104 protein-coding genes, 1 tRNA gene and 3 pseudogenes (2 of these 108 cut by a window edge) are annotated in these 113,643 nt (G+C 60.3%); 62 read left to right on the top strand and 46 right to left on the bottom strand.

Going from position 1 to position 113,643, the window contains the following annotated elements:
- The 7 genes from OU997_RS08070 to arsS form a co-directional block, all read right to left on the bottom strand.
- On the bottom strand, nt 1-1,153 hold the 5' portion of the coding sequence (locus tag OU997_RS08070) for a methyl-accepting chemotaxis protein (protein ID WP_420713273.1). The gene continues 332 nt to the left of window position 1, outside the view; only the first 1,153 of its 1,485 coding nucleotides appear in the window; the start codon lies at nt 1,151-1,153; its stop codon lies off the left edge, out of view.
- A gap of 361 nt (nt 1,154-1,514) precedes the next feature.
- Nucleotides 1,515-2,588, bottom strand: coding sequence for an FAD-dependent oxidoreductase (locus tag OU997_RS08065; RefSeq protein ID WP_267809598.1), 1,074 nt, complete (start codon nt 2,586-2,588; stop codon nt 1,515-1,517).
- A gap of 57 nt (nt 2,589-2,645) precedes the next feature.
- Nucleotides 2,646-3,353 carry a DUF3047 domain-containing protein gene (locus OU997_RS08060; RefSeq protein WP_267809597.1) on the bottom strand — a complete coding sequence of 236 codons (708 nt, stop codon included), beginning with the start codon at nt 3,351-3,353 and terminating at the stop codon, nt 2,646-2,648.
- Nucleotides 3,350-5,491 (bottom strand): FAD-dependent oxidoreductase, encoded by a 2,142-nt coding sequence (locus OU997_RS08055; protein WP_267809596.1) that lies wholly within the window; start codon nt 5,489-5,491, stop codon nt 3,350-3,352. The genes OU997_RS08060 and OU997_RS08055 overlap by 4 nt, the downstream gene beginning before the upstream one ends.
- Nucleotides 5,484-6,452, bottom strand: coding sequence for a hypothetical protein (locus OU997_RS08050; RefSeq protein WP_267809595.1), 969 nt, complete (start codon nt 6,450-6,452; stop codon nt 5,484-5,486). Before OU997_RS08050 ends, OU997_RS08055 begins: the two co-directional genes overlap by 8 nt.
- Nucleotides 6,452-7,843 (bottom strand): sodium:solute symporter family transporter, encoded by a 1,392-nt coding sequence (locus OU997_RS08045; RefSeq protein ID WP_267809594.1) that lies wholly within the window; start codon nt 7,841-7,843, stop codon nt 6,452-6,454. Before OU997_RS08045 ends, OU997_RS08050 begins: the two co-directional genes overlap by 1 nt.
- Nucleotides 7,844-7,853: 10 nt before the next feature.
- Nucleotides 7,854-8,822 (bottom strand): arsenosugar biosynthesis radical SAM (seleno)protein ArsS, encoded by a 969-nt coding sequence (arsS, locus tag OU997_RS08040; protein ID WP_267809874.1) that lies wholly within the window; start codon nt 8,820-8,822, stop codon nt 7,854-7,856.
- 229 nt (nt 8,823-9,051) lie between these two features.
- On the opposite strand from arsS, the pseudogene OU997_RS08035 reads away from it, so the two are divergent.
- The 4 genes and pseudogenes from OU997_RS08035 to OU997_RS20980 form a co-directional block, all read left to right on the top strand.
- Nucleotides 9,052-9,321 (top strand): annotated as a pseudogene (locus tag OU997_RS08035) (BLUF domain-containing protein); the annotation flags it as partial.
- Nucleotides 9,322-9,402: 81 nt separating this feature from the next.
- On the top strand, nt 9,403-12,294 hold the full coding sequence (locus OU997_RS08030; RefSeq protein WP_267809593.1) for an EAL domain-containing protein: 2,892 nt from the start codon (nt 9,403-9,405) through the stop codon (nt 12,292-12,294).
- Nucleotides 12,295-12,805: 511 nt separating this feature from the next.
- A pseudogene (locus tag OU997_RS20985) lies at nt 12,806-13,078 on the top strand (methyl-accepting chemotaxis protein); the annotation flags it as partial.
- 6 nt (nt 13,079-13,084) lie between these two features.
- A complete protein-coding gene (locus OU997_RS20980) occupies nt 13,085-13,477 on the top strand; it encodes a CZB domain-containing protein (protein WP_371920685.1) in 393 nt (130 codons plus the stop codon).
- A gap of 14 nt (nt 13,478-13,491) precedes the next feature.
- Here the strand turns inward: OU997_RS20980 and OU997_RS08015 are convergent, their stop codons facing one another.
- From OU997_RS08015 to gabD, 3 genes are all read right to left on the bottom strand, one after another.
- Nucleotides 13,492-14,718: an HDOD domain-containing protein gene (locus OU997_RS08015; protein ID WP_267809592.1), complete on the bottom strand. Its 1,227-nt coding sequence runs from the start codon at nt 14,716-14,718 to the stop codon at nt 13,492-13,494.
- 407 nt (nt 14,719-15,125) lie between these two features.
- Nucleotides 15,126-16,406: a 4-aminobutyrate--2-oxoglutarate transaminase gene (gabT, locus tag OU997_RS08010; RefSeq protein ID WP_267809591.1), complete on the bottom strand. Its 1,281-nt coding sequence runs from the start codon at nt 16,404-16,406 to the stop codon at nt 15,126-15,128.
- A 167-nt stretch (nt 16,407-16,573) separates the two neighbouring features.
- Nucleotides 16,574-18,022, bottom strand: a complete 1,449-nt coding sequence (gene gabD / locus OU997_RS08005; RefSeq protein ID WP_267809590.1) for an NADP-dependent succinate-semialdehyde dehydrogenase — start codon at nt 18,020-18,022, stop codon at nt 16,574-16,576.
- Between the two features lie 312 nt (nt 18,023-18,334).
- Here gabD and OU997_RS08000 point away from each other — a divergent pair.
- Nucleotides 18,335-18,411, top strand: a tRNA-Arg gene (locus tag OU997_RS08000).
- Nucleotides 18,412-18,612: 201 nt separating this feature from the next.
- Here the strand turns inward: OU997_RS08000 and OU997_RS07995 are convergent.
- On the bottom strand, nt 18,613-20,292 hold the full coding sequence (locus OU997_RS07995) for an ABC transporter ATP-binding protein (RefSeq protein WP_267809589.1): 1,680 nt from the start codon (nt 20,290-20,292) through the stop codon (nt 18,613-18,615).
- A gap of 570 nt (nt 20,293-20,862) precedes the next feature.
- Here OU997_RS07995 and OU997_RS07990 point away from each other — a divergent pair.
- Nucleotides 20,863-22,020 (top strand): nucleotidyltransferase family protein, encoded by a 1,158-nt coding sequence (locus OU997_RS07990; RefSeq protein ID WP_267809588.1) that lies wholly within the window; start codon nt 20,863-20,865, stop codon nt 22,018-22,020.
- 295 nt (nt 22,021-22,315) lie between these two features.
- On the opposite strand, the gene OU997_RS07985 is transcribed toward OU997_RS07990, so the two are convergent.
- The 7 genes from OU997_RS07985 to OU997_RS07955 form a co-directional block, all read right to left on the bottom strand.
- Nucleotides 22,316-23,950: a phospholipase effector Tle1 domain-containing protein gene (locus OU997_RS07985; RefSeq protein ID WP_267809587.1), complete on the bottom strand. Its 1,635-nt coding sequence runs from the start codon at nt 23,948-23,950 to the stop codon at nt 22,316-22,318.
- A gap of 173 nt (nt 23,951-24,123) precedes the next feature.
- Nucleotides 24,124-24,612, bottom strand: coding sequence for a DUF3304 domain-containing protein (locus OU997_RS07980; protein WP_267809586.1), 489 nt, complete (start codon nt 24,610-24,612; stop codon nt 24,124-24,126).
- Nucleotides 24,609-25,064 carry a DUF3304 domain-containing protein gene (locus OU997_RS07975; RefSeq protein ID WP_267809585.1) on the bottom strand — a complete coding sequence of 152 codons (456 nt, stop codon included), beginning with the start codon at nt 25,062-25,064 and terminating at the stop codon, nt 24,609-24,611. Before OU997_RS07975 ends, OU997_RS07980 begins: the two co-directional genes overlap by 4 nt.
- A gap of 52 nt (nt 25,065-25,116) precedes the next feature.
- Nucleotides 25,117-25,965 (bottom strand): DUF4123 domain-containing protein, encoded by an 849-nt coding sequence (locus OU997_RS07970; RefSeq protein ID WP_267809584.1) that lies wholly within the window; start codon nt 25,963-25,965, stop codon nt 25,117-25,119.
- The gene (gene tssI, locus OU997_RS07965; RefSeq protein WP_267809583.1) at nt 25,962-28,025 is read right to left on the bottom strand and encodes a type VI secretion system tip protein TssI/VgrG; all 2,064 of its coding nucleotides are present in this window, start codon (nt 28,023-28,025) and stop codon (nt 25,962-25,964) included. The genes OU997_RS07970 and tssI overlap by 4 nt, the downstream gene beginning before the upstream one ends.
- A gap of 319 nt (nt 28,026-28,344) precedes the next feature.
- Nucleotides 28,345-28,863, bottom strand: a complete 519-nt coding sequence (locus OU997_RS07960; RefSeq protein WP_108490538.1) for an Hcp family type VI secretion system effector — start codon at nt 28,861-28,863, stop codon at nt 28,345-28,347.
- A gap of 86 nt (nt 28,864-28,949) precedes the next feature.
- Complete coding sequence (locus OU997_RS07955; protein ID WP_267809582.1) at nt 28,950-29,165, bottom strand: hypothetical protein; 216 nt, start codon at nt 29,163-29,165, stop codon at nt 28,950-28,952.
- A 330-nt stretch (nt 29,166-29,495) separates the two neighbouring features.
- On the opposite strand from OU997_RS07955, the gene OU997_RS07950 reads away from it, so the two are divergent.
- Nucleotides 29,496-30,521 carry an AraC family transcriptional regulator gene (locus OU997_RS07950; RefSeq protein ID WP_267809581.1) on the top strand — a complete coding sequence of 342 codons (1,026 nt, stop codon included), beginning with the start codon at nt 29,496-29,498 and terminating at the stop codon, nt 30,519-30,521.
- A gap of 87 nt (nt 30,522-30,608) precedes the next feature.
- Here OU997_RS07950 and OU997_RS07945 read toward each other — a convergent pair whose 3' ends face one another.
- Nucleotides 30,609-31,928, bottom strand: coding sequence for a sugar transferase (locus OU997_RS07945; protein ID WP_267809580.1), 1,320 nt, complete (start codon nt 31,926-31,928; stop codon nt 30,609-30,611).
- A 238-nt stretch (nt 31,929-32,166) separates the two neighbouring features.
- On the opposite strand from OU997_RS07945, the gene OU997_RS07940 reads away from it, so the two are divergent.
- From OU997_RS07940 to wecB, 3 genes are read left to right on the top strand one after another with little or no spacing between them, the layout of a single operon-like run.
- Nucleotides 32,167-33,465, top strand: a complete 1,299-nt coding sequence (locus tag OU997_RS07940) for a hypothetical protein (protein WP_267809579.1) — start codon at nt 32,167-32,169, stop codon at nt 33,463-33,465.
- Entirely contained in the window at nt 33,462-34,535 is a 1,074-nt protein-coding gene (locus tag OU997_RS07935) for a glycosyltransferase family 4 protein (RefSeq protein ID WP_267809578.1), read from the top strand. Before OU997_RS07940 ends, OU997_RS07935 begins: the two co-directional genes overlap by 4 nt.
- 59 nt (nt 34,536-34,594) lie before the next feature.
- Complete coding sequence (wecB, locus tag OU997_RS07930; protein ID WP_267809577.1) at nt 34,595-35,716, top strand: non-hydrolyzing UDP-N-acetylglucosamine 2-epimerase; 1,122 nt, start codon at nt 34,595-34,597, stop codon at nt 35,714-35,716.
- Nucleotides 35,717-35,760: 44 nt separating this feature from the next.
- Here wecB and OU997_RS07925 read toward each other — a convergent pair whose 3' ends face one another.
- From OU997_RS07925 to norR, 3 genes are all read right to left on the bottom strand, one after another.
- Nucleotides 35,761-36,294, bottom strand: a complete 534-nt coding sequence (locus OU997_RS07925) for a DUF4410 domain-containing protein (RefSeq protein WP_267809576.1) — start codon at nt 36,292-36,294, stop codon at nt 35,761-35,763.
- A 132-nt stretch (nt 36,295-36,426) separates the two neighbouring features.
- Nucleotides 36,427-37,662, bottom strand: coding sequence for an HD-GYP domain-containing protein (locus OU997_RS07920; protein WP_108490530.1), 1,236 nt, complete (start codon nt 37,660-37,662; stop codon nt 36,427-36,429).
- A gap of 154 nt (nt 37,663-37,816) precedes the next feature.
- Nucleotides 37,817-39,373 carry a nitric oxide reductase transcriptional regulator NorR gene (gene norR / locus OU997_RS07915; protein WP_267809575.1) on the bottom strand — a complete coding sequence of 519 codons (1,557 nt, stop codon included), beginning with the start codon at nt 39,371-39,373 and terminating at the stop codon, nt 37,817-37,819.
- 174 nt (nt 39,374-39,547) lie between these two features.
- Here norR and hmpA point away from each other — a divergent pair, with 174 nt between their 5' ends.
- From hmpA to OU997_RS07900, 3 genes are read left to right on the top strand one after another with little or no spacing between them, the layout of a single operon-like run.
- Nucleotides 39,548-40,729, top strand: coding sequence for an NO-inducible flavohemoprotein (hmpA, locus tag OU997_RS07910; RefSeq protein ID WP_108486667.1), 1,182 nt, complete (start codon nt 39,548-39,550; stop codon nt 40,727-40,729).
- A 22-nt stretch (nt 40,730-40,751) separates the two neighbouring features.
- On the top strand, nt 40,752-41,006 hold the full coding sequence (locus tag OU997_RS07905) for a hypothetical protein (RefSeq protein WP_069521419.1): 255 nt from the start codon (nt 40,752-40,754) through the stop codon (nt 41,004-41,006).
- The gene (locus tag OU997_RS07900; RefSeq protein ID WP_267809574.1) at nt 40,993-42,183 is read left to right on the top strand and encodes an NnrS family protein; all 1,191 of its coding nucleotides are present in this window, start codon (nt 40,993-40,995) and stop codon (nt 42,181-42,183) included. The genes OU997_RS07905 and OU997_RS07900 overlap by 14 nt, the downstream gene beginning before the upstream one ends.
- A 6-nt stretch (nt 42,184-42,189) precedes the next feature.
- Here OU997_RS07900 and OU997_RS07895 read toward each other — a convergent pair whose 3' ends face one another.
- Nucleotides 42,190-43,413, bottom strand: a complete 1,224-nt coding sequence (locus OU997_RS07895; protein WP_267809573.1) for a CaiB/BaiF CoA transferase family protein — start codon at nt 43,411-43,413, stop codon at nt 42,190-42,192.
- 141 nt (nt 43,414-43,554) lie between these two features.
- Entirely contained in the window at nt 43,555-44,733 is a 1,179-nt protein-coding gene (locus tag OU997_RS07890) for an acyl-CoA dehydrogenase (protein WP_108486668.1), read from the bottom strand.
- A gap of 196 nt (nt 44,734-44,929) precedes the next feature.
- On the opposite strand from OU997_RS07890, the gene OU997_RS07885 reads away from it, so the two are divergent.
- The 9 genes from OU997_RS07885 to OU997_RS07845 all read left to right on the top strand — a co-directional run bounded on the left by OU997_RS07885 (nt 44,930) and on the right by OU997_RS07845 (nt 53,178).
- Nucleotides 44,930-45,838, top strand: a complete 909-nt coding sequence (locus tag OU997_RS07885) for a LysR family transcriptional regulator (protein WP_108486664.1) — start codon at nt 44,930-44,932, stop codon at nt 45,836-45,838.
- A 556-nt stretch (nt 45,839-46,394) separates the two neighbouring features.
- A complete protein-coding gene (locus tag OU997_RS07880; RefSeq protein WP_108486663.1) occupies nt 46,395-47,516 on the top strand; it encodes a Re/Si-specific NAD(P)(+) transhydrogenase subunit alpha in 1,122 nt (373 codons plus the stop codon).
- A gap of 14 nt (nt 47,517-47,530) precedes the next feature.
- The gene (locus OU997_RS07875) at nt 47,531-47,845 is read left to right on the top strand and encodes an NAD(P) transhydrogenase subunit alpha (protein ID WP_108486662.1); all 315 of its coding nucleotides are present in this window, start codon (nt 47,531-47,533) and stop codon (nt 47,843-47,845) included.
- Complete coding sequence (locus OU997_RS07870) at nt 47,845-49,281, top strand: NAD(P)(+) transhydrogenase (Re/Si-specific) subunit beta (RefSeq protein WP_108486661.1); 1,437 nt, start codon at nt 47,845-47,847, stop codon at nt 49,279-49,281. The genes OU997_RS07875 and OU997_RS07870 overlap by 1 nt, the downstream gene beginning before the upstream one ends.
- A 439-nt stretch (nt 49,282-49,720) precedes the next feature.
- Nucleotides 49,721-49,936 carry a DUF1127 domain-containing protein gene (locus tag OU997_RS07865; RefSeq protein ID WP_108486660.1) on the top strand — a complete coding sequence of 72 codons (216 nt, stop codon included), beginning with the start codon at nt 49,721-49,723 and terminating at the stop codon, nt 49,934-49,936.
- A gap of 265 nt (nt 49,937-50,201) precedes the next feature.
- A complete protein-coding gene (locus OU997_RS20860; RefSeq protein WP_324288941.1) occupies nt 50,202-50,408 on the top strand; it encodes a DUF1127 domain-containing protein in 207 nt (68 codons plus the stop codon).
- Nucleotides 50,409-50,488: 80 nt separating this feature from the next.
- Nucleotides 50,489-50,806, top strand: a complete 318-nt coding sequence (locus OU997_RS07855; protein ID WP_108486658.1) for a DUF2388 domain-containing protein — start codon at nt 50,489-50,491, stop codon at nt 50,804-50,806.
- Nucleotides 50,807-50,908: 102 nt separating this feature from the next.
- Nucleotides 50,909-51,229: a DUF2388 domain-containing protein gene (locus tag OU997_RS07850; RefSeq protein WP_108486657.1), complete on the top strand. Its 321-nt coding sequence runs from the start codon at nt 50,909-50,911 to the stop codon at nt 51,227-51,229.
- The gene (locus OU997_RS07845; RefSeq protein WP_267809572.1) at nt 51,226-53,178 is read left to right on the top strand and encodes a DUF4105 domain-containing protein; all 1,953 of its coding nucleotides are present in this window, start codon (nt 51,226-51,228) and stop codon (nt 53,176-53,178) included. Before OU997_RS07850 ends, OU997_RS07845 begins: the two co-directional genes overlap by 4 nt.
- On the opposite strand, the gene OU997_RS07840 is transcribed toward OU997_RS07845, so the two are convergent.
- A complete protein-coding gene (locus tag OU997_RS07840; protein ID WP_267809571.1) occupies nt 53,175-53,579 on the bottom strand; it encodes a GFA family protein in 405 nt (134 codons plus the stop codon). The genes OU997_RS07845 and OU997_RS07840 overlap by 4 nt on opposite strands.
- 109 nt (nt 53,580-53,688) lie before the next feature.
- On the opposite strand from OU997_RS07840, the gene OU997_RS07835 reads away from it, so the two are divergent.
- The 3 genes from OU997_RS07835 to OU997_RS07825 all read left to right on the top strand — a co-directional run bounded on the left by OU997_RS07835 (nt 53,689) and on the right by OU997_RS07825 (nt 56,588).
- Nucleotides 53,689-54,597, top strand: a complete 909-nt coding sequence (locus OU997_RS07835; RefSeq protein ID WP_108486654.1) for an AEC family transporter — start codon at nt 53,689-53,691, stop codon at nt 54,595-54,597.
- A gap of 92 nt (nt 54,598-54,689) precedes the next feature.
- Complete coding sequence (locus tag OU997_RS07830; protein ID WP_267809570.1) at nt 54,690-55,748, top strand: PA0069 family radical SAM protein; 1,059 nt, start codon at nt 54,690-54,692, stop codon at nt 55,746-55,748.
- Nucleotides 55,749-55,859: 111 nt separating this feature from the next.
- Nucleotides 55,860-56,588 carry a carbonic anhydrase gene (locus OU997_RS07825; protein ID WP_108486652.1) on the top strand — a complete coding sequence of 243 codons (729 nt, stop codon included), beginning with the start codon at nt 55,860-55,862 and terminating at the stop codon, nt 56,586-56,588.
- A gap of 29 nt (nt 56,589-56,617) precedes the next feature.
- On the opposite strand, the gene OU997_RS07820 is transcribed toward OU997_RS07825, so the two are convergent.
- Nucleotides 56,618-57,274 carry a hypothetical protein gene (locus OU997_RS07820; RefSeq protein WP_108486651.1) on the bottom strand — a complete coding sequence of 219 codons (657 nt, stop codon included), beginning with the start codon at nt 57,272-57,274 and terminating at the stop codon, nt 56,618-56,620.
- Between the two features lie 360 nt (nt 57,275-57,634).
- Here OU997_RS07820 and coxB point away from each other — a divergent pair, with 360 nt between their 5' ends.
- From coxB to OU997_RS07800, 4 genes are read left to right on the top strand one after another with little or no spacing between them, the layout of a single operon-like run.
- Nucleotides 57,635-58,759, top strand: coding sequence for a cytochrome c oxidase subunit II (coxB, locus tag OU997_RS07815; protein WP_177480033.1), 1,125 nt, complete (start codon nt 57,635-57,637; stop codon nt 58,757-58,759).
- A 4-nt stretch (nt 58,760-58,763) separates the two neighbouring features.
- The gene (gene ctaD / locus OU997_RS07810; protein WP_108486649.1) at nt 58,764-60,368 is read left to right on the top strand and encodes a cytochrome c oxidase subunit I; all 1,605 of its coding nucleotides are present in this window, start codon (nt 58,764-58,766) and stop codon (nt 60,366-60,368) included.
- A gap of 12 nt (nt 60,369-60,380) precedes the next feature.
- Nucleotides 60,381-60,947: a cytochrome c oxidase assembly protein gene (locus OU997_RS07805; protein ID WP_108486648.1), complete on the top strand. Its 567-nt coding sequence runs from the start codon at nt 60,381-60,383 to the stop codon at nt 60,945-60,947.
- A 12-nt stretch (nt 60,948-60,959) separates the two neighbouring features.
- Entirely contained in the window at nt 60,960-61,856 is an 897-nt protein-coding gene (locus OU997_RS07800; protein ID WP_108486647.1) for a cytochrome c oxidase subunit 3, read from the top strand.
- Between the two features lie 5 nt (nt 61,857-61,861).
- Here the strand turns inward: OU997_RS07800 and OU997_RS07795 are convergent, their stop codons facing one another.
- On the bottom strand, nt 61,862-62,065 hold the full coding sequence (locus tag OU997_RS07795; protein ID WP_108486646.1) for a twin transmembrane helix small protein: 204 nt from the start codon (nt 62,063-62,065) through the stop codon (nt 61,862-61,864).
- An 88-nt stretch (nt 62,066-62,153) separates the two neighbouring features.
- Between OU997_RS07795 and OU997_RS07790 the strand changes: the two genes are divergently transcribed.
- From OU997_RS07790 to OU997_RS07770, 5 genes are read left to right on the top strand one after another with little or no spacing between them, the layout of a single operon-like run.
- The gene (locus OU997_RS07790) at nt 62,154-62,885 is read left to right on the top strand and encodes an SURF1 family protein (protein ID WP_108486645.1); all 732 of its coding nucleotides are present in this window, start codon (nt 62,154-62,156) and stop codon (nt 62,883-62,885) included.
- On the top strand, nt 62,860-63,444 hold the full coding sequence (locus OU997_RS07785; RefSeq protein ID WP_267809569.1) for a hypothetical protein: 585 nt from the start codon (nt 62,860-62,862) through the stop codon (nt 63,442-63,444). The genes OU997_RS07790 and OU997_RS07785 overlap by 26 nt, the downstream gene beginning before the upstream one ends.
- A gap of 25 nt (nt 63,445-63,469) precedes the next feature.
- Nucleotides 63,470-64,510: a COX15/CtaA family protein gene (locus tag OU997_RS07780; RefSeq protein ID WP_267809568.1), complete on the top strand. Its 1,041-nt coding sequence runs from the start codon at nt 63,470-63,472 to the stop codon at nt 64,508-64,510.
- Nucleotides 64,511-64,534: 24 nt separating this feature from the next.
- Nucleotides 64,535-65,434: a heme o synthase gene (gene cyoE / locus OU997_RS07775; RefSeq protein WP_108486642.1), complete on the top strand. Its 900-nt coding sequence runs from the start codon at nt 64,535-64,537 to the stop codon at nt 65,432-65,434.
- Nucleotides 65,435-65,445: 11 nt separating this feature from the next.
- Nucleotides 65,446-66,078, top strand: coding sequence for an SCO family protein (locus tag OU997_RS07770; protein WP_267809567.1), 633 nt, complete (start codon nt 65,446-65,448; stop codon nt 66,076-66,078).
- Nucleotides 66,079-66,082: 4 nt separating this feature from the next.
- Here the strand turns inward: OU997_RS07770 and OU997_RS07765 are convergent, their stop codons facing one another.
- Nucleotides 66,083-66,508, bottom strand: coding sequence for a VOC family protein (locus OU997_RS07765; RefSeq protein WP_108486640.1), 426 nt, complete (start codon nt 66,506-66,508; stop codon nt 66,083-66,085).
- A 110-nt stretch (nt 66,509-66,618) separates the two neighbouring features.
- Here OU997_RS07765 and OU997_RS07760 point away from each other — a divergent pair, with 110 nt between their 5' ends.
- Entirely contained in the window at nt 66,619-67,539 is a 921-nt protein-coding gene (locus tag OU997_RS07760; RefSeq protein ID WP_267809566.1) for a LysR substrate-binding domain-containing protein, read from the top strand.
- Here OU997_RS07760 and OU997_RS07755 read toward each other — a convergent pair.
- The 7 genes from OU997_RS07755 to OU997_RS07725 all read right to left on the bottom strand — a co-directional run bounded on the left by OU997_RS07755 (nt 67,536) and on the right by OU997_RS07725 (nt 73,261).
- Nucleotides 67,536-68,306 (bottom strand): MetQ/NlpA family ABC transporter substrate-binding protein, encoded by a 771-nt coding sequence (locus OU997_RS07755; protein ID WP_267809565.1) that lies wholly within the window; start codon nt 68,304-68,306, stop codon nt 67,536-67,538. The two genes, OU997_RS07760 and OU997_RS07755, sit on opposite strands and share 4 nt — an antisense overlap.
- A 79-nt stretch (nt 68,307-68,385) precedes the next feature.
- Complete coding sequence (locus OU997_RS07750; RefSeq protein ID WP_267809564.1) at nt 68,386-69,063, bottom strand: methionine ABC transporter permease; 678 nt, start codon at nt 69,061-69,063, stop codon at nt 68,386-68,388.
- The gene (locus tag OU997_RS07745) at nt 69,063-70,070 is read right to left on the bottom strand and encodes a methionine ABC transporter ATP-binding protein (RefSeq protein ID WP_267809563.1); all 1,008 of its coding nucleotides are present in this window, start codon (nt 70,068-70,070) and stop codon (nt 69,063-69,065) included. The genes OU997_RS07750 and OU997_RS07745 overlap by 1 nt, the downstream gene beginning before the upstream one ends.
- 201 nt (nt 70,071-70,271) lie before the next feature.
- Nucleotides 70,272-71,123, bottom strand: a complete 852-nt coding sequence (locus OU997_RS07740; RefSeq protein WP_267809562.1) for a PA5502 family lipoprotein — start codon at nt 71,121-71,123, stop codon at nt 70,272-70,274.
- 68 nt (nt 71,124-71,191) lie between these two features.
- Complete coding sequence (znuB, locus tag OU997_RS07735; RefSeq protein ID WP_108538104.1) at nt 71,192-71,980, bottom strand: zinc ABC transporter permease subunit ZnuB; 789 nt, start codon at nt 71,978-71,980, stop codon at nt 71,192-71,194.
- Nucleotides 71,973-72,779 (bottom strand): zinc ABC transporter ATP-binding protein ZnuC, encoded by an 807-nt coding sequence (znuC, locus tag OU997_RS07730; RefSeq protein ID WP_108486363.1) that lies wholly within the window; start codon nt 72,777-72,779, stop codon nt 71,973-71,975. The genes znuB and znuC overlap by 8 nt, the downstream gene beginning before the upstream one ends.
- On the bottom strand, nt 72,776-73,261 hold the full coding sequence (locus OU997_RS07725) for a Fur family transcriptional regulator (RefSeq protein WP_108486364.1): 486 nt from the start codon (nt 73,259-73,261) through the stop codon (nt 72,776-72,778). Before OU997_RS07725 ends, znuC begins: the two co-directional genes overlap by 4 nt.
- 66 nt (nt 73,262-73,327) lie before the next feature.
- Between OU997_RS07725 and znuA the strand changes: the two genes are divergently transcribed.
- Nucleotides 73,328-74,278, top strand: a complete 951-nt coding sequence (gene znuA, locus OU997_RS07720; protein ID WP_267809561.1) for a zinc ABC transporter substrate-binding protein ZnuA — start codon at nt 73,328-73,330, stop codon at nt 74,276-74,278.
- Nucleotides 74,279-74,292: 14 nt separating this feature from the next.
- On the opposite strand, the gene OU997_RS07715 is transcribed toward znuA, so the two are convergent.
- The gene (locus OU997_RS07715; protein WP_108486366.1) at nt 74,293-75,243 is read right to left on the bottom strand and encodes a homoserine kinase; all 951 of its coding nucleotides are present in this window, start codon (nt 75,241-75,243) and stop codon (nt 74,293-74,295) included.
- A 15-nt stretch (nt 75,244-75,258) separates the two neighbouring features.
- On the bottom strand, nt 75,259-75,543 hold the full coding sequence (locus tag OU997_RS07710) for a DUF2782 domain-containing protein (protein WP_090254419.1): 285 nt from the start codon (nt 75,541-75,543) through the stop codon (nt 75,259-75,261).
- 74 nt (nt 75,544-75,617) lie between these two features.
- Between OU997_RS07710 and polA the strand changes: the two genes are divergently transcribed.
- Nucleotides 75,618-78,473 carry a DNA polymerase I gene (gene polA / locus OU997_RS07705; RefSeq protein ID WP_267809560.1) on the top strand — a complete coding sequence of 952 codons (2,856 nt, stop codon included), beginning with the start codon at nt 75,618-75,620 and terminating at the stop codon, nt 78,471-78,473.
- 386 nt (nt 78,474-78,859) lie between these two features.
- On the opposite strand, the gene yihA is transcribed toward polA, so the two are convergent.
- Nucleotides 78,860-79,513, bottom strand: a complete 654-nt coding sequence (yihA, locus tag OU997_RS07700) for a ribosome biogenesis GTP-binding protein YihA/YsxC (protein WP_108486368.1) — start codon at nt 79,511-79,513, stop codon at nt 78,860-78,862.
- Nucleotides 79,514-79,760: 247 nt separating this feature from the next.
- On the opposite strand from yihA, the gene OU997_RS07695 reads away from it, so the two are divergent.
- The 5 genes from OU997_RS07695 to OU997_RS07675 all read left to right on the top strand — a co-directional run bounded on the left by OU997_RS07695 (nt 79,761) and on the right by OU997_RS07675 (nt 84,296).
- Entirely contained in the window at nt 79,761-80,051 is a 291-nt protein-coding gene (locus OU997_RS07695; protein WP_108486369.1) for a c-type cytochrome, read from the top strand.
- A gap of 46 nt (nt 80,052-80,097) precedes the next feature.
- Complete coding sequence (locus OU997_RS07690) at nt 80,098-80,703, top strand: c-type cytochrome (RefSeq protein WP_108486370.1); 606 nt, start codon at nt 80,098-80,100, stop codon at nt 80,701-80,703.
- A gap of 154 nt (nt 80,704-80,857) precedes the next feature.
- A complete protein-coding gene (locus OU997_RS07685; protein ID WP_267809559.1) occupies nt 80,858-81,487 on the top strand; it encodes a thiol:disulfide interchange protein DsbA/DsbL in 630 nt (209 codons plus the stop codon).
- A 21-nt stretch (nt 81,488-81,508) separates the two neighbouring features.
- On the top strand, nt 81,509-82,372 hold the full coding sequence (locus tag OU997_RS07680) for an endonuclease/exonuclease/phosphatase family protein (protein WP_267809558.1): 864 nt from the start codon (nt 81,509-81,511) through the stop codon (nt 82,370-82,372).
- 70 nt (nt 82,373-82,442) lie between these two features.
- Nucleotides 82,443-84,296: a GGDEF domain-containing protein gene (locus tag OU997_RS07675; RefSeq protein ID WP_108486373.1), complete on the top strand. Its 1,854-nt coding sequence runs from the start codon at nt 82,443-82,445 to the stop codon at nt 84,294-84,296.
- An 8-nt stretch (nt 84,297-84,304) separates the two neighbouring features.
- On the opposite strand, the gene OU997_RS07670 is transcribed toward OU997_RS07675, so the two are convergent.
- Nucleotides 84,305-85,723, bottom strand: coding sequence for a DASH family cryptochrome (locus OU997_RS07670; RefSeq protein ID WP_267809557.1), 1,419 nt, complete (start codon nt 85,721-85,723; stop codon nt 84,305-84,307).
- A gap of 210 nt (nt 85,724-85,933) precedes the next feature.
- Between OU997_RS07670 and OU997_RS07665 the strand changes: the two genes are divergently transcribed.
- The 3 genes from OU997_RS07665 to OU997_RS07655 all read left to right on the top strand — a co-directional run bounded on the left by OU997_RS07665 (nt 85,934) and on the right by OU997_RS07655 (nt 88,996).
- Nucleotides 85,934-86,527 (top strand): MarC family protein, encoded by a 594-nt coding sequence (locus OU997_RS07665; RefSeq protein WP_108486375.1) that lies wholly within the window; start codon nt 85,934-85,936, stop codon nt 86,525-86,527.
- Nucleotides 86,524-87,300 (top strand): N-acetylmuramoyl-L-alanine amidase, encoded by a 777-nt coding sequence (locus OU997_RS07660; RefSeq protein ID WP_108486376.1) that lies wholly within the window; start codon nt 86,524-86,526, stop codon nt 87,298-87,300. The genes OU997_RS07665 and OU997_RS07660 overlap by 4 nt, the downstream gene beginning before the upstream one ends.
- A 211-nt stretch (nt 87,301-87,511) precedes the next feature.
- Nucleotides 87,512-88,996 (top strand): nucleobase:cation symporter-2 family protein, encoded by a 1,485-nt coding sequence (locus OU997_RS07655; RefSeq protein ID WP_267809556.1) that lies wholly within the window; start codon nt 87,512-87,514, stop codon nt 88,994-88,996.
- A 20-nt stretch (nt 88,997-89,016) separates the two neighbouring features.
- On the opposite strand, the gene OU997_RS07650 is transcribed toward OU997_RS07655, so the two are convergent.
- From OU997_RS07650 to algB, 4 genes and pseudogenes are all read right to left on the bottom strand, one after another.
- A complete protein-coding gene (locus OU997_RS07650) occupies nt 89,017-89,421 on the bottom strand; it encodes a DUF1330 domain-containing protein (RefSeq protein WP_108487795.1) in 405 nt (134 codons plus the stop codon).
- 107 nt (nt 89,422-89,528) lie between these two features.
- The gene (locus OU997_RS07645; protein ID WP_267809555.1) at nt 89,529-91,136 is read right to left on the bottom strand and encodes a sulfatase-like hydrolase/transferase; all 1,608 of its coding nucleotides are present in this window, start codon (nt 91,134-91,136) and stop codon (nt 89,529-89,531) included.
- Between the two features lie 213 nt (nt 91,137-91,349).
- Complete coding sequence (locus OU997_RS07640; RefSeq protein WP_267809554.1) at nt 91,350-93,125, bottom strand: KinB sensor domain-containing domain; 1,776 nt, start codon at nt 93,123-93,125, stop codon at nt 91,350-91,352.
- Nucleotides 93,122-94,475, bottom strand: a pseudogene (gene algB, locus OU997_RS07635) (sigma-54-dependent response regulator transcription factor AlgB). The gene OU997_RS07640 and the pseudogene algB overlap by 4 nt, the downstream one beginning before the upstream one ends.
- A gap of 252 nt (nt 94,476-94,727) precedes the next feature.
- Between algB and OU997_RS07630 the strand changes: the two are divergent.
- The 5 genes from OU997_RS07630 to OU997_RS07610 all read left to right on the top strand — a co-directional run bounded on the left by OU997_RS07630 (nt 94,728) and on the right by OU997_RS07610 (nt 98,216).
- Complete coding sequence (locus OU997_RS07630) at nt 94,728-95,564, top strand: BON domain-containing protein (RefSeq protein WP_108487189.1); 837 nt, start codon at nt 94,728-94,730, stop codon at nt 95,562-95,564.
- Between the two features lie 76 nt (nt 95,565-95,640).
- Complete coding sequence (locus tag OU997_RS07625) at nt 95,641-96,075, top strand: ferritin-like domain-containing protein (protein ID WP_267809553.1); 435 nt, start codon at nt 95,641-95,643, stop codon at nt 96,073-96,075.
- A 78-nt stretch (nt 96,076-96,153) separates the two neighbouring features.
- Nucleotides 96,154-96,318, top strand: a complete 165-nt coding sequence (locus tag OU997_RS07620) for a DUF1328 domain-containing protein (RefSeq protein ID WP_108487191.1) — start codon at nt 96,154-96,156, stop codon at nt 96,316-96,318.
- A gap of 10 nt (nt 96,319-96,328) precedes the next feature.
- Nucleotides 96,329-96,787, top strand: a complete 459-nt coding sequence (locus OU997_RS07615; protein ID WP_267809552.1) for an inhibitor of vertebrate lysozyme family protein — start codon at nt 96,329-96,331, stop codon at nt 96,785-96,787.
- Between the two features lie 199 nt (nt 96,788-96,986).
- Nucleotides 96,987-98,216, top strand: coding sequence for a nucleoside recognition domain-containing protein (locus OU997_RS07610; protein WP_108487193.1), 1,230 nt, complete (start codon nt 96,987-96,989; stop codon nt 98,214-98,216).
- A 120-nt stretch (nt 98,217-98,336) separates the two neighbouring features.
- Here OU997_RS07610 and OU997_RS07605 read toward each other — a convergent pair whose 3' ends face one another.
- Both OU997_RS07605 and OU997_RS07600 read right to left on the bottom strand, forming a co-directional pair.
- Complete coding sequence (locus tag OU997_RS07605; protein ID WP_108487194.1) at nt 98,337-99,350, bottom strand: DUF5924 family protein; 1,014 nt, start codon at nt 99,348-99,350, stop codon at nt 98,337-98,339.
- Between the two features lie 11 nt (nt 99,351-99,361).
- Nucleotides 99,362-99,709: a VOC family protein gene (locus OU997_RS07600; RefSeq protein ID WP_108538102.1), complete on the bottom strand. Its 348-nt coding sequence runs from the start codon at nt 99,707-99,709 to the stop codon at nt 99,362-99,364.
- Nucleotides 99,710-99,901: 192 nt separating this feature from the next.
- Between OU997_RS07600 and OU997_RS07595 the strand changes: the two genes are divergently transcribed.
- The 9 genes from OU997_RS07595 (at nt 99,902) to OU997_RS07555 (ending at nt 110,712) form a co-directional block, all read left to right on the top strand.
- Entirely contained in the window at nt 99,902-100,867 is a 966-nt protein-coding gene (locus OU997_RS07595; protein WP_108487259.1) for an SDR family oxidoreductase, read from the top strand.
- A gap of 289 nt (nt 100,868-101,156) precedes the next feature.
- Entirely contained in the window at nt 101,157-102,230 is a 1,074-nt protein-coding gene (locus OU997_RS07590) for a hypothetical protein (protein ID WP_146180716.1), read from the top strand.
- Nucleotides 102,227-103,153: an NAD-dependent epimerase/dehydratase family protein gene (locus OU997_RS07585; RefSeq protein ID WP_108487257.1), complete on the top strand. Its 927-nt coding sequence runs from the start codon at nt 102,227-102,229 to the stop codon at nt 103,151-103,153. Before OU997_RS07590 ends, OU997_RS07585 begins: the two co-directional genes overlap by 4 nt.
- On the top strand, nt 103,150-104,508 hold the full coding sequence (locus OU997_RS07580) for a hypothetical protein (RefSeq protein WP_146180715.1): 1,359 nt from the start codon (nt 103,150-103,152) through the stop codon (nt 104,506-104,508). The genes OU997_RS07585 and OU997_RS07580 overlap by 4 nt, the downstream gene beginning before the upstream one ends.
- Nucleotides 104,509-104,542: 34 nt before the next feature.
- Complete coding sequence (asnB, locus tag OU997_RS07575) at nt 104,543-106,384, top strand: asparagine synthase (glutamine-hydrolyzing) (RefSeq protein WP_267809551.1); 1,842 nt, start codon at nt 104,543-104,545, stop codon at nt 106,382-106,384.
- Between the two features lie 139 nt (nt 106,385-106,523).
- A complete protein-coding gene (locus OU997_RS07570) occupies nt 106,524-107,378 on the top strand; it encodes a class I SAM-dependent methyltransferase (RefSeq protein ID WP_256583085.1) in 855 nt (284 codons plus the stop codon).
- Complete coding sequence (locus OU997_RS07565) at nt 107,375-108,643, top strand: hypothetical protein (RefSeq protein ID WP_108487253.1); 1,269 nt, start codon at nt 107,375-107,377, stop codon at nt 108,641-108,643. Before OU997_RS07570 ends, OU997_RS07565 begins: the two co-directional genes overlap by 4 nt.
- 1 nt (nt 108,644) lies before the next feature.
- Entirely contained in the window at nt 108,645-109,409 is a 765-nt protein-coding gene (locus tag OU997_RS07560) for a WecB/TagA/CpsF family glycosyltransferase (RefSeq protein ID WP_267809550.1), read from the top strand.
- Nucleotides 109,410-109,479: 70 nt separating this feature from the next.
- Nucleotides 109,480-110,712: an O-antigen ligase family protein gene (locus OU997_RS07555; RefSeq protein ID WP_267809549.1), complete on the top strand. Its 1,233-nt coding sequence runs from the start codon at nt 109,480-109,482 to the stop codon at nt 110,710-110,712.
- A gap of 190 nt (nt 110,713-110,902) precedes the next feature.
- Here OU997_RS07555 and OU997_RS07550 read toward each other — a convergent pair whose 3' ends face one another.
- Nucleotides 110,903-112,369, bottom strand: a complete 1,467-nt coding sequence (locus OU997_RS07550) for a mannose-1-phosphate guanylyltransferase/mannose-6-phosphate isomerase (RefSeq protein WP_267809548.1) — start codon at nt 112,367-112,369, stop codon at nt 110,903-110,905.
- Between the two features lie 381 nt (nt 112,370-112,750).
- Here OU997_RS07550 and OU997_RS07545 point away from each other — a divergent pair, with 381 nt between their 5' ends.
- The 3 genes in view from OU997_RS07545 to OU997_RS07535 are tightly spaced (each overlapping or abutting the next) and all read left to right on the top strand, a layout consistent with a single transcriptional unit that may run on beyond the window.
- Entirely contained in the window at nt 112,751-113,035 is a 285-nt protein-coding gene (locus OU997_RS07545; protein ID WP_267809547.1) for a PqqD family protein, read from the top strand.
- Entirely contained in the window at nt 113,032-113,466 is a 435-nt protein-coding gene (locus tag OU997_RS07540; RefSeq protein ID WP_267809546.1) for a lasso peptide biosynthesis B2 protein, read from the top strand. Before OU997_RS07545 ends, OU997_RS07540 begins: the two co-directional genes overlap by 4 nt.
- Nucleotides 113,459-113,643 carry the start of a hypothetical protein gene (locus tag OU997_RS07535; protein WP_108487247.1) on the top strand. 769 nt of this gene lie beyond the right edge of the window, so the window shows 185 of its 954 coding nt (coding positions 1-185); its start codon is at nt 113,459-113,461; its stop codon lies off the right edge, out of view. The genes OU997_RS07540 and OU997_RS07535 overlap by 8 nt, the downstream gene beginning before the upstream one ends.

Here is a 113,643-nt window from a genome sequence, read left to right as displayed (position 1 = left end):
GATCGGCATAACTGTCGAAACGGGTTTTGTACTTGGCCGGAAAGGTATTGGCGATGGGCTGGTAGCTGCGGTCAAACAACTCGTTGCTGCTGATACGGCCACGCTGCAGATCGGCCTCAAACTGCGCGGCAATCTGCGCGGCGGCTTGCCGGGCCAGGTCGTAGATGCGCTGGTGATAACTCGCCAGCCCGACCTCGGCGAACTGCTCGCTGATATGCTCAGCTTCACCGGCCAAACGCTCTGCGGCCTGGCTGAGCTGTTGCGTCTGACTGGCGCTGTCGCTGACGTCGCCGCGCAACTGACCGACGGCCACCGAGAGTTCGGCCAGGCGTTCGTGGTTGTGGCGGGTGCCGGTGTCGATCTGCCCGACCTGCTCCTCCACCTCTTCGGCCAGGCTGGCGATGCGCTGCAGTTGCTCGCCGGTTTGCTCAACCTGTTGCGCCGCGCGGGTCAACTGCTCGCCCTGCTGTTGCATGTGGCTGACCACCGCCACACTTTGCTGACGAATGTCGCTGACAATCTGCCCGACCTCTTCGGTGGCGCTGCTGGTGCGGCCCGCCAAGTTGCGCACCTCATCGGCGACCACGGCAAAGCCACGGCCGAGGTCACCGGCACGGGCCGCTTCAATGGCCGCATTGAGCGCCAGCAGGTTGGTCTGGCTGGCGATGGCCTGAATCACCAGGGTGACTTTCTCGATCTGTTCGGTGCGGCTGCTGAGGCCGTCAATCAGCTCGCGACTGGTGGCCGTTTGCGCACTGAGTTGCTGCATGGCGCTGATGGCCTCACGCAGGTCGTGCTGACCGCTGGCGCTGTTCTCGCGCACGCTCTGTGCCGCGCGCAGGGTGTGTTCGGCGCGCTGAGCGGTGTTCTGTTCGGTCTGAATAATGGCTTCAGCGGCGTGGTTGATTTGCTCGGTCGCGCCCAATTGCGATTGCAGCTTGCCGGCCACCTGATGCGCGGCATGGGCCACTTCGGCAGAAGCCAGCGCGTTATGGCAGGTGTGCCGTGACAGGTTTTGGCTGATACCAACAAACTCATCGTCGGCCTGGGTCGCCGTTGGCACCCCTTCATCCTGACGCTGCCAGGGCCCCAGCCACGGCCACAAGGCCAGCAGCAAAAAGGACGGGACGCTGACAAACCAGGGTACTTGCATCTGCTGGTACGCCACCATCAACCCGGCCAGACCCAGGGCATGCAGCGCGCAGGCCTTGGGGTAGGTAATAAACGCAGAGCGCATGACAAACCTCGTTATTTTTATTCTGGCGCGGCTAACACCAGAAACAGCCCGCGGCGCACCGCCAGACTATTTAAGCTCGTAACTCGCCCTGATGATGCGGACAATTGGCCGGGCAAGCGGCCATCGTCGTTAATTCTATAGACCATAGCGGGTGTCGCTCCTGGCGGCCAACTTCACCTAGTCGCCTGATTCGAACACCCAAGTCCAGCCAGGGCCAGAAAACGTTGGTCGCACCTGAATTAACAACGGCAATCCTGCTGCCGGATCAGTGGGCCGTTCAAAAACTGTGACGGTGGATAAACCCCTTGTCGAGCAGGTCTTTCCAGCGACCCAGGCATTGGCCGCCGGCACTGTGCCCGTACCAGTCCATCAGCGCGCCGCCATCGCCAGTGGCCAGCAAGGCGAGGGTATGACGCTGCGGCCGATAGGCTTTGAGTGGCTGGCCACGCAGGGCCGCTTGCAGGTTAAACGCCAGCACTGGCCCCTGGCGCACCGCATAGACCCCGCTTTTGCGCGCACCCGGCAGGCTGGCGCAGTCGCCCACAGCAAACAGGCTGGGCTGGGTGTAGCTCTGCAACGTGGGCGCCACTAAAACAAAGCCCTGTTCATCACATCCCAGACCACTGTGCGCCAGCCACGGCCACGCCGCCGCGCCGCTGGCCAACAGCAAGCGTAAACCGCGCCACACGGGTTCAGTGCCACTCAACAAGCTGTCGCCGTTGATCTGGCTGATGGGGCAGTCTTCACGCACCTGCACCCGGCGTTGGCGCAGATGGCCGAGGGCGCGTAAACGCAGGCCAGGCGACAAGCCATCGAGCAGGTGACCGGCACAGAACAGGGCCAGTTGCGGCACCTTGTCGGCCACGGCCAACGCCAGTTCAACCGCCGCTGCACCGCCACCGAGAATCGCCACAGGTTCGGGCTGCGCCTGCCAGCGCTGCCAACCCTGCAGAAACTCATCGAAAGGTTTGACTGCCAGCAACTGCATGGCGCTGCCCTGCTGCGCCGGCGTGCGGATGCCCGCGCCGACATTCAGCGACAGCCATTGCGCGCTGAACGTACGGCCGTCCGCCACTTGCACCAGCTGTTGCGCGGCGGACAGGCTTTCAACCGGCGCGATGATCAACTCAACCTTGGCCGCACGGCACAGCGCCAGCAACTCGACCTGACACTCCTCCGCCCGATGCCGCCCGGCCAGCAAACCGGGCAACATGCCGGAATACCAAGCCACCGGCCCCGGACTGAGCAAGGCAATGCGCCCCGCTGGCCGCTCGACCAAGGCCCAGCGCCGCAGCACACCCAGGTGGGCGTGGCCGGCGCCGATCAACAGCAGGTCGTAGTGAGTGCTCAATCGCGCGTATCCATCATGAAAACGGGGCCCTTATGGTACTGGATGTGCTTAGCCCCGTTAGCGTTGCAACTGCGGCGCAGCAAAATAGCTGTGCGCCGATTCCCCGGTGTTGTCGCTGTCGGCGGCAAACACCACGCCGAGGATTTTGCGCGGTGCACTGCCGAAAGCGGCAATAGCGTCGGCGCGCAGGTCGCGCGATTCGCGCTGCCACTGCCCCAGTGGTGCTTCCGGGCCGCGCAGCACAAGCATTTCGACGGTATCGGTGTAGGCGCTACGCGCGTGGGTGCCCGGGGCCGCGCGGTTGTCCCAGACGTAACTGAGGGTCGCCGCCGGCAGGTCGGGGTCGAAGAAGGTGCGCGCCAGACGCAGCTTCTGCCGCGTGGCGAAGCTCAGCGAATCCAGCGGGTAATCGAGCAGTACATAAACGCGCGCGGCGTAGTCGTCGCCTTCTCGGGTGGCAAAACGGGCCTGATCCAAGGCCTGTTCGGTGCGCCATTGCCAGCTCAACTGCCAGGGTTGATCGCCGGGCAAATCGAGCGGATGAAGCAAACCACCCGCCGCCGCATCGGCCTTGATTTGCAGCACGGGCTGACCGTCCAGCTCTACCAGCGTGCGCACCGAGGGTTTCAGCTTGGGGATATCCGCCAGCTTCCACGGCGTTGACCATTCGCCCGCCGGTGGCCCGGCCGTCCATGGGTTCAGCACGTTTTCCGCCTGCGCCAGCGGGGCCAGCAACAGCGCGGCCAGCAGCCCGATGCGCCTCACTTAAGCCTCCAGGCATGAAAGCGCTGGACCAGGCGCAACAAGCCCTGCGGGGCATGCGCGCGCTTCCATTCACCGGCGGCGTATTTATTCGCCTCGCTCATGGTCGGGTAGCTGTGGATGGTGCCGAGAATCTTGTTCAGCCCGAGGTTGTACTTCATGGCCAGCACGTATTCGGTGAGCAATTCGCCGGCATGTTCGCCGACGATGGTCACGCCAAGAATCTGATCCTTGCCCGGCACGGTGAGTACTTTGACAAAGCCGTGGGCGGCCTCGTCGGCAATCGCGCGGTCGAGGTCGTCGATGCCGTAGCGCGTCACTTCATAGGCAATGCCCTTGGCCTGCGCTTCTGTCTCCGAGAGGCCGACGCGTGCCACTTCCGGGTCGGTGAAGGTGCAGTGCGGGATGACCCGGTAATCCACCTTGAAGCGTTTGAAGCTGCCAAACAGCGCATTCACCGCCGCGTACCAGGCTTGATGCGCCGCCACATGGGTGAATTGATAAGGCCCGGTGACATCGCCCACGGCGTAGACATTGGGCAGGCGCGTGGCCAAGTATTCGTCGGTTTCCAGGGTGCCGTTGGGGCGCAGGGTCAGGCCCAGCTCTTCAACGCCATAACCGCTGACATTGGCCACCCGGCCCAGCGCCAGCAGCAGGCCATCAAAGGCGATGGTCACTTCTTCGCCGGTGTCCTGACGGCGGGCAATCATGCGCTGCTCGCCGTTGACCACTTCAAAGCGTTCCGCCCGGTGTTGCAGGCGCACGTCGACGCCATCGGCCAGCAAACTGTTGAGCACCAGCGCGCTGGCGTCTGCGTCTTCACGCGGCAATAAGCGCTCGGCCAGTTCCACCTGAATCACCTGGCTGCCCAGGCGCTGAAATGCTTGCGCCAGCTCGCAGCCGATTGGCCCGCCGCCCAGCACCAGCAGCCAGCGCGGTTGTTCGCGCAGGCCCCAGATGGTGTCCGAGGTGTACGTGCGCACCTGATCCAGGCCCGGAATGCTCGGCACCAGCGGCCGTGCGCCAGCGGCGATAATCAGGTTGCGGCTGGTCAGGGTCTGGCCGTTGACCGCCACGCTCCAGGGCGAGAGGATTTTCGCCTGCCCCTGAATCACCTCAACGCCCAAGCCGGTGTAGCGTTCGACCGAGTCGTGCGGCTCGATGTCGGCAATCACCCGCTGCACCCGTTCCATCACCGCCGGGAAATCCACCGTGCCGTGCACAGCGCTAAACCCCAGCGCCGGGGCTTTCTTCAACTCATTGGCCAGCTTGGCTGAACGCAGCAGCGCCTTGGACGGCACGCAGCCGGTGTTCAGGCAGTCGCCGCCCATCTGGTGTTTTTCGATCAGGCTGACCTTGGCCTTCACCGCCGCCGCAATATAGGCGCTGACCAAACCACCGGCACCCGCGCCGATCACCAGCAGGTTGCGGTCGAAGGTCTTGGGTTTATCCCAACCGGCGTACACCCGCCGCGCCTGAATCAGGCCCAGCAGCTTGCGCGCGATCAGCGGGAATACGCCGAGCAGCACAAAGGCACCGAGCAGCCCCGGCGAAAGAATGCCGGCCAGCGAATCGAGCTTGCCCAGTTCACGCCCGGCGTTCACGAACACCAACGTGCCCGGCAGCATGCCCAGTTGGCTCACCCACCAGTAGGTGCGCGCTGGCAGCCGGGTCAGACCCATGGCCAGGTTGATCAAAAAGAACGGGAACACTGGCACCAGACGCAGGGCAAACAGATAAAACGCGCCTTCACGCTCAATGCCCGCATCAATACCCGCCAAGCGCTGCCCAAAGCGGCTCTGCACCCAGTCGCGCAGCAGAAAACGGCTGCTGAGCATGGCCAACGTGGCCCCCAGCGTCGAAGCGAACGACACCAGAATAAAACCTTCGAGCAGGCCGAATAGCGCACCGGCCAGCAGCGTCATCAACGCCGCACCGGGCAAGGACAATGCCGTGACCGCCACATAGGCGAGGAAGAACACCCCGGCCGCCAGCCAGGGCTGCGCCGTTACCTGGGCATTCAATGCAGCCTGCTGTGCTTTAAGCGCCTCCAGATTGAGGTACTGGCCAACGTCGAACACAAAGAAGCTGCCCAGCAAGGCGAGAATCACGCCCATCAAGGCCAATTTACGGCTATTCATCAGTCAGCGCCTCCAGAGCGCACAGGCTGTGGCACAGGCTAAAGCCGGCCAGTAGGGCATGCTGCGGCTGGTCGGCCACAGCACCCAAAATACGTGAACGGTAGGACAGTGCCGCCGGGCTGCCGGCTGGCCACTGGCGGTCGAAATCGGCGAGGAAGGCATCGTGGTCGTAGTTCAATGCAAGCGCCTCGATAAACACCCCGTCGCGCTCGGCACGGTAGAGCGCAGCCGGGTGGGGCGTACGGGCGATGCGGCTGACCAGGCCATAACGACCGCCGGCAAAGTTGCTCATGCCGGCCGCGCCGTTATTGATCAACGCGCCGTGCGTCAGGTTAAGCGCCACCGCCGCGCACGTATGGCTGGTGGCCAACACCTGAATGTTCTGCGCGGCGAACCATTGGTCCAGCTCGTGCTGACGCGCCGTCTCGCACAGCGATTCACGCGAACAACTCCAGCCAGCCAGAGACTGCTCGTCGCCATGGCTGATCGCCACGCGTTGCCCCGCCACGCTGACCACCGCCGTGCAGGGCCGTGTGGCCAAACATTGCGCCATGCCGGGGATGCCGTGCACGGTGCGCTTCAACTGCTGCTGGATGGCATTGGAGCGCTCGACCACGGCCTCATCCACGCTCATCGGGTAGGCGCAACCGCAGCCCGCGCCGCTGTCATCGGCACGACCCAGTTCGGTTTCAACATTGCCACGCAGCGCCAGATGGCCCGCAAGGCCCTGCTCAATCTGCTGAAAAATCGCAGCATCGGCGTCAAACCAGTGGGCATCGCCGTTGAATACCAGGCGCGCGCCCGGCTCACTGGCCACACGCTGCTGCAGGGCCGCCAAGGCCTGACGGTTGCCATACAGGCCACCGGCCACATACAGCGTGTCGCAGGCAAACAGCGGCTCAGCGGCAAAGGCCTCGCGCCGCAAACGGTAATCCAGCGGGCAATCGCGACCGGCGCGCATCAAGCTGTCCGTTGCGGGCGGCGCGACAACCAGCCCGGCAGCAGGTAGCCCAACACACAGAGGCCCAGGCCATACAGGTTGGTGCCCAGCAGCAGGGCGTACTTGCCGTCGCCGATGGCCCAGCTCTGCGGAATCCAGTTCAGGGTCAGGGCTACACCGAGGCCCAGACCGGTCCAGAAGCTCAGATGAAAACCCAGGCGGGTTGGCGTGGTCAGGCCATGCAGAACAAATACCGGGGCCAGGCCGATGACCATGGTGCCGCTGATGGTGGTGGCCTTGAGAATGTCGGTGCCGGCGATCATCGGCAGGTTACCCAGCAGGGCAAACACCACCATCACCGCCATCCCGACGCCAATGGCTTTCTGCCCGAGATCGCGGCCGGCCAGTTTTGGCAGCTCGCGGCCGACCAGTTTGGCCAGGCTGGAGAAGGTCGAGTCCAGGGTTGAGCCGGCGGCGGAGACCATCACCACGGTCATCAGCAACAGCGCGCCAATCCCCATGGTTTTCGCCAGCGCGGCCGGCACGTTGTCGGAAGCCGGCACACTCAGCAGTTGGGCATGCACGCCGATCAGGCTGAAGGCGAAAATGGCGATAAAACCGAGAATGCCGGCAATCAGGAAGGAGCGGCGCATGGACTTTTCTTCGCTGATAAAGCCGCGATCCGTCAGCACCGGGTCGTGGAAGCCATAGCTGAAGGCTTGCAAGCCGGCGACCAGCAGCAGGTCGACGCCAGCACTCAACGCCCAATGACTGGTGCTGGCCAACTCGCGGGGCGAGTGCTGCGGCAACACCATGCCCAGCACCCAGACCAGCGCAATGACGAAGATCGCCGCTTGCGCCGCGTCGGTAATGATCGAGCTGCGCAGCCCGCCGCGCAGGCTGTAGGCCAGGGTCACGGCGGTAAACAGCAGGGCGGCGGCGATAAATTCGAAGCTGCCCGAGTCACCGTAATAGCCGCCAACCACCGCGGTGTTGCTCCACACCTCGTTAAACAGGCGGATCAGGATCGCCGCCGAGAACGCCAGCGCTGCGCCACGGCCATAATGGCTGTTCAGGAAGCTCACCAGCCCGGTGGCCGCGTAACGGCGGCGCAGGCGGTAGATGACGAAACCGGTGAGCGGAATCGACAACCAGTACATGGCATACGCCAGGCCGCCGACCAGACCATAAGTGGCCCCCAGATTGGCGGCGTTGGTCACCGATTTGGCGAAGATCCAGCTGATAAAAATGCTGGAAGTGATTAACCACGGGCTGGCACTGCGGCCCTGGTTGTCCTCGCCATTGAAGAAGCCGCCGAGGGTCACCGCGCGCGGCGACAGCGCCAACATCAGCACGCCGTAGACCACAAGAAAACCCCAGAAAAACAGCCCGGTCAGACTGGTTGGTTGCATGCTTCGATCCTTAGGAAGTGAGTGAGCCGCCGCAGCTGGAACCCTGCCCAGCCGTACAGGCGTAACAATGATCACGGGTGACGATCGGGTTGCCATCCAGGCTGGCGCGCAGCAGGTCACGCAGGTGCGCGCGCTCGCGGCCGATCAGCTGGCCCTGCAACTGCAGCGGCAAATCGAGCATCTGGTTGAAGTCGCAGTCGTACAGGTAGCCCTGCCAGTCGACGCTGACCAGGCTGCGGCACATCAATGGTTCGAGGTTTTCCGGCCGGTAGCTGTCGCGCAACAGCTGCATGTAGCCGTTGAACTGGCCCTTGCTGACCAGGGTGCTGCCAAAGCGTGCAATCGGTTGATTGGTGATGGTCAGCAGGTGGTTGAAGACGATGCCGAAATCTTCGGCCAAACGGCGTTTGTAATCGGCTTCGAGCGCCGCTTGTGGCGGCGGCAGGCTTGGACCTTGTGGGTTGAACACCAGGTTGAGGATCAGGCCACTGCCCGGCTGGCCGTAACCCAGGGCATTGAGCTGTTGCAGGCCACGGATGCTGGCATCAAACACACCATCACCGCGCTGCTTGTCGACGTTATCGCGCGAGTAACAGGGCAGCGAGGCACTGATTTCCACACCTTGGTCGGCGAGAAACTGCGCCAGGCCTGCATACCCCGGCTCGCTGAGGATGGTCAGGTTGCAGCGGTCGATCACCCGCAGGCCTTCGCGGCGCGCGTGGCTGACGATCTCGCGAAAACGTGGGTGCATCTCCGGCGCACCGCCTGTGAGGTCGAGGGTGTGTACGGGGTGGGCGTCGATCACTTGATGCAACAACGCCAGGCTTTCATCGGTCATGGCCTCGGTGCGCGTCGGCCCGGCATTGACGTGACAATGCAGGCAGCGCTGGTTGCAGCGGTAGGTCAGGTTGATCTGCAGCGCTTCCAGTTGACCGCGGCGGATCGCCGGAAAGGCCAGTTGGTCGAGCAGGGGCAGCATGGCGTGCACGGTAGGATCCCTCTAAGGGTAGGCGGACTGATTGGGCGTCGTCGGCGTCTGGTCGCCACTATAGAGAGTGCTCGACTGCTTTTGTTACACAGGTGTAAACAAGAATTACGCCTTATAAGTTGTACAACACTTGTACAGGTATTGCACAATTACAGTCCTTGTCTTCTTTTACCGTCTTTGAGGGCTCGATCATGCTTGTACGCCTCACGAAGGCCCACGTAGCGAGGTGAATGCGCTGTACAACCGGCTGGCCGATGACAGTCGGCACAAAGACCTGACCATCCTCGACTACGCCGAAATCAACGTGCGCCGCTACAGCACCTGGAGCATGGGCTGGGCCGGTGCCAAGCAGGCGAATCGCGAGTTGTTTCTGAAATATTCGGCCAGTGATCGTTTTGATCCTTTCAACATGAGCGCGGAGCAAATTACCGGTCTGCTGCTGGAGCTGAGTGAGACCGTCAGCGCAATCAAAACGCCAGTTCTCAGCTAGAATTCCAGAGCGTCAACTCGCCCAGGCGAGCCGTGTTCACCCTGAGCCCTGGCGCACCTCGCAGTAGATAGAGGCGCCAGGATGCTTCGTCGGTTCAACCTTCCCTTTCTGCTTGTGCTGCTCAGCGTTGTCCTGGGCAGCAATGCCGTGGATGCGTCGATACCGATGCTGACGCTGAAGGCCGAGCAGTTGACGCAGCCGGTCGCGGTGCCCGCCAGCCTGGTGCTGGAAGATCGCACGGGCAACCTGAGCGCTGGTGAAGTGCAGCAGTTGATCGAACGCGACGGCGCGCTGGTACGCGGTGTACCGCGCCTGGGGTATTCGGCGAGTGCCTGGTGGCTGGCTTTTCGCCTCGATGCGCCGGTGGCCGTGCAGCTGGAGTTGATCATCGATCGACCCTTTCTTGACGACATCGAGGTCTGGCTGTACGACCGGGATCGTCTGATCGCGCCCTTCTACAGTGGTGATCACCGGCCTTTCCTGCAGCGGGGTGAGCCAACTCCGCACTTCATGTTTAGTTTGCCTCGCCTCGGCCAGGGGCCGCATACGTTGCTGTTGCGCGTGCAAAGTGGTTCAGCAGTGAGCGTGCCCATGCAGTTGGTGGCGGCCGAGCAGAGTGCTGTGCTACTGGCTGAGCACTGGATGCGCAGTGGTCTGCTGCTGGGTGCCCTGCTCAGCCTGACGCTGTTTTTCCTGGTCAAATTCAGCACCCTGCGCGAGCCGCCGCTGGTGTGGTTCTGCCTGACAGTGGCGAGTGTGGCGCTGTACAACGCTAGTCTGCATGGTGTTATCAGTCTGCTGGGGCAGCAGTGGACCTGGTTATCGGCCCAGCTGGCCAACCTGGCCAATCCCGGCATGCTGATTTTCAGCAGCCTGTTCCTGGCCAGCGCGTTGCAGCTTGAATTAGGCCGCGTGCGCTACCTGCGCAATGTCCTGTTTGCGGCCACCTTGTTGGTGTGTGGCTGGACCATCATCAGCTATGGCCATTACCGCGCTTACCAGGCGCTGAACGTGCTGATCCTGCTGACCGGGGCGTTCCAGCTGTTGCTGCTGCTGCTCGGGTTGCGTCAGCGGCGACCTTACGCCGTCGGTTACCTGCTGTGCTGGTCTTCGGCGTTGCTGCTGATGCTGCTGGTGCCGCTGGGGCGCAGTGGGGTGATTCCGTTGCCGTCGGGCTTCGATTACATGCACGCCTACTTGCCGGTGCTGAGTATGCTGCTGTTTGGTGGCATCCTCGATAAACAGCTGGAGCAGATCCGTCGCGCTCTGCTCGAGAGCAAGGCCCAGGCGCTGGGTAATCTGCAGCAGTATCAGGCGTTGTTCAGCAGCAGTGGTGAGGGCATTTTCCGCTGTACCCGCAGCGGCACGCTGATTGAGGCCAATCCGAGTTTTCTCGCCCTGCTGGGATTGGCGCAGGTGAACGCGGATATGTCCATGCAGCAGCTGTTGGGCGCTGAACACTGGGCGGCGCAAGTTTCGCAGTTGCACGGCGAGCAGCCCGCGATCAGTCAGGAATGCCAGATGCACGGTCTGGATGGGCAGAGCCGTTGGGTGTATCTAGCGTTGCATCTGCGTTCGACCCAGGATTGCATCGAAGGCATCGTGGTTGACCTCAGCGAACGTCGCGCCCTGGAAGAGCGCCTGCAGTACCTGGCCGCGCATGATTCGCTGACCGGTTTGCTCAATCGCCGCGAACTGGAACGTCTGTTGCGCGAAAGCCTTCAGGGCGAGGATGCGCGCCGGTTCAGTCACTTGCTTAGTCTGGATCTGGATCAGTTCAAGCAGGTCAACGATCTGTGTGGCCACTCGGCGGGCGATCAGCTGCTGCGTCAGCTCTCCAGCCAGCTGCGCCATCACCTGCCGCACGCCGCCGAGTTGGCGCGCCTGGGCGGTGATGAGTTCGCCGTGTTGCTGCGCGATGCCGACAACCCGACAGCGCTGGCGCACGCAGAAGCCCTGCGCCAATGTGTTGAGCAATTTGTCTTCACCTGGAAGGGACGCCCCTTCCGCGTGCAGGCCAGCGTCGGCTTGCTGGCACTCAACCATGCGGTGACCGACTGGGAAACCGCGCTGAACTGGGCCGACAGCGCCAGCCAACGGGCCAAGCACCTGGGCCGCAATCAGGTGCAGCAGTTCAACCCCGAAGACGGCCAACTGCTCGAACACCAACGCCAGTTGCAGTGGATCACCCGCCTGCGTGAGGCGATCGAACAAGGCCACTTCGAGCTGTTCTATCAGCCGGTGATGGCGCTGCAACAGCCAGCCTGCGGGCTGCACTATGAAGTGTTGCTGCGCTACCGCGACCCGCAGACTGGCGCATGGGTCAGCCCCGGACAGTTTCTCGACGCTGCTGAACGTTATGGCTTTCTCGGTGCCATCGACCGCTGGGTGGTCACTCACCTGCTGCAGTGGCTGGCGGACAACCCCCTGCACCTGGCGCAGCTCGAGCAGGTCAACCTCAACCTGACAGCCAGCTCACTGCTCAACGTGCACTTCCACGAACTGTTGGAGCAGGAGCTGCAGCGGCACAACCTGCCCGCGCACAAACTGTGCATTGAAGTCACGGAAATGGTCGCCCTGGGCGAGCTGGGCGTTTCGGCACAATGGATTACGCAACTGCGCCGCATGGGCCTGAAGGTGGCACTGGATGACTTCGGCAGCGGTTTTGCGTCCTACGCCTACCTGCGCCATTTGCCGCTGGATATTTTGAAAATCGACGGCAGTTTTATCCTGCAACTGGAGAGCGACCCGATCAATCAGGCCATGGTCGGCTCCATGCAACAGATCGCCCAGCAACTGGGCCTGCGAACCGTGGCTGAATTTGTCGAAACCCAGGCCAGCCTCGACTGCGTGCACCGCCTTGGTCTGGACTATGCTCAGGGTTACGTCATCGGCCATCCGCAACCACTGTCCAAGCTGAGCGATGGACACCTGACGGACACGCAGTTGCACCTGCCGCTTGATCCACGCTGATACGGCTCAACCTTTGTTGGAATAAGCCGAAATACAGGATACAACCGGCCGTGCCGGATGTTTTCTCCTGCCTTCCCTTGGAGTTCTGTGCACCATGTTCGACAGTAAATGGCGTTTGCGTTGTGAAAGTCTGGAGCAGGAAGTCAGCCGCCTGAATCAGGAAAAATCGGCCATGCAGCGCGAGCTGGATGAGCTGCGTAGCCTGACTCAGCAAAACCAGCAAGAACGCGATGCACTCAATGGCGTAACGCGTTACCAGCACGAACTGCACGGCAAACTGGCGCGCTTTGAAGACTCGCTGTCACAAACCCGTGACGGGGTGGTGGCGCAGGCTGACCAGCTCAGTCGCGAAGTCAGCAAACTCGAACAAAACAGCGGCATCTTCCAACAGACCTCGGCCCTGCTCGGCGGCTTTTCTGAGTCGCTCAGCAGCATGGCCGTGCAAGGTGTCAGCAGCGTACAAAGCGTTGATCTGCTGCAACAGCGGGTCAGCGAGATCAGTCGGATTGTCGAGCTGATCAAAGCCATTTCCGACCAAACCAACCTGCTGGCGTTGAACGCTGCCATCGAAGCCGCCCGCGCGGGCGAGCAAGGCCGTGGTTTTGCCGTGGTCGCCGACGAGGTGCGCGCACTGGCGCAACGCACCAGCCAGGCCACGCAGGAAATCAGCACATTGGTAGGCAGCATCAATCAGGAAACCGACAGCGCCAGCCGTTCCATCGGCAGCCTGTCGAGTGAAGCCACGCGGCTGTCCGGGGATGTATCGCGCTCAGCCCAGACCCTGGATGAAATGGTCGTGCTCGGCGAACACATGACCCAGCTGATTGAAGCCATTGCTCTGGGCTCGTTCTGCGAGGCGGTCAAACTCGATCACCTGCTGTTCAAGCTCACGGTGTACCAGCGCCTGTTTCTGCAAGACAGCAACACCCAACTCAGCAGCCACACCAGCTGCCGCCTGGGCCAGTGGTACCAGAGCAGCGACACCCATGCGCGTTACGCCAAACAACGCAGTTTCCAGCAGCTGGATCAGCCGCACCGCGTGGTGCACGAAAGTGGCCACGAAGCGCTGCAGGCGGCACAAGGCAGAGACTGGAGCAAAGTGCTGCGCGCCGTCACGGAAATGGAGCGGGCAAGCATGGACGTCAACGCGATCATTTCCGACCTGGCCGCCAAGGATCTCTGACCGTTCAGCCCGGCTTACGCCATTGCCAGCGCCTGAGCATCCGCCGGGCGCGGCAGCGGCAGCCGTTTAAGCAAGCCGGCATCCAGGCGCAACAGCCGTGCACACCGGCTGTCGAGCAACTCGTGGGGGTGCCGGTCGCCCAGATTAAGCAGCTCGTTGACCAGATTGAGGATCACCGCCTCGCGACTGAACACGCCGCTGCCCAAGCTGTAGAACGCCGCAATCAGCTCGCGCAAACCAATCGGCAAACGCCACTGAATGCGCAGGGCCGAGCCAAAACCGGCGGCGCGGCGACTCATCTGCAGCGCAATCGCTTCATCGTCTAATTCGCCTCCGCCATCCAGCCAATCCTGCAGGCTGCGCAACAAAGCCAGCTCACCGATGTTGTGCAGCAAACCGGCGGTAAAACACAGCTCGGCATCCAGATGCAGTTCATTGGCCAACCAGTGCGCCAGATCGGCGCTCTGTTCAGTGTGCGCATAAACCGCTTGGGCCAGGCTCGCCAGACGCGGGTCTTTGAGTTGCACATTGCGCTGAATGGCCAGCCCCAGCACCAGGTTAAGCGTATGTGCCACACCCAGACGCGGCAGCGCCTGACGCAAGGTCTGGCAAGGTGCGCCCTGATGCTGGGCGGCGCTGTTGGCTGCTGCAATCAGGCGCGCGGTGATCTGCGGCTCGCGGCTAAACAAGCGCTCCAACTGGCGCAGGTCATAGTCTTCACCGTTCATGCAGCGGCTGACGGCATCGCGAACCTCGGCCAGCAAGGGCGCACCCTGACCTTCTTCGCGCCGCCCATTGAGGTAGTCATCCAGGCTGTTGGTGGGCCGCACCGGTGCGTTCGATGCGGCTTTAGCACTGCCGAGTAGCGTTTGTAAGCGCTGACGCAATTTTTCGGCATTGAAGGGTTTGGCGAGGTAAGCCGCTGGCGCCAGTGGCCGCGCAGCGCGCACGCTGTGAACATCGAGACGCCCGCTGATCAGCACGAAGGGCAATTGGGCACCGCGCGGCAGGCGACGCAACTGGCGCAGCAACGCCAAACCGTCCACCCCCGGTAACTCGCCGTCAGCGATGACCAACGCCGGCCAGCGTTTCTGACAATGCGCCAAAGCCGCTTCGCCGTCGCTGGCCACGTGAATGCGCGCATCAGGCCTGACATCGCGCACCAGTTGCAGGAGCAGATCGGCCGTCCAGGGTTCCGCCTCAGCAATCAGAACGTGCAACGCTTTGGCCGAAGACGGCATGAACACCTCAAACAGGGCAATCGCACAATGATGGCACAGACCGAAGGGCGCGCAGTGTAAGCATTCGAGGCTTAAAGCCACTGTTAGCCGACCCGCAGCTGATGGAGGGATCAACTATTAGCATGCCTGCAATGCCCATTCTAGAGCGGCTAAAGTATTAAATGAGAAGGCTTTTCAGTCTATTGACTTGGATCAGCGGCGAGCTTTTTGCCAGTGCCAGAGAGGCGTCGGTTAGGCTCAACGCCAACCTCCGTGGCTGAGCGCGCCATCGAATCTATCGCCGCTAAAGCGCCTCCCACGCATGGCTGTTGCCTGCACGGGTGCGAGTTGTGCCACGCGTTGTGGCCGCGACGGGCTGAAATGCACAAAACCCGCCGAAGCGGGTTTTGTGGGTCACGCACTGAGGCTTAGGTCAGTTCGTCGAAGCACTCGGCGATGATCGCCAGGCCACGGTCGAGCAGTGCGTCTTCAGCGGTCAGCGGCACCAGCACGCGCAAGACGTTGCCGTAAGTACCGCACGACAGCAGGATCAAGCCCTTCTCACGCGCCTTGGCCACGATCTGCCCGGTCAGCGCGGCGTTGGGCTTATGCACGTCGCCACCTTCGCACAGTTCCATGGCAATCATGGCGCCGAGGGCACGCACTTCGCCGATGCTGGTGTGCTTGGCCTGAATGGCTTTCAGGCCGGTAACTAGGCGCTCGCCCACGGCCTTGCAGCGGTCCAGCAGCTTCTCTTCCTCGAATACATCCATCACCGCCAACGCTGCGGCGCAGGCCAGCGGGCTGCCGGCGTAAGTGCCGCCCAGACCGCCAGGGGCGATGGCGTCCATGTATTCCGCCTTGCCGCACACGCCCGCCACCGGGAAACCGCCGGCGATGGATTTGGCGAAGGTGGTCAGGTCGGCGGCGACGCCCATCTGTTCCATGGCGAAGAAGGTGCCGGTACGCCCGGCACCGGTCTGCACTTCGTCGGCGATCAGCAGGATGCCGTGCTGATCACACAGGGCGCGCAGGCGCTGCATAAAGTCTTTCGGCGCGACGTAGAAACCACCCTCGCCTTGCACCGGCTCGATGATGATCGCGGCGATGTCACGTGGTTCGGCGTCGTTCTTGAAGATACGCTCGATGCTGGCGATCGCATCATCGCTGCTCACGCCGTGCAGTTCGCACGGGTACTGGGCGCGGAAGATGCCGCCCGGCATCAGGCCCATGCCGGCCGAGTAGGGTACGACTTTACCGGTCAGGCCCAGGGTCATCATGGTGCGGCCGTGGTAGCCGCCGGTGAAAGCGATCACGCCCGCACGGCCGGTCGCAGCGCGAGCGATTTTGATCGAGTTCTCGACCGCTTCGGAGCCGGTGGTGACCAGCAGGGTTTTCTTGGCGAAGTCGCCTGGCACGCGTGCGTTAACTTTCTCGCACAGTTCAACGTACGGCTCATACGCCAGCACCTGGAAGCAGGTGTGGGTCAGCTTGGTCAGTTGTTCTTGCACCGCTGCCACCACTTTCGGGTGCAGGTGACCGGTGTTGAGCACGGCGATGCCGCCGGCGAAGTCGATAAACTCGCGGCCTTCGACGTCGGTGACGGTGGCGTTCTTCGCCGACTCGGCAAAGATCGGGTGGATCTGGCCCACGCCGCGCGGAACGGCAGCGGTGCGGCGTTGCATCAAAGATTCGTTGGTCTTGCTCATAAAGTCCTCATTCGCCGGTCAATCTCGGCGTGGTTCAAGGATGTGTCACCGGCGGCTTGGCAGTATTCGATGATCGACTGCCCCAACACACCCGGCCACAGCTATGTCCATATACATGCAGAAGACGCAGCGCTCTCGTGCGCCTCCTGCGGGGTTACTTCGCCAGGTTACACGCCCAGGCAGAGGTATTTGATTTCCAGGTAGTCCTCAATGCCGTACTTCGAGCCTTCGCGGCCGAGGCCAGAGGCTTTCACACCGCCGAACGGTGCCACTTCATTGGAGATCAACCCGGTGTTAACGCCGACCATACCGTATTCCAGGGCTTCGGCCACACGGAACACACGGCCCAGGTCACGGGCGTAGAAATACGAAGCCAAACCGAACTCGGTGTCGTTGGACATGGCGATCACCTCGGCCTCGTCCTTGAAACGGAACAGCGGCGCCAGCGGGCCAAAGGTTTCCTCCTTGGCGACGGCCGCGTTGTTCGGCACATCCACCAGAATGGTCGGCTCAAAGAAACTGCCGCCCAGCGCGTGCGGCTTGCCGCCCGTGAGCACGCGTGCGCCTTTGCTGACCGCGTCTTCAATATGCTCCTGCACCTTGGCCATGGCCTTGGCATCGATCAGCGGGCCGGTGGTGATGCCGTTGTCCAGACCATTACCGATCTGCAGCTTGGCCACCGCAGCGGCCAGTTTTTCGGCGAAGGCGTCATACACGCCGTCCTGAATGTACAGGCGGTTGGCACACACGCAGGTTTGGCCGTTGTTGCGGTATTTGGAAATCAGCGCGCCTTCAACGGCTTTATCCAGGTCGGCGTCGTCGAACACGATAAACGGTGCGTTGCCGCCCAACTCCAGCGACACCTTCTTGATGTCCTTGGCGCATTCGGCCATCAGTTGGCGACCGATTTCAGTGGAGCCGGTGAAGCTCAGCTTGCGCACGATCGGGTTGCTGGTCAGCTCGCCGCCCACTTCGCCGGCGCTGCCGGTGACCACGCTCAACACGCCTTTCGGAATACCGGCACGCTCAGCCAACGCAACCAGTGCCAGCGCGGAGAACGGCGTTTGCGACGCCGGCTTGATCACCATGGTGCAACCTGCGGCCAGTGCCGGGCCGGCTTTACGGGTGATCATCGCCGCCGGGAAGTTCCAAGGCGTGATGGCCGCAGTTACACCGATTGGCTGCTTGATCACGATCAGGCGCTTGTCCGGCTGGTGGCCCGGAATCACGTCACCGTACACACGCTTGGCTTCTTCGGCGAACCACTCAATAAAGGACGCCGCGTAGGCAATCTCGCCCTTGGCTTCGGCCAGCGGCTTGCCTTGCTCCAGCGTCATCAGACGGCCGAGGTCGTCCTGATTTTCGATCAGCAGTTCAAACCAGCGACGCAGTTTGTTCGAGCGCTCTTTGGCCGTCAGTGCACGCCAAGCCGGCAAGGCACGGTCGGCCGCTTCAATGGCGCGACGGGTTTCGGCGGTGCCCATTTTCGGCACGCTGCCGATGATTTCACCGGTGGCCGGGTTGTTGACCTGAATGGTCTGGCCGCTGTCCGCGTCCAGCCAAACACCGTCGATAAACGCCTGCTGGCGAAACAGCTGGGTGTCTTTCAGTTGCATGGCAGTCTCCTAAAACCCGACACCCAGGCATCGGTACAGGTTATCGAATGCGCCGCATGGCCGCGTCGCAAAGGCTTGTTCGCTCGGCTCATGCGTGTGCAACGGTTTTGTGCATGAGCGTTTGAAATCTCAAACGAATCCTAGGGTCATGAGGGGTAAAGGGCAAGAGCCTGTTCGAAAAAATTAACGCCTAATCACGCTTATTCAAGCCTTTATGCTGAAAAGCCCCGCACTAGCCTGACCGTGCAGAATCACGAACAAGGCACCAGCATGGACGCCTGCCAGCGACATGCGTATGATTGCGCCCGCGCTGCACCAGTAGCTCAGCTGGATAGAGTACTGCCCTCCGAAGGCAGGGGTCGTGGGTTCGAATCCCGCCTGGTGCGCCATATAAAACAAGGGCTTAGGTGAAAACCTAGGCCCTTTTTGTTTTGGCCTGTGGCTAAACCGTGCCTCTAAGGTCTGGGCCTTGTAACGGCCTTACACGCGTCTGCGTAGTGGCCTCAAACAGGGTCATAGACCGTTAGCCCTTCTTGTTCCAGAGCTGTACTTCTCTTCCGTCAATCGATGACTCGCGCAAGCGGCTATTTTCAGGCTCGTTCATGAAGCCCAGAGGGCGGTTGTGGCTCAGGAACAAACTCATGCAGCGCCCCGTCTGCCAACTGGAGGGTGCGGTCCATGTAGCGTAACGCGGCCAGTCGGTGGGTGATCAGCAATACAGCTAGCTCTGGCCTGGCCGAGCGCAAGGCTTGTAAAAATTGATGTTCCGTCAACTGATCCAGGGAAGCAGTCGCTTCGTCAAGAATCAGCAGATCATGGGAATGCAGGAGTGCGCGGGCAAGACCGATACGCTGCCGTTCTCCACTTGAAATGCGTTGTTCAAAAACCTCAACTGGAGTGTCCAGTCCGTTCGGGAAACGCTTTACCAAGGCTTCAAGCCCCGTAATATTCAGGGCATTCATCAGGTGCTCATCGGTGCAGCCCGTGCCGAGGAAAGCCAGGTTCTCGCGCAAGGTTCCGGGGAGCAGTGTGGTAAAGGCGCCTATGTAGCCTATGTAGCCTATGTAGCCTATAGAGCCGTGTTCGCGCTGAGTGTGGAACCACTGTATGCACCCGGCCGTGGGTTTTAACTCGCCAATGAGCAGGTCCACCAGAGTGGATTTCCCCGCGCCGGATTGACCGACCAACCCGACCCAATCGCTTTTGTGCATGTGCATCTTCAGGTTGGCGATCACCTTTTGCTCGGCCTGCGGGTACTGAAAATTCAGGGCTTCGCAGCTCATTAAAAGCTGGGGTAGGGATTGGCAAGGTTCGACGTGAGTGTGCACCTCAGGTGGTGACGGATTGGCTGCGGCTATCTGCTCAAAAAATGGTCGCGAGAATTTAATCGTGAGCAGGCTAAACGAGATTCGGCGCAAGCCCGGTATCAGCCTTAAACCCACGGCAGCAAAGAGCACCAGCGGATGAAGATCTGCCTGCCAGGTGGTCTCACTGGCAATCAGCACCGCGCCGCCCAGAATCGAAAGGAGTAATAGCTCTATGACGGGTGACTGGATATCCATCAGCGTTCGCTCGCGCGCGGTTTCTCTGGCGAAGCGCTTTGCAACGGGAAGATAGCCACCTAATACTGCGGGCAACCGGCGGTAGAGGCGGATTTCGCGCAAGCAGGCGACGCTGTCGGAAACCCAGCGCTGCATCAATATTTGGGGCTTACTGCTGCGTCCCAATCGGTAGGGCGTGAGGTATTTTGACAGCACGCTGCCCGCCGCTACTGCAGCCAATAAGGCCGCGATCATTATGACGGTCGCCAGTGGTTCGAATATCAGCAACACACCCAGCAGAACACTGATCACCATTAGCTCGGTGAGCAACTCGAGGCTGGGCAGTACCGTCCCCATGACAATCTTGGGTACCAGGTAGTTGACGGCAACGTTGCTGCCTTGAGTGTGCAGTTCGATGCGCTGAGGAGCCTCGCGCGTCAGCTCCCGCTCAAAAACCTTCATGGAGATCAGCAGCGTCCAGGCGTCGATAAGCTGGCCACGGATACCCGACAGCACAGGTGCAAGCACGCCCTTGCACAGGATCAATATCGCCAGGAGCAGCATCACTGGCGATACCCAGGTGCCTGCTAGAGCATTCCATTGCTCCTCCGCCAGTGCGTACCAACCTGCAGGGTTTCTGCCCATGGGAAGCAGCACGCCAAGTAACGCGGCAACCAGCAGAGCAGATAAAGCGTCCAGCGCAGCTTTACCTAACAGCAGAAGCGCCATTGAGGCAATGCTTGCTGAGCGTGCCCCGCATTGCCTGACAAACGCCAATGCTCGCAGAGGAACGCTAAAAATTGGCAAAAATTCTTGGTTATTCATTGGCTTAAAAAGATTAAAGACTTGGTTAGATCCACGATGCACTCATGGGCAATTCGCGTACCAGAAAATAAAACCCGCAATCACAGTCGGTCAGCAAACGAGTGCCATCTTCCAACTGCTCAGCGTTGTGGCTGTGGGTCGTACATGATCAATGCTTAAGTGCTAAACAGCGGTTCAACCATATCCGGACTGAGTGGGGAAACCAACGGAACAATCGCGTCATGCAGTGGCATTTGACGGGATACTAAAAATCCGAGGTTCAAACCGGACACCCTTAAGCGATAGGCCGGACTTTGCATGCCACTTATCCAGCGGGGCCCTGCCCCGTTTGCGTTTAAGCGCCGGCCAATGTCTGGCTGATGATGGCATGGGGTAATATCCCTGACTGATATGGCTTTGCCGCAAGCTGGATCAGTGAGTTGCCAGCTCCAATCGTGTGGGCCGCGACTCTTATGAGATGGATACACACCCCTGATGCTTACTCAGCATGTGCCTTTAGTAAACCACGATGCCACTCAGGCTGAACGCCGTGATTCTTCATCAGACAATGCGTTGCTCAGCGCCACGCTCTGGTTGATGGGCTTTGAACATGAGTTTTCAGCGCCCTGCGTGGTACGGTTGTCAGCGTTTATTCGACATCATGGAGTCGCCGGCCTGCTTGATCAGGCTCGGGCGGACGCTCTAGGCATTGGGTATTCAGCTCCTCTTATGCTGGAGCGAAGAGCCATTGCACTAAGAGCCCTTAGCCTAGGTGCAACCCTCAGGCGTTTGACGTTAGCGCTTGCTGCATGCGGGTTGCAGCCTTTGGCGTTAAAGGGCCCGGCTCTGGCGCTACAGGCGCATGGTCAACTTTGTGCGCGTGGGGGCGTTGATCTGGATATCCTGCTTGGAGAGGACCAGTGGCCTGAGGCACTGAGAGTCTTCAATGAACAGGGGTATAGCGTTGCAGCAGGGCAACAGCTTCCGCTGCCCAAGGCACATCATGAACTTGTCTTAACTCATGCTGGCGGACTGCCAAGAGTGGAGCTGCATAGGCGCCTATTACGCAATCAGTACTTACTCCCCGCCGAAATCTGTATGACACAGCAGGTTGATTTACAGGGCGTAAGCCTCTCAACCCTGGCCCCTATCCATGCCCTGCCATACTTAATTGCACATGCCAGCCAACACAGTTTCCGCAAATTGGTTTGGCTTTTGGACATTCATGCACTGCTACAACGTGCGGACCTGGATGCAGAGCAACTGGCTGCGGAAATAAGACGCACGGGTACTCGCGCCATGCTTGATGCTTGCCTCACCCTGCTCTCTGTCTTGTTTGGGGCGCAGGTAGCAGCACCTTTGCAACACGTGCGCCGGCCCTGCAGGGCTAGCCGAGCGATGGTTCAAGCCGCGCTCGATGGGCTTCGCGAAGCGCTTACTGATGATCAGGTGGCAACCCGGCAGGGGATTTTTAAACGCATGTTGATCGATATCGCAATGCAGGACAACGTCCTGGCGAAATGGCATGCATTGAAAGGCTGGTTGAGTCCTACAACCAAGGACAGTGGCTGGGTCATACTTCCGCAGAAACTGTCTTTTCTTTACCCCATCATTCGCTTGGCTCGACTGGTGACACGGCAATTTAAAAAGTAGTCCCGTTAGGGTAAGGCCTTCCAGGGGGGAGTAGCTTAGTTTGCCGCTGATTTTATTGCGGTCGCGGCATTCCCGGTCCTGGTGATAAACGCGCCTGTAGGTGGCGACGCCGGACTCCGTGCTGACACGGGTGCCGGCATGGAGGTCAAAGTCTTTGCCGGTCCACTCCACCGGTTTACGCAGGCTGCCAAAACCGAATAGGCCACCCCACACTTCTTCGCCTTTGAAGTGGAGCATCTCGTCAGTTAGAGCAACTCACTGTCCTTGAAGTAATACCAAGCCAGGTAAAGCGTGCCTAACTGGGCAAATCAAACCCTCGAATATCGAAGAACTCTTGTCCACTCAGCTGCTTAACTGAGCGCTGCGCCACACTCACTGCGAGGCGGTCGTGGACGAAGTGACCAAATAATCGATGCATGGGCTCGCTGATGGTTCTCGATGGTTCTTCAAACCATGCTGAGAGTAATACCTCCCACAAATCTGCTTGATCGCGTGTACCGGCGGCACGCCAGCCGCGCACCGGGTTGTCCAGGGCGGCACGCATGCTTGTGGCTTCATCGTGGACCGCTTCCAGCCAACCCAAGTCGGTGCGCAGCTGGGTTCTTTCCTGATTGATGGCCTGCAAGCGCGTTTCGCGCGCCTGGCGTTGCGCGGCGCTTTCGCGCGAGATACCCAGCATGCCGCTCATACTGCCCAGTGCGCCGGCACGCAACCGGTCTTCCTCTTCGTTGAGTTGTCGCATACGCGCCTGATAGGGCTTCCAGAGCGCGGCAAGCCAGCGAATGTACACGCGCATATGGGCGGCAAACAGTTGTTGCTCGCGGCGCATTGGGGCATTGGCATAAACAGGCCTAAAGGCCCGAACCTGCGCCAGACTGGCCTGCGCCTCGCGCTCATAATGCCGGCTAAGGCCTTTGGCGCTGACGTTATCGATGTGGTCGTTGAAGATAAAGAGCTCGGCCGTTTTCCGATCCGTCAATGGCAGCTCTTCAAGTGAAGGAAACGGCGCACCGGCGCGGCGAGCGGCATGGTACATCTCATGCAAACTCACCAACGCCAGCTCGGCGCTGGGCTTCTGCTCCCCTGGCAGCAGGCTGCCGCCGACATCTTCACTGACACCGGGCACCCACTTTTCGCGCCACTGTGTACGGCTATTGCCCAGCAAGCGTGCGCGTCGGTAAAAGCGCCGTTCATGGCCTGCCACCAGGTGCAATGCCTGCTGCACACGCTCGGGTAGCGGGCCGCCGTCGTCCAGAACGGTTCGCAGGGGTAGCGGCAGTGGGAAATCAACATGGCTGCGATCCACACCATCAAACAACCCGGCAAACAGAATATTCAGCGCCTTGCCCTGGTAACGGTATGGTCCCTCTTTGGCTTGCGGCTCACGGCTGAGTAATTCGTGCAGAAAAGCCCGAGCCAAGGTGGCCCCGTAGTCAAAGCCATACACGGTTAACTCGATATGCTTGAGCGGCGGTTGGTCGCGTTGCGCCTCGACTTTACGGATTGCCTCGTTAAGAAAATCAACCGCGCCCTGAATCCGGGTGTCCGCACCGGTTTTTAACAATTCGGCAGCAAAGCGGCTATCGCGCACCGGGGCCAGGGCCTCTAGGCTGGCATCGATCGCCGCGCCTTTAAGCAGGCCCGCAAGCTTAAGCGGGTTCTGCAGCAAGCTTTTCAGGCTGCGGCTAATGCGCTCCCACCAATTGCGTTTAGGGTCGAAGGCATCCTTGGCGGACTCAATGGCCTGCTCTTTAGCCTGATCGGCTGGTTCCTCACTGGCCGATGCGCCAAAGCGGGTGAGGGCGCTGTTGGCCGTTACATTCAGGTCAGCGGAGAAGTCTTCGCCAAGGCCAGAGGCATAGAACTTTCTATATGAAAAAAGTGGATCCTGAGGCTGGCCTGGCTGGTCAAACCGATGAACAAGAAACAACTTCCCTATATTGCTAACTCGACCTGCCGGAAAATCTTTCAAAATATGGCGGCCGAATCCATCGAAGAAGAGCCCAATCCTCAACGTGTGTACACAATTTGATATATGAGAATTGGCAGGCACAGGCTTACAGCGAGCGGCCATACCTGCGGCTTTTTCGGTGATTCGAGAACTCATTGTGTTTGCTCCTTGCTGCCTGGAGCGTCTTTGAGATTCTCAAAGGGGCTATCCAGATTCGGGCTCCAAAACAAGCGCACCTGATCACCCGGAAAGAAATGTACATGCAGGTATTTGTCTTGCCTGGTGCGCGGGGGATTAGGCACTTGCCGCGAAAGGGTTTCTTCGCGCATACCCGCTTCATACTGCGGTTGAGTAATACTTTTGATCCACTCTACTTTCAGCACATCACCTTCAATGCGCCAGCAGCACGTAGCACCCCCATTACCACCCCAATTGTCATTGACGAAGTAACTAAAAACAGGGCGATCTGTGTGGTTATGCCCATAAAGCAGGGCCCCCGGCATTTGCGTATAGGCCCAGGCCACGTAGCCCAGCACCAGCAAGCCGACAGACGCCAGGCTAAGCAGCGATTTGACGAACCCCGGCAGCCCTTGCCAGCGGTTACGCCACGCGTGGAGTCGGTTCATGGTTAAGCCTCTCATTGCGGTGCTTCCTTGAGGTTTTCATAACGGCTGTCCAGATTCGGGCTCCAAAACAAGCGCACCTGATCACCCGGAAAGAAATGCACATGCAGGTATTTGTCTTGCCGGGTGCGCGGCGGGTTGGGCACCTGCTGCGTGATGGTTTCTTTCTGTACACCTTGGCGGACTTGTTCGCCGGTACGTCCTTTAATCCATTCCACCTTTAACACATCGCCTTCAATGCGCCAGCAGCACGTAGCACCGCCATTACCACCCCAATTGTCATTGACGAAGTAACTAAAAACAGGGCGATCTGTATGGTTATGCCCATAAAGCAGGGCCCCCGGCATTTGCGTATAGGCCCAGGCCACGTAGGCCAGTACCAGCAAGCCGACAGAGGCCAGGCTAATCAGTGATTTGAAGAACCCCGGCAGCCCTTGCCAGCGGTTACGCCACGCGTGGAGTCGGTTCATGGTTAAGCCTCGCATTGCGGTGCGTCCTTGAGGCCCTTGTGCGTTCGCCCGTTCATCCTTGGTTGTCCTCGTCCAGTTCCGCTTGCACCTGAGCCAGTGCCTCTCCGTTTTGTTCTACGCGGCGCAGTATGTCGGGCCAGTTCGGGTTGTCGCGGATGGCTTGGCCGCCGAGCAAGCTATACAGCGCATAAAAATAGTGGTCCGGCTGGCGTGTCAGGCCGGCCTCCCGCGCCTGTGACAATGCCTCACTGGCACGGTTCAGGCGCGCACCGTAACACTCATCGGCGAAAACCTCAGGTGCACCGGCCTGTAGCTCTTCAACCAGTGCCTGCGCGTGAGGATCAACGCCCAATGCCTCCACAAGCGCCTGGTCAAGTTCAATCGGGTGATAGGGCGGCACGTTGCGTTGCGCCAATCCTGTTAGGGCGTGCCAGCCTTGGCCGACTGGCAGCCACCACTGCGTGATGGGGCCGAACAGCCATGTGTGCCAAGGCTGCTCCTGCCGTTGATGCAGAACGGGCGCTACGTTGTTCGCATAACTGCGGATCAGCAGTGTTTCACCATCAATGTTGCGGCAAGCCAGGGCATCGCCCAGGTGTTGTTGCAGTTCAACTATGCCCAGCCGACTGCTTAGCCAACCATGCTGCGCGCTGCGAGTGAGCTGCTCGTGAAGCTGGCTATAGGTGGCATACGGCTGGCCACTCAGCTCGATAAGCGCTGGGCCTTCATTGCTTAAATGGGTGACACCCGGCTGCCGCAGCAGTGGCCAGACCGCCTGTGTGGAGAAAAGACCAAGGCGAGATTCCTCAGCCAGCAGCCCAAGCTCTACCACCATGACCAGCGTCTGCTCGGTCGCCACTGCGGCTTCCCAGTCGATGCGCGCGGCGTCTTGCTCCGTCATACCGATGCTCCTGCTAGGGTCGCACTGCCTTCACGCATGGCCTTGCGTAAGCACTCTAGGCATATGCCTTGTGGTGGCGCGAGCCTCAGCCCGGCTTCAGCCCGCTCCAGTAAATTGCCCGCTTTATCCGCATCCGCCGGTTTCACCTTGCCCGGCAACATCGGCGCAGCTCCCGAACCACTGCCCGGCGCACCGCCGGAGTTGAATTTGATAATCGGGCCGACCAGGGTGATGCCGCTGGCATCCAGCTTGATAAAGCTGCCGGCGGCTTTGAAGGTCAGTTCGCTGCCCGCTTCGAGTACGACTTTCTGGCCGCTGGACAGGTGGATCTCTGTGCCTGCGTTAATGAACTGACCGGTGCCGATTTTGATGTGCTGGTTGTTACCGACGGTCAGGTGATCGTTGGCTTTGACTTCGCTTTTGCGGTCGGCGTGGGTGGTGCGGTGTTCTTCGGCTTTGAATTCGCTGTAGCTGTTGGCTTCGACGGTGTCGTGGCGTTCGTTGCCGATGCGGATTTTCTGGTCGTGCTCGATGTTTTCATCCCAGTCGCGCTCGGCGTGGATGTAGATCTGTTCAGCGCCCTTTTTGTCTTCGATACGCAGCTCGTTATAGCCACCACCGCCGGGGCTGCTGAGGGTCTTGAACAGGCTGCGGGTCTTGTTCGCCGGCAAGACGTAGGGCACCACGTGTTCGGCGTGGTACAGGCAGCCGGTGACCAGCGGTTGATCGGGATCGCCTTCGAGGAAGGTGACCAGCACCTCCATGCCCACGCGCGGAATGGCGATGCCGCCGTAGCGGTCGCCGGCCCAGCTTGAACTCACGCGCAGCCAGCAACTGGTTTTGTCGTCGGCCTGGCCTTCGCGGTCCCAGAAGAATTGCACCTTGATCCGGCCGTACTGGTCGCAGTGAATCTCTTCACCCGCAGGCCCGGTGACTACCGCGCTTTGGCTGCCGAGAATGCGCGGTTTTGGGTGATTGAGCGGCGGGCGATATAGCACGGTCCAGGGCGTGGCGGTAAAGCGGTTACGGTAGCCCTGCTGGAAGCCATCGCTGGCCTCGGTGTGACTGGTCACCGACTCTTCCAGCACCTGCGGCTGCTTGCCCTCGTGGTGGATTTCGGTGAGCAGCCAGAGGTCGTTCCAGCTGGCGCGCGGGTGCTCGGTCAGCGCCAGGAAGTGGCCGCTGACCAGCAGCGGCTGATCGCCGTCGCCTTGCGCCCGTTCGAAGTCGTGGCGGTGGCGTTCGAGGATGCGCTGGCTAAGGTGTTTGCCGCGCTCACGGTCGACAAAACGGCCGGGGTAGTCGTAATCCTCGAGGTCGGGTTTGAACGCGCTCTTGGCGTCCGCTTCCATCAGCAGCTTGGGTTTTTCGAAGTCATAATCGCGGCGGGTCACCCGGCTCGAACGTGTTTCCACGCGCACGCCGAAGCGCTTGATGACTGGTTTGTCAGCGACCAAGCCGCTGTCCTGCTGATAGGCGGTAGGCGCGAGTTTGGGGAACGGCGTCTGGTCGTCGCCGAAGACCACTGCATGGCCTTGCTCGCTGTGCTGGAAGTGGTAGTGAATCCCTTCTTCCTCGCACAGGCGCTGGACAAAGTGCAGGTCGGATTCGTCGTACTGCACGCAGTACTCGCGCTCAGGGTAGATCGAGCCGAGTTGGAATTGGTAGGCGTTGGCCTGAATGCCGTGCTCTTGCAGCACTTGGCTGATGATCTTCTCCACCGTCAGGTGCTGGAAGATACGTTGGTTGGTGCGGTGCGCCAGGTACGCCAACTGCGGGCGCAGGGTCACGTGGTAGCGGGTCAGGCGCTTGCCGGATTCGCCCTGGGCGACGCGGTAGATCTGCCCGTGAATGCCGTGGCCGGTTTGGTTGAAGGCGAGAAAGGCGGCCTGATGCAGCAGGCTTTCCAGATCCAGGTCAGGACGTTCGCTGACCAGTTCCAGTTCGAACGCGAAGGGCTGACTGATCGCCTCGCGACCGTTGAATTCGAGCACCTGCAGGTCGTGGCTTACACCTTCGATCGTCAGGCTGAAATGAGTCCGGTTGGCGGCGGCGAACATTCGTTGTTCCTCTCGTTTCGTTCCATGAATCAAACCACTGCGCATTTCTAAAACAGGCTTGCCTGTTCGCGATTTTGCGCGATGCCTGTCAGCGTTTGGCGACGCAGGTCTCACTGGAAACGCAGCGGCCAGGACAAGCCTGGCCGAAGCGGTAATGCGTGAACTCAGCCAATGCTTAGAACCTGCATACGATCTGCTGCGCGTCGGCTATACGGCGTTGAAAGCGGCCTCGGAATACTCATTTACAAATCGTAAACTCCGCTTCCTTGGCCGCTTTCGTCCCCGTTTATCTCTAGCTCGCGAGATCGTAAATAGGTTCTTAGGCGGAGATCGGGGTACGCCAGTCGTCGGAGCCGGAAGTGCCGGACACTTCGTGAGTCCAGACGATTTTGCGGTAGGTGAAGTACACGTCTTCAAGGTGCGTGAAGTGCGACATGTTCGGGTCCTGGCAGTTCGGCATACGCGACTGCACGTCAACGATCACGGCATCTTCCAGCTCGATGGTGAAGTAGTGCTCTTGAGTACCGGTGGAGGAAGTGCGGTACCACTCCAGACGGCACTTGGACAGACGCTCACCGGAGGTCAGGGAGTTGAAGATCAGCGGCGAGGATTTGTCGAAGACTTTGGTGATCATCAGCGGCTTGTGCACGCGCTGGCCAGTCGGCTGACCGGACTGCGGATCACGCGGGATGATGACCTGGTGGTTGAAGGCTTGAACCAGGATCTGGTCTTCATGACCTTCCTGGAAGATGTTACCGACGGAATCTTCGGTGAAGGTGCCGGCAGTGATCAGGCCTTGTTTGGTGCCTTCGAGGGACAGATACGCGGGTGTTGGCATGAGTGCTTTCCTTGCCTTGGGTCATGGATCTGCAGTGATCCGGGAACTCCCCATAGAGCGACAAGCATGCCAATTAAATAAAAACCTTATAAATCAGTGTCTTGTAATATTTTAAAGCCCGAATTCAAACCCACTGTGCGCCAGATCACTAAAAGCTGAGCAACTTGTTGCGCAGGGCTGCGCAGGAAATTGCTCAGCAGATCAAACATGCTGCCCACGATGAGTCTCCTCGATGTATGCACAGACTTATCCACAGATTGCTGCGCAATAACTTGCACACCGTAGTGGCTGGCTACATCCATCCCTGCTCTCGGTAGCAGCGCAGGGCGCTGCCGTTGTCCAGGGCCGTGCATGCAACTCCGTGCTCGTCTGCCCCGGGATTGAGCAGGCGACAAATCGACTGGCCCGCCACCGAGTACATGCCCGTCTGACCACCCGTGGCAATCCAAAGGGCGTACTCGTTGGCCTGTCTGCATAGCCTGAGAGCATGCCCCACAGCATCGCCGGCAACATCCACGTTCAGGCATTTCCTGTTAACCACCATTCTGTCCTCCTCGGTAAGGCGCCACGCTTGTGGACCTCAATCCGTCTAACCGCTACCGCCGAGCCACAGCTTTGGGCAGAATCAGGCCATGGCCAAACACACTCTGGATTCACAACATACCTCGGTCAGTGCCAGCATCACCCTCGCGGTGTTGCATGCGGCCAGTCGTCTGGGGCTTGATCGCTCTCAGCTGATGAGCGACTGCGGGCTCAGCGATAAGCAGCTCAGCGATCCTGATGCACGCGTGCCCTTCGCCACGCAGGAGCAACTGTGGCAGCACCTCAGTCGCATTGAACACGCTGAGCCTGGGCTGGCGCTGGGCTGCAACCTCGCCCCTGGGCCGTTCAGCGTGCTTGGCTACTTGTTGCAAAGTAGCCCGACCCTGGGTGACGCACTGGCTGCCGGGCTGCGTTACCAGCGCCTGGTCGGTGAGGGAGGCGAGGTGCAGCTGCGCGAACAGGGCGATGAGCTGCAGCTGCTCTACCGCCCGCTGCATCCTGAACTGCCGGCCACCCGTACTCGGGTGCTGGCACTGATGGCCTGTTGGGTGCAGATGTTCTATCCGCTGTTGGATAACTGGCAGCTGCTGCGCGCGCAGTTTGTTCATCCAGAGCCGCTGAGGCTGGACAGTTACCGCGACACGTTCGCCTGCCCGCTGCAATTTGCCGCCCGTGATTACGGTATCGTCCTGCCGCGCCGCCTGGCCAGCGCGCCGCTGATCCAGGCCAACCCGCCGTTACAAAACCTGTTACGCCAGCACGCAGAGGTCCTGCTCGCCAGGCTGCCCAGTGAAGGGTTGAGCGTCCGCGTGGTGGCCTTGCTCGGCCAGCAACTGGCCCGCGGCGAGCCGGATCGTGGTGAACTGGCGCGCCATCTGCACCTTAGCGAGCGCACGCTGCAACGACGTCTGGCCGATGAAGGTTGCAACTACCAGCAACTGCTCAACGACACCCGCCGGCAACTGGCCGAGCAGCACCTGAACAACAGTGACCTGCCCGCCGCCGAAATCGCCCTGCTGCTCGGTTACTCGGAGCCCAGCGTATTCTTTCGTGCGTTTCGCCAATGGACCGGGCTAACGCCGGGTGAATATCGGTCGCAGCAGAAGGGGTCATAGCCCTCATCTGCGTCCACTGAATGGCGTGATGGACAACGCATTGGTTGAAGCACCGTCGGTTGATCAGCTCAGCTTGCACTCCAGGTGTCAGGACATGACTTCCCTGGAGGACTGTTCGGCGGGCCTCGATGTTTGTGCTGCGACTGGGGCGGGCGAGTCGTGCTGATGCGCTGAACGAAGGTTCTTGGCTGTGCCACGAAGCAAGGCGAGCGGCGTGCTCAATACGATGAAGGTGTCCAAAAACACTGACTGCCGGGAGATGTACTCCAGATCATCGGCGACTCTCAGCAGCATGTCGGCAATGGTCTTGGTTTCACCGCGCTGCCCCCGTATTTGCGCCAGGCCTGTTAAACCGGGCTTGGCTGCCTGGCGCAGGTTGTAATACGCGATGCTGGCGGCATAGTGCACGTCATGTGCGACGGCGTGAGGTCGCGGGCCGACCATGGACATATCGCCCCGCATGACGTTCAGCAGTTGTGGAAGCTCATCCAGCCCCCAGTGACGTATCCACCGACCAACCGGTGTAATACGCGGATCATGGTTCTGCGCCTGAGGAGCCAGCGGGTCATGCCCTGCGCTCACGCGCATGCTGCGAAACTTCAATACCGTAAAGCAAACCCCGTGCAGGCCCAGGCGCTTCTGGCGAAATATGACCGGGCCACCGTCGTACGCGCGGACAATAAACGCGATGCCCAACATGATGGGTGCGCAGCAGCCAAGAAGAAGGGATGCACACATTAAGTCGAAGAGCCGTTTCTGAGCTGCAGACAACGCTGTTCCAGGCACATGCTGATCTGCGGCTGAGCAGGTTGGCGCTGCTGGGGCTTGTAAACAGGCATCAAAGATAAGCACTTGTCCTGCAGGAGGACGGCTGTGCTCATCACTCAGCCACGCAACGGCCTGTTCGCGCGTGAGCTGCTGCGTGGCGCTGATCTGCTGAGCAACGTACTCACTGGCGTGACGGCATTCTCCAGCGATTACTTGAATGGGCATCTGTGGTCGCCAAGCGGCAACCTGATTATTGAGCATTTCCAAAGCGACCAGGCTCAGGCCGGTCATGGTCAACCACGCCACTGACCACAACCACGGCAATGAGGTATCAGCGAGCGCAGCAACAGAGTTCGCCGCCGCAAGCGTGATTAGCAACTGACCAAGATTGGTTGCCAGGCGCTCTGCCAGCCGGCTTTGGGGGCAGAGCATCAGGCGGTCCAAGAATATGAACAGCAGTACAGCCGGCATTGCCCCCAGAAAAACGGTCTCACCCAGCATCTGTGGCGCAACTAACTCGCTGGCCAGCCAGGCCATCACACCGACCGTGATGCCGCGAAACCAATAGCGCGAAGCAGGGACTTTAACGCTGTGACTACTCAACGATCGGCCCTTCAATAATCCCAATAACGTACTCATGCGCCCGAAGCCTTGTCTTAGGGGCGCGACTTACAACTCAATCTGAGTTAAACGAAGTGTCCCGGCATTACACAGGGCGCATACGCCAATACTCTCATAACGTAATGTTCATGTGGCTCGGCACTTTGCACGATGCGCATAGGCTATCGTCAGCCAACCAAGCACTGCTTAACCGGAGTTGGCAACTGAGCGTCACCAGCTGTAGCGTAACGCCACTCGAACAGGCGGATATTACCCTATGAAGTCATCAACTGGGCTGCGAGGCAGGTTCTCGGAGCAGTATGTTGATTTGCTTCAGCGCTTTGGCGAAGAAGCTGCAGCCGTGCGCCATGAGATGTTCTTTCTGGCCGCGGGTAGATCACCCTTGATGGCCCGATTGCGGGCATGTGCGGCACTGCTGCGCGATGTGTGGTTATTGCTGTTTCATACCGGCCCTGAACCACGTGGCTCTGCTACACACCAGGCTGTAATGCTCACTACCCTGGCCGGCGTCAGCGGCTGGGGAACCCTGTCGCGTAGTCTTCCTGATATCGCCGCTACGGGTTATCAGCCCCTGGTCCTGGCTCACCCTCGACTCCGGCCTGCGCTTTTTGCGGCGGGTCTGCCTGTCATGCGTCCCGCTCGAATCGGCTGGCGCTCATGGATGTCCGCACTGCGTACTTTCATGGGTTCATTGAAGCAGTACCCTCTGACCCTGGCCTGCTGTCTGACTCGGCGCCGACTCTGGGTCGCCAGCCTGCAGAAAACCCTGGCCGAATGCCGTGGGGTGCTCTTACTGCACAACGATTTTGATCTGATGAGCAGAGCTGCTATCGGTCTTGGTTTGCCGGCTATCTGTCTGCAGCACGGCATACCAACAGATGAGTTCTTTCCAACGCATGCCGATTGGTATGTGGTTTGGGGCAGCAGCAGCCGCCGTGCATTTACCGCCCAGACTGCGGCAGGCACCCGGCTGATTGAAGATGCCCTGGGGCGTGGCGAGATGGTCATGACGTCAACCCACAGCGCACCTACAGCTGTTGCACTGCTTTCCCAGACCCATGCGCAGGTGCTCGGGGACGGTATTCACGGCATGCTCAGTACATTCGCCGCCGATCTGTTGGACGTCATGCCGCAAGCGCGTATCCTGCTGCACCCTCAGGAAGGGCAGCCCTACATCGGTGCAGTGGCCACCGCCACACGGCAGCCACCGCATGCGGAACTAAAGCCAGCAGCGACGGCTTGCTGCCTTGTCGCCGGTTACTGCTCCACCGCGATGCTCGATGCCGCACTGGCAGGGCACTGGGTCGTAACCCTTCGACTTCCTTTGGCGGGCAACACGGTGGCACGCGATGTCGTGGCGGCCCCTTTGCAGGTGGAGACGGCTGATCAGCTTTCAGCGCTGTATCGACGCCTGCAGGAGGATCATGCCTTTCGCCTTGCCTGCGCCGAGGCGCAGAACACATGGCTTGCTGCCTGCTTCTCGCGCCCGTCCGGAAGCTTTGCCGATTTACTGCAGCGACTGAAACGAGAACAACCGTTGGAGCGCGATCTGTGACCATACAAGTGCTGCATGTCAGCCGAGAGTTCGAGCCCTTGTGCAGCGGCGTGGCGCGCCATATCCAGGGCTTGGCCCAGGCGATCCAGGCTAACCCTGCCATTCGGCTGACGATTCTTGCCCCGCTGATCAGCGCAGACAGCAGCCCTGCCAATTTATGCAAAGGAAGCTACGGGCAGTTGTGGCGTGCCGTTGGCAACAGTGACGTGGTTCATGTGCACGGTGCACGCTCGCCGATAGCCGCGCTGGCCGCGGCATGCGCGATCATACGTGGCGTACCCTTGATCTATACACCGCATTGCTACTACAACGCTGGGCCGTTGTGGTACCGCTTGGCCAAACGCGTATGGGACACAACGGTTGAGCGCGTGATGGTGCGCGGGGCCGCAACCGTTATTCTGCTTCATCAGGGCTGGGAAGGTGAGTTGGCCAAGCGCGGCTTATGCCCGAAGAAAACCATGATCGTCCCCAACTGCATCGATGAGCGCCGCCAGGCCACAGCCGACGCCCCCATTAAACTGGAGGGCTCCCCGGCATTGCTTTCAGTGGGCCGTCTCGACCCGATAAAACGCCTCGATGATGCGATTGCTGCACTGAACACCCCGCACCTGAAACAGGCCGTGCTGCATATCGTTGGGCAAGGTTCTGACCGGGTGCGACTTGAGGCGTTGGCTGCGCAGCAGAAATTGACCGCGCGCGTTCGCTTTCATGGCTGGCAAGACGACCACGTGACGCAGCGGATGATGGCGGGGTGTGACTCCATGCTACTGGCGTCGGAACGGGAAGGCATGCCGACGGTGGTGCTAGAAGCACTCCTCGCCGGGGTGCCGATTGCCTGTTCAGATATCGAAGGCTGTCGTTCCATCACCGACGTTGTGGGTTGGGAAGCGATTTTCCCCGTGGGGAATCCCAATGCCCTTGCCGAGAGCCTTGCACACAGCGCGTCCAGCAATGTTTCGGAGGCCGTCATTGAGGCGGTGCGCGAGGGGTTTACCTGGCAACGCAAAGCAGCTGCGCTTGTCAGGCTCTATGAGAGCTTGGTTTCTCCATCAAGCCAGCTTGGCCGCTGATAGCGCACGCAGCATTCTTGAGTCATTCCATCCCCCAGGATCGTTCGGAGCAGCACCCAATGCATCTGGTATTTGTACTGGGTACACGCCCGGAAATAATCAAACTGTCGTCGTTGATCAGTGCCTGTATTCGCGAGGGCATTCACTACACGCTGATTCACACCAATCAGCACTATGCGGCGTCAATGGACAGCGTGTTCTTCGACGAACTTGAACTACCTCGCGCGCATTTCAACCTTGGGGTCGGTTCTGAGACGGCTACGGCGCAACTGGCCCGGATGATGATGGGCATAGAGCCGCTATTGCAGACCTTGCAGCCAGACTATGTGGTGGTGCAAGGGGACACCAACAGTTCACTGGCCGGTGGGCTGGCTGCCAACAAATTGAATATTCCGGTTGCGCATGTGGAGGCCGGGTTGCGTAGCTATGATAAAACCATGCCTGAGGAAGTGAACCGGATATTGCTGGATCACCTGTCCAGCTTCTGGTTCTGCCCCTCTGCGTTGCAGCAGCGCTTGCTGGCCAAGGAGGGGATCCAGGGGCCGCATGTTCATGTAACGGGAAATACTGGCAACGACGCGACCTTGCGCCATGCCCGGCGCGCCGAACAGCATTCGACCATTCATTCGACACTCGACCTGCAGCCAGGCCGCTATCTGCTGCTGACCTGCCATCGGCCGGGCAACACGGATGATCTTGGGCACTTTGCGCGGTTGATGACAGCCGTACAGCGCCTGGCCGACAGCCTGGAGCGTACAGTGGTTTTCCCTGTCCATCCCAGACTCGGCCATCAGCATCAACAGATCATTGGTGGCCAGGCGCGCATCAAAGCCATCGACCCGGTGACCTACCTTGACCTGCTTGCCTTGTTGCAGGGCGCCCAACTTGTGTTGACAGACAGTGGTGGCCTGCAGGAAGAGGCCTGCGTGCTACAGCGGCCCTGCCTGGTGTTGCGGGCGAATACCGAGCGTCCGGAAAGCCTGGAAAGTGGCGCCGCTCGGCTCGCTCCGGTCACGACGGAGTACAGCCTGGTCGAGGCTGAGCAAAGCCTGCGCCGAGTGGCCATCAATTGGAGTAATCCATTTGGCGACGGTCAGGCCAGTCAACGGATTCTCCAGGTGCTGGCAGCACATGCCGTGCAGAAGCGCGAGGTGGCGCTACCTGAGCCTGTTAGCCGCTGATCGTGCTGCCGCGCTGCGGTGTCGCCCGGCCGGCAATGCAGTGTTTAGGGTGTTTGGGACAGTGAGCGGCTGATGTCATCCGCCAGTTCCCCGGCCACTTCATCGATGTTGCGATTCAGCGCCCGGCGCTCCAGGAGAAATTTGGCTGCTGCGAGTTGAGGGTTGCGGGTGAGCAGCGCCCCAGGCAGACGCCCGGAGCGGTCCTGGGCGGTCAGTTGCTGCACCTCTCCGGCCGCCAGATCACTGATCCACACCTGTGCCTCGACAGCACTGGCGCCTGCGCCAAAGCCAACCGCTGTGCGCACCAGGCGTCGGCCGGCCTGGCTCGACACCTGCCCTTGAATCAGCCAGCCGCTGTCAGGCAAGGCCGCCTGGTCATTGAGCGGCTGCACCTTAATCTGGCGGGCCAGCAGGGCCTGTTTCAAGGCGTCGTCCAGCTGTGCCGCGTGTTCACGCTGTTGCTTGTCGTTTGGGCTCTCCACAGCGAAAGGGCTCAGGTAGAAGGTTTTCTGAGGTTCAGCGGCGGTGGCCATGATCGGCAACAACACGGCGAATACAGCGGGCAGGATCTTGGACATGGCAGGCCTGAATAATCGGATCGGAGCTGGGACGCTAGAGCAAGCGGATACCGCTGTCGAGCCGTAGCCGGCGAATTGCCGGGTGAGGTGGGTGAGCGGCGTTCTGAGCTGAACGCTCATGCTGTGAGCACCTCAGAGGTTGTCAGGGATCATCAGACCTTTGCGTCGATAGGCTTCAATATCAATGCCAAAGGCTCCGCTGCTGTGTACCTCGCGAATTCGATAGGGCTTTCCCGCTGCATCCCGAACAGTCTGGGTAAGGTCGATGATGCTTTCCTTGCAGGGCTGCTTTTCTGCATCCAGCACCCGTATCACCCTGGGCTTGAGCTTATTGCCGGGCGCGCAGCCAATAATGATGCCGACCTCACCGGTGTTCAGTTCGACAATTTCACCCGGTGGATAGATGCCGATCAAACGAATGAAACAGCCGACGATTTCTTCATCGAAATGGCTGTTGGTGGCATCAAACAGTATGCGTAACGACTCCAGGCTGGATTTGCCTTTGCTGTAAATGCGATCACTGTTGATCGCGTCATAGCTGTCGGCAACGGCGATGATCTTGGCAAAGTAAGGGATTTTGCTGGCATCCAGGCCGCGCGGGTAGCCCTTGCCATCGAGGCGCTCGTGATGCGAGTAAGCCACGTCGACAGTGGCTGGGGTGATCTGCTGATTGCTCATCAACAGCTTGCGTCCTTCAGCCGCATGGCTCTGCATGATGCGCAGTTCATCGTGGGTTAGCGCGCCGGGTTTGTTGAGAATCTCGCTGGGTACCTTGATCTTGCCGACATCGTGGAGCATGCCGCAGACGCCGATCTGCTCCAGTTGATATGCCGGCAGGCCGAGTTCTTTACCCAGAGCAATCGACAGGATGGAAACCCGCAGTGAGTGCTCGGCGGTGTAATCATCACTGTTCTTGATGCGCGCCAGCCAGAGCATGGCCGCCGGGTTGCGCAGAATGCTTTCGACACAGTCCTTGATCACCGCCTTGACGGCACCGACATCCAGCTCCTGCCCCATTTTTATGGCTTGCAGGATACGCAGCGATTCCTCACGAGCTGCATGCCAGGTGGGGGCGGCCTGCTGTATTTCCAGGTTGAATTCGACCTTGGCAATCACCGGTTGCAGGTTGTCGGGCTGCGCCAGGTTCTCTGTCAGCTGACTGAGCATTCCGATTGAGCGGCTCGCATCGACCCAGACATAGCGGCAGGCTTCTTGTAACAGGCGGATTTCCTGCTGCTGACGTATGCGGAAGCCCTGAAAGAGAAAGGATGTGTCCGTCCATGGCCGATCCAGCTCCACCACATACATGCCGATGGTCAGCTGCGCTGCCTCGACTTTGATGCGATCTGTATGGGTGTCAGCAGCCATAAGGGCTCTCCGCAGGGAGCGGGAAAATACAGTGGCTATTAGCTACTTCCGGCCGGCGCTTCGACAAATTGCATTTGCCTATTGCCGGGACCAACAGGCTCAGGTCGAACCTACTCAAATGTTAGCAACGTGCCTGCAGTTATGCGGCCTGTTGTCAGCCATTTTCCAACCCCAGGCGCTTGGCCAGGCGGATCAGGTTGGCGCGGTCGATGCCCAGTTCGCGGGCGGCGGCGGCCCATGTGTGTTGATGGCGCTCCAGCGCTTGGCTGATCAGTTGTTTCTGGTAGGCGTCGATGGCTTCGCGCAGTGGCAGTTGGCTGTATGGCTCTGCTGTGCGTTGAGTCGCAGGTGCTGCTGTTGGCTGGCTGCTCGGCAAATCCAGGTGGGTGCTGTCGATGCTGAGAATGCGTGGGCGTTCGCTGCAGCCTGCCAGTGCCTTGAGTGCGGCGCGGCCGATCAGGTGCTCGAGTTCGCGCACGTTGCCCGGCCAGTTGTACGCCAGCAGGCTGGCCTGGGCTTCGGCCGTCAGACGCAGGCTGCGTAAGCCCAGGCGGGCGCGGTTTTCTTCGAGGAAGTAGCCGGCCAGCAGCAGTGCATCACGGCCGCGTTCGCGCAGCGCCGGGACTTTCAGCGGGTAGACGCTGAGGCGGTGATACAGGTCGGCGCGAAAACGCCCGGCGCGCACTTCCTCGGCCAGGTCGCGGTTGCTGGCGGCCAGTACGCGCACATTGACCCGCTGCTCCTGGTCGGCACCGACCCGTTGCAGCTGGCCGCTTTGCAATACGCGCAGCAGCTTGGCTTGCGCAGCCAGCGGTAGTTCACCGATTTCATCGAGAAACAGGCTGCCGCCATCGGCCAGTTCGAACTTGCCGCGACGCTCGTTGTGCGCGCCGGTAAAGGCCCCGCGTACATGGCCGAACAGTTCGCTTTCCACCAGGTTATCGGGCAGCGCCGCGCAGTTGAGGCTGATCAGCGGCTTTGCTGCGCGTGGGGATGCGGCGTGCAGGGCTTCGGCAACCAGCTCTTTACCGACCCCAGTTTCACCGCTGATCAGCACGCTCAGTTCACTGTTGCCGACCAGCGCAATCTCCGCTGCCAGGCGCTTGTGCACAGCGCTCTGGCCGATCAGTTCGCGCGGGCGTTGCTGGACGGCGGCCTGCTTGTAAGCCTCGGCCAACTGGTGCTGATCCTCGGCGCGTTGCAGCAGTGCGTTGATCCGTTCGCTGGCCATCACGGTAGCAGCGGCCAGGCTGGCGAAAGCCTGCAGGTTGTCGAGATCGACCCGGCCGAAGCTCGCCGGATCGAGCGAGTCGAGGGTCAGCAGACCCCAGGGCTGGTCCTGTACATACAATGGACAGCCGAGGCAGTCATGCACGGGCAAGTGGCCGCGATGGCCGTCGACCAGGCCGTCATAGGGGTCGGGCATCTCGCAGTCAGTGGCAAAGCGGGTCGGCCCGCGTTGCGCCAGCAGGGCCTGCAGGCGCGGCTGTTCGTCGAGCTTGAAGCGCCGGCCAAGGGTGTCGGCGCTCAGCCCTTCAACGGCCAGCGGAATCAGCACATCGCCGTCGAGCTTGAGCAGCGCCACGGCGTCGCACGGCAGCAGCTGCCGCAGCGCGTTCAGCAGGCGGCGATAGCGCTCGGCTTCTGGCAGTTCGCGGGACAGATCGGCGACCAGGGGAATCAGGGCGGTAAGCAGTGGATTTGCTGTCATAAGGACACGCTAGTTGTCATTAAGACTCGGAATGCTTGCTGTCATAAAGACACAAGTATTTATAAGTCTATGATTTATATAAATAAAATAATTGGCACGCTTCCTGTAATAGCCAGAGTGATATGAACCGAAGCGCTGCGCAAGTGCAGCGTGTCACCTTGACGAGGAAGCACTATGTTGACCCCTGCCCAAACCGCCCTGATCAAAGCCACCGTACCGCTGCTGGAAAGCGGCGGTGAGGCCCTGACCCGGCACTTCTACCAGATGATGCTGAGCGAGTACCCCGAGGTGCGCGCGCTGTTCAATCAGGCGCACCAGGCCAGCGGCGGCCAACAGCGTGCCCTGGCCAATGCGGTGCTGATGTACGCCCGGCATATCGACCGGTTGGAGGCGTTGGGGCCGCTGGTCGGACAGATCGTCAACAAACATGTGTCGCTGCAGATCCTGCCCGAGCATTACCCGATTGTCGGCAGCTGCCTGCTGCGGGCGATTCGTGAAGTGCTCGGTGAAGAGATTGCCACCGATGCGGTGATCGAGGCCTGGGCCGTGGCGTATGGGCAACTGGCGAACATCCTGATTGGCGCTGAAGAGGCCGCTTACAGTGCCAACGCCAATGCCGAGGGTGGCTGGCGCGGGGCACGCAGTTTCCGCTTGAGCCGCAAGGTGCAGGAGAGCGAGGAGATCGTTTCGCTGTACCTGGTGCCGGCCGACGGTGGCGCGTTGGCGGCATTCCAGCCCGGCCAGTACATCGGCCTGCGCCTGCTGCTGGACGGTGGCGAGCAGCGTCGCAACTACTCGCTGTCGGCCCTGAGCAATGGCCGCGAGTACCGCATCAGCGTCAAGCGTGAGGCGGGCGGCAAAGTCTCCAATTACCTGCATGACCAGCTGCAAGTCGGCGACAGCCTGGAGCTGTTCGCGCCGGCAGGGAATTTCGTCCTGCGCGAGTCGGCCAAGCCGCTGGTGCTGATCACCGCCGGTGTCGGCATCACCCCAGCGCTGAGCATGCTGGAGGCGGCGCGCGACACGGGCCGCGATATCCACTTTATCCACTGCGCCCGCCATGCCGGCGTGCACGCCTTCCGTGACTGGGTTGAGGCGCAGCGTGCTGAGCGTCCACAGCTGCGCCATTACGTGTGCTACAGCGAGCCGCGTGCGGGCGATCAGGGTGATGCTGAAGGCTTGCTCAGCCTGGAGCAGCTGGCGCAATGGCTGCCTGAGCAGCGCGATCTGGATGCCTACTTCCTCGGCCCCAAGCCGTTTATGGCGCAGGTCAAACGGCATCTGCACAGCCTCGGCGTACCGGCGGCGCAGAGCCATTACGAGTTCTTTGGTCCGGCCAGCGCGCTGGACAGTTAATAACGCGGCCTAGGAGGTGATTATGTTGGCGTATCTATCCTGCCCATCGCGGGTACTGCAACTGGCGAACCGCATGCTGCTGGCCGGTGTGCTGCTGTTGCTCAGCGGCTTGCTGGGCGCTTATGGCCTGGAGGCGCAGCTGAGTATGGGCAGCCTGGTCACGGCGCATGCGCTGACGATCATCGGCCCAGGTCTGCTCAAGCTCGGTTATGTGCTGCGCCTGGCCGCGCAGCAACATCTGCGCAAGCAACAGGAGCCTTGCTGTGCAGTTGCGTGATCGCCAGCAGGAACTGGCCGTTGCGCCACTGTGGCGGCTGGGTTTTCGCCCGTTCTTTCTCGGTGGCGCGCTGTTTGCCGTGCTGGCAATCGGTCTGTGGGCGGCGGCATTACTGGGTTATCTGCCAGGTTGGCAGCCGGTGGGCGGTAGCTTGGTTTGGCATCGGCATGAACTGCCGTTCGGTTTTGCAGTGGCGATCATTGCCGGCTTTCTGCTCACCGCCGTGCAGAACTGGACGGGGCGGCCAGGCCTGAGCGGTTGGCCGCTGGCGGCGCTGTTCGGCTTGTGGTTACTGGCGCGACTGGCCTGGCTGTTCGGTGCGCCGTTGCCACTTTTGCTGGCGCTGCAACTGCCCTTTCTACCGCTGCTGGCGTTGTTGCTTGGACGGCAGCTGTGGCAGGTACGCCAGTGGCGCAACTACCCGCTGGTGGCCGTGGTGTTGCTGATGGCCGGCTGCGAGTGGCTGCTGCTGTATGGCCTGGCGCTGGGTGATGACGATTTGCAGCGGCGCGGTGCATTGGCCGGGTTGTTGCTGATTGCTGCGCTGGTGAGCATTATCGGTGGGCGGGTGATTCCGTTCTTTACCCAGCGTGGCCTTAACCGAGCGGAGCCTGCTGCACCGCGGCCGCGCCTGGATCTGCTGGTGCTGGTGTTGTCGCTAAGCCAAGCGCTGCTGTTTGCCAGTGGCTTGGCCGTGCAAACGTCGCTATGGCTGCTGCCGCTGTTGCTGGCTCTGGTTGCGCTGCATGGTTTGCGCCTGTGGCACTGGTATGACGCCGGGATCTGGCGCGTACCGCTGCTGTGGTCATTGCACCTGGCCTATGCCTGGTTGCCGCTGGCGTTACTGGCCCTGGCGGCCTGGCATGCCGGCTGGCTGAGCAACGCCAGCTTGGCCTACCACGCCTTGGCGCTGGGTACGGTCGGCGGGGCGATTCTGGCGATGCTGGCGCGGGTCAGCCTCGGGCATACCGGTCGGCCGTTGCAGCCGCCGGTCGCGATGGGCTGGGCGTTTGCCAGTCTGCAGCTGGCGGTTGTGGCACGGGTGCTGCTGGTGCCGTTCGCACCGGATGCAGGGCTGGAGCTGTCCAGCTTACTGTGGATCGCGGCCTTTGCCCTGTTTGTGCGCCACTACGCGTTGATGTTCTGCACCGCGCGGGTGGATGGGCAGCCGGGTTAGTGCGTTCTACAGCACCCCAGCTTCACGTAAGGCGGTGATCTGCTCTGCGCTTAGACCCAGGTGGCGGGTGAGTACCTGCTCGGTGTGTTCACCGAGCAGCGGTGGTGCGTTGCGGTATTCCACCGGGGTTTCGGACAGGCGCAGCGGGCTGGCAACTTGAGGCGTGGTGCTGCCCAGACTGTTGGGCAGGTCGAGGCGCAGGCCGCGCGCTTGCACGTGGGGGTCGGCAAACACCTGCGCCAAATCGTTGATCGGCCCGCAGGGCACGCCGGCAGTTTCCAGCAGTGTCACCCATTCGGCGGTGGTTTTAAACACCGTGGCTTGGCGCAGCAGCGGGATCAGCTCGGCGCGATGGGCGACGCGTGCCTTGTTGGTAGAAAAGCGCGGGTCATCGGCCAACGCCGTCAGGCCAGCGACCTCGCACAGCTTGCGGAACTGCCCATCGTTGCCCACGGCGATGATGAAGTTGCCATCGGCCGAGGGGAAATCCTGATAGGGGACGATGTTGGGATGGGCATTGCCCAGGCGCTTGGGCGCGACGCCGGTGTTGAGGTAATTCATCGCCTGATTGGCCAGGCAAGCCACCTGCACATCCAGCAAGGCCACGTCGATATGCTGGCCGAGGCCGGACTGTTCGCGCTGGTTGAGCGCGGCCAACACGCCGACCGTGGCATACAGGCCGGTGAGAATATCGGTGAGGGCGACGCCGACCTTGATGGGGCCGGCACCCTCCTCGCCGTCGGGCTTGCCGGTCAGGCTCATCAGCCCGCCGAGGCCCTGAATCATAAAGTCGTAACCGGCACGTTTGGCGTAAGGACCGTCCTGGCCAAAGCCGGTGATCGAGCAATAAATAAGCCGTGGATTAAGCGCTTTCAACGAGGCGTAGTCGAGGCCGTAAGCCGCCAGGCCGCCGACCTTGAAGTTCTCCAGCAGCACATCGCAGTTCTGCACCAACTCGCGCACCAAACGCTGGCCTTCGGGTTGGGTGAAATCCAGCGTCACCGATTGTTTGTTGCGGTTGGCGCTCTGGAAATACGCCGCTTCGCGCGAGTCATGGCCGTTGGCATCTTTCACATAGGGCGGCCCCCAGTGGCGGGTGTCGTCACCTGAACCGGGACGTTCGACCTTGATCACCTCAGCCCCGAGGTCACCAAGAATCTGCCCAGCCCAGGGGCCGGCGAGTACGCGGGACAGGTCGAGTACGCGGATATGCGATAGGGCGCCGGGCATGAGAGGCCTCACGGTTGCAATTGGGCGTAGGTTGGGTCGGGCGGCGTTCCGTTTAGCCTGCAAAGCCCAACAAAGCGGTCATATGGGGCTGTTGTTTGTTGGGCTTCGGCGCTGCGCGCCTTAACCCAACCTACGTGTGGATCAAAAGAACGCCTGCAGTCCGGTCTGAGCCCTGCCGAGGATCAGCGCATGCACGTCGTGGGTGCCTTCATAGGTGTTGACCACTTCCAGATTGACCAGATGACGGGCCACGCCGTACTCGTCGCTGATGCCGTTGCCGCCCATCATGTCGCGGGCCAGGCGCGCGATATCCAGCGCCTTGCCGCAGCTGTTGCGCTTCATGATCGAGGTGATTTCCACCGCCGCGGTGCCTTCGTCCTTCATCCGGCCGAGGCGCAAGCAACCTTGCAGGGCCAGGGTGATCTCGGTCTGCATGTCGGCGAGTTTCTTCTGAATCAGCTGGGTTTGCGCCAGCGGGCGACCGAATTGTTTGCGGTCGAGGGTGTACTGACGCGCGGTGTGCCAGCAGAACTCGGCCGCACCCAGCGCGCCCCAGCTGATGCCGTAACGGGCCGAGTTGAGGCAGGTGAACGGGCCTTTCAGGCCGCGCACGTCGGGGAAGGCGTTTTCTTCCGGGCAGAACACGTTGTCCATGACGATTTCACCGGTGATCGACGCGCGCAGGCCGACCTTGCCGTGAATCGCCGGGGTGCTAAGGCCTTGCCAGCCTTTTTCCAGGACAAAGCCGCGAATCTCGCCGGCATCATCCTTGGCCCAGACCACAAACACATCGGCGATCGGGCTGTTGGTGATCCACATCTTCGCGCCGGTCAGGCGGTAGCCGCCGTCGACTTTCTTCGCGCGGGTGATCATCGAACCAGGGTCGGAGCCGTGATCCGGCTCGGTGAGGCCGAAGCAGCCGATATATTCGCCGCTGGCCAGTTTGGGCAGGTACTTCTGCTTGGTCGCTTCGTTGCCGAACTCGAAGATCGGCACCATCACCAAGGAGGACTGCACGCTCATCATCGAGCGGTAGCCGGAGTCGATGCGCTCGACTTCGCGGGCGATCAGGCCGTAGCACACGTAGTTCAGGCCGCTGCCGCCGTATTCGGCGGGAATAGTGGCGCCGAGCAGGCCGGTGTCGCCCATCTCGCGGAAAATTTTCGGGTCGGTCTGCTCGTGGCGGAAGGCTTCAAGTACGCGCGGGGCCAGCTTGTCGGCGGCAAACTGCTGGGCGCTGTCACGCACCATGCGCTCTTCTTCGGTCAGTTGCTGATCGAGCAGCAGCGGGTCGATCCAGTTGAAGCTTGCCTTGGCCATCGCGAAAACCTCGAAATCAGACAGTGATAGGGCGGGTATCTGCGCAGCCGCACTGCGCTCGCCGGTGAGTGGATTGATCGTAGGCGGCTTGTGGCAGGCAGGCAAACGAGTATTGCGCACGCAGTTGTGCGAGTTGCTCACTTCGAGATAGCTTTAGTCGGCCTGTTTAACCGATCAAAGTGAGGGTGACGCACAGATGCGCCGCAAGATTCCCAGCACCGCCGCCCTTATCGCGTTCGAGTCTGCTGCTCGGCACCAGAGTTTCACCAAAGCGGCGCAGGAACTGAGCCTGACTCAGGGCGCAGTGTGCCGGCAGATAGCCGCGCTGGAGGCCTTCCTTAATATCGAGTTGTTCCGCCGTTCGCGCCGTGGCGTGCTGCTGACGGAGGCCGGGCAATCCTACGCGCGGCGGGTGGCCGGACAGCTTGATGCCGTGGAGCGCGACACCCTGGCGGTGATGGGCCAGCAGGGCGCGATGAGTATCGAACTGGCGGTGGTGCCGACCTTTGGTACGCAGTGGTTGCTACCGCGCTTGAAGGATTTTCAGCGCCTGCACCCGGAGATCACGGTCAACCTGACCAACCGCACGCGGCCCTTTCTGTTTGCCGATACCGAGTTCGACGCGGCGGTGTACTTCGGCGATGGCGACTGGTCCGGTACCCAGGCCCATCTACTGATGGGCGAAAACCCGATGCCGGTGTGCAGCCCTTCGTTGCTGGGCGGCCAGGCGGCGCTCAGTGCCGAGCAGATCGCCAACCTGCCGCTGTTACAGCAGACCACGCGGCCTTACGCTTGGCGTCAGTGGTTCAATGCCCAGGGGGTGAGTACCGTGCGAGACATGACCGGGCCGCGTTATGAGCTGTTCTCCATGTTGGCCCAGGCGGCCATGCACGAAATGGGCGTTGCACTGATTCCGCCGTTTCTGATTCGCCGTGAGTTGGATGAGGGACGGCTGGTGATTGCTGTGCCGTTGAGCCTGCCGACCGACAAGGCGTATTACCTGATGATTCCCGAGCGCAAGTTGGAATCGGCGGCACTGTTGTTGCTGCGCGACTGGCTGGTGCGCGAGGCGCATGCCTATGCCCTGGTCCATGGCTTGAAATAGACAACGGTCTGTCAGGTTGTTGGCGAGAAAGACCGTCAAAGCTTCGGCGGCAATTGGTCGTAAAAACCGTTACCTCGCGAGAAAGGCCGCCCAGCGTGCGGGTTCGATCAATGTTGACCCCGTAGTCAGCTATCTGGATGGCTACACTTACCCGCCTACCGGCGCGTGCCAGGTGTTGCATTTTTTGCACACAAATGTCCCTGCAGCCCCCTGAAACAGTGGTTCTACCGGTTTGTCAGGGGTATCGCCGTTGATCTGATGGCGCTGCATTTACGTCAAGAATGTATAAACCCTACTTTGCTTCGCTCGACTGGCTATAAGCCTTGCTCCACAAGGTCTTACGGGTTTTTGCTGGTTGTGAGGTCATGCAGTGACTTGTAGTTATCGCAAGGTTTTACTTCATAACGCCTTGAAGGCTATGGCCTTCGCCTGCAAAATGCCGCGCCCCGCTTGTATCAATGCTGTTTGCAGGTCGGGTTTGTGCTGATCCTCCCCATTGCCCGCGTGCCACCCGCAGTGCGCCGGTTCACTAAAAAGATCACGCAGGAGAATTGAAGTGCACATCGGTGTTCCTCTCGAAACCCATGCTGGTGAGACGCGCGTTGCCGCAACTCCCGAAACCATCAAGAAGCTGATCGGCCAGGGCCATCAGGTGACTGTGCAAACCGGTGCCGGCGTCAGCGCCAGCATTCCGGACAGTGCCTATGAAGCCGTTGGCGCCGCCATCGGCAATGATGCCGCTGCTTTTGGTGCCGATCTGGTGCTCAAAGTGGTTGCGCCGACCGAAGCCGAGCTGGCCCACATGAAAACCGGCGCGGTGCTGGTTGGCATGCTCAACCCGTTCAGCAACGAAACCATCGCCCGCATGAATGCCCGCGGCATCACCGCCTTTGCCCTGGAAGCTGCGCCGCGCACGTCCCGCGCACAGAGCCTGGATGTACTGAGCTCGCAAGCCAACATCGCCGGCTACAAGGCCGTGCTGCTGGCGGCGCATCACTACCCGCGCTTTATGCCGATGCTGATGACGGCGGCCGGTACGGTCAAAGCCGCACGCGTGCTGATTCTTGGTGCCGGTGTGGCAGGTCTGCAAGCCATCGCGACGGCCAAGCGCCTGGGTGCGGTGATCGAGGCCTCCGACGTGCGTCCTGCCGTGAAGGAGCAGATCGAGTCGCTCGGCGCCAAGTTCGTCGACGTGCCGTTCGAGACCGATGAAGAGCGTGAGTGCGCCCAAGGCGTGGGCGGCTATGCCCGGCCGATGCCCGCCTCGTGGATGGAGCGTCAGGCCAAGGCGGTGCACGAGCGCGCCAAGCAGGCTGACATCGTCATCACCACCGCACTGATTCCGGGCCGCAAGGCGCCGACTCTGCTGCATGAAGCCACTGTGGCGGAAATGAAACCAGGTTCGGTGATCATCGATCTCGCGGCGGCGCAAGGCGGCAACTGCCCGCTGACCGAAGCCGAGCAGGTGGTGATCAAGCATGGCGTGACCATCGTGGGCCACAGCAACCTGGCGGCCATGGTGCCGGCGGATGCTTCCGCGCTGTATGCACGCAACCTGCTGGACTTCCTCAAGCTGGTCATCGACGGCGAAGGCAAGTTCCACCTCAACCTTGAAGACGACATCGTCGCTGCGTGCCTGATGTGCCGCGATGGCAACGTCGTGCGCACTAACGGCTAAGGGGAGTACCGCTCATGGATATGATTTCTGATGGCATCTACAACCTGATCATCTTCGCGCTGGCCATCTATGTGGGCTACCACGTGGTATGGAACGTCACCCCGGCCCTGCACACCCCGCTGATGGCGGTAACCAACGCGATTTCCGCGATCGTCATCGTCGGCGCCATGCTGGCCGCTGCCCTCACCGTGACCCCGCTGGGCAAAGCCATGGGCACCCTGGCGGTGGCCCTGGCGGCGGTCAACGTGTTCGGTGGTTTCCTGGTAACCCGGCGCATGCTGGAAATGTTCAAGAAGAAAGCGCCCAAGGCGCAGGCGGAGAAGCACTGATGAGCATGAACCTGATCACTGTTCTCTATCTCGTCGCCTCGATCTGCTTTATCCAGGCGCTTAAAGGCCTGTCGCACCCGACCACGTCGCGTCGCGGCAACCTGTTCGGCATGATCGGTATGGGCATCGCGGTGCTTACCACCGTCGGCCTGATCTACAAGCTCGGTGCTGAAATTGCCACCCAGGGCATCGGTTACGTGATTGTCGGCCTGCTGGTCGGCGGTACCGCTGGCTCGATCATGGCCAAGCGTGTGGAAATGACCAAGATGCCGGAACTGGTCGCCTTCATGCACAGCATGATCGGCCTGGCTGCGGTGTTTATCGCCATTGCCGCCGTCGTCGAACCGCAGTCCCTGGGTATCGTTGCGGCCCTGGGTGATGCAATCCCGGCCGGTAACCGTCTGGAACTGTTCCTCGGTGCGGCCATTGGCGCGATCACCTTTTCCGGTTCGGTCATCGCCTTCGGCAAACTCTCGGGCAAATACAAGTTCCGCCTGTTCCAGGGCGCACCGGTACAGTTCAAGGGCCAGCACCTGGTCAACCTGCTGGTTGGCCTGGCCATCATCGGCCTGGGTCTGTACTACACCTTCACCGGCAACATCACCGCCTTCGCCATTCTGGTGGCCCTGGCCTTCGTCATCGGCGTGCTGATCATCATCCCGATTGGCGGTGCTGACATGCCGGTGGTGGTGTCGATGCTCAACAGCTACTCGGGATGGGCGGCGGCCGGTATCGGCTTCTCGCTGAACAACTCGATGCTGATCATTGCCGGTTCGCTGGTGGGTTCTTCGGGCGCGATTCTCTCGTACATCATGTGTAAGGCGATGAATCGCTCGTTCTTCAACGTCATCCTCGGTGGCTTTGGTGGCGCGGCAGATGCCGGCGGCCCAGCCGGTACCCAGGAAGCGCGTCCGGTTAAGTCTGGCTCGTCCGACGACGCCGCCTTCCTGCTGACCAACGCCGACACCGTGATCATCGTTCCGGGCTACGGCCTCGCGGTAGCCCGTGCCCAGCACGCACTGATGGAGCTGGCCGAGAAGCTGACTCACCGCGGCGTGACCGTGAAGTACGCGATTCATCCGGTTGCCGGTCGTATGCCGGGCCACATGAACGTTCTGCTGGCTGAGGCCGAAGTGCCTTACGAGCAGGTGTTCGAGATGGAAGACATCAACTCCGAGTTCGGCCAGGCCGACGTGGTGCTGGTGCTGGGCGCCAACGACGTGGTCAACCCAGCCGCGAAGAACGATCCGAAGTCGCCGATCGCCGGCATGCCGATCCTCGAGGCCTACAAAGCCAAGACTGTGATCGTCAACAAGCGCTCGATGGCCAGCGGTTACGCCGGCCTGGACAACGAACTGTTCTACCTGGACAAGACCATGATGGTCTTCGGCGACGCCAAGAAAGTCATCGAAGACATGGTTAAAGCGGTGGAGTAACACGCGCCGCAGCGTTGCTGAAAGAGCCCGGCCTTCGCGCCGGGCTTTTTTATGCGCGTATATCCCGCCGTTGGGCCGATTTGCGCAAACAACAGTGCCCACGCCCTTAATTGTCTGATCGATCAGAAAACGCTGTTAACCCGCGCAGAATCTGAAAAACAGGTCAGCTGTCACAGCAGTGCAATGCGTAACTGTACTGGTTATAAATCACTGCTATTTTTATATAAGGCAGTTAATAAGTCTGGTAATTCCATAATTTCAGAGTGAATCACTTATTAGCATTACAGTTAACGCAATAAAATACAGCACAGTTACGAAGCAACCTATCTATTAGCCCTGCAATTCAATTCAGCTGTGGCTACAGCACCATGGGTGTGCGCTGCATAATTCTCCCATCGCAACACACCACTGACCCGCCACAAGCGGAAGGATGATCACCATGGAACGTACCCTCAGTTCCGACCTGTTTTTCGACCACAGCCAATCCACCGGCTCCAGCGCCCTGCCGCTGCGTATCTTCACCACTGTTCTGCAATGGCAGCGCCGCGTTGTTAGCCGCCGCCAGTTGGCGCGCCTTGATGGCCGTCTGCTTGCCGACGCCGGCATCAGCGAAGCACAGCGTCATGCTGAACTGAGCAAGCCCTTCTGGCGTTAAGCGTCACCAAGCACCGATTTCTGCTCCTCCCTTAATGGGATTTTTGAAAGCTCCAGCGCCCTGCGTGTTGGGGCTTTCTTTTTATGTGCCGGGAAAAGTGCTCAGGCCGTTGACTGGTTGCAACAGTCTGCTGTGCTGCTAAGCGGTACAGTTCTTATAAAAAGCCTACTGCGCCATAACAATTTTCAGGCGCTGTCTCTGACCCTGCTCTCCGCTTCTGCGCACCATAGGTTGCCCTTTTTCGTCTTTGACAAGGAGTTGCGCTATGGAACGCACAATCAAGCATGAGCCCTCGCAAAACACTCAGGTGGATCAACCGCTTTGGTTACGCGCCTATCTAGCATTCTGTGGCTGGCAGCGTAATAGAGATGTTCGCAGACAACTGACGCGCCTTGATAGCCGTCAGTTGGCCGACGCCGGCATCACCGAGGCGCAGCGTCAGGCCGAGTTGGCAAAGCCGTTCTGGCGCTAGGCCGCCGGGCAACCAACCCGCACAGCCGGGGTCTACACTGAACCCAGCCTGTCTGTTGGGCCATTTTCAGGAGTGTGGATATGAATGTGATAAAGACCTTGAGCCTTGCTGCATTAATGGCTCTGGCAGGCACGGCTGGCGCGACCAGCTTTGTGGTTACCACCGATGCGGTGGTGGGAGCGATTGGGGCGACCTCGGAAGCGATCTCCGATGTGTCCTCGTCTTTTACCGATGACAAGATTGTGCTGGTCGCGCGCGATGACGCCGCTGCGTTTGTCGCCAGCCAGGGCAACATCCGTGGAGTGCACCTGGAGGCCGCTCTGCAGCATATCCGTCAGCAGGTACCGACGCTGCAGGGCGACGACATGCAGCTGGCGACGGCAATCCTCAGCCTTTGAACGCGCCGCCAGCGCTTGGCCAGAAGCGCTGGTGGAACTGTGCGGCACACTGCCCGTCTAAGCAGGCCCATCCGACGGAATGGCTGATTTTTGGAGATGCATATGCGCCCTATCTTGCTCAGTACCCTGGTTGCAGCTGTACTGCTCAGTGCCACCGCACAGGCGCAAACCCTGGTGGCGACCAGCAATATCATCGTGCGTGCGCTGGATCGTTCCTTCGATTTCACCTCGGATACCACCACGTCCATTCGTGATTCGAAAGTCGTGCTCGCGGCGCGTGACGATGCGGCCAGCTTTGTTGCCAGCCAAGGGCAGTTCCGTGGTGCCCAGCTGGAAGCGGCCATCGGCATCATTCGTAGCCACGTGCCTGAAGCGCAGAGCGCTTCCGATCTGGTACTGGCCGAAGCCATCCTGGCGCTGTGAGTTGGTCGCGTACCTGGCTGCTTGGGTTGGCGTTACTGGCCAGCACCTGTAGCCAAGCCGAGTTGCGCCTGCAACTCACGGATGCCGAACTCAGTCCTGCTGAGCGCCAGGCTAGCCAGCAACTGCTGCAAGACGCCTTGGCCGCTTTGCCGCCACGCCTCAAGCAGCAACTCGACCGTCGCGTGAGCGTGCGTTGGCGCAATCTGCCTGCGCAGGTGTATGGCCGCGCCGGGCGTTTCAGCGGCATTGAACTGAATAGCGCGTTGCTGCCTGGGTTAAGCGACGGCAGTCGCACCACCACCCTGACCTCACGTCCTCATGGCACTGTGCGCCGCGAATTGTTGGCGACGGTGCTGCACGAAATTACCCATCTCTATGACCGCGCCCAGCTCTGGCCGCAGGTAGAGCGGCAACTGCAACACCAGTGCCGTCAGCGCGAGCAGAGCCTGGGTGCTGTTGGCCTGCCGGATTACTGTCGGGGACAGACGGCGCGGCGCTTTACCCTGAGTGATGATCCGCTGCTGCTCGACCTGGCCGGCTGGCCGCAGCAGGTCGGCCGGCGTGGTACGCGCGAGCAGGACAATCATCAGGTCGCGCGCAGCCCGGATAGCTACGAACTGAGCAACCCACGCGAGTTTCTCGCCGTCAACACGGAGTATTTCCTCCTCGACCCCAGCTACGCCTGTCGCCGGCCTTCGTTGGCACGCTACATGAGCGCGCATTTCGCCTGGACGCCGGCGAATCAGCAGCCTTGCGCTGAAGGCTTGGCCTACCTGAATGCCGGGCGCGACTTCGCTCGCCAGCCGCTGGGCAGTATCGACCCGCAGCGGGTGTATCAGGTGGATTACCTGCTGGCCGAAGCCAACGATGCACTGGCCAGCCGTTGGGGCCACAGCATGTTGCGCCTGGTCATCTGCGCGCCTGGTCGGCCGCTGGGGCCGGACTGTCGGCTGGATCTGCAGGAGCACCTGGTGCTGTCCTATCGGGCCTTTGTTGGTGATGTGCAGTTGTCCAGTTGGGATGGCCTGACGGGTGCCTACCCTTCGCGGCTGTTTGTGCTGCCACTGGAGCAGGTGATCGAGGAATACACCAAGGTGGAGCTGCGCAGCCTGGCCTCGGTGCCGCTCAGGCTGAACCGTGTGCAGTTGGAGCATTTGGTGACCCGCGCCGTCGAGCAACACTGGAGCTATGACGGCGACTACTGGTTCCTTTCCAACAACTGTGCTGTGGAAACCCTCAAGCTGCTGCGCAGTGGTACTCAGCATCCGCGTCTGCACGCGCTCGACAGCATCATGCCCAATGGCCTGCTCGACACCCTGGTGGCGCGTGGTCTGGCCGACCGCAGCGTACTGGCTGACGATGCCGAGGCATTGCGTCTGGGCTATCGCTTCGACTCGTTCCGTGACCGTTACCAGGCCATGTTCAGTGTGCTGCAGGCACAGCTGCCGATTGAACAGACCCAAGTCGAGGACTGGCTGGCCTTACCGGCGGAGCAGCGTCAGCCCTGGTTTGCTCGCGCCGATCTGCGCACCAGCGCGGCCCTGCTGCTGCTCGAGCAGGCGGCACTGCGTCGGCAACTGCTATTGGCTCAGGATGAGCTCAAGCGCCGTTACCTCAGTGGCCGTGATGGTGTTGATCCCACGCTGAACAAGGCCGGTGGTGCGTTGCAGCAGATCCTCGCCAACAGCGGTTTTCTCAGTCGCCCGGCGGAATTGCTCGAAGGCGGCTACGGCCTGCCGCAGCGCGCCGAATGGCAGCGACTGGAAACCCAAAGCCAGGCGCGCCAGCAGCAATTGCGCCAGCTCAGTGACAACCTCGACCAAGAAGTGCGCACTCTGCTGGAGCCGGCTCGTTTGGCCGAGATGCAAGCCACTGAAACCAACCTGACGCAACTGGGTGCGCATCTGCGTGCCCTGCATAAATCCGGCGGCGGCCTGCAGTTGCCCTAGCCCATGATTTCCTGGTCTTCCTCGGGCAGCTGCGGGTCGAGGTGCAGCCAGGGCAGGCGGCTTTGCACCCAGATATGCCGATCCGCCGGGGCCAGTTCAGGCTCGTCCAGCGTAGCGACGGTTACATCCAGGGTCTCCGGACTGAGCTGGGTGAGCAACGCCAGATGCGCGCCGCATTGCCCACAGAAATAACGTGTGCAACTGGCTGACGAGGCGTACTCGCGCGGCCTGCCGGCCAACCAGCGAAAGCTCGTCTGCGGCACGCTGATCCAGGTCGTGACGATGCCGCCCGTGCTGCGTCGGCAGATCGAGCAATGACAGTGGGCAATGTCGCGTAGCGGCGCGCTGAACGCATAACGCAAGGCACCGCAGTGGCAACCGCCCTGATGGAGAGCAGACATAGGACGTCCTCGTCGGGATGCTCAGGTCAATTAGCCTAATCCCGACATCGGCCTTGCGTCACGCGATAGGGCTGACCAAGATGAGCGCTGACCACCGCCGGGGGCTCCCGTGACCGAACTGTTGTTGGCCTTGTGGCCATTGTTTGCCCTGATCGTTGCAGGCTGTTACCTGCGTCGCTGGGCGTTCCCCAATGAGGCGTTTTGGCCGGGTGCTGAGCGGCTGAACTATTTCATACTGTTCCCGGCGCTGCTGTTCAGCAGCCTGGCGACGGCGCCGCTGGATAATCCGGCGTTGCCGCGCCTAGGTTTGGCGGTGCTGCTGGCGCTGGGTATTGCCTGGCTGGCGCTGTTGCTGGTGCGACGGGTGCGGGGTTGGCCTGCAGGGCGTTTTGGCGCGTTCAGCCAAGGCATTCTGCGTTTCAATACCTATCTCGGCTTGGCGGCGGTGGGCAGCCTGTTTGGCCAAGAAGGCCTGACCCTGGCGGCCATCATGCTCGCCCTGATGGTGCCGACGGTGAATGTGCTGTCCGTCTGGTCGCTGACAGCCGAGCGTGGCGTCAGTGCGCGCAGACTGTTGCTGCCGATCCTGAAGAATCCGTTGATCCTAGCCTGCCTGGGCGGCGCGCTGGTCAACCTCAGTGGCCTTGGCCTGCCGGGCGGCAGTGACCGTCTGCTTAGCCTGCTGGCAGCCGCGAGCCTGCCGCTGGGTCTGCTCTGTGTCGGTGCGGCGCTGAAACCGGAGCAGTTGGGCGGCGAGATTCCGGCCCTGGGGTGGAACAGCCTGCTGCGTCTGCTGGGCATGCCCTTGCTGGCCTGGCTGGTCGCCGATGGTCTGCATTTACCGGCGATGGAAAGCACGGTGTTGGTGTTGTTCTTTGCCCTGCCAACCGCGCCTACTGCCTATGTACTGACCCGTCAGCTGGGCGGTGAGAGCCAACTGATGGCCGGTATCATCACCCTGCAAACCCTGCTGGCGGCGGCCAGCTTGCCGCTGTTGTTGCTACTGGTGGCTGGCTGATGCATATCCCAGGAAAGGGCGGGCGGACGCTCGAAGCTTGGTGATGCTTATAAATTACTGTATTTATATACAGTAATTTATGGAGCCAGCCCATGTCCGTTTCTTTGCCGCCGCGCGGTCGCGGGACCGCCAGTAATCCACATAACCGTTTTGCGCCGCAGCGCATTATCGCCAGCGATGACGGCTGGTTTCAGGAGGTGCCGCCCAGCCGGGCAACCGAGGTGCGCAGCGAAACCGCAAAAAGCATCATCACCCGCAACCAGTCGCCGGACTTGCCCTTCGACCGCTCGCTCAATCCCTACCGTGGCTGTGAACATGGTTGCATTTATTGTTATGCCAGGCCCAGTCACGCCTACTGGGATCTGTCGCCGGGGCTGGATTTCGAAACCAAGCTGATCGCCAAGACCAACGCCGTGGCGCTGCTTGAACAGCAACTGAGCAAGCCTGGTTATGTCTGTGCGCCGATCAACCTGGGTTCCAACACCGATCCTTATCAACCGATCGAGCGTCAGCACCTGCTGACGCGCAACAGCCTCAAGGTGCTGCTTGACTACCGTCACCCGGTCACCATCGTTACCAAGGGTTCGTTGATTCTGCGTGACCTCGATCTGCTTACTGAGCTGGCGCAGCAGCGGCTGGTGGCGGTAATGATCAGCCTGACCACCCTGGATGACGAACTCAAACGCATCATGGAGCCGCGCGCCGCTGCGCCGGCAGCGCGCCTACGGGCGATTCGCGTGCTGCGTGACAACCGTATTCCGGTTGGTGTGCTGTGTTCGCCCATGATCCCGATGATCAACGACATGGAGCTGGAGCACTTGCTGGCAGCGGCCAAGGAGGCCGGCGCGCAGAGCGCCAATTACATGCTGCTGCGCCTGCCACGTGAAGTGGCGCCGTTATTCGATGAGTGGTTGCAGGCGCATTATCCGCAGCGCGCCGAGCATGTGCTCAGCCTGATCCGGCAGAGCCGGGGCGGTGCGCTGTATGACAGCCGTTTCGGTCAGCGTTTTCGCGGTGAAGGGGCGTTTGCCGAATTGCTCGCGCAACGCTTTGCCCTGGCCAGCAAGCGCCTGGGTCTGAATCGACGCGAGGCGTTCAACCTGGACTGCACGCGCTTCTGTCCGCCGGGTGGCCAGCTGGCGCTGCTGTAACAGGCGTGCAAGGTTGCCGTCAGCGCCTGCGCCAGTGACACTTGGCATGTGACTTGCCAGCCTGCTTGGCTGTCGCTTTAGCAGGTTTTTTCAGGTTCAGAGGTCGCAAACATGCCATACAAGCATCAGTTGATCCCGCTGCAAGGGCGCACAGGTACTGAGAGTGCCGAGGAAGCCTTGCAGATCATCTTTGATGGTTTCAAGCGCTTTCGCAGCGAAATATTTCCGCAGCAGGAAGACCTGTTCAAAAAGCTCGCCACTGCGCAGAACCCGCGCGCAATGTTTATCACCTGCGCCGACTCGCGGGTGGTGCCGGAGTTGATCACGCAAAGCTCGCCTGGCGACCTGTTCGTCAACCGCAATGTTGGCAACGTGGTGCCGGCCTACGGGCAGATGATGGGTGGGGTGTCCACCGCCATCGAGTACGCGGTGCTGGCGTTGGGCGTGCAACACATCATCGTGTGCGGCCACTCTGACTGCGGTGCGATGAAGGCCGTATTGGCCCCCGAGACCCTGGAGAGCATGCCGACGGTGAAGGCCTGGCTGCGTCACAGCGAAGTGGCGCTCAAGGTGGTCGAGGCGAACTGCGGCTGTGAAGGCCATGACAGGCTGGGTATTCTCACCGAGGAGAATGTGGTGGCCCAGCTCAATCACCTGTGCACCCACCCATCGGTGGCGGCACGGGTGGCCAGCGGCCAGCTGTTTATCCACGGCTGGGTGTATGACATCGAAACCAGCGAGATCAAAGCGTACGACGCGGTGAAAGGTGAGTTCCGATTGATCGGCGACGGCCCGCTGCCGATGGCCACCCCCCGTGCGCGCTATCTGCCGAGCAGCTAGTCAGCCACCGCGCGAGGGGTGAAGGCCTGCTATCCCGCCGCGCGGGTTTCATCCAGTTGCAGCTCAACCCCGAGCTGTCGTGACAGGCACGGCCAGCGTTGCCATGCCGCATCGGTCTGTGGATTGTGCAGGCGCTCGCGGTAGGCCTGTACCGAGTCCAGGGCAAAACTGGCATCGTCGAGCATACCGTCGACGGCATGGTGCACAGCCTCATCCAGCTGGTTGGCAAAGGCTTCGCCAATCAGTTGGTGGGCAATCAGGTTGGCCACTGTAGTGTCCAGCGGGATCAACGGTGCGCCCAGGTGGGCGATATAGCGATCATTCACTTCCTCGACCAGGCGATGGGCCAGATAGGCCTCATCCAGCAATCCTTCCAAACCATCATGTCCGCTCATCAGTGCCGGAGGTTGCAGAAAGAACTGCTCGGCCACTTTCAGTACTGGCTTGATCTGCGCTTCGATTCCGGCTTCGCGTGCTACTTGTTGGGCCGCCTGCAGCAGCTCCGGTACTTGCTCGATATAAGCGCTGACAAAGCGCAACAGCACACCGTCGGTATCAATACTGGGCAGGCGAATGGACGGGTGTAACTGGTCTAGGTGGCGGCGCATCTGTGCGGCCAGTCGGCCCGTGCTGGCTTCATGTTGCTGGGCATGCTGAATCAGTTGCTGCAAGGCGGCGATGTTCATGACTGCTCCTGAAATGAGGACATGGGCGAGAACCTTAGCTGGCTCAACGCATTTGCTAAGACTCGATTGTCATAATTATTAAACAGTTATGCGAGTCAGCTATATAAGCCATCGCCGAGTTCTACCGTCCCCACGATTTCCGCGGCTTTCAGAGAGGGTTCTGGGGTCGCTGCCTGATTTCAGCGTCAGCGTTGCCAGGTGGGAGGCCGTGTCTATACTCGAATTCGAAAGGCAGTACCTGATGACTCCGAATTAGCAGCGGCGAAACAGTTTTCACAGGCATTTTCACCGTGGAAATGTGTGACTACTCAGCCAAAGACCGATTCGGCGGATAACAAGAAAAATTAAGGGGAACCCGCAATGATGCGACATCCACGAGTCTGGATGGGCCTCCTGTTGTGGTTGGTATTCAGCTCGGCACACGCCAGCTGGGGCGTCAATATGGCGCCAGGTGCCACCGAGGTCAGCCGCTCCGTTTTTGATCTGCACATGACCATCTTCTGGATCTGCGTCGTGATCGGTGTGATCGTATTCGGCGTGATGTTCTGGTCGATGCTTATCCATCGCCGCTCTACGGGGCAGGAGCCGGCACACTTCCACGAAAGCACCACGGTCGAGATTCTCTGGACCGTCGTTCCGCTGGTCATCCTGGTGCTGATGGCCATACCGGCCACCAAGACCTTGATCGAAATCTACGACTCCAGCGAATCCGAGCTGGATATTCAGGTCACGGGCTATCAATGGAAATGGCATTACAAATACCTGGGTGAAGACGTCGAGTTCTTCAGCAACCTGACCACGCCCAAGGATCAGATCAACAACAAAGCCACCAAAGGCGAGCACTACCTGCTCGAGGTGGACGAGCCGCTGGTGGTGCCGGTCGGCACCAAAGTGCGCTTTCTGATCACGGCCGCCGACGTCATCCACTCTTGGTGGGTGCCGGCGCTGGCAGTGAAGAAAGACGCCATCCCTGGTTTTATCAACGAATCCTGGACGCGTATCGACGAGCCGGGCATCTACCGTGGCCAATGCACCGAGTTGTGCGGCAAGGACCACGGCTTTATGCCCGTGGTGGTAGAAGCCAAGTCGAAAGAGGACTACGCGGCCTGGCTCGCCGAGCGCAAGGTGGCAGCGGCCGCTGAGCGTGAACTGACCACTAAAGAGTGGACCATGGACGAGCTGATGGCGCGTGGCGAGAAGTCCTACCAGACCAACTGCGCATCCTGCCACCAGCCAACCGGTGAAGGCCTGCCGCCTATGTTCCCGGCACTCAAAGGCTCGGCGATTGCTACCGGACCTGCGGCCGGTCATATCGGCATCGTGGTCAACGGCAAGTCGGGCACTTCGATGGCCGCTTTTGGCAAGCAACTCTCGGAAGTCGATATCGCCGCGATCATCACCTACGAACGCAACGCCTGGGGCAATGCGGTAGGCGACATGGTCACGCCGAAAGACATCCTCGCGTTCAAACAGGCTCAGGAGTAAGGACATGAGTGCAGTGATCGATCCGGGCCACGCTGGCCACGGTCATGCCGGACATGACCATCACCACGGCCCGGCCAAAGGCCTGATGCGCTGGGTGTTGACCACCAACCATAAAGACATCGGCACCATGTACTTGTGGTTCAGCTTCGCCATGTTCCTGCTGGGTGGCAGCATGGCCATGGTGATTCGTGCCGAGCTGTTCCAGCCGGGCCTGCAGATCGTGCAGCCGGAATTCTTCAACCAAATGACCACCATGCACGGCCTGATCATGGTCTTTGGCGCGGTGATGCCGGCGTTTGTCGGCCTGGCCAACTGGATGATTCCGCTGATGATCGGCGCGCCGGACATGGCCCTGCCGCGGATGAACAACTTCAGTTTCTGGCTACTGCCAGCGGCGTTCGGCATGTTGGTCAGTACGTTGTTCATGGAGGGCGGCGGACCGAACTTCGGCTGGACCTTCTATGCGCCGCTGTCGACCACCTACGCGCCGGAGTCGGTGACCTTCTTTATCTTCGCCGTGCACCTGATGGGTATCAGTTCGATCATGGGGGCGATTAACGTGGTCGCCACCATCCTCAACTTGCGCGCCCCCGGCATGACGCTGATGAAAATGCCGTTATTCGTCTGGACCTGGCTGATCACCGCTTTTCTGCTGATCGCGGTCATGCCGGTACTGGCCGGTTGCGTAACCATGATGCTGATGGACATCCATTTCGGCACCAGCTTCTTCAGTGCTGCCGGTGGCGGTGACCCAGTGCTGTTCCAGCATGTGTTCTGGTTCTTCGGTCACCCCGAGGTGTACATCATGATCCTGCCGGCGTTCGGCGCGGTCAGTGCGATCATTCCTGCCTTCGCCCGTAAGCCGCTGTTTGGCTACACCTCGATGGTCTATGCGACGGCAAGCATCGCCTTTCTGTCGTTTATCGTCTGGGCGCACCACATGTTTACCGTCGGCATCCCGCTGACCGGCGAGCTGTTCTTTATGTACGCCACCATGCTGATTGCCGTGCCCACCGGGGTGAAGGTGTTCAACTGGGCCAGCACCATGTGGCGCGGTTCGATGACCTTTGAGACGCCGATGCTGTTCTCGGTGGCCTTCGTCATCCTGTTCACCATTGGTGGTTTCTCCGGCCTGATGCTGGCCATCGCCCCGGCGGACTTCCAGTACCACGACACCTACTTTGTGGTGGCGCACTTCCATTACGTGCTGGTGCCTGGGGCTATCTTCGGCATCTTCGCCTCGGCCTATTACTGGCTGCCGAAGTGGACCGGGCACATGTACGACGAAACCCTCGGCAAGCTGCATTTCTGGATGAGCTTTATCGGCATGAACCTGGCGTTCTTCCCGATGCACTTTGTCGGCTTGGCCGGCATGCCGCGGCGTATTCCGGACTACAACATGATGTTCGCCAACTTCAACATGGTGTCGAGTATCGGCGCCTTCATGTTTGGCGCCACTCAGTTGCTATTCCTGTTTATCGTCATCAAGTGCATTCGTGGCGGCAAGCCTGCCGCAGCCAAGCCTTGGGACGGTGCTGAAGGGTTGGAGTGGACGGTGCCGTCGCCGGCGCCCTATCACACCTTCACCACACCACCTGAAGTGAAATAAGGACACCGACCGATGAGCGAAGCCCTGTCGACCCGCCGCCTGGTTATCCGCCTGTCACTGGTGGTGGTCGGCATGTTCGGCTTCGGTTTTGCCTTGGTGCCGATCTATGACGTGATGTGCCAGGCCTTTGGCATCAACGGCAAAACCGCTGGTGCTTATGAGGCTGGGTTGCAAAGCACCGATGAGTCGCGCCAGGTGCGCGTGCAGTTTCTCGCCACCAATGCCGCCGAGATGGTCTGGGAGTTCAGTCCTCAGGCCGATGAGGTTCTGGTGCATCCGGGCGAAAGCACGCAGATGCTGTTTGTCGCCTACAACCCCACGGATAAGCCGATGACCGCCCAGGCAATTCCCAGCGTGGCGCCGTCCAAAGCCGCTGCCTACTTTCACAAGACCGAGTGTTTTTGTTTTACCCAGCAGGTACTGCAACCCGGTGAGCGTATCGAAATGCCGGTGCGCTTTATCGTCGATAGAGACTTACCGGCAGATGTTCGCCACCTGACCCTGGCTTACACCTTGTTTGATATCACTGCGCGCAAACCGGCGGTGGCACAAGCGACCCTTAACCGGGCGACTCCATAAGGAGAACAATAAATGTCGAGTCACGAAACTCATGAAAACTATTACGTCCCGGCCCAGAGCAAATGGCCGATCATCGCCACGTTGGGCATGCTGTTCTCGGTGTACGGCGTGGGCACCTGGTTCAATGATCTGAAGGCGGACCGCGCCGACTCCAATGGCCCATTGATCTTCTTTATCGGCGGACTGTTTCTCGCCTACATGCTGTTCGGCTGGTTCGGCAATGTGATCAAGGAAAGTCGCGGCGGCCTCTACAGCCCGCAGATGGATCGCTCGTTCCGCTGGGGCATGAGCTGGTTCATCTTCTCCGAGGTGATGTTCTTTGCGGCGTTCTTTGGCGTGCTGTTCTACGTGCGTACCTGGGCCGGCCCCTGGCTCGGTGGTGAGGGCGACAAAGGGGTGAGCAACATGCTCTGGCCGGGATTCGAATACACCTGGCCGCTGCTCAACACGCCTGATCCGAAACTCTATCCCGCCCCCAGTGGGGTCATCAGTGCCTGGGGCCTGCCGCTGATCAATACCATCTTGCTGGTCACTTCCAGCTTTACCCTGACCTTCGCCCACCACGCGCTGCGCAAGAACCACCGCAAACCGCTGACCCTGTGGCTGGCGCTGACGGTGATTCTCGGTATCGCCTTTTTGGTGCTGCAGGTCGAAGAGTACATCCATGCCTACACCGAACTGGGCCTGACCCTCGGCTCGGGCATATACGGCGCCACCTTCTTCATGCTCACCGGCTTTCACGGTGCCCACGTGACCCTGGGCGCCCTGATGCTGAGCATCATGCTGATTCGGGTGATCCGTGGCCATTTCAGCCCCGAGCAGCATTTCGGCTTCGAGGCGGCGGCCTGGTATTGGCACTTTGTTGATGTGGTGTGGATTGGTCTGTTTGTCTTTGTCTATGTGCTGTGAGGTGCTTACCAAGTGACGTGGGAAACCAGTTGGCCGCTGTAGAAGCCCCAGGCAATAAGGGCAACGGTCAGCGCGGTAAGGGTCACGCGCACAGTCAGCGCGTTGACCACCCGGGAGGTTTTACCTTCGTCCTTGACCAGAAAGAACAGGCCACTGAATAGGCTGACCAGAGTAGCCAGTAGTAACAGGACGATCGCGGCTTTGAGCATGCGTGACTCCCAAGCGGAACTTCGGGGGAAGGGAAATGCGCTTCAGCTGCAGTATAGCCAGCTTGTGCAGGGCTTTAGGGAGGTTGCCATGAGCACCTTCCGTCCTGGCTGGCTGCCCAGCGTACTGGTGCTGCTGCTGTTTCCCTGCCTGATCGCCCTAGGCTTCTGGCAGCTGGCACGGGCCGAAGAAAAGCGCGAGCTGCTGGCCGCACACCAGGCCCAGCAACTGGCCGCCCCGATCAGCATCGATGAGCTGGAGCGTCAGCCCAATCCGGCTTACCAGCGCGTGCAGCTCCAGGGCTTCTTCGATGCACGGCATACCCTGTTGCTCGACAACCGCACCCGTGACGGCAAAGTCGGCGTCGAGGTGCTACAACCCTTCTATGACCAAATCAGCGGCCTTTGGCTATTGCTCAATCGCGGCTGGCTGCCTTGGCCGGATCGTCGCATCAGCCCAACCTTCGCTACCCCGGATACCCCGCTGCGTTTGCAGGCAACGGTGTATGTGCCTCCAGGGGAGACCTTTCAGCTCCAGAATACGCCACCGGCCGGCGGCTGGCCGCGTGTGGTCAGCGAGGTCAAGCCTGAAGCCTTGTGGCAGCAACTGGGGCGTGGTGGCCTGAGCTATGAGGTGCGCCTCGAGCCGGGTCCCGCGTCATTTCAAAGCGATTGGCCGGTTATCGCCATGAGTCCTGACAAACACCTCGGTTACGCCGTGCAATGGTTCTCCCTGGCGGCGGCTTTGCTCGGCCTGTTTATCTATCTCGGTCTATCTAATGCGCGGGAGATTCGCCATGAACCCAGCCATCGCCCTGCCTGAAGTGTCACCTAGTCAGCGTCGCCGTGGGCGGCTGCAGCTGATCCTGATTCTGGCCGTGGTTATCGGCCCGATGATCCTCGCCAGCGCCATGTATCAGTGGCGTTTCTGGGTGCCGGAAACCCGCAGCTACCACGGTGAGCTGATCGGCACCGGGCAGACCCGCGCCGACCTCGGGGTTGTCGGTGCCGAAGAACAGCGCTGGCAATTGCTGGTGACCGTTCCGGATGTCTGCGATGCCGCCTGCAAGGAACTGGTGTTCCTCGCCCGCCAGGTGCATATCGGCCTCAACCGTGATGTCGGCCGCGCTGCCCATGGTCTGGCCACTGCTCAGCCGCTGAGTGATGACTACGACGCCCAGCTGCGCCGCGAATATCCGCAACTGGCGCGTTATCAGCTGCAGCTGGATGCCTACGGCAAAACCGCCGGCCAGGCCGAAGGCGCGCAACTGTGGATCGTCGATCCACACGGCAATCTGGTGCTGCGTTATGACGCCACCAGCAAGGGCAAGGCGATTCTCAACGACCTGCGGCATCTGCTGAAAATCTCACAAATTGGTTAATGCTGCCCTCGGCTAAGGACTGATGATGAGCAAGCCTGGTTACCGTTTTGCCCTGTTCGCCACCCTGCTGGCGGTCGTGGTCGTGCTGCTCGGTGCCTATACCCGCTTGACCCACGCCGGCCTGGGTTGTCCGGACTGGCCGGGTTGCTACGGCTTTATCGGCGTGCCGATGAGCGAGCACAAACAGACCCTGGCTGAGGCGCGTTTCCCTGAAGCGCCGGTGGAAGTGGCCAAGGGCTGGTACGAGATGATTCACCGCTATTTTGCTGGCGCTTTGGGGCTGGTGATTCTCGGTCTGGCGGTGCAGGCGCTGCGCCGTCGTGGCGAGGTGGGTCAGCCACTCAAACTGCCGCTGTTCTTGCTGTGCCTGGTGACACTACAGGCCGCCTTTGGCATGTGGACAGTGACCCTCAAGCTCTGGCCGCAGGTGGTGACGGCGCACCTGTTGGGCGGCTTTGCCACCCTCAGTCTGTTGTTTCTTTTAACCCTGCGTCTATCCGGCAAGGCGGCCGCCTTGGCCAATCTGCCGGCACGGCTGCGCAGCCTGGCAGCGCTCGGCCTATTGCTGGTGATCGGGCAGATCGCTCTGGGCGGTTGGGTCAGCAGCAACTATGCGGCGGTCGCCTGCGTCGATCTGCCGACCTGTCATGGCGAATGGTGGCCGGCGATGGATTTTGCCAACGGTTTTCACCTGACCCAGCATATCGGCCCCAACTACCTCGGCGGGCAGCTCGACAGTGATGCGCGCACCGCCATTCATATGACCCACCGTATCGGCGCACTGCTGGTCACCCTGGTGCTGCTGCTATTGGCCTGGCAATTGAAACGCCATGGCCTGTTGAGGCTTGCCGGTTTGCTGGTGCTGGCACTGGCGGTGCAAATCAGCCTGGGTATCAGCAACGTGGTGTTTCATTTGCCGCTGCTGGTAGCGGTGGCGCATAACCTCGGCGGCGCGGCGCTGCTGCTGACCCTGGTGCTGATCAATTACCGTCTGCGCCGCCCTGCATGGTTGGCATCCCCCGTGACAGAGACGTCTGCCGGCTTCGCCGCGCTGCCCGGCAAATAACCAGAACAATCGAGGAGAGACCTTATGGCTACTCTAGTGCGCGAACAGCAAGCCCATGCCACTTGGCGCGATTATCTGGAGCTGACCAAACCCCGGGTGGTGGTGCTGATGCTGATCACCTCCCTGGTCGGCATGTTTCTCGCCACCCGCGCAGGCGTTGCCTGGGAGGTGTTGATCTTTGGCAACCTGGGTATCGGTCTGTGTGCCGGCGCGGCGGCGGCGGTCAACCATGTGGTCGACCGGCGTATTGATTCGATCATGGCGCGCACCCATAAACGGCCGGTGACGGCCGGGCGTTTGTCACCGACTGCGGCGCTGGGCTTCGCCTTGCTGTTGGCGGTTGCAGGCATGGCCTTGTTGCTGACCTTTACCAACGAGCTGGCGGCCTGGCTGACCTTGGCCTCGCTGCTAGGTTATGCGGTGCTTTACACCGGCTTTCTCAAACGCGCCACGCCGCAGAATATCGTCATCGGCGGCCTGGCCGGCGCGGCGCCGCCGTTGCTCGGCTGGGTGGCAGTCACTGGACATGTCAGTGCCGAGCCATTGTTGTTGGTGCTGATTATCTTTGCCTGGACGCCTCCGCATTTCTGGGCCCTGGCCATCCACCGCAAAGAGGAATACGCCAAGGCCGATATCCCCATGCTGCCGGTGACCCACGGCGAGCACTACACCAAGGTGCATATTCTGCTGTACACCCTGGTGATGTTTGCCGTGACCCTGCTGCCTTACGCCATTCATATGAGCGGGCTGCTCTATCTCGCCTGCGCTGTGCTGTTGGGCGGGCGCTTTCTGTACTGGGCGGTGGTGCTGTACCGTGACAGCAAACCGCATGCGGCGATCAGCACCTTCAAGTACAGCATCTGGTATCTTTTCGCGCTGTTTATCGCCCTGCTGGTCGACCACTATCTGCTGTTAAACCTGTAATCGTTGGTGCCATGACCCGAACCCAGATCACCGTTTTTGTTCTCGTTGCCATCGTCGCCCTGGTGCTGGGGCTCACCGTCAATAAGGTGCTGACCAGCAAGGGCCAGGGTGACCCCACCGTGCTGCTGGATGCCGGCATCGTTCTGCTGCCACAAAGCCGCAGCCTGCCGGAGATGAGTCTGACCAATCAGGACGGGCAGGCCGTGGCGGTTGATCAGCTCAAGGATCAGTGGAGCCTGCTGTTTTTCGGCTACACCTTCTGCCCAGATATTTGCCCGGCCACCCTCGCCCAGTTACGCCAACTGCAAGGTCAGCTACCGCCGGAAACCCTGGCCAAGTTGCGTATCGTGCTGGTCACGGTTGACCCCAATCGTGACACGCCGGAGCAGTTGAAGAAGTACCTGGATTATTTCGACGCTGGTTTTATCGGCCTGACTGCTGAGCAGGCGACCATCCAGAAGCTGGCAAATGCTGTCAGCATTCCGTTTATTCCGGCTGATACCAGCCAGGAAAACTACACTGTCGACCACAGCGGCAACCTGGTGCTGATTGGCCCCGATGGCAAGCAGCGTGGCTTTATCCGCGCGCCGATCAACAACACCAAGCTGGCCGCGCAGTTGCCCGGCCTACTTGATCGCCCGTAACCCGCTATTTGGCGAATAGCTGGCTGATGTCCTTGAACGCCTTGAATTCCAGGGCGTTGCCGCACGGGTCGAGCAGGAACAGCGTAGCCTGCTCGCCGACCTGGCCGGCGAAGCGCACATAGGGCTCGATCACAAATGGCGTGCCCTTGGCCTGTAGCCGCGCCGCCAGCGTTTGCCAGTCCTCCCAGCTCAATACCACACCGAAATGCGGCACTGGCACGTCGTGGCCGTCCACCGGGTTGCTGTGCGCGGCTTCCTGATGCGCCATCTTTGGCGCCTGGTGGATCACCAGTTGATGGCCGAAGAAATCGAAATCCACCCAGTGGTCGCTGCTGCGGCCTTCGGCACAGCCGAACACCTCGCCGTAGAAGTGCCGTGCGGCTGCCAGGTCGTAAACGGGAATTGCCAGGTGAAAGGGGGCGAGTGCCATGGGTGCGGTCCTTCAGGTTGCGGTCAGGAGATTCTCATCAGCAGCGATACTGATGAAAAGCGAATATCCTTGCTCGCAAGCACCAATAAAATTGATCAATCGGGGCGTCGATGCTGCGCGAATTGAAAACCTTTGTAGCCGTGGCCCGCTACGGCACCTTCGCCGCGGCTGGGCAGCAGGTGGGTCTGACCCAGTCGGCGGTCAGCGCACAAATGCGCGTGCTGGAGCAGAGCCTGGGCGTTAGGTTGTTCGAGCGAAGTGGGCGTTCGGCGGTGCTCAATGCGGCCGGTCGGCATGCCTTGCCGCTGGCGGAGCAGATGCTTGGGTTGTATGCGCAGATGGCCTTGCCGACCAGCGCGGCCGAGTGGCAGGGCGAACTCAAGGTCGGTTCGATTGCCACCCTGCAGACCGGCCTGCTGCCCGAGGCCTTGCCGCGATTTCGTGCAGCCGCGCCATGCGTCGAATTGAAGCTGGTGCCCGGCGTGTCGCTGAACCTGCTGAGCCAGATCGATGCCGGCGAACTCGATCTGGCGCTGCTGATCAAGCCGCCGTTCGAGCTGCCCAAGGAGCTGCTGCAGATCAGCCTGGCGCGCGAGCCGTTTGTGCTGATCACCCCGCTCAGCGTGACGGCGGATGAGCCGCTGCAGATCCTCGCCGAACAGCCGTTCGTGCGCTACGACCGGCGCTCGTTCGGCGGTCGGCGGGTCAACCAGTTCCTCCGCGAGCATCGCTTAGTGGTGCAGGAAGCGCTGGAGCTGGATGAGCTGGAGGCTATCGTGCGGATGGTCGAGTGCGGCCTTGGCGTCTCGCTGATTCCGCGTGCCGGCCTGTGGCTGCAGCGGCCGACGCAGTTGCGGGTGATCGAGCTGGGCGAGCTGACCTTCTACCGCGAACTGGTGGCGATATTGCGCCGCGCTCAGCGTCAGCCTGCTCTGGACTGCCTGCTGGACTGCCTGCGTGAGGCGGCCCTAAATGACAAACCCCGCACGGGGCGGGGTTTGGCTGAGGGTGCAGCAAACGCGGCGTCTTAGAACGCCGGAACGACAGCGCCCTGATACTTCTCAGCGATAAAGGCTTTCACTTCGGCGCTGTTCAGCGCCTTGGCCAGTTTCTGCAGGGCCGCGTTGTCCTTGTTGTCGGCACGCGCGACCAGGATGTTGACGTACGGCGAGTCGCTGCCTTCGATGGCCAGCGCGTCCTTGGTTGGGTTGAGCTTGGCTTCCAGGGCGTAGTTGGTGTTGATCAGCGCCAGGTCGACCTGAGTCAGCACGCGCGGCAGGGTGGCCGCTTCCAGCTCACGTACCTTGATGGCTTTCGGGTTCTCGACGATGTCTTTCGAGGTGGCGAGGATGCCCGCTTCCGGCTTCAGGGTAATAATCCCGGCCTTCTGCAGCAGCAGCAGGGCGCGGCCGCCATTGGTGGCGTCGTTCGGGATCACCACGTTGGCGCCTTGTGGCAGGTCGGCCAGTTTCTTGTGCTGGCTGGAGTATGCGCCGAAGGGCTCGACGTGAACGCCAGCTACGCTGACCAGCTCGGTGCCACGGCTCTTGTTGAACTCATTCAGGTACGGCTGGTGCTGGAAGAAGTTGGCATCCAGGCGTTTTTCGGCAACCTGCACGTTCGGCTGCACGTAGTCGGTGAACACTTTGATGTTCAGTTCAACGCCGTCTTTGGCCAGCGCGGGCTTAACGAATTCGAGGATTTCCGCGTGCGGTACGGCAGTAGCGGCGACGCTCAGGCTTTCGGCCTGGGCGGAGAAGGCTGCCAGGGCAGCGAATGCAGCGATCAGTTTTTTCATCGTAAAGCTCCTTGTGGGATGTGTGCGGAGGCCGGCAGGTAACCAGTATCCCGCTGTCTTGTGCGCCTCGGAGGACGCATTATTTTCTGGAAAAGTGCACCACCAGCTTGTCGCCGACGGTTTGTAGAATCTGTACCAGCACCAGCAGGAGGATCACCGTCACGGCCATCACGTCTGGCTGATAACGCTGATAGCCATAACGCACGGCCAGGTCGCCAAGACCGCCGCCGCCAATCAGGCCGCTCATGGCGGTGTAGGACACCAGGGTAATCGCGGTCACGGTGATGGCCGCGATAATCCCGGGCAGCGCCTCGGGTAGCAGGGCGTTGACTACGATCTGTCGGGTGGTGGCGCCCATGGCCTGGGTCGCTTCGATAATCCCGCGGTCGACTTCACGTAGCGCGGTTTCCACCAGGCGCGCGAAGAATGGTGTGGCGCCCACTACCAGTGGTGGGATGGCGCCAGGTACACCCAGCGAGGTGCCAGTGACGATTACCGTGAAGGGGATCATCACGATCAGCAGGATCACGAATGGTACCGAGCGCAGGATATTTACCAGCAGCGACAGGAAGCCGTAGAAGGTCTTCTGCTCGAACATCTGCCGTGGGCTGGTGAGAAACAGCAGCACACCCAGCGGCAGGCCGAGCAGCACGGTAAACAGCATGGAGCCGCCGAGCATGCTCAGGGTGTCCAGGCTGGCGTAGCCGATTTCCGCCCAATCAACGTTGGGTAACAGGCGAGTCAGTAAGGCTTCCATTAGCGCAGCACCTCCAGATGCACGTCGGCGGCAGCAAAGCGCGCCAGCGCGGCGTCGAGGTCGCCGCCGGTCAGGGCCAGGGTCAACTGGCCGTAGGGGGTGTTCTTGATGCGGTCGATACGCCCGGCGAGGATGCTGTAATCCACCCCGGTTTCGCGGGCCACGGTGCCCAGCAGCGGTGCATAGGTGGCTTCGCCCTGGAAGGTCAGGCGCAGGATACGTCCGGCGACATGGGCAAAATCATCGCGCTGTTCGTTCTCGTCGATCTGCTCGGCTTCCTGCACGAAGCGCTTGGTGGTGGCGTGTTGGGGGTGCAGAAACACCTCGGCCACTGGGCCGGATTCGACGATCACCCCGGCATCCATGACGGCAACGCGGTCACACACGCGGCGGATCACGTCCATCTCGTGGGTGATCAGTACGATGGTCAGATTCAACTCGCGGTTGATTTCAGCCAGCAGCTGCAACACCGAGGCGGTGGTCTGCGGGTCGAGGGCACTGGTGGCCTCGTCGCACAGCAGGATCTTCGGCTCGGTGGCCAGGGCGCGGGCGATGCCGACGCGCTGCTTCTGCCCGCCGGAGAGCTGTGCCGGGTACTTGTTGGCATGGTCCTGCAGGCCGACCCGGGCCAGCAACTCAATCACGCGGGTATTAATCGCGCTGCGCGGCAGCTCACCGGCCAGTTTCAGTGGCAGGGCGACGTTCTCGGCGACGGTCTTCGACGAAAGCAGATTGAAGTGTTGGAAGATCATCCCGACCTGCTGACGGAAACGCCGCAGACCCGTGGCGTCGAGCGCGGTGACGTCTTCGCCGTCGATCTCGATACGCCCGCCAGAAGGCTCTTCCAGACGGTTGATCAGACGTAGCAGGGTGCTTTTGCCGGCACCGGAGTGACCGATGATGCCGAACACTTCGCCCCGGGCAATCTGCAGATCGCTCGGTTGCAACGCGGGGATGTCCTGACCACTGACGCGGTACGCCTTGTGGACCTGATGAAAGTTGATCACTGCATAAACCTTTTGGGTTTCAACGTTGCCGGGTAGGCAGAAACGGCCGGCTAGTCTACCTGCCACTGTTTAGGCCGCAAAAATCTTTGTGGGCCTATGTTTATAGCTAAATCGCATTAATGGCTGGGCTGTTCCGCCCAGTGTAGCCAGCGCCAATGCAAACGACCGGGCAAGCCCGGTCGTGATCGCAGCGCAACGTGGTTAACGCTGCGGGCTAAGCACCAGCTGCGGCACCTGGGCGGGCTTGATCACCTGGCTCATGCGCGGGCTGAAGCTCGGGTCCAGGCGCTTGATCCGTGCGTTAAGCAAGGAGGCGACCCAGGGGAAATCCTTGGCCTGGCGCACTTCGATGCGCACCGCGCAATTAAAGGCGACCATATCCGCCGCCACGCCGTCGAGCAGGCTGCGCAGGCGCTCGTTGTCCTTATTATCCAGCATCGGCATGCCAATCACGCTGCTGGCGGCGGCGGGGTCGATCAGCCGTGCCTGTGCCTTGGCTGGCGCGGGCTCTGTGGCTGGCGGGGTATTCGGCAGCTGAGTGTCCTGAATCGCGGCGGCCTGGCGTTCGGCGGCCAGGCGCAGCTGGCGCGCTTGCTCCAGACGGGCGGCTTCGGCCTGGGCGGCCGCCTGCTCGGCGGCACGGCGCTGCTGTTCGGCGGCGGCCAGTTTGGCTTCACGGGCCTGGGCGATGGCGCCATCCAGGCCGGTGGTCAGTGCCGGTGCCTGCGGCATCAGACTGCGGGCGCGGCTCAGGGCTTTGGTGGCGTTATCCAGATTACCGGCCTGCAAGGCTTTCTGGCCCTGTTGCAGATGGGCTTCGGCGAGCTGGCGCTGGTATTGCTCCAGGCGGGTATCGCCGGCCGCGCGTTGCTGCAGGTTACCCAGCTGGCTTTCGGCGCTGCTCAGGTCGCCGCTGGCCAGGCTCTGGTCGAGCTGGCGAAAGGCGCTGACCAAGTCATCCACCGGCAGGTTGGCCGGTTGCGGCGCACTTTGGCAGCCGGCCAGCAGCAGAACCAGGCTCAGGGCAAATCCACGGAAAACGAACGATGTCATGACTGCGCGTCTCGAATTGTGCAAAAAACGCGCAAGTTTACACTGCGCTGCCTGACACAACCAATTTTTCAGGCGGTACGTCTGGGAAGGGCAAAGCTCAGTAGAAACAACGCTGCGGCGCTGACCACAATGGATGGCCCGGCCGGCGTGTCCTGAAACCACGACAGGCTCAGCCCGCCGCCTACCGCGACGATGCCCAGCAGGCTCGCGCCGAACGCCATCTGTTCCGGAGTGCGCGCATGGCGCTGGGCGGCAGCGGCGGGAATGATCAGCAGGGAGGTGATCAGCAGCACGCCGACGATCTTCATCGCCACGGCGATCACCACGGCGATCAGCAGCATCAGGCTCAGGCGAATTGCCGCCACCGGCAGGCCTTCGACCTTGGCTAATTCTTCATGCACGGTAATCGCCAGCAACGGCCGCCAAAGCAGGGCCAGCAGCACCAGCACCAGGGCGCTACCGCCGATAATCCAGGCCAGGTCTGTTGGGCCGACGGCCAGTAGGTCGCCGAACAGATAACCCATCAGGTCGATGCGCACATCCTGCATAAAGCTCAGCACCACCAGGCCCAGCGACAGGGTGCTGTGGGCGAGGATCCCGAGCAGGGTGTCGGAGGCCAGCGGTTGGCGGCTTTGCAGGGTGACCAGTAGCACGGCCAGCAGGACACAGCCCACGGTCACCGCCAGGGTCGGGCTGACATCCAGCATCAGCCCTAGAGCGACACCGAGCAGCGCGGCATGCGACAGGGTGTCGCCGAAGTAGGCCATGCGCCGCCACACCACAAAGGAGCCCAGCGGGCCGGCGACCAGCGCAAGGGCCAGGCCGGCGAGCAGGGCGTTGAGCAGAAAATCAGCCATGCGTGCAGCCATCTCCGTGAATATGCGGTTTGACCGGGCCTTTGATACTCAGGCCGTTAGGCGTTTCAGTGACCACCGCGCCATGCAGATCGTGCTCATGGTCATGGTGGTGGGTGTAGACGGCTAGGCTCTTGGCGTCCTCGCCGAACAGTTCGACAAAGGCCGGATCGAAACTGACCTGCTCTGGATGCCCGGAGCAGCACACGTGACGATTCAGGCAGACCACCTGGTCGGTGGTGCTCATCACCAGGTGTAGGTCGTGCGAAACCATCAGCACGCCGCAACCGTGGCGGTCGCGCAACTGGGTGATCAACCGGTACAACTCGGCTTGGCCTGCAACGTCGACGCCTTGCACCGGTTCATCCAGCACCAGCAGTTCTGGCTCGCGCAGCAGGGCGCGGGCCAGCAGCACGCGCTGCAGTTCGCCGCCGGAAATGCTTTGCAGCGGGCTGTCGAGCACCTGTTCGGCGCCCACTTCCGCCAGCGCTGCCTGCACATGGCTGCGCGTCACACCCGGCACCAGGCGCAGAAAGCGCAGCACCGAGAGCGGCAGAGTGGCATCCACATGCAGCTTCTGCGGCATATAGCCGACGCGCAGTTTGGGTTTGCGCCAGACGCTGCCGCTGTCCGGCTTGAGCAGGCCGAGTACAGCGCGCACCAGGGTGGTTTTTCCGGCGCCGTTGGGGCCGATCAGGGTGACGATCTCGCCGGGTTTCACGCTCAGCTGCACATCCTGCAGCACGCTCTGTCCGGCGAAGGTCACGCCCACCCCGGCGAGGCGGATCAGGGCGTCGCTCATGTCGGCTCCTGGCAGCCTGCGCAAAGGCCGACCACTTCCACCGTCTGGCTTTCCACGGCAAAACCGACCCCGGCCGCGCTGCTGATAATGGCGTCGCTGATCGTGGCCTGCTCCAGCTCGATGGCCGCATTGCAGCTTCGGCAAATCAGGAACTGACCTTGATGAGCGTGTTCCGGGTGGCTGCAGCCGACAAAGGCGTTAAGCGAGGCAATGCGGTGCACCAGGCCGTTTTCCAGCAGGAAATCCAGGGCGCGGTAGACCGTGGGCGGCGCAGCGCGGCGGCCGTCTTCGTCGCTCAATACGCCGAGAATGTCATAGGCCCCCAGCGGCTTGTGGCTGGCCCAGACCAGTTCCAGCACGCGTTTGCGCAAGGCGGTCAGGCGCAGACCCTGGCGCGCGCAGATGGCTTCGGCCTCGGCCAGGGCATGATTGACGCAGTGGGAATGGTCGTGTGGGCGTGAGGCCAGCGGAGCTTGAGTCATGGGCAACGACGAATAAGGTGAGAGACGTTATTATATTACCCGTTCCTTCCCGCTTGAGTGCTCCCCGTGTTGCGTCTTTTTCCGGCTTTTGCCCTATTGTTTATCACCTTTCCCCTGAGTTTCGCGGTCCACGCCGATGTGCGTGTGCTGACCAGCATCAAACCGCTGCAACTGATCGCCGCTGCGGTGCAGGATGGCGTTGGCCAACCAGAGGTGCTGCTGCCGCCGGGCGCCTCACCACACCACTATGCGCTGCGCCCCTCCGATGTGCGCAGCGTGCGCGAAGCTGACCTGCTGTACTGGATAGGCCCGGACCTGGAAAGCTTCCTGCCGCGCGTGCTGGCCGGCCGCGACAAGCCGAGTGTGGCTGTGCAGGATGTTCCAGGTATGTCCTTGCGTCATTTTGGCGACAGCGATGCGCAACACGCCGAGCATCACGCCGATCACGAGGATCACGCACACGCCGCCGACCAGCATGACCACGCCCACCGCCCCGGCAGCCTGGATGCGCACCTCTGGTTGCTACCGGCCAATGCCCGGGCAATTGCCGGCAAGATCGCCGCCGACCTGGCGCAGGTCGATCCGGCCAATGCCGCGCGCTACCAGGCCAATGCTAAGGCATTCGGCGAGCGTCTGGATGGCCTGGATCAGCGCCTGAAAAGTCGCCTGAATGGTCTGGCTGGCAAGCCCTACTTCGTTTTCCACGAAGCCTACGACTACTTCGAAGCCGCCTATGGCCTTAAGCACGCCGGGGTATTCAGCGTGCTTGGCGAGGTGCAGCCGGGTGCCCAACACGTGGCCGCCATGCGCGAGCGCTTGCAGCAAGCCGGGCCGAGTTGTGTGTTCAGCGAACCGCCGTTTCGCCCGCGCCTGGCGCAAACCCTGACCGCCGGCCTGCCGGTCACCCTGGCTGAGTTGGACGCCATGGGCGGCGCCTTGCCAGTGGATGCTGGCGGCTACGAAGCCCTGCTGGAAAACATGGCGGGCGAATTGGCCGGGTGTCTCGACGGGCTGTAATCGGCGCCCGGACCTTAGAAGGCGAACGGCAGCGCCAGCTCAACCTGCTGACGCTGGGCCAGGCGGCGCTGGAATTCTGCCGGGTCGTGGATCAGCACTTCCTGGCCGGCGAAGGATTCGGCGGCGATCAGGCGTGACAGCCAGAAGCGCACACAAGCGATGCGCAGCATGGCCGGCCACAATTCAGCTTCTGCCGCCGTAAAGGGCCGTAAACCGGCATAGGCCCCGAGCAGCGCCTGCGCGCGCTTGTTGTCCAGGCTGCCGTCATCCCGCGAGCACCAGTCGTTCAGGGCAATCGCCAAGTCATAGAGCATCGGCCCCGAGCAGGCGTTGTAGAAGTCGATCACCCCGGCCAGGTGGTTGCCGTCGAACAGTACGTTATCGCGGAACAGGTCGGCATGCAGGTTGGCCTGCGGCAAGGCGAGGATGCGCGGCTTGAGTGTGTGGATCTCCGCCAGTGCATCGCGCAGCAGTGGCACCTGTTCATCGGGCAACTTCAGGGCCAGGCTTGGGCCTTCGGCGAGCATCCAGTCCAGCCCCCGATCACTCTTGCGTGGCAGCGGCTGATTGCGCGTGGCCAGGTGAATGCGCGCCAGCAGTGCACCGACTTCCTGGCAGTGATGCGGATTGGCCTCATGCACATGCTTGCCGGCCAGGCGCGGCTGCAGCAGCGCCGGTTTTTCCGCCAGGCTGCGCAGCGCCTCGCCGCTGGTCGTACGCAGGGCATAGGGCACCGGCAGACCTGCGTCGTGCAGCACATCGAGCAACTCGATAAAGAAGGGCAAGTCGGCGCTTGGGCCGCGCTCGATCAGGGTCAGAACGAATTCGCCCTGCTCCAGGCTGACGAAGAAATTGCTGTTCTCACTGCCCGCAGCAATACCCTGGAAGTCGCGCAAGCGACCCAGGCCATAGGGGGCGAGAAACGCCTCGAGCTCATGTCGCTCAAGCGGGGTAAACACCGACATTGCAGAACTGCCTTCTTACCAGCTGAAAATTTCCCAGGCCGGAATCAACATATCCGGGCTGTCCGAGCGGACGAAGTTGCCATCGCTGCCATCGGCGCGTACCAGAAAGTACGGCTTGCCGCCTTTAGGGATGACCTTGACCGCGTAGAGAAAACCGTTGACCCGGTATTCATGGATGGTGCGGTCGCCGTCCTGGCGAATGGTTACATCCGGGTCGGCCGAAACCGGATCTTCGGCGTGGGCGACCAGGGTGGTGAATGCCAGCAGGCTGGCGAGCAACAGGCGATTGAGTGCGCGCATGATAACCTTGTCCCTTTGATTCCAATGGTGCGGCCATTCTACCGCCGCCCCCGCCGAAAAGGTTGATCCTGCTCATGAGCCAAGCCCCTCTCGTTCTGGTTGACGGTTCGTCTTACCTTTACCGTGCCTTCCATGCCCTGCCGCCGCTGACCACCTCCAAGGGCTTGCCCACCGGCGCGGTGAAGGGCGTGCTGAACATGCTCAAGAGCCTGCGCAAGCAGTACCCGAAAAGCCCATTTGCCGTGGTGTTCGACGCCAAGGGCGGGACCTTCCGCGATGAAATGTTCGCCGAGTACAAGGCCAATCGCCCGTCCATGCCCGATGAGCTGCGCGTCCAGGTCGAGCCGCTGCACGCCAGTGTCAGAGCCATGGGCTACCCGCTGTTGTGCGTCGAGGGCGTTGAGGCCGATGACGTGATCGGCACTCTGGCCCGCCAGTGCGCCGCCGAGGGCCGTGACGTGGTGATCTCCACCGGCGACAAGGACATGGCTCAGCTGGTCTGCCCGCACGTTACGCTGGTCAACACCATGACCGGTAGCGTCTATGACATCGATGGCGTGAAAGCGAAATTCGGTGTCGGTCCTGAGCTGATCATCGATTACCTGGCGCTGATGGGCGATAAGGTCGACAACATTCCCGGCGTGCCGGGCGTGGGCGAGAAGACCGCCCTGGGCCTGCTGGTCGGGGTCGGCGGTGGCCTCGATGTGCTCTACGCCAATCTCGATAAAGTCCCGGAATTGCCGATTCGTGGGGCCAAGACCCTGCCGGCCAAACTCGCTGAGCACAAGGACATGGCCTACCTGTCTTACGCCCTGGCGACCATCAAACTGGATGTGCCGCTGAATATCGCCATCGACTCGCTGCACCCAGGCGAGATGGATGTGCCGGCGCTGATGGAGCTGTACGCCGAGCTGGAATTCAAAACCTGGCGTGATGAACTGCTGCGCAGCAATCCGGCCCCGGCGGTCAAGGCCCCGGTCGCAGCGCCGGCCGATGACCTGTTCGCCCTGACGCCTAGCGCCAGTGCCGCCGCTGTAGTCGCGTCAGCTCCAGTAGCCGCTGATGCACCGACTGCCGAGGTGGTTGTTGCCGAGTTGCCCGCCGGGGCAGCGTTGGGCGATTACCAGTGCATCCTCGATCAGGCGCAGTTCGATCAGTGGCTGGAGAAACTGCGCAACGCCGAGCTGATCGCTTTCGACACTGAAACCACCGGCCTGGATGCACAAAAGGCCCAGTTGGTTGGCCTGTCCTTTGCGGTCAAGGCCGGCGAAGCAGCCTATATCCCGGTCGCCCACTCCTATATGGGCGTGCCGACCCAGCTGGATCGCGATGCGGTGCTCAAGGCGCTGAAGCCGATCCTGGAAGACCCGAACAAGGCCAAGGTCGGCCAGCACGCCAAGTACGACATCAATATCCTCGCCAATGCCTCGACGCCGATTGCGGTGCAGGGTGTTGCGTTCGACACCATGCTCGAATCCTACGTGCTGGACTCCACCGCCACCCGTCACGATATGGACAGCCTGGCGCTCAAGTACCTGGATCACAGCAACATCCGCTTCGAAGACATCGCCGGCAAAGGCGCCAAGCAGCTGACCTTCGACCAGATCGACCTGGCCCAGGCTGCACCCTATGCCGCCGAAGATGCCGACGTGACCCTGCGTCTGCACCAGCACCTGTGGGCCAAACTGTCGGCTGAGCCGAGCCTGGCCAGGGTGTTGCACGAGATCGAGATGCCGCTGGTGCCGGTACTGGCGCGTATCGAACGCCAGGGCGCGTTGGTGGATGCCAAGCTGCTCGGCCTGCAAAGCAACGAGTTGGGCGAAAAGCTGGTGGCCCTGGAGCGTCAGGCGTTCGAGATTGCTGGCGAGGAGTTCAACCTGGCCTCACCCAAGCAGCTGGGCGTGATCCTCTACGAGAAACTGGGCTTGCCGGTGCTCAGCAAGACCGCCAAAGGCCAGGCTTCGACGGCTGAAGCCGTGTTGGCGGAACTGGCCGAACAGGACTTCGAGCTGCCCAAGGTGCTGATGCAGTACCGCTCCCTGAGCAAACTGAAAAGCACCTATACCGATCGTCTGCCGGAGCAGATCAACCCGCGCACCGGGCGTATCCACACCAGCTATCACCAGGCGGTAGCCGCGACCGGACGCTTGTCGTCCACCGACCCTAACCTGCAGAACATCCCGATTCGTACGGCCGAAGGTCGGCGTATTCGCCAGGCCTTTGTCGCACCGAAGGGCTACAAGTTGCTGGCGGCAGACTATTCGCAGATCGAACTGCGCATCATGGCCCACCTGGCCAAGGATGAAAGCCTACTGGAGGCCTTCCGTCATGGCCGCGATGTGCACAAGGCCACCGCAGCTGAAGTCTTCGGTGTGCCCTTGGAAGAGGTCACCAGTGATCAGCGCCGCAGCGCCAAGGCGATCAACTTCGGCCTGATCTACGGTATGAGCGCCTTCGGCCTGGCCAAGCAGATCGGCTGCGACCGCAAGCAGGCGCAGGCCTATATCGATGTGTATTTCGCCCGCTATCCCGGCGTGCTGGCCTATATGGAGCGCACCCGCGAGCAGGCCTGCGAACAGGGCTTTGTCGAGACCCTATTCGGCCGTCGCCTGTACCTGCCGGATATCCATGCGAAGAACCAGGCGCTGCGCAAAGGTGCCGAGCGCACCGCGATCAACGCGCCGATGCAAGGTACGGCGGCGGACATCATCAAGCGTGCGATGGTCACCGTGGACGGCTGGCTGAGCGAGTCCGGCCTGGACGCCAAAGTCATCCTGCAGGTACACGACGAACTGGTGCTGGAAGTGCGTGAGGACTTGGTCGCGCAGGTCAGCGAGCAGATCCGGCCGCTGATGGGCAATGCCGCCGCGCTGGATGTGCCGCTGCTGGTGGAAGTAGGTGTGGGCGATAACTGGGATGAGGCGCACTGACGTCTCTGTAATGGGGCTGAGCGGTTGTCTTAGCGGGCGCCTTGAGTTTCTGGGTATCGATTCTTGGGTTTTTATAGCTAATCGTTTCAAAAATTTGGCTGAACTTTATTCTTGCCCGGCCAGTCAGAGTTTACGAATGGCCCGCAAAGCCCTTCGATGCTCCTTGTTGTGTTAAGTGTTGGCAGATTCTGGACCCCGCCCTAGCGGTTCAGACGTTAAACCCCGAACTTCCCTCCCCCATAAGAAGTTTCGGGGTTTTTTTTGCTCAACACATCCATGTGCTCCACCCCTTCGGGGCTTACGCGCAAAACGCTCCTGGCGTTTTTGTGGTTCCTCATCCATGGCGACCACCTGCGGGCCGTTGCTGCGATTGCTACAAGCCCGGATCAGGCCTCGGTTTCTTCGTCATCCGGCAGGGCGAACTCACCCAGCTGCATCCATTCGGCCAGTACTTCCTGAGCCTCTTCGATGCCAATGCGCTTGGGCGCTGAGAACAACTGAATGCTGACGCGATCACCCCAGCCTTTTTGAATATCCTGGCGAACCTTGAGCAAGGTGTTCTTGGCTGCACCAAAAGCGAGCTTATCGGCCTTGGTCAGCAGGATGTGCATGGGCATTTCGCTGGCAACCGACCAATCCAGCATGAGGATATCGAACTCGGTCAGCGGTTTGCGGATGTCCATCATCAGCATCAACCCGCGCAAGCATTCGCGGCTGCCCAGGTAGGCTTCCAGGTGCTTTTGCCAGTGCAGCTTCAACGGGATCGGTACTTTGGCGTAGCCATAACCCGGCAGGTCGACCAGGCGGCGCTCTTCATCCAGTTTGAAGAAGTTGAGCAGTTGCGTGCGCCCTGGGGTCTTCGACGTGCGCGCCAGACTGGCATGGGTCAGCGTATTCAAGGCGCTGGATTTACCCGCGTTGGAACGGCCTGCAAAGGCCACTTCATGGCCGAAATCTTCCGGACACTGGTCGACCTTGGCCGCGCTGATAAGGAAACTGGCCTGTTGGCACAGACCGATAATGGGGTTCTTGGCTTGCATCTGGATATCCGTGAGGGCGAGCGTAGGGTGGCGTTGCAGGCGCGATGCCCTTGCGACATTTGCGCGCAGCCTGCCTGTCGGCGTATAGCGCGGCAAGCTGTGTCGTTTCCGTTTCAATGACGCCAGTATATAATGGCGCAGATTTTGTGTGCGCTTTCTCCCTGTTATTGGACAAGTGTTCACGGGAACGATTTAGATCATCTGCCCCTAGAAGCAGTACGTTCCCCTCCCTGATGAGGTTGATCTGATGAAAAAAATGCTGATTGCAGCCAGTGCTTTGATGCTGTCGTTGAGTGCTCAGGCTGCACAGGATCCAGAAGCCGTCTACGCTCGCGCGTGTGGTGTGTGCCATAACGGGCAGATTCCGACCGCTCCCAAGCGCGGCGACAAGGCAGCCTGGGAACCACGTCTGGCCAAAGGCACCGACGCCTTGGTGCAGAGTGTTACCAATGGTCTGAATGCCATGCCGCCCCGTGGGTTGTGCATGGATTGCACGCCCGAGGATTACCAAGCCGTCATCAAATTGATGACCGAGTAAGCCCGGCGCATAAACTCTTTCTCTTAGCCGTAAATTGGATTAGCTGATGAACAAAGTACTCGTGAGTCTGCTGTTGACCCTGGGCCTCACTGGCTTCGCACATGCTGCAGGCAATGCTGAAGCTGGCCAGGGTAAGGTGGTTGTGTGTGGTGCGTGCCATGGTGCCGATGGCAACAGTGCTGCACCGAACTTCCCGAAACTGGCTGGGCAAGGCGAGCGCTACTTGCTCAAGCAGCTAAAAGACATCAAATCCGGTGCACGCCCAATCGTGGAAATGACCGGTTTGCTGGATAGCCTCAGTGACCAGGACCTGCAGGACATCTCCGCTTACTTTGCCAGCCAGCAAATGAGCGTTGGCGCTGCTGATCCGAAACTGGTCGAGCGTGGCGGTGAGCTGTTCCGCGGCGGCAAACTGGCTGAAGGCATGCCGGCCTGCACCGGTTGTCATTCGCCGAATGGTGCAGGTTTGGATGCTGCTGGTTATCCGCAACTGGGCGGCCAGCATGCGACCTACATCGCCAAGCAGCTGACCGATTTCCGCGAAGGCAATCGTACCAATGATGGCGACAGCATGATCATGCGTTCGATCGCAGCCAAGCTGAGTAACAAGGACATTGAGGCGGTATCCAGCTTTATCCAGGGTCTGCATTGATCCGCTAACACCGCGACATGTCGTAATGAAATAGGGTGGCTTAGGCCACCCTATTTCGTTGTGGCCATCGCTACAATGCACGGAACCCCAGTTTGCCGCGCGGGTCGAACCTCGGTTCGTCATCACGCACCGTCTTATAGCCAAGGAGTAACGCATGCGTAACCTGATCCTCAGTGCCACTCTCGTCGCCACCAGCCTGTTTGGCCTGAGCGCCCATGCCGAGCCGATTGAAGCGGGCAAACAGTATGTCGAGCTGAACAATCCGGTAGCGGTGTCCAAGCCGGGCAAGATCGAAGTGGTCGAACTGTTCTGGTATGGCTGTGGCCATTGCTACAAATTCGAAGCCACTATTAATCCATGGATCGAAACCCTGCCAGAAGATGTCAACTTTGTGCGCATCCCGGCCATGTTCGGTGGTATGTGGAACGTCCACGGCCAGATGTTTATCACCCTCGAGGCCATGAAAGCGGAGCACAAGGTTCATGCTGCGGTGTTTGATGCGATTCATGTGCAGGGTAAGAAGCTGGCAACCCCGGAAGAAATGGCTGATTTCCTCGCGGCTGAAGGCATCGACAAAGATGCGTTCCTCAAGACCTACAATTCCTTCGGCGTGAAGAGCCAGCTGGAAAAAGCCAAGAAGCTCGCCATGGCCTATCAGATCACTGGCGTACCCGTGATGATCGTCAACGGCAAGTACCGTTTCGACATCAGCAGCTCGGGCGGTCCACAACAAACCCTGCAAGTGGCGGATCACCTGATCGCCAAAGAGCGCGCCGCACAGTAAGGCTTAAGCGGATAACGCGCCATGCTCAGGCGCTGGCCAGCCAGACGGGCGATTGATCTGTGCGATCCGCAGGTCAATCCCCGTTGCGTGCCGGTCGCTGACTGGCCCGCAGAGGGCAGCCTACGCCTGCTCAGCTTCAATATTCAGGTGGGTATCAGTACCCAGCGCTATCACCATTACCTGACGCGCAGCTGGCAACATTTGCTGCCACACGCCGGGCGCAGTGACAATCTGCAACGGATTGGTGAGCTGCTCGGTGATTTCGATCTGGTGGCTTTGCAGGAAGTTGATGGCGGCAGCCTGCGTTCGGGCTACGTCAACCAGGTCGAACATCTCGCGCATCTCGGCGCCTTCCCCTACTGGTATCAGCAACTCAACCGCAATCTCGGTCGTTTGGCCCAGCACAGCAATGGCGTACTCAGCCGCCTGCGTCCCAGCCTGCTGGAAGACCATCCGCTGCCCGGCCCTCCGGGCCGTGGAGCGATGTTGTTGCGCCTCGGTGAGGGGCCGGACGCGATTGCTGTGGTGATGATGCACTTGGCCCTGGGCGCACGAACCCGTACCCGGCAGTTGGCCTATATTCGCGAGTTGCTCAGCGATTACCGGCACCGGGTGCTGATGGGTGATATGAATACCCACGCCAACGATCTGCTGCAGCATTCACCTCTAAGGGACTTGGGCTTGTGGGCGCCACAGGTTGAGGCCACCTTTCCCAGTTGGCAGCCTCAGCGCTGTCTGGACCATATCCTGCTCAGCGCGGAACTGTCCCTGGAACGCTGCGAAGTGCTGCCCTTGCCAATTTCGGATCATTTGCCAGTGGCGGTGCAAATTCGCTTGCCCACTTCACTCTGCGGGCCCGCACCGCCTATGCTGGTTGAGTCCTAGGTCTGCAAGCACGCGGTGAAAGCTGCTGGTGACTGACCCGGTAACAGACTGTGAACACTGGAAGGCAATGATGAGCGACGACGCCCAGCGCTGGAAAAGCAAGTACCTGGAAAGCCTGGAACAGCAGGAAAAACTTGAACGACGCTGGGAGGCGCGACTGGACCTGCTTCGCCGTGGTCTGGTGCGTAGCTCGCTCGCAGCCGAAGGTAGCGACAAGTCCGTTGACCAATGCATGCAGGAACTGCGTGAAACACTACGCCGCGATGATATCGACGCGGGCCTGGCGGCATTGATTCCTCGCCTGGAAAAAGCCGTGCTGGACTCGGAAAAGCGGCGTCAAGAGCGTATTGAGCAGAACATTTCCGGTGTAACCAACCTGACGGCTCAGCTGCTTGCCTTACAGCCGCCCCGTGAAGTGCGCAAAGCACTCAAACAGTTTTCCAGGCGAATTGAAGAGCGCGCCAGCCAGCCCCGTGAACTGCCTGCACTGCTTACTGAATTGAGTGGCTTGCAGCAGCAAGCCCTGGCGGTGTTTGACGGGGAAACAGCAACTACGCGGCCCGGTTTGTTACAGCGCCTATTCGGCAATAAGGATGCGCAGCCCGATACAGCGGACATTGACTCGGCTGTAGATGGACAGCCTGCTACCGGTATTGCCGCCGCAAACGCTGCGGAGAATCTGCTGGCTGAGCCTGCTGCAGCGTACCCTCCTGCCGGAACGGCTACCGAGCCCCCTGCTGTTGCGCTTGTATCGCCCACACCGGCACCGCTGACCCCGCACGAACCCGTGGCTGAGTCACCGCGCGCAGTTGCAGAGCCCACCAGCGCAGCCCTGATGGGCGATCCGGCATATGCCCTTCCGGAAGTTCCCGAACCCGGGTACAGCTCCGTCGCGCCGCATATCGGTGAAAGTCTGATGAGGCTGCTCGATGAGCTGGAGTTGCCCGAGCGGCACAAGCCCCAGGGCGAAGTCTTGCGCTTGCGTGTGCAGGGTGGGCTGAACTGGTACGAGTTGGTGGCCGTGCTGGATGATCTGGCTGTGCTGATCCTGGCGGTAACTGACAGTGGCCAGCGCGAATTCGCCACCTACCTGAAGCAGCTCAACGAACGGCTGGCCTTGTTTCTCGACACGCTTACCGAAGCCCATGAGGGCTACAGCGAGTCTGTAGAGAGCGCGCGTACCTTCAATCAGGAGTTGCGCGATCAGGTCAGCGGTCTGCAGGCCAGTGTGCAGGAGGCCGTTGATCTGCACAGCCTCAAGCAATCCCTTGAAGCTCGCCTGGATGGCTTGCTCAATACGGTTAGCGCACACCAGAAGCACCGCGATGGCCGAGAGGAAGAGGTCGCCCAACGCCTGCAGAGCCTGACTCAGAAAGTCGCTGATATGGAACGCGAAGCGCAAAGCTTCCGTGACCATCTTGAAGAGCAACGGCAGAAAGCCCTGATTGATCCACTCACCGGACTGCCCAATCGTGCAGGTTGGAGCGAGCGCCTGGAATTGGAAATGGCGCGCTGGAAACGCTATGGCGGTGAGCTGGCGCTGGCGGTGCTGGATATTGATCACTTTAAACGGATCAACGACGGCTATGGCCATCTTGCCGGTGACAAGGTACTGAAGATCATTGCCGGTGAGTTGGCCAAGCGTCTGCGCAAAACCGACTTTATTGCCCGCTTTGGCGGCGAAGAGTTTGTTTTGCTGATCCCTTCAACACCTCTGGAAGGGGGGCGGCAGCTGTTGCAGACCCTGCTGGATGGTGTGGAGCAGTGCCCGTTTCATTTCCGCGGCGAGCGCGTAACCATCACCTTGTCGGCCGGACTCACCGTATTTGCCAACGGTGAAAGCAGTGAAAAAGTTTTCGAGCGCGCCGACCAGGCGCTGTACCGCGCCAAGAGTGGCGGGCGCAACCGGGTCGAACTGGGCTGAGTTCGCGGTTAGGCCACTGCGTTCAGGTAGGGTTTCCAATTGTCCGGGATGGCTTCCAGTTGTGGGTAACCCAGGCTGCGCAGGTGTCCGCCAGCCAAAAGAAATGGCGTATGCCGCAGGGCTTGCGGAACCTCGCGTAATTCCGGCAGCCACAGACTCACGTAATGGGCTTCGGGGTCATATTCACGGGCCTGACGCAGGGCGTTGAACACCCGATTGTGCCGTGGATCGTTACCCACACCCGCCAGGTAGGCCCAATTTCCCCAGTTACTGGCTGGGTCATAGTCGATCAGATGCTCCTCAAACCAGGCTGCACCGTGGCGCCAGTCCTGTTGCAGGTCATTGATCAGGTAGCTGGCGACCACCTGGCGACCTCGGTTGGACATGAAGCCAGTGGCGGCCAGTTCGCGCATATTGGCGTCGATCAACGGCATGCCTGTGCGTCCGCGCGACCACTCCTGGAAGCGCTGATCCAGTTGCTGGGGGGCGCGTTCGGTGGCCTTCAGTCCGCCGGCCTTGAACAGCGCACTCCCATGCCGCGCCAGGGTCCAGCGGAAGAAGTCGCGCCAGAGCATTTCGACCCACAACCAGTGGGTTGAATCATTGCGTTTGTATTGCGCTTCATGACGTCGCAGTTCAGCGATCACTCGCCGCGCCGAGAGGCTGCCATTGGCCAGCCAAGGCGAGAATTTCGATGAATACTCGCTGCCGATCATGCCATTGCGGGTCTCTTTGTATTGGCGAACGCCCTGACTCTTCCACAGGTAGTCACGCAGGCGGCTCAGGGCCGCGGGTTCACCGCCCGAGAAGGGAAAGGCGCTTGCCGGAACACTGAGCGGCTCACCCAGACCCAGTTGAGAAAGCGTCGGCAAGGGCTGCAACAGAGCCAGTGCACCGTCAGGTAATCGAGGCAGGTATTCGGGTGCGAGGGCGGGTTGAAAGACCAATAGCCGTTCTTCGACCAGGCTGCGAAAGCGGCTGAATACATGAGGAAACTGTTTGAGCGAGAATGGCAGGTCTTCACTGCGTAGCAGATTGTTGGCTGGCGCCAGTAACAGCGGTGTAGTGCCCAGGTTGCGGGCGACTCGGTCCAACTGTGCACATTCGTCGGGTGCCATCTCCTCAAGCGTCAGTACCTGATTGAGCTTGAGCTGATTAACTAGCCGGGGGATGACCTGTTCAGCGCTGCCAATCACGACCAGCAGATGAGAGCCGCGTTGACGTAATTCACCTTCCAGCGCCATCAGGCTTTCCAGCAGAAAACGGGCGCGGTGGACGCCCATACGACGCATGCCGAACGCATTGAGCTGTAACTGTGCCGGATCCAGTACATACACGGGCAACAGGCACTCGGCGGTCATGCCTGCCTGCAATGCCGGATGATCATCAAGGCGTAGATCCTGCTTGAACCACAGCAATGCGCGCATGGCTTGAGCCTCACATTTGCTACAAAGCATGTACAGATAGTGTTTTTGTACAGGAGTTAGTCTAGCAGCGTGAACGCTGACCTGCCTGGGCAGCAGACCGGCGTGACGAATCTGCCTGATCAAAGGTGTTTTCTCCCGCGATATCCGTCCGGGTAGTCGCCTTGCCGCGGCAAGAGGCCATAAACTCTGGCGGTCTGTTAAGGAGTCATCATGGAAATCTTTGGCCTCGCTGCGCTGATCTTTCTGGTCACCGATCCCTTCGGCAATATCGCCATCTTTATTGCCGCGCTGAAAAATGTACCGAACAAACGTCGTCTGTGGGTCGCTGGGCGTGAGCTGATATTCGCCCTGGCTTTGCTGCTGCTGTTTCTCACCTTCGGTGACACGGTGCTCAGTGCGTTGGGGCTGTCGCGCGAAGCCACCGCGATTGCCGGCGGTATCATTCTGTTCGTGGTGGCCATGCGATTGATTTTTCCCGGTCCGCAAGGTGTTCTCGGTGACGTACCCGACGGTGAACCCATGCTGGTGCCTCTGGCCACGCCAGCAGTGGCGGGGCCATCGGCCCTGGCCTTGCTGATGACGTTACGCAATACCCATGATGGTCCGCTATGGGAGCTTTACGCCGCCGTGGTTTTGGCCTGGGCGGCAACCGCGTTCATTTTGTTGCAGGCTTCTTTCCTGCAGCGCTTTCTGGGGCCACGTGGCCTGACCGCTGTGGAGCGCCTGATGGGCATGCTGCTGATCATGCTCAGTGTCGACATGCTGCTGGATAACCTGCAAAGCGTGTTGCATATCACCCCATGAGAATCTTTCTATTCAGCATCCTGCTGCTATTGGCCGGGTGCAGCCAGACACTGCACATCAATGAGCGCTACAGCGCCAGTGGCCAGAACAGCCGAGTGCAGTACATCGTATTGCACTACACCTCGGCAGACCTGAACCGCTCACTGCAACTGCTGACCGAAACCGAAGTCAGTAGTCACTACCTGATTGGTGACCGCACGCCGACCATCTACCGCCTGGTTGATGAGAATCGCCGCGCCTGGCATGCCGGCGACAGCCAGTGGCAGGGGCGTACCTGGCTCAATGGCACCACAATCGGTATCGAATTGGTTAACCAGGGCTTCTATGACACCCCCACAGGGCGCTACTGGCAGCCGTTTGCACCGGCGCAGATCGAGGCGCTGATCGGGCTGCTCAAAGACATCATGCAGCGCCACCAGCTGCCGCCCGGCAGCATCCTGGCGCACAGTGATATTGCGCCTCAGCGCAAGGTTGACCCCGGCCCATTATTCCCCTGGAAGCAGCTGGCGGATGCGGGGCTCGTACCTTGGCCCGATGCCGATGCTGTGGCACGTCAGCAAGCACTGTTCAGCGCCAGCCTGCCGACCGTGCAATGGTTTCAAGCGCAATTGATGCGACAGGGTTATGCCGTGCCACTGCACGGTGAACTGGATCAAGCCACCCGCAACGTACTGGCTGCCTTTCAGATGAAATACCGTCCTGCACGCTATGACGGCGAGCCCGATGCGCAGACCGCTGCGCTGCTGCAAGTGCTTGCCGCCACTGCCGATTAGCGCGAAGAACGGCTGCGCGGCCTCTTGGGTAACTGACCGCCGATACAGCGTCTGTATCGGCGGTTTTATGTCTACACGATCATTTATAGACTGCGCATTCGAAAATCGTTCTGTGGATGCTCTTTTGTTTATAAATGTATACAAAGTTGTAGCCAAGAGGTTTTGTGTTTGTCTACATTAGCTGGACAATAACAACAGCGAGTAACTCAGCATGACGATTTCACCTGTTACGCCGTCGTCCGCGCAGCGCCCGGAAGACGAAAACCTTGGTATCGGTGCCAACCTCGCCTATGGCTTGCAGCATGTGCTGACCATGTATGGCGGCATCGTTGCGGTGCCCTTGATCGTTGGCCAGGCGGCCGGCTTGTCACCGGCGGACATCGGCCTGCTCATCGCCGCCTCACTGTTTGCCGGCGGCCTGGCGACATTGCTGCAAACGCTTGGTCTGCCCTTTTTCGGCTCGCAGTTGCCACTGGTACAGGGTGTGTCCTTTGCCGGTGTAGCAACCATGATTGCGATCCTCGGCAGTGACGGCGCAGGCGGTCTGCCGGCCGTGTTCGGCGCAGTAATCGCCGCCTCGCTGATTGGCTTATTGATCACCCCGGTGTTCTCGCGCATCACCAAGTTCTTCCCGCCGCTGGTCAATGGCATTGTGATTACCACCATCGGTCTGACACTGATGCCGGTGGCGGCACGTTGGGCCATGGGCGGTAACAGTCAGGCGGAAGACTTTGGCAGCATGGCCAATATCGGCCTGGCCGCACTCACCCTGGCGACCGTCTTGCTGTTGAGTAAGCTCGGCAGTTCGAGCATTTCGCGCCTGTCGATTCTGCTGGCCATGGTCATCGGCACCCTGGTGGCCGTGGCCCTGGGCATGGCAGATTTCTCCAAGGTTGCGGAAGGGCCGCTGGTGGCGATGCCCAGCCCGTTCCACTTCGGCATGCCGACCTTCCAGGTCGCGGCCATCATTTCGATGCTGATCGTGATCATCGTCACCCTGGTGGAAACCTCGGCGGACATCCTCGCGGTCGGTGACATCATCGAAACCAAGGTCGACTCCAAACGTCTGGGCAATGGCCTGCGTGCGGACATGATTTCCAGCGTGTTTGCGCCGATCTTCGGCTCCTTCACTCAGAGTGCCTTTGCCCAGAACGTCGGTCTGGTGGCCGTGACCGGGGTGAAAAGTCGCTATGTGGTGGCCTCGGCCGGCTTGATTCTGGTGACCCTCGGCCTGCTGCCGGTGATGGGCCGTCTGGTCGCCGCCGTGCCCACGGCGGTGCTCGGTGGTGCGGGTGTGGTGCTGTTCGGCACCGTGGCGGCCAGCGGGATTCGTACCCTGTCCAAGGTCGATTACCGCAACAACATGAACCTGATCATCGTCGCCACTTCGATCGGTTTCGGCATGATCCCGATTGCTGCGCCGACCTTCTATCACCACTTTCCGGCCTGGTTTGAAACCATTTTCCATTCGGGCATCAGCTCGGCGGCGATCATGGCGATTCTGCTCAACCTGGCCTTCAACCACTTCAAGGCTGGTAACTCGGATCAGCAATCGGTATTCGTGGCTGGCCACGAGCGCACCCTGCGTTATCAGGACATTGCCGCACTCAACGATGGCGATTACTTCAAGGGCGGCAAGCTGTTCGATGCCGAGGGCAAGGAAGTGCCGCTGATCAAGGAAGCCTCAGGGCACTAGCCGGGCTGGCCACCGCGTCATTAACGTGGCGTGGTGGCGATCAGGCGTGAGTCGGCCAGGGCGGCGGTACGGTGTTCGGTCGCCGCGCGGTACTCGGGGTCGGCCAGCATGCTGAGAAAGGCCGCCTTGGAGGGATAGCGCACTAACAGCAACTCATCCCACCGTTCATCGGCCGGGGCAATCAGGGCAGCCTGCGCGGCGGCCATGACCTGCACCTCACCGCCCACGCCACGGACTTTGCGCAGCGCCGTTTGACTGTAGCGTGCATAGGCTTCGCGGCCGCTGCACGGCGCATGGCTGCTGCCGCTGGCATAGCTGGCCTGGGCCTGAAAACGCAGCAGATTGAGCATCAGCAGCGGTGTGTCATCCGCCACCTTGGCGGTAAATGCGGCCAGTTGTTCACGGCTGGGGTTGATGCTGGGCATGGCGGCGCTCCTCGTGAATGGAGCGCCCAGTGTCGGCTTGCACGCAGCAAACGACAACCTGCATCAAATGGACAGATTGGGCACTATTGGCGGCTCTGCAAGGCCTTTTATTCACCTGCTGCGCGTGCTCTGCCCGTTGGCCCAAGATCCTTGAGCCAACGACTTAACAGTCTTGGTGCGTCATATTGCAGGCCTTCTGGCGTTTCCACGACACGTTTGATCATGTTGTCGCCAAACAGCTGTTTTCCCTGGACGAAGTGTTCGCCGCGGGTCTGATTCGGATTGCTGATTTGCCAACCAAGCCGTTGGGCAAGCCAAACTCCAGCTTCGTAGTGACTGATCCAGTCTTCCTCTTTCAGCACCTGCAGGTGCTGCGCCGGTGCATCACGCGCCACTACCAGCACGGGAACTTCAACCACTTGTGGCAGTAAATCGTTATGCCCCCAGCGTCCGTCTTCGCCCAGTAACTGGCCGTGATCGCCGGTAATTATCAAGTAGCGTTCGCCTTCAAGCTGATCGAATTGTTCAATTATTTCGGCTAACACATCGTCCAGATAACCCACTGCGTTGTCATAAGCATTCGCCTGACGTTGTTCGCGCGGGAGCTCAGAATCCGCTGGCCACAGGGGCAATGGCTCACTGTGTTTGGCGTAGTTTTCTTCGTAAGGCAGGTGAGCTGTTCGCAGGTTGAGAACAACGAAATTGCGCATCGCCCACTGTTGTTCTTTCAAAATATCAATCAAGGCATGGTCGTGTCGCTTGAGGAAAAGCAGTGGGTGGTCCTCGCGGGTAATCGAGACATCCAAATGGCGACTGCCCAGATGGCTGAGCAGTTTCGACTCCTGAGCTGAAAGCCAATGGGTGCGAAAACCCTCCTGGCGCGCAAGGGAAAACAAGTTGTGCGGTTGCGTGCTCAATAGTTCGGTCTGCCCAGGCTCTCGAATCAGATTGAGCAGATTGGGCAGGCTAACGGCAGTGGAAACACCGGCAGCAATGCCCGGCTTGGCCAACAGCTGGTTAGCCGAAGCCATGCGACTCAGGTTTGGCGTGGTATTGCGAGGATAGCCCAGAACACCAAGGCGATCGGTGCGCAGAGAGTCTGCGACTACCAGCCAGACATGTTGCGCCGTGCTTGGCTGACGCTGTACTTGGTAGGGCTGAAAGGGTGCCTGTGGTAGCGCGTCTACGGGACGAAATGCCAAACGTACAGCATAAAAAGCGAATGCATTGAAACTGTTATGCAGACCACTGCGCGTAGGTCCGGGCATGAATGAACTGAGATCCCGGTAGGTGGCACGATAAGGTTTGGCCCCCAGCACTAGAACGATAATCAGCAGGGCCCAGCGACTGCGCGGTAAATCAATCTGCGACGGAACCCAGCGGTGCAGGAAAATCAGCAAAGCGTAAGGCAGCAGCACACTTGGCAGAACATGCCAGTGATCGGCAAAGCTGTGCCAGCCGGTTTCCCGCACTTCGGCGAAGTCATTGAACAGGCTGACAATGTCAGGGCCGGTCAATGGCTCGCCGAAAAACGAGATATGACTGAGCTGGATAAGTTGCATGGTGCATAGCACCACCAAGAGAGCAGTTACCAGGCCGGGCATAGCCACTAGCCATAGAGACAGACTGAACAACCAGACCACCACCACAAACCGCAATTCCAGTTCAGCCTGGTTGGCGGATGTGAACAATTGCTGGATGAAATCGTCAGCCATAAGCAACAGACTGCTGAGGCAGGTCAGCGCCAGCAATCTGAGTACGCGCAGACGAGGGTTGGGGGCGGGATGTTGTGAGTTTAGGCCAAGTGCTGCGAGTGAAAGAGACATGCCTGACTGCTCTGCTCGGTTAAAGGCGCAGCTAGAGATTCTGCAACCCGCGAGAAGTTCCATAGGCAAGAATTCGCTGCTATGACGGTGGTTGGTGCCAATTTAAACCGGCAGTGCCACGTAGAACTGCGCCCCTTGACCGGCGCGTGAATGCACGCCGATCTGTCCGCCATGCAGCTGGACGATTTCCTTGCACAGCGCCAGGCCGAGGCCGGCGCCGCCTTTCTTGCGGCTGACCTGCACGAAGGGTTCGAAGATCCGCGTCTGCTGGCGATAGGGAATACCCTCGCCGTTATCTTCCACGCTGAGCACCACCCGTTCGTCCTGCTGTCGTGCCTGCAGACGGATCTGCCCGCCGGGGCGGCTGTGGCGCAGGGCATTGCCGATCAGGTTGTCGAGCACCCGCTCGATCTGTAGCGGGTCGATCTGCACGTCCGGCAGATCGCCGTGCACTTCGCAGGCCAGGCTGATCTGCAGCTCGGCGGCCTGGGTGGTGAAGCGTTGCTGGGTCTGATGTAGCAGCGTGCCTAAGGCACAGGTAGAAAGCTCCAGGGTCTGCAGGCCATTCTGGTAGCGCGAGAAACTCAGCAGGTCGTTGATCAGGCGCAGCAGGCGGTGCATTTCCTCATCCACGGTATTGAGCAGGTCGGCTTCACGGGATTCTGCGGCAAACTGCAGGCGCTCCTGCAGCAGGCCGAACGCCATCAGCATGCCGGTCACCGGCGTACGCAGCTCATGCGAGGCGCGCAGCACGAATTCGCGGCGCACCCGCTCGAAGGCGCGCTGCTCGGTGACATCGCGCAGCACCATCACCGCGCACATAAAGCGCCCTTCGCTGTGATGAACACCAGACAGGCTGTAGGCCAGTACACGTTGCTCGCCATCGACCTCGGTCTGCACATCGTCCAGCACCTCATCCAGGCTTTCGCCCTGCAGCACCTTGTGCAGCTGCTCGGCCAGATCGGCGCGATTCAGGGCCACGTCGAGGGTCTGCCCGAGCTGCTCGGCACCCCAGCTTAACTGGCGCAGGGCCACCGGGTTGACGTGCTCGACCCGGCCTGCGTAATCGAAGATCAGCAGGCCGTCGTCGATGCTGTCGAGCACCGCTTGCAGGCGCTGTTGCTCGGCCTGTAGGGCGGCCACATCGCTGCTCTTGAACTCGCGTAGGGCCTCGGCCATCAGGCCGAAGCGCTGGCTCAGGGCGGACATTTCCGCCACCGGGGTCAGCGGCAGGGTGACCTGAAAGTCGCCCTGGCCGATCTGATCGGCGGCCCGCGCCAATGCCTCGATGGGCCGGCCGAAGCGCTGGGCGATGCTGTGCGCGGTGACAAAGCCGATCACCAACACGGCCATGCAGATCAGTCCGAGCAGGCCAGCGATCAGCCAGGCGCGTTCCCGCGCGCGGGTTTCTTCGAGCGCGGCGGCGTCGACATAACGCGTTTGCACCGCGTTGATGCGATCACGCAGGGCCTCGATGGCGCGGCCGAAGCTGTCATTACTGAGCAGCTCGCGGCGTACGGTCAGCGGTTTGGCCAGCAAGTCATCGAAGCTGGCGTAGGCGTGCGCGATCTCGCCAATCGCCTGACGGTCGCTGTCAGCGGTGGCGCTCTCTGTGGCCCGTTGCAGCCAGAGTTTGAACTGCTGATCGGACGCTTTCAGGGCCTCGCGGTCGAGGTCCGCCGCGAGTAGCAGAATCATCTGCTTACCCAACTCCTGACTCAGGCCGAGGCTGGCATCGATGATTTGCAGATTGCGGGTCATCGCCTGGCTCTGCACCTGGGTCAGCTGCAGCACGCTGAACATCCCCAGCAGCAGCCCGACGATGGCGACGGTAAGCAGCGCGCTGCTGCTGATAAACAGCCGGCTGCGCAGCTTCACAGGCTGAGCTGCTTGCGCTTGCGGTACAGAGTTGAGGCGTCGATGCCGAGGGTTTTCGCGGCCTGGTCAAGGCTTCCGCTGTTGGCCATGACCGCGCTGATATGGGCTTTTTCCAGGGCTTCCAGGCTCAGCTGATCACCGATCTGCGGTACACCGTGGCTGGTTGGGGCGTTGAGCCCGAGGTGGCTGACCTGCACCCGCTCTTCTGTGCAGATGATGCTGGCGCGTTCGATCACGTTGCGCAGTTCGCGGATATTGCCCGGCCAGGCGTAGCTGAGCAGCGCTTCGCGCGCCTCCTCACTGAAGTTACGCGCAGGGCGTGCGTACTCGACGACAAAGCGTGCGAGAAAGCGCTCGGCCAGGTCGAGGATGTCCTCGCGGCGCTCGCGCAGCGGCGGCAGGGTCAGGGTGATGACGTTGAGACGGATACAGCAGGTCTTCGCGAAAGCGCCCTTGTTGCACCCTTTCATCGAGATTGAGGTTGGTCGCCGCGAGAATCCGCACATCGGCTTGGCGGGTCACCGGGTCGCCGATGCGTTCGTACTGCTTGTCCTGAATAAAGCGCAGCAGCTTCGGTTGCAGGGCCAGTGGGAAGTCGCCGATCTCGTCGAGAAACAGGCTGCCGCCATCGGCCTGGTTGACCCGGCCCAGGGTGCTTTCGCTGGCGCCGGTAAAAGCCCCGCGGTTATGCCCGAACAGTTCGCTTTCCATCAGTTCGGCACTGAGTGACGGGCAATTGATGGTGATGCAGGACTTCTTCGCGCGTTTGCTCCAGCGATGAATGGCCTGTGCCAGCTCGCCCTTGCCGGTGCCGGATTCACCCAGGATCAGAATATTGGCATCGGTATCGGCCACCTGCTTGGCCGTCTGCAGCACCGCCATCAGCGCCGGGCTCTGTGAGTCGAGACCATCGCCGGGCTTGCGTATGTAACCTTCGAGGCGTTCCAGGCGCTCGACCCGTTGGCGGGCTTCCAGCTGTTTGGCGGCGGCCAGGCGCAGCTGCTCTGGACTGCAGGGTTTGACCAAGTAATCTGCAGCACCGGCTTGAATGGCATCCACGGCGGTGTCCACTGCCGAGTGCGCGGTGACGATCACCACGCGCATCCAGGGCGCCTGCAGGCGCATTTGCGCCAGTACCTCCAGGCCATCGTCCGCGCCCAGGCGCAGGTCGAGAAAGCACAGATCGAAGACCTGGCGCAGCAATAGGGCATCGGCCTGGGCCGCGCTGCTCGCGGTGCTCACCTGATAACCCTGATCTTCCAGGCAATAGCGGAAGGTGCGCAGGATGGCCGTCTCGTCATCCACCAGCAGAATGCGCCCCAGGCTGTGTTCTTCCGTGCTTGTGTGCATGGCCATCTCCTTCTTATCCCGCACACAGTCATTGCGTGTACAGGGTTAGTCCGCAGCACGTCATGCAAGTTGCACGGCTGTTCTGCGGCGATCATGCAAGCTGCACGTATGGCATGTTCGGAGAGTGTCATTAAGTAATTGATATTTAAGTCTTAATATTGTTTTTAGAGGCTGGCATGGGGCTTGCGATCTATCAATAACGACGGCGACAAACGGCCGTCTGCTTGATCGTTATCCATTGGAGGAACTGCCATGCATCAATTGAAAGCGCTGGTCCTGGCCACTGCGACCGCCGGCCTGATCGGCCTGGCTCCTTGCGCGGCCTATGCTGCCGAGGGCGATGCCAGCCGCGAGCTGAGTGAGGCGCGCCAGGAAGGTTCAATCTGGACCGCGTTTGCCCTTAACCGCCACCTCAACCCCTTCACCCTCGATGTGGACGTGGAGAACGGCAGCGCCAAGCTGACCGGCAAGGTGGAAACCGATGTTGAGCGCGACCTGGCCGAGCAGATTGCCCTGGGTATCGAAGGGGTGAAAAAGGTCGACAATCAGCTGACCCTCGACCCGGCCTTTGCGGCAAAGGCCAGCGCCGCGCCGAACCTGTCGCAGCGTTTTGACGACGCGACCCTGGTGGCCACGGTGAAATCCAAGCTGCTGTGGAATAGCAACACCGAAGGTCTGGACATCAACGTCAATGCACTCAACGGCAAAGTCAGCCTGACCGGTAGTGCGCAGACCGCCGAGGCCAAGGAACTTGCCGGTCGTTTGGCCGCCAACACCGATGGCGTGCGTGAAGTGAGCAACCAGCTCAGCGTCAGTGCGAGCAAAAGTAACGCTGCCAAGGCGCAGAGCGCCGCTGATGAAACCGCGGTGGCGATCAGCGATGCGTGGATCACCAGCAAGGTGAAATCCAGCTTTATCTACAGCCGCAACCTCGACGGTCTGGATATTTCAGTCGATACCCAGAAGGGCATGGTCAGCCTCAGCGGCAGCGTGCTGAGCAACGCCGAGAAGCAACTGGCAATTGAAACCGCGCGCAACATCCGTGGCGTTCGCGGTGTCGACGCCGATGCCTTGCGCATCGCCAGCTAGAGCCATCCGAGCCGTGGCCTGTTGTCTGAGGCGGCCCTGTTATCGGGGTGCCGTTACAACTTCCAGGAGATCCACCATGAGTAATACCAGCGAGCCACTCAACGAACTGATCGAAATCACCCGTGACGGCCAGCGCTTCTACCAGCACGCCCATGACGAGGTGAAGGATGTGCGCCTGCAGGTGCTGTGCCGCGACATGTCGCAGAGCAAGCGCGAGCTGATTCGCGCGCTGTCGGTGAACGTGGCTGCCAACCAGGACAAGCCCGCCAGCGGCGGCACCTTCGTCGGCAAGCTGCGTCAAGTCTACGCCGACACCAAGGCGACCCTGGTCAGTGACACCGAAGCCACCTACGTGGCACAGCTGGAAGAAGCCGAAGACCGCATCCTGCATGCCTTCGAGGATGCTCTGGAAAGCGCCGAGCCTGATCTACAGGCCCTGCTGAGCGCAGAAATGCCGAACGTGCGCGCCAACCATGACCGTATGCGCACCCTGAAACAGTCCATGCAGTAAGCCCGGCCCGGTGTGGTTTGCGCCACACCGGGTCTTACCGCGCCGCGGCGCATCCCTGAGTAGGCAAGGAGTATCGCCATGCTGAGCTGGGCCATTACCTTTCTGATTATCGCCATCATCGCTGCAGTCCTGGGCTTCGGAGGTATCGCCGGCACCGCCACGGGTATCGCGAAGATTCTGTTCGTGGTGTTCCTGGTGATGTTTATCGTGTCCTTCATCATGGGCCGTCGCCCACGTGTATAGAGAAGCCGCCATGACCATCAAGACGCTGCTTGCCGCCCTGTTACTGGGCGGTAGTGTGGCGGCATTGGCCGCAGACACCGATGGCCAATTCCGCCTCAATGAACTGCTCGCCAGTGACTCGGCGTATCAAGAGACCTGGCAGGAACTGGTGCAAGGCGAAAGCCGTCTGCCGGACTGGGTGATGAACCTGAGCGGCATCGCCAGCCCCATGCAGGGTCTGGATGACGACGGCGACCAGTACCTGGTCGGTCAGCTGTGTGAAGCGAACAACTGTTTCAACCAGCGCCTCTACGTGGCCTTCAGCTGGGACAAGGACGACGCCTATGCACTCTATGTGCAACTGCCCGACGGCCTGCCGACGGACAAGGCACCCAGCCAGCACGCCACCCTGCGCTGGCTCGGCGATCCGGACGACGCCATTCAACAGTTGCTGCAAGAGCAACTGAATAACGACCCCAATTGGTACTAGTGCCGCGCACGAATGGTGTGTCGTGGGAGGGGCTTTAGCCGCGAGGCCTTTAGACCGGTCGCGGCTAAAGCCCCTCCCACATATCCTCAACATATCTTGCTGACCCCATGCTTTGCGTGAGGGCAGCGAAGAGACGCTCTCCACCTTCCTTCTATAAGCCGCGCTATCATCCCGCCCATTGATCTGGGAGAGAGACGGCATGCTCAATTGGCTGTGGCTGGGGTTTTTCGTGGTGGCGGCGCTGGCCGGCCTGTCACGCTGGTTGGTCGGCGACGATCCCGCGGTGTTTGCCGCCATGGTTGAAAGCCTGTTTGCCATGGCCAAGCTGTCAGTTGAAGTCATGGTGCTGCTATTCGGCACCCTGACCCTCTGGCTCGGTCTGCTGCGCATTGCCGAGAAAGCCGGCCTGGTCGATGCCCTGGCGCGGATGCTCGGCCCGCTGTTTGCGCGGTTGATGCCGGAAGTGCCGCGCGGCCATCCGGCCCTCGGCCTGATCACCATGAACTTCGCCGCCAATGGCCTGGGCCTGGACAACGCCGCCACGCCGATTGGCCTGAAAGCCATGCGTTCCCTGCAAACGCTCAACCCCAGCAGCACCACGGCGAGCAATGCGCAGATCCTGTTTCTGGTGCTCAACGCCTCGTCACTGACCCTGCTGCCGGTGACCATCTTTATGTACCGCGCCCAGCAGGGTGCGCCGGACCCGACCCTGGTGTTTCTGCCGATCCTGCTGGCCACCAGTGCCTCGACCCTGGTCGGTTTGCTGTCGGTGGCGCTGATGCAGCGCCTGCGCCTGTGGGACCCGGTGGTGCTGGCCTATTTGATCCCGGGCGCGCTGCTGCTCGGCAGCTTTATGGCCATGCTGGCGACCCTATCTGCTACGGCGCTGGCGGCCCTGTCATCGCTGACCGGCAACCTCACCCTGTTCGGTATCGTCCTGCTGTTTCTGCTGCTCGGTGCCTTGAAAAAGGTGGCGGTGTACGAGGAGTTCGTCGAAGGCGCGAAAGAAGGCTTCGACGTGGCCAAGAGCCTGCTGCCCTATCTGGTGGCGATGCTCTGCGCGATTGGTGTGCTGCGTGCCTCCGGTGCGCTGGAGTTCGGTTTGGATGGCATTCGCTGGCTGATTGAGGCGCTGGGCTGGGACACGCGCTTTGTCGAGGCGCTGCCCACCGCGTTGGTCAAACCGTTCTCCGGCAGCGCGGCGCGCGCCATGCTGATCGAAACCATGCAGACCCACGGCGTCGACAGCTTCCCCGCGCTGGTCGCCGCGACCATTCAGGGCAGTACGGAAACCACCTTCTACGTGCTGGCGGTGTACTTCGGTGCGGTGGGCATCCAGCGTGTGCGCCATGCGGTGGGCTGTGCGCTGCTGGCCGAGTTGGCGGGGGTGGTGGCGGCTATCTTCGTCTGCTACTGGTTCTTCGGCTAAGCGTTCGGCAACGATCTGCGGCGCAATAAACCCTAGATTGACGTTGAGCGCAGCGAAGCCCAACAGGACGTTGACGCGGTGTTGGGCTTCGTCGCTGTGCTCCTCAATGCCACCTACCTGCTACTCCACCACCTTAAACCGCAGCACCCCGATCATCTGCCCGGCTTCAGTCAGCACCTGCACTTGCCAGCGGCCTACGGCGTCGGCGGGGAAGTTCTTCTTGTGGGTCCAGGCGCGGTAGCCTTTCTTGCGCCCGCCGTGGATATCCAGGGCGATGCGTTCGACTTCGTCACCATCGCGGCGCCAGACGTGATAAATCCGCTCATTCAGCCCACGCGGTGCACTGATCGCGGTGTAGGCGAACAGGCCCTGGCTGCGCAGTTGCGCCACGCTCAGCTCCTTGATGCTGTCGCCAGGCGCGCGGTTCTGGTTATCGAATTCACTGGTCACCGCCACCTCGGTCAGCCACAGGGTGGCCGGCGGCACCCAGGTACGCGCCAGCCAGCCAGTTGCACCAATGGCCAGGGTCATACCCACCAACAGCAGGCCACGCCACCAACGACGCACGGTGATGATCGCGAACAGCGAGGGAAACGACAGCAACACCGCCGCCGCCAACGCCAGCTGATAGCTCTGCGGGGTGGTCAGCTTGAAGATGATCGGCAGCGCCGTGAGCAGCACGGCGAACAGCGCCAGGGTGTGATAGGCGAGAAACAGCCAGCGCTTGGGGGCCAGCCACTTGTAGTACAGCGGATCAATGATCGAGATCAGCGCCGCGCTGGCCAGCAGGCCGCTGAACAGCAGTTGGCCACTGTTCCAGGTGGTGGTGATAAAGAAGAACGGCAGAACGAAGAACAGGCTTTCCTGATGGATCATCTGCGTGGCATAGCGCAGCAGCGGCGGCGGCAGCTCAAAGCCGAACCATTGGGCGATGCGCTCACGCAGGATGTTTTCCAGAATCAGCCACAACCAGCTGACCAGCATCACCAGCGCCAGTACCCGCGCCAGCTCGGCCTGGCGCTCGACCAGCAGAAAGCTCGCCAACCCCGAGGCAAAGCCAAAGATCGCCACCATCCCCGGATTGCGCTGAATCAGGGCGATCAGTTTGAACACCTGTTGTTTCACGGCTTGCATGGGACGTCCGCTTACTCCGACCACACGGCCAGGCGATTGCCACTGGGATCGCGAAACTCGAAACGCCGCCCGCCGGGAAAACTGAAGATCGCCTGGGTGATCTGCCCGCCTGCCGCTGCCACCTGGGTGCACACAGCCTGCAGGTCTGTGGCGTAGATCACCACCAGCGGCCCGTCGCCGACGGCCACATCGGTGGTGAAACCACCCGTTATGCGTCCATCGGTAAAGCTGCTGTAGTGCGGGCCGTAGTCGGTAAAGTGCCAACCGAAGACTTGTTGGTAAAACTGCTTGAGCGCCGGCAGGTCGACGGCGGCGAATTCAAGGTAGTCGATACGCAGATTCTGTTCGGCGTGGCTCATGTCGGCATGTCTGGGGAATGGCGGGGCGCAGAGCATAGCGCGCCCAGCTGGCCAGGGCACCCGCATCTGTCGCCTTTCGCCACGCTGTTTGGCCAGCCTTGCCACTGCCTCCGCGCAACCCGCTGGATAGCCTGCAATGGGTAAACACAGTCGGTGAAAATGTAGCGTCCGCGCTGCGTTATGGAGAGGTACATGCGCGTCTTGATCACAGGTGCAGCCGGTTATATCGGCCAGCAGCTGCTTAACCAGTTGGCTATTCAGCACCCTCAGTGGCTGCTGATTGCCGCTGATATCCGCCCGCAGAACCGCGCCGGGATGAAGCTGAATATCGAACCGGTGCTGCTCGATATCAGTCAGCCGGCCGCCGTGGAGGATTGCATGGCGACCTGGCAGCCACAGGCGATTGTTCACCTGGCCTCGGTGGTCACGCCGCCGCCAGGCATGAGCGAAGAACAGCTGCATGCCATCGATGTCGGCGGCACCCAATCGTTGATCCAGGCGGCTGCGGCCCATGGCGTCGAACAGTTGATCGTTACCAGCTCCGGTGCCGCCTATGGCTATGACCCGCAGAATGCCGAGTGGCTGGATGAAGACCAGCCGCTGCGCGGCCATGCGCAGTTCGCCTACGCCAAGCACAAACGTGAAGTGGAGGTGCTGCTGGCCGAGGCTCGTGTGCAGCATCCGCAACTCAAGCAGCTGGTGCTGCGCCCCGGCACCATTCTCGGCAAACAGGTCAACAACCAGATCACCGAGCTGTTCAAAAAGTCGGCGGTGTTGGGTATCCGCGGCAGCGACAGCCGCTTCGTGTTTATCTGGGATCAGGATGTGCTGGACATCATCTGCCGCGGCCTGCGCCAGCAGAGCGCTGGTATCTTCAACCTGGCCGGTGATGGCGCGCTGTCACTCAAGGAAATCGCCGAGCTGCTGGGCAAACCCTACCGTGCCCTGCCGGCCTGGCTGATCCGCAGCGCGTTGCACGTGCTCAAACCCCTGGGCCTCAGCCCATACGGCCCGGAGCAGGTGGATTTTCTGCGCTACCGCCCGGTGCTGAGCAATCGCCGGCTGAAACAGAACTTCGGCTTTAGCCCACGCTACAGCTCACGCGAAGCGTTTCTGGCGTTTTTACGGGCGCAGGGCATGCACGGCAAACATCACTGACAGCGCGTGGTACCCGGCCTGCGGCAATTGCACGGGTATTGAGCTTTGCACCGTACTGGTCGCTATGGCACATTCACCTGCTTTTACCGCCCCCGAGTTGCCTACCGGCAATCAGCAGGGGGTGGGTTAATCAGGTCAAATCATGCACACGCCCACACCCACCTCCTCCAGGCCCGCTGACGAAGTCTTTCTGGGTGAGTTGCTGCTTCGCTTACTGACGTTTTATCAACGCTATGGCCGGCTGCTGTTTATTGCCGCGCTCCTGGCTGGCCTGAGTGCCGCCAGCTGGGTGGCCAATCGACCGCTGTATACCGTCACGGCCCTGCTTGAGGTCCCGGAGATCACCCTGGAAGAGTTGCGCCAGGTGCAACCGTTTTTGTGGGATCAACGCTGGGTGGCTCGGTCATTCAGCAACCCCGATGCAGCGGCTGGCGATAGCACTGGGCACTTGCACCAGCGCGCACTCAAACCGGAATACTGGCGCGGTGCGCTTCACTATCGTGCGGCGCTCAATCGAGATGATGTGAGGGATATTCCGGCCGAACAATTCCAGAAGAGCGGTGGTCTGGGCCTGGAGTTTACCTTGCGCGTGAGCAGTGAAGAGCAAGCCAGCACGACACTGGATGCATTGACGAAGCATGTGCGTGGCGCGTTCTTGGCAAACAGCTTGATCGATCTAACGCGCAAAAGCCAAGCGGAGTTGACTGAACGCCCGCAGCTCAATCTGGATATCCTGAAAGCCGATTTTGAGATTGAACAGAACCACAGACGCATTGCCGACATGCAAGCTGTACTGGAGCGCTATCCTCAGTTGCGTTCGCTTGAAACGGTTACGCTGTTTTCGGTCAGCGATGGCGGCGGCAAATACCTGTCTCCTTTACCGCAAATCGTAGCTCTGGAAACAACGGTTTCCGAATTGCAGGCCAAGGCACGTTTGAGCCGCCATGAGCTCGACCGCTTGGACGCGATTGCTCAACTGATGGCCGATATGGACTGGGCGATTCGCCATGCCTCAGCCGGTAGCGATCTTCTTGATCAGCTCAGCAAGAACCGCGAGCAACTGCTCAGCGTTCAGACACCACCGTCTGCAGCCGTGCGAGAAGCCCTGGAAAGGGTGGACTTGAAACTCAACCATATTGTCTCCCGGCATCAGGCGATTGGTCTCAAGACGCGTTCAGCGGTTTCCGCTTCGCCTGTTGCTGCGCGCAATCCGCTGATTGTCGGGCTGGCGAGTTTCGCCGTCACGCTGATCGGTCTTTCAGTACTGCTTGCGATCCACGTTCTGCTGCGAAAAGACCGCCCTGTGCTGCCCTGGCTGCCGCACAGACTGCGGCGTTGGCTGATTGTGGAGGTGGCGACATGATGCGCTTATTGGTGACCGGTGGCGCAGGCATGATAGGCCGTCGAGTCACGCAACAATGGCGTCAGGCCGGGGGGCACGTCGCCGTGCTGGATAATCTGTCCAGTGGCTTGCCTATGCCCGAGGCTACGTTGGCGGTGCCTGGCGATATAGGTGATGAGGCACTGCTCGCTGAGGTTCTCGCTGCATTTCGCCCCGATGCCATCCTGCATCTGGCGGCGGTGCATCACATTCCCACCTGCGAGAACCAGCGCGCATACTGCCTTGACGTCAATGTGCTGGGTACCGAACGTGTGCTCAAGGCTGCTGAAGAGGCTGATGTCCAGCGAGTCGTGATCGCCTCGAGCGGTGCCGTCTATGCGTGGCAGGACGGTCCATTGACCGAGCACTCGAGCCCTCTGGCTCCGGCCGACAACTATTCGCTGTCCAAGTACTGCAACGAACAGCAATTGCAATTCTGGAGTAGCCGTGGCCAGCGTATGGGTCGCGCAGCCCGGATCTTCAATACAGTTGCTCACGACGACCCCAATGCACACCTGATCCCGGACGTGCTCAAACAGCTTCGTCAGTCCTCGGATGGTTGCATCCACCTGGGGAATCTGACCCCCAGGCGTGATTACCTGCATGCCGACGATATTGCCCGTGGCTTGATTGCCATGCTGCACGACAGCCGTACCGATGTAGCATTTGACGCCATCAACCTCTGCTCAGGCGTTGAACACTCCGTCGAGCAGTTGGTGCAACAGCTTGGGCAGCTTGTCGGGGTGCAAGTCAACGTAGCAGTCGATCAGGCACGCAAGCGGCGCGTCGACCGCCCCAGCCAGTTGGGCAACCCTGGCCGGGCGCGTGAACTGCTCGGATGGCAGCCGCGTTATCCATTCAGCGAAGCCCTGCAGCGTGTGGTTTTTCCGGATCGCGTGCAGTGAATCCAGGTGTTCCCGAGCGCGTCAGTGACAGCTGGCCGTCAACACGGATCAGCCAATCGTTGCTCCTGGCGGCATCGACTTACGGCGTAGGGCAATTAGCCAATCTGGTGTTCCAGTTGTTTCTGCTCAGACTGCTCGGTACGGCGGAGTACGGCGTCGTGGGGCTGGCTCATCTGCTGCTGATGACACTGATATTTGTCGCTGATCTGGGTTACGCCTCGCTCTTCCTGCGTGAGCCCAGGCAGGCTCCCGAATGGCCGCGACTCTGGCGTTGCGGCCTGGGCCATAAACTGATCGCCACACTCTTGTTGCTGGTGCTGGGTATCGGCGGCTGGTTGCTCTTGGCGAGCAAAGGCAGCAGCCAAAGCTATCTATTAAGTGCGGCGCCCGCCTGCCTGTTTGCCTTGTTCAATTTCTCATCTCCGACAATTGCGGGAGGGCAGCGTCTGGTGGGGCTGCTGCTGGGACAGATTGCCTGGCCTGCCGCGTTGCTCTGCTGGTGGTTGTTGCACCGTACGTTGTCGCTGGATGTGGCAATCACTGCGGGGCTAGCGGTCAGTCTTGGCTATCTGCTGCAGGCGCTCATAAATGTTCTCTACAGCCGGCAGGCCATCCTGTGGCTGCCAATGCGGGGCGTAGGCAATATAACCGCTGCCATGCACCTCTCAACCATGGCAGTTTGCGGAACACTGCATGATCGTCTGACTGCCTTCCTGCTGGCGCCATTGGCACCCAGCTATTTGCCATTCTATTTGTTGCTCAACCACGTCATCAGCGGATTGGCGGGCATACAAGCACAGCTCGGGCGCCTACTTCTCGCTGAAGCAGAGAGTCAGCAAGGCCGTCTTAAAATTGTGTCGAGCGCTTCTGTGCTGACCTGGGCAACAGCCGCTGTGTTGGTCGTCGGGTTGCTGCTTCAAGACGTCGTTCCGGCCCCGGAGTATCGCTACTGGTTGGGGCTGTCAGCCATCGTTGTATTGATCTGGAGCCTTTCAGCGGCTAGCGGCTTTCTCGTGTTGTTATTGATCAGCGCCCGTTTGGAACGACAGTTTATGAGACCATTTCTGGTCACGCTGGCAGTCAGCGCAGTGCTGCAGGTCGCCGTGAGTTGCACGGGAGAGGGCGCTTACCTGTTATGGGCACGTGTGCTTGGAGGGTTCCTGGCGATGGCTGCCCTGCTCTGTGTTATCAAGCTTCGGCTCAGTCAGGGCGGCGCAATAGCACTGATGGTGTCACTGATCGCCTGCGCCGCCGGTACGACCTCCTGGTATTTGCTGACGGCAGCCGTACTGGCGCTGCCGCTGCTTGGCGGGCTTTATAGACTGCCGCCCTGTTACCTCATAACGCCTCGTTGAGTGGCACATTCATGAACACGCTTGAGCAACCGACATGTGCGGCCTGATTGCAGTACGCGCCTTTGGCGTATCAGACAACCTGCAACGACGCGCCCAGCATGCACTGAATACATTGGCGCGGCGCGGCCCTGATGCAGAAGCGCTGCATCAGGTCGAGCAGGCACCTTTGACCGTGCTCGGCCATTGTCGCCTGGCCATTCTTGATACCAGTCGTGCCGCACAACAACCCATGCGCTGCCCGCTGACCGGCACAACATTGGTTTTTAACGGGGCTATTTATAACTTTGTTGAACTGCGTAACGAGTTGCGTGAGCTTGGCTGCGTCTTCGTGACAGATGGCGATACAGAAGTACTGCTGCACGGTTGGCGCATCTGGGGCGAGGCGGTTTTCTCACGCTGCAATGGCATGTGGGCAGTGGTGCTGTGGGATTCGTCCAGCGGAGATCTGGTGTATTGCCGTGATCGGCTCGGGGTAAAGCCGCTGTACCTGCATCACGACGGCCGCGAGGCGACGCTGGCCAGCGAGATCAGTGCCATTGCGGTTATGCGCGGCGGATATCCAGCGCCTAATCCTGAAAAGCTCTTCGACTTCTTGGTCACCGGGTTTTCCGAACAGGGAACGGCCACCTTCTTCAAGGGTATTCACGCGATACCGCCCGGCATGGTTTGCCGCATGAGCCGTACCGGGCATTTCAGCGCCCGGCCTTATCACCAATGGCCTGAGCCAGGCAGCATGGCACCGCTGTCTGCGGCTGAGTTGCGGCCGCTGCTGGAAGATGCCATTCGTCTGCGTTTGCGTGCGGATGTGCCAGTGGCCAGTTTGTTGTCAGGCGGATTGGACAGCGCCATCATCACCCGTGTGGCCCTGAATGCCAGCCAGCAGCCTCGGCAAGCCCTCACGGGCGCCTTCACGTATGGGTACTGCGAGGCAGAGCAAGCGCCGTTTGATGAAACCGCCCGCGCAGCAGCACTGATGCAGTCGAGTGGCCATGCCGACCTGCACCGTATCGTGCGGTATTCTCCTATCCCGTCAGCCGATGAATTGATGGCGCTGGTCGGGGTACAGGGTGAGCCTTTCGCCACCCCATCGGCATTGGCCAGTTTCAGAACCTACAGGGCGATTCGCGAACAGGGTTACAAAGTAGTGCTTTCCGGGGAAGGCGCGGATGAACTGTTTGGTGGCTATCCCGCGCGTTACCTGTCCGTGGCCGCGCGTGATGCTCTGAAGTCGGGACGCCTTGTCGGGTTGGTGAACATGCTCAGGCATCGGGCATTTCCTCCGGGGCTTCTGCTTAATCGTCTGGTATGGGAGCTACCACGTGCGCCGCTGAGCACCTTGCTGCGTCGGCACAGGCCCAGTGCAGACCTGATGAGCGATGATCTCTGGGACTCACAGCGGCACCGCCTCGCGGCGATACAGAATGGCATGCGCAGCAGCCTGGAAGACCTCTTGCGTCAGGACCAGCTGAATAACCTGCTGCCCATGGTGCTGCGCATTGCTGACCGTAATAGCATGAGCGCTGGGGTCGAGCTGCGCAGTCCCTTCATGGATCATCGGCTGGTCGAGCGCGCCCTCAGTACACCAGCCTTGATGCGTGTCAGTGAGCGTCATTCGAAAACACTATTGCGCACAGCTTTCAGAGGACTGTTACCGGCGTCAATCACCGACACACCCAAAAATACCGGGTTTGGCCATGCCGAGCAGTTTCTCGTCAGCCGACTGCCCTGGCAGGAGTTGTTGAACGATATGCCCAGTGCACTCCGTGCATTTCTCAATACCGACAAACTGCGCAGCCGCCTGGCGACCGATAATCAGCACAGCACCCTGTGGCTCGCGCTGTCGGTGGCGCTCTGGTACCGGAAGTTTTATGGCTGACCGCAGGCATGATTGGGGCCTGGCAGCCGATACCGGGCAGTGCCGGATGTGCGGCAGCACGCACGCTCAACGGCACTTCTGGCCTGAGCCCTATGCACATTCGCAGCAGACTCTGCGGCGTTGCGGGTATTGTGCAGCCGTGTATCTGAGCCCCGGCTTCAGCGAAGCCGGCCTTGCACGTTTTTATGCCGGTGCATATCGGCGTCTGTTTCCTGCTGAGGTCCCCTGGAACAGCACCGAGCGTTTCTTTGCATGGCGCGGCGATCGTGAGACCGCCCAGCTGCGTGTGTCGCTGCTCGCCCCCAAGTTGCATCAAAGCGCTCATGTATTTGAAATGGGCTCAGGGTTTGGCGCATTTCTCGGCCAGGCCGCCGCCGTACGCCCCGACCTGCATTTAAGCGCGAGCGAGCCAGACAAGACACAACGCGAAGCCCTGTTGGAAGGCGCGACCGTGGACTTTGTCGGCAGTCTCCGTGACCTGATGCCGGCCAGCCAAGACGCCGTTGTGGCCTTTCATGTACTGGAACACCTGATCGACCCGCGCGGGTTTCTGGAGGACGCTGCTCAGCGATTACGCCCCGGTGGATATGTGTGGATCGAAGTGCCGGATCTGATGAGTGACTGGCATACGCGCTTGTTTGTGCACCCTGCACACCTGACGTATTTCTGTGCAGACTCTCTCCGGCGCCTTGCCGAAGCTGCCGGCTTCTCGGTGATCCATTGTGGTGTCAACCCACTCAGCAGCTTGCCGGGCACGCTATGGCTGGAAGCGCAACGGCCAGCACAACGCGTACCGCAGCCTATACAGCCGGCACAGGCCGCTTCTGTGGCGGCCATTGATGAATGGATCGGCCGAGTGGCGTGGGGCTGGAAAGATCGTCTCAAGGCGATCCTGAAGAGGCTTGCCCTGCAGCTTCTCGGTGCTGGCCTGGTGGGCGAGTTACAGCGCTGGCGACAGTATCGCGCGCGCTTGAAGCAGGCTGCACGGCAATGAGGTTCGCCCTACTCGCAGTACTGGTCCTGTGGATTCACCTGGGTGACTTGGCCACCGCCTGGCTGTACGACGGTGGTGCATCGCCAGCAGCCGGCCTGCTGCGTTATGTGCGTGACGCCGTGATCGTTCTGATGGCAGGGTGTTGTTTGATCAGCGTGCGCATGCCGTTGCGTCTCTTGTTGCCGATATTGATATACAGCAGCCTGGCCCTGGTTTACCTGCTGATAAACAGAGGTCAGACCCCGCTTGGCATTCTGATCGGCTCGTACGGCACGCTGATGATTCCAGTGCTGCTGTTCCTGACAGGGTTCTATTGCGTGTTACAGCCGGCGCAACTGCGCAGGCTCGCCGCGTTGTTGGTGTTGCTGGGACTCGCCAGCATGCTCTTCGGAGCATGGGAGCTGCGCCACACCCGCTTCTGGATCGATACCATCCACTTTCCACGCTACATACTGAACGTGAAAGGCGTGCTGTTGGGGGCCAACCCGGAGAGCGGACTACCCTGGAATTTCTATGGGGGTGTCGAAAGGGAGCGCCGCGCGGCCGGCCTGTTAGCTTCGCCACTGGCGCAGGGTATGTTCCTCGCGGTTGCCGCGATGATATCTGTGGCCTGGCTGGAGCGGCGAGCGCGCTTCATGGGACTCCTACTGTGCGCCCTGCTGTTTGTTGGCATATGGATGTCCGGTACACGGGGCGCCATGTTGGCGGCCAGTCTGGCGCTGATTGGTTACCTGGCAACGGGCACATCGCTGTTTCATTCACCTTTAGCTCGCATAGTCATGGCTGTCGGTGCCTGTATCGCCATCGCTGTAGCGGCCAAGAAAATCGTCTACACCAGTGTCAATTTTCTCGACGGTTCAACAATCGGACACTGGTTTGCGCTCCAAAAAAATATTATTGACCTGCCCCAGGTCATGGTGATTGGTGCAGGGATCGGACAACAGGGCGCAGTGGCCGCTCAGAATAGCCAAGTGCTGATTGGTGGCGGTGAGGGCGCCATTTTCAGCATCGCCTATCAACTTGGCGTGCCCGCCGCGCTGATATTCCTGTGGTTTTACGCCAATGTTTCCCATGCTCTGTGGCACAACTACCGTCGCCATGGTGACCCTTTGTCGCTGGCTGCTTTCTGGTTGTCACTCGGCATCGCCACCACGCTTGTCAGTTCTGAGCATGTGCTCTCGGTATCTGGCACTGCTGCCTTCTGGCTATTGAGCGGTGCGGCATTGCGCAATACCTCCAGACCCACTCTTGCTCTCGTACCCTGACATGAACCAGACGTCCTCTAATACGCGTATCGACTTTCTGGGCTGCCCCCTGGATCTGCTCGCAGAACAGGCACTCATTGAAGACGCGACGCGAGCCTTGAACGGTGGCGTCCGACTCCGTCTGGAAGGCCTGAATGTTGCCAAGCTGATAGATGCACGCGCGACACCTTTTCTAATGCGCGCCCTGCATGAAGCCGAGCGTATTCATATTGATGGTGCTGGGATTGCCATTGGCCTCAAATGGCTCGACATCCCGGCACCACCGCGCTGTGCAGGGATTGACCTGATGCACAAGCTCTGTGCTCTGGCTGTAAAAACGAATGCCTCGGTCTATCTGTTGGGCGCTCGAACAGGCGTTGTTGAGTCAGCAGCTCAGCGCTTGGTCAGCCAGTATCCGGGTTTACGTATTGTCGGCGTCCGTGACGGCTATTTCAGGGCTGAAGAGGAAGCCGCTGTGGTTGAAGATATACGCGCCAGTGGTGCTGACCTGTTATTTGTCGGGATGAGTTCACCGAAGAAGGAACTGCTGCTGCAACAGTACTGGCCACAGCTCGGTGTCAAGATAGGCATGGGCGTGGGTGGCTCGTTTGATGTTATTTCGGGCGAGCTGAAGCGGGCACCTTACTGGATGCAGCAACTGGGCATGGAATGGTGTTTTCGCCTTTATCAAGAACCTCAACGCTTATTCTGGCGCTACATAAAAACCAATTTTTTTTATATGCTTTTGCTGTTGCACGCGCGCAGCCAAAACTTGATTAATAAATAGCGTTACCTGTATCGCGTACGGTGTGCATGAATATTTATATATATAAAATTAATAAAGACTATCAATAGACATGAGACATGTTTTCCCCGCCCTTTCAGGGGTGCACCGAGAAAAAATATCAGCGATTGCGTGTGTGCTGTTAAGTATTGGTCTTTTCGTACAGCTCGGTGGGTTCTTATTCAATAACGATGGCAGCCAACAGGCCACCCAGGTGCATTTGCTGCTCTTCATACCTGCTCTGGTGTTGTTCATAAATGAGCAGCTGTCGCTAGCGCTTTGGAAACAGCCGTGTGCACTTATATTCCTTGCTCTGGTCATTTGGGTTCTATTGAGGGGGGCGCTTGCAACAGATGCAGAACATCCGGCGGGCTATTGGGCGAAGATCTGTCTATTCATAGTGTTATATGTTTTTTCCGTCACCTATTTGTTGCACTCAAGGCGTCTTTATATGCCCTTGTTGGCTGCAGCATTTTTAGCGGCCGGTTTTGCGTGGATGACTATTTACTATCAGTTTATGGTCTTGGGGAAACCTCTGGATTACGAAACTGTGAGGTACACAGGACGTCTTTTTGAGTTGGGCTGGCAAGGCTTCGCCGATTTTTCTCATCCCATTCCGGCAGGCTTGTACTATGGTTTTTTTGGCATCGTGCTGCTCGGGCTGTTAGTGGAGTATCAGGCGCGCACTTCATATCTTGTACTCACCTTGCTCGGCCTGGCCGGCATACTCATCTATGTATTGTTAACTTTCTCGCGAGGGGCTTGGTTCTCCGCTCTTGCGGCATACCTGACACTTCTTATTCTGTCACCTAGGCCACGCGCTAAGTTATTACTGATCGTCGGCTTTACATCGTTGGTTGGCATGCTGGCGTTATTTTGGCCGGAAGTTCACAACGAGTGGCGCCTTGGAACCAGTCAACGTGGCCTGATTTGGTTGGGTTGGCTCCAGCGTCTCCCCGAATTCTGGCTGCTCGGTAACGGCGCTGGCACCGATATGGTTTTCCGCTACCCATGGGGTGACACCGTCTTTCATGCGCACAGCCTGTATCTGCAACTGTGGTATGAGTATGGTGTGCTGGCTATCGTTTTATTTATAGCCATGTTGTTAAGCCTGTTCCAAAAGGCCTGGAAACTCAGAGAACGTCTTGAGGCCAGAGTTGCTCTTGCCATGCTAGTTCTGGGAATGGTCGCCATGGTCTCGGACGTTCATGCAATATTTCATCGGCCGAGTGTTTACTGGATTATTTTGTGGCTGCCCGTAGGGCTGATAATCGGGCTAAGAAAATCCGAATGCAGCAGCAACTGAATGTATTGCGTAGTGCAGTCTAATCAATGTCTTGAGGGGTGATTTAAACGTATTTAATTGTGGGTGCGCGGAGCTGTCATGTAGTGCCTTAGCAGTTTATTCAGTCTGCCAGGCAGCTGATCAGTACCCCATGGCTGTAAATTTTGACATGCCATTGAGCAGCCGTGCCCACTATATGATCTGCTGCGAACTAATTGTTGTGGGTTTCCACATCCGAGCGCAACAGCGTCTCACGTCCATAGACATCTTCAAGCCGCTCTATATCGTCCTCGCCCAAATAGCTGCCCGACTGCACTTCAATTATCTCCAGCGGAATCTTCCCAGGGTTAGCCAGGCGATGAATGGAAGCAATAGGGATATAGGTCGACTGATTTTCGGTGAGCAGGAATACCCGGTCATCACAGGTAACCTGGGCGGTGCCTGACACGACTATCCAATGTTCGGCACGGTGATGGTGCATCTGTAAGGATAACTGCGCACCCGGTTTGACGATAATTCGCTTCACTTGATGATGCGCACCACTGTCTAAAAGATCGTAGGTTCCCCATGGCCGATAGACTTCACAATGTTGATGGGTTTCATCTCTATTGGCACGATCAAGCCGATCAACAACGCTCTTGACGTCCTGCACTGCTTCTTTATGAGCAACCAGCACGGCGTCTTTGGTTTCCACCACAACCACATCATTCAGGCCAATCAGGCTAACCAATCTGGAACTGCTGTGGACGAAGTTTCTGCAACTGTTGTGAATGGTCACATCACCCTTCAGCACATTGCCATTGCTGTCTTTGGCACGCACATCCCACAGCGAAGACCAGGAGCCAACATCACTCCATCCAGCAGACATCGGCACCACACAAGCGCGTGAGGTTTTCTCCATCACGGCATAGTCGATTGAATTATCCGGGCAGCAGGCGAATGTGTGTGGGTCAACAGTTAAGACATCAGAGCGCAGTTCACTGCGCGCCAGTGTCAGTATGCAGGTGTCATAAATATCCGGATCGTGGCTTTGCAATTCCTCAAGATAGCGGCTGGCACGGAACAGAAACATGCCACTATTCCAGAGATAGTCACCGCTGCTCACATACTCGCAGGCAAGCACGGCATCTGGCTTCTCGACAAACCGATCCACGCGGTAGGTGCCTAAGGGCAATCCACCGCTCGCATCATAGTTGGCCTTGATATACCCGAACCCTGTTTCAGGGGAAACGGCCTGCACGCCAAACAGCACCATTTCGCCAGCCTCGGCTGCTGACACGCCTGCCTCAAGGGCGCTGAGAAAACCCGAGTCATCATCAATTACATGGTCGGCAGGCAGCACCAACATGAGTTCGTCGCGCTCTTGCGCAAGCAGGTGTAGCGCCGCCAAGGCAACAGCGGGTGCCGTATTCCGACCAAACGGCTCAAGCACCAAGCTTTGCGGGGTTGAGCTAATTCGCGCCAGCTGCTCTTTGACCAGGAAACGATGTTCGACGTTACACACCAATAACGGTGATGCCATGCCGTCAATATTGAGGCGCTGCACTGTTTGCTGAAACAGCGACAACTCACCGGTCAGCGCGATGAATTGCTTGGGGCATTGCTTGCGTGAAAGCGGCCAGAGGCGCGAACCACTTCCGCCCGAGAGGATCACCGGAACAACAGCGTTAGCCTTCATTTACCGTCCATATCAATTTGATTGCGCCTCTAAAGGCCAACCATTATCAGCAGATTGTGTCGACGATACGTTGGGTCTGTCTGAGGCTCAAGTTGTGCGTGCCTGGCACGCGTCGGGAAAGCGTCTGTCGGCTGCTTTAGATGCCGGGTGTATCCGGGCTGCGCCCCGTTTTGCTCAGATGGTCCTCGCAGAGTCCTGAGCCATGACCAGTATGGCCATAGTGGATGGCTAATAAGCATTGAGCCAAAACAATCCGATGAGTGCAGGGATAAAGTGGACACCGCTAAGCTGATCGTGTGCTATCTGGCGTCCTAACTTATCGATTATCAGGAGGACTTGCGCTGTGCGACAATTTGGATATTTAAGGGGAGGAGTCGCAAGATGGCTGCGATCACGGGAAGGTCTACCGTCACGAGAGATGCCGGCATTTTGGCTGCGGAGGTAGGTGGAGACTTAGTACTCATGAGTGTGTCCGAATGGCATTACTTTGGTCTCAATTCGGTGGCTACGGATATTTGGAAGCGCCTTGAGCGACCACTTCAAGTGGATGCGCTCTGCCATGCTTTAGCTGTGGATTATCACGCCGATCCCAAGGTCATCCGCAACGACGTTCTGGAGTTACTGCACAAGCTCGCTGACCGGATGCTTATAGAGGTTGCAGCTTGATCATTACGGCTCATCGCCTTCGTGTCGTCGAGGCTGCCCTATTCCTTTCATTCTTACCAATTGCTCAGCTGTTTGTGCCTTGGCGTTATCTGCTGAAACTTGGCGGCGCACGTATCGAGTCACCTCCTGCCCACACGGCTCCAGCTTGTGATCCCACTGCACGATCAGTGGGGTGGGCTGTTAGTGTGGCTGCTCGGCGCTTACCTTGGAGGCCGTTGTGCCTTTCTCAAGCCACAGTTGCCGCTTTGATGTTGCGCCTGCGTGGCCGCCGCTCTGTACTGTGTCTTGGGGTTCGCGACGGAGGAGATGGACTGAGTGCGCATGCCTGGCTATTGATGCGTGGTGAGGGCGGTGGTGTGGTATCCGGCGGTGAAGGCATAGGCAACATCTCTCCTCTGCGCCAACTGACCAAGGAGTCCGGTAATGCATGACGATTATCGGTTGTGTGGCTGGCGAGTCCACAGTGAGATCTCGCTGCCGGACTTGCTGCCATGGACAGGTGATCCGCAGGCGCCGGTAGAACTGCTCATTGAGTTGGGAGCTGTCGAGGCGCACCTGGCAGAGTCTGTTCACGTGGGGCCGATTGTGCAACACAGCATTGACGGGAC

Origin of the sequence: Pseudomonas sp. SL4(2022), assembly GCF_026625725.1 — a bacterium.
GTDB lineage: Bacteria > Pseudomonadota > Gammaproteobacteria > Pseudomonadales > Pseudomonadaceae > Aquipseudomonas.
This window is presented reverse-complemented; position numbering and strand designations above follow the sequence as displayed.

Excerpts from the sequence above, each read along its gene's own strand:
- OU997_RS07560 (WP_267809550.1), top strand. The coding sequence starts at position 108,645 with ATGAACCAGACGTCCTCTAATACGCGTATCGACTTTCTGGGCTGCCCC.
- OU997_RS07970 (WP_267809584.1), bottom strand. The coding sequence starts at position 25,965 with ATGACGGAGCAAGACGCCGCGCGCATCGACTGGGAAGCCGCAGTGGCG.
- OU997_RS08015 (WP_267809592.1), bottom strand. The coding sequence starts at position 14,718 with ATGCCGTCTTCGGCCAAAGCGTTGCACGTTCTGATTGCTGAGGCGGAA.
- OU997_RS07765 (WP_108486640.1), bottom strand. The coding sequence starts at position 66,508 with ATGGCACTCGCCCCCTTTCACCTGGCAATTCCCGTTTACGACCTGGCA.
- OU997_RS07850 (WP_108486657.1), top strand. The coding sequence starts at position 50,909 with ATGCGCCCTATCTTGCTCAGTACCCTGGTTGCAGCTGTACTGCTCAGT.
- OU997_RS07780 (WP_267809568.1), top strand. The coding sequence starts at position 63,470 with ATGAGCAAGCCTGGTTACCGTTTTGCCCTGTTCGCCACCCTGCTGGCG.
- OU997_RS07820 (WP_108486651.1), bottom strand. The coding sequence starts at position 57,274 with ATGAACATCGCCGCCTTGCAGCAACTGATTCAGCATGCCCAGCAACAT.
- OU997_RS07785 (WP_267809569.1), top strand. The coding sequence starts at position 62,860 with ATGAACCCAGCCATCGCCCTGCCTGAAGTGTCACCTAGTCAGCGTCGC.
- OU997_RS07740 (WP_267809562.1), bottom strand. The coding sequence starts at position 71,123 with ATGACATCGTTCGTTTTCCGTGGATTTGCCCTGAGCCTGGTTCTGCTG.
- ctaD (WP_108486649.1), top strand. The coding sequence starts at position 58,764 with ATGAGTGCAGTGATCGATCCGGGCCACGCTGGCCACGGTCATGCCGGA.
- OU997_RS07620 (WP_108487191.1), top strand. The coding sequence starts at position 96,154 with ATGCTGAGCTGGGCCATTACCTTTCTGATTATCGCCATCATCGCTGCA.
- OU997_RS07750 (WP_267809564.1), bottom strand. The coding sequence starts at position 69,063 with ATGGAAGCCTTACTGACTCGCCTGTTACCCAACGTTGATTGGGCGGAA.
- cyoE (WP_108486642.1), top strand. The coding sequence starts at position 64,535 with ATGGCTACTCTAGTGCGCGAACAGCAAGCCCATGCCACTTGGCGCGAT.
- OU997_RS07770 (WP_267809567.1), top strand. The coding sequence starts at position 65,446 with ATGACCCGAACCCAGATCACCGTTTTTGTTCTCGTTGCCATCGTCGCC.
- OU997_RS07975 (WP_267809585.1), bottom strand. The coding sequence starts at position 25,064 with ATGAACCGACTCCACGCGTGGCGTAACCGCTGGCAAGGGCTGCCGGGG.
- OU997_RS07760 (WP_267809566.1), top strand. The coding sequence starts at position 66,619 with ATGCTGCGCGAATTGAAAACCTTTGTAGCCGTGGCCCGCTACGGCACC.
- OU997_RS07650 (WP_108487795.1), bottom strand. The coding sequence starts at position 89,421 with ATGCCCAGCATCAACCCCAGCCGTGAACAACTGGCCGCATTTACCGCC.
- tssI (WP_267809583.1), bottom strand. The coding sequence starts at position 28,025 with ATGTTCGCCGCCGCCAACCGGACTCATTTCAGCCTGACGATCGAAGGT.
- hmpA (WP_108486667.1), top strand. The coding sequence starts at position 39,548 with ATGTTGACCCCTGCCCAAACCGCCCTGATCAAAGCCACCGTACCGCTG.
- OU997_RS07925 (WP_267809576.1), bottom strand. The coding sequence starts at position 36,294 with ATGTCCAAGATCCTGCCCGCTGTATTCGCCGTGTTGTTGCCGATCATG.
- OU997_RS07825 (WP_108486652.1), top strand. The coding sequence starts at position 55,860 with ATGCCATACAAGCATCAGTTGATCCCGCTGCAAGGGCGCACAGGTACT.
- OU997_RS07545 (WP_267809547.1), top strand. The coding sequence starts at position 112,751 with ATGGCTGCGATCACGGGAAGGTCTACCGTCACGAGAGATGCCGGCATT.
- OU997_RS07945 (WP_267809580.1), bottom strand. The coding sequence starts at position 31,928 with ATGAGTACGTTATTGGGATTATTGAAGGGCCGATCGTTGAGTAGTCAC.
- OU997_RS07695 (WP_108486369.1), top strand. The coding sequence starts at position 79,761 with ATGAAAAAAATGCTGATTGCAGCCAGTGCTTTGATGCTGTCGTTGAGT.
- OU997_RS07615 (WP_267809552.1), top strand. The coding sequence starts at position 96,329 with ATGACCATCAAGACGCTGCTTGCCGCCCTGTTACTGGGCGGTAGTGTG.
- OU997_RS07565 (WP_108487253.1), top strand. The coding sequence starts at position 107,375 with ATGAGGTTCGCCCTACTCGCAGTACTGGTCCTGTGGATTCACCTGGGT.
- znuC (WP_108486363.1), bottom strand. The coding sequence starts at position 72,779 with ATGAGCGACGCCCTGATCCGCCTCGCCGGGGTGGGCGTGACCTTCGCC.
- OU997_RS07715 (WP_108486366.1), bottom strand. The coding sequence starts at position 75,243 with ATGTCGGTGTTTACCCCGCTTGAGCGACATGAGCTCGAGGCGTTTCTC.
- OU997_RS07855 (WP_108486658.1), top strand. The coding sequence starts at position 50,489 with ATGAATGTGATAAAGACCTTGAGCCTTGCTGCATTAATGGCTCTGGCA.
- polA (WP_267809560.1), top strand. The coding sequence starts at position 75,618 with ATGAGCCAAGCCCCTCTCGTTCTGGTTGACGGTTCGTCTTACCTTTAC.
- OU997_RS07625 (WP_267809553.1), top strand. The coding sequence starts at position 95,641 with ATGAGTAATACCAGCGAGCCACTCAACGAACTGATCGAAATCACCCGT.
- OU997_RS08045 (WP_267809594.1), bottom strand. The coding sequence starts at position 7,843 with ATGCAACCAACCAGTCTGACCGGGCTGTTTTTCTGGGGTTTTCTTGTG.
- OU997_RS07875 (WP_108486662.1), top strand. The coding sequence starts at position 47,531 with ATGGATATGATTTCTGATGGCATCTACAACCTGATCATCTTCGCGCTG.
- yihA (WP_108486368.1), bottom strand. The coding sequence starts at position 79,513 with ATGCAAGCCAAGAACCCCATTATCGGTCTGTGCCAACAGGCCAGTTTC.
- OU997_RS07755 (WP_267809565.1), bottom strand. The coding sequence starts at position 68,306 with ATGAAAAAACTGATCGCTGCATTCGCTGCCCTGGCAGCCTTCTCCGCC.
- OU997_RS07680 (WP_267809558.1), top strand. The coding sequence starts at position 81,509 with ATGCTCAGGCGCTGGCCAGCCAGACGGGCGATTGATCTGTGCGATCCG.
- OU997_RS07895 (WP_267809573.1), bottom strand. The coding sequence starts at position 43,413 with ATGCCCGGCGCCCTATCGCATATCCGCGTACTCGACCTGTCCCGCGTA.
- OU997_RS07995 (WP_267809589.1), bottom strand. The coding sequence starts at position 20,292 with ATGGCGCTTCTGCTGTTAGGTAAAGCTGCGCTGGACGCTTTATCTGCT.
- OU997_RS07805 (WP_108486648.1), top strand. The coding sequence starts at position 60,381 with ATGAGCGAAGCCCTGTCGACCCGCCGCCTGGTTATCCGCCTGTCACTG.
- OU997_RS07725 (WP_108486364.1), bottom strand. The coding sequence starts at position 73,261 with ATGACTCAAGCTCCGCTGGCCTCACGCCCACACGACCATTCCCACTGC.
- OU997_RS07990 (WP_267809588.1), top strand. The coding sequence starts at position 20,863 with ATGCTTACTCAGCATGTGCCTTTAGTAAACCACGATGCCACTCAGGCT.
- znuB (WP_108538104.1), bottom strand. The coding sequence starts at position 71,980 with ATGGCTGATTTTCTGCTCAACGCCCTGCTCGCCGGCCTGGCCCTTGCG.
- OU997_RS07790 (WP_108486645.1), top strand. The coding sequence starts at position 62,154 with ATGAGCACCTTCCGTCCTGGCTGGCTGCCCAGCGTACTGGTGCTGCTG.
- OU997_RS07955 (WP_267809582.1), bottom strand. The coding sequence starts at position 29,165 with ATGGATGTAGCCAGCCACTACGGTGTGCAAGTTATTGCGCAGCAATCT.
- OU997_RS07710 (WP_090254419.1), bottom strand. The coding sequence starts at position 75,543 with ATGCGCGCACTCAATCGCCTGTTGCTCGCCAGCCTGCTGGCATTCACC.
- OU997_RS07670 (WP_267809557.1), bottom strand. The coding sequence starts at position 85,723 with ATGCGCGCATTGCTGTGGTTCAAGCAGGATCTACGCCTTGATGATCAT.
- OU997_RS07550 (WP_267809548.1), bottom strand. The coding sequence starts at position 112,369 with ATGAAGGCTAACGCTGTTGTTCCGGTGATCCTCTCGGGCGGAAGTGGT.
- OU997_RS08050 (WP_267809595.1), bottom strand. The coding sequence starts at position 6,452 with ATGCGCGCCGGTCGCGATTGCCCGCTGGATTACCGTTTGCGGCGCGAG.
- OU997_RS07870 (WP_108486661.1), top strand. The coding sequence starts at position 47,845 with ATGAGCATGAACCTGATCACTGTTCTCTATCTCGTCGCCTCGATCTGC.
- OU997_RS07665 (WP_108486375.1), top strand. The coding sequence starts at position 85,934 with ATGGAAATCTTTGGCCTCGCTGCGCTGATCTTTCTGGTCACCGATCCC.
- OU997_RS08055 (WP_267809596.1), bottom strand. The coding sequence starts at position 5,491 with ATGAATAGCCGTAAATTGGCCTTGATGGGCGTGATTCTCGCCTTGCTG.
- gabD (WP_267809590.1), bottom strand. The coding sequence starts at position 18,022 with ATGCAACTGAAAGACACCCAGCTGTTTCGCCAGCAGGCGTTTATCGAC.
- OU997_RS07605 (WP_108487194.1), bottom strand. The coding sequence starts at position 99,350 with ATGCAAGCCGTGAAACAACAGGTGTTCAAACTGATCGCCCTGATTCAG.
- norR (WP_267809575.1), bottom strand. The coding sequence starts at position 39,373 with ATGACAGCAAATCCACTGCTTACCGCCCTGATTCCCCTGGTCGCCGAT.
- OU997_RS07655 (WP_267809556.1), top strand. The coding sequence starts at position 87,512 with ATGACGATTTCACCTGTTACGCCGTCGTCCGCGCAGCGCCCGGAAGAC.
- OU997_RS07890 (WP_108486668.1), bottom strand. The coding sequence starts at position 44,733 with ATGGCCAAGGCAAGCTTCAACTGGATCGACCCGCTGCTGCTCGATCAG.
- OU997_RS07690 (WP_108486370.1), top strand. The coding sequence starts at position 80,098 with ATGAACAAAGTACTCGTGAGTCTGCTGTTGACCCTGGGCCTCACTGGC.
- OU997_RS07600 (WP_108538102.1), bottom strand. The coding sequence starts at position 99,709 with ATGAGCCACGCCGAACAGAATCTGCGTATCGACTACCTTGAATTCGCC.
- gabT (WP_267809591.1), bottom strand. The coding sequence starts at position 16,406 with ATGAGCAAGACCAACGAATCTTTGATGCAACGCCGCACCGCTGCCGTT.
- OU997_RS07645 (WP_267809555.1), bottom strand. The coding sequence starts at position 91,136 with ATGGCTGACGATTTCATCCAGCAATTGTTCACATCCGCCAACCAGGCT.
- arsS (WP_267809874.1), bottom strand. The coding sequence starts at position 8,822 with ATGCTGCCCCTGCTCGACCAACTGGCCTTTCCGGCGATCCGCCGCGGT.
- OU997_RS07905 (WP_069521419.1), top strand. The coding sequence starts at position 40,752 with ATGTTGGCGTATCTATCCTGCCCATCGCGGGTACTGCAACTGGCGAAC.
- wecB (WP_267809577.1), top strand. The coding sequence starts at position 34,595 with ATGCATCTGGTATTTGTACTGGGTACACGCCCGGAAATAATCAAACTG.
- OU997_RS07960 (WP_108490538.1), bottom strand. The coding sequence starts at position 28,863 with ATGCCAACACCCGCGTATCTGTCCCTCGAAGGCACCAAACAAGGCCTG.
- OU997_RS07585 (WP_108487257.1), top strand. The coding sequence starts at position 102,227 with ATGATGCGCTTATTGGTGACCGGTGGCGCAGGCATGATAGGCCGTCGA.
- OU997_RS07610 (WP_108487193.1), top strand. The coding sequence starts at position 96,987 with ATGCTCAATTGGCTGTGGCTGGGGTTTTTCGTGGTGGCGGCGCTGGCC.
- OU997_RS07555 (WP_267809549.1), top strand. The coding sequence starts at position 109,480 with ATGAGACATGTTTTCCCCGCCCTTTCAGGGGTGCACCGAGAAAAAATA.
- OU997_RS20860 (WP_324288941.1), top strand. The coding sequence starts at position 50,202 with ATGGAACGCACAATCAAGCATGAGCCCTCGCAAAACACTCAGGTGGAT.
- OU997_RS07885 (WP_108486664.1), top strand. The coding sequence starts at position 44,930 with ATGCGCCGCAAGATTCCCAGCACCGCCGCCCTTATCGCGTTCGAGTCT.
- OU997_RS07685 (WP_267809559.1), top strand. The coding sequence starts at position 80,858 with ATGCGTAACCTGATCCTCAGTGCCACTCTCGTCGCCACCAGCCTGTTT.
- coxB (WP_177480033.1), top strand. The coding sequence starts at position 57,635 with ATGATGCGACATCCACGAGTCTGGATGGGCCTCCTGTTGTGGTTGGTA.
- OU997_RS20980 (WP_371920685.1), top strand. The coding sequence starts at position 13,085 with ATGGTCGTGCTCGGCGAACACATGACCCAGCTGATTGAAGCCATTGCT.
- OU997_RS07950 (WP_267809581.1), top strand. The coding sequence starts at position 29,496 with ATGGCCAAACACACTCTGGATTCACAACATACCTCGGTCAGTGCCAGC.
- OU997_RS08030 (WP_267809593.1), top strand. The coding sequence starts at position 9,403 with ATGCTTCGTCGGTTCAACCTTCCCTTTCTGCTTGTGCTGCTCAGCGTT.
- OU997_RS07800 (WP_108486647.1), top strand. The coding sequence starts at position 60,960 with ATGTCGAGTCACGAAACTCATGAAAACTATTACGTCCCGGCCCAGAGC.
- OU997_RS07920 (WP_108490530.1), bottom strand. The coding sequence starts at position 37,662 with ATGGCTGCTGACACCCATACAGATCGCATCAAAGTCGAGGCAGCGCAG.
- OU997_RS07980 (WP_267809586.1), bottom strand. The coding sequence starts at position 24,612 with ATGAGAGGCTTAACCATGAACCGACTCCACGCGTGGCGTAACCGCTGG.
- OU997_RS07630 (WP_108487189.1), top strand. The coding sequence starts at position 94,728 with ATGCATCAATTGAAAGCGCTGGTCCTGGCCACTGCGACCGCCGGCCTG.
- OU997_RS07940 (WP_267809579.1), top strand. The coding sequence starts at position 32,167 with ATGAAGTCATCAACTGGGCTGCGAGGCAGGTTCTCGGAGCAGTATGTT.
- OU997_RS07660 (WP_108486376.1), top strand. The coding sequence starts at position 86,524 with ATGAGAATCTTTCTATTCAGCATCCTGCTGCTATTGGCCGGGTGCAGC.
- OU997_RS07865 (WP_108486660.1), top strand. The coding sequence starts at position 49,721 with ATGGAACGTACCCTCAGTTCCGACCTGTTTTTCGACCACAGCCAATCC.
- OU997_RS07830 (WP_267809570.1), top strand. The coding sequence starts at position 54,690 with ATGTCCGTTTCTTTGCCGCCGCGCGGTCGCGGGACCGCCAGTAATCCA.
- OU997_RS07840 (WP_267809571.1), bottom strand. The coding sequence starts at position 53,579 with ATGTCTGCTCTCCATCAGGGCGGTTGCCACTGCGGTGCCTTGCGTTAT.
- asnB (WP_267809551.1), top strand. The coding sequence starts at position 104,543 with ATGTGCGGCCTGATTGCAGTACGCGCCTTTGGCGTATCAGACAACCTG.
- OU997_RS07595 (WP_108487259.1), top strand. The coding sequence starts at position 99,902 with ATGCGCGTCTTGATCACAGGTGCAGCCGGTTATATCGGCCAGCAGCTG.
- OU997_RS07675 (WP_108486373.1), top strand. The coding sequence starts at position 82,443 with ATGAGCGACGACGCCCAGCGCTGGAAAAGCAAGTACCTGGAAAGCCTG.
- OU997_RS07795 (WP_108486646.1), bottom strand. The coding sequence starts at position 62,065 with ATGCTCAAAGCCGCGATCGTCCTGTTACTACTGGCTACTCTGGTCAGC.